Origin of the sequence: Paenibacillus sp. Y412MC10 (assembly GCF_000024685.1) — a bacterium.
GTDB lineage: Bacteria > Bacillota > Bacilli > Paenibacillales > Paenibacillaceae > Paenibacillus_AQ > Paenibacillus_AQ lautus_A.
Genome location: NC_013406.1, coordinates 4492406 through 4607748, shown reverse-complemented (window position 1 = coordinate 4607748; position 115343 = coordinate 4492406). Strand labels below are relative to the sequence as shown.

Below are 115343 nucleotides of genomic sequence, written 5' to 3'. Positions count from 1 at the left end.
GTGGATGAGAGGATTGTTATGTCAAAGGAAGATAAACAAAAAGATGTGATTCAGGTAGGTTTGTCCGGGTGGGGAGATCATGACAAGCTGTATGACGAAGGGGCAAGGCCTGCTGATAAACTGGAAATGTACAGCAGGCATTTTCCCATCGTGGAGATGGACAATTCGTTCTATGCCATACCCTCGCCGGAACAAATGACAAAATGGGCGGCAGCCGTCCCGGAGCATTTCGGTTTTATTGTAAAGGCCTATCAGGGCATGACAGGACATGCCCGCGGACAGGGCAAGGACAGATACCCCAGCGTAAAAGCGATGTTCGATCATTTGCTTGCATCGGTCGAAGAATTGCGAGCGGCGGACAAATTAAGGGCCGTGCTTTTCCAATACCCGCCATGGTTTGGTTGCGAACGCAAGCATGTGGACACGCTGAAGCGTACGCGGGAATGGATGAAGGACGTTCCGGTTGCCTTGGAGTTTCGCCATCAGAGCTGGTATGCGCCGGAGTTTCGCGAGAAGACCCTCGAATTTATGCGGAGCGAGGGTTGGATCCACAGCATAGCCGACGAGCCGCAAGCCGGTATCGGATCGGTGCCGGTCGTGCTTGAGACATCGGGCACGGAGGCCGTGATGATCCGGATGCACGGACGAAACGCCGATGGGTGGCATTCCAGCGGTCAGCCCAACTGGCGAGAGGTCCGGTATTTGTACCGTTACAGTCCGGAAGAATTGGAACAGCTGAGAGGATGGATAGAGCAATTGCTAAAGAAAGCGAAGCAGTGCTGGATTATCTTCAACAACAATTCGGGAGGCGATGCTTCCGACAACGCCAAACAGCTTCTTCAACTGCTGGGGATGGACACCGGCCCCGAGCCGCTGCGGCAGATGGACTGGCTGGAAGAGGATATTTTTTCCGAATAAATGGGTTTAAATGGAACCCCATACAGGGAACTGGTGAACGTGCGGACAAATCGTCAAAAAATTGACGCAAATTCATCTGTTTCTGAGATCATTATTATATATAAAGGGTATTTTCGGTATTGAGGCCAAGTGTATTATAATGTAATCGTAAGAAAACGTTTATTTAATGTAAAATGTAGTATGCAAAATGTAAAATTAGAAATTCCGTCCTTGAGCAATCAAAATAATCTGACGGAGGGAGTCAGCGATGAAGACCCTTGACAGAATGACAGAGGGACCATGGCAGAAATATCACGGTCCGAACTTGGGGTACATTCAAGATCAGTATGAGAAGTTTTTGCAAGACCCGCAATCTGTGGAGCCAGGATACCGCGAGCTGTTCGCAAGCTGGGGACCGCCTCCATCTTTGGAAAACAATGAAAAGAAAGCGGATTCGCAGGGACAAGGTGTAAGCTACGACCCGCAATTGATGAAAAAAGGGGTAGCTGCCGGCAAACTGGTGTGGAACATTAGAACCTACGGTCATCTGGCCGCAGACATTGATCCGATTGGAATCGGAAACGAAGCCGACACGCGTCTGCTTCAACCGGAAAGCTACCAACTCAGCCAAGCGGATTTGGCCGCCCTGCCTGCAGAGATCGTCTGGGAGGAGGCTCCTGGCGATATCAAGAACGGCTTAGAGGCAATCCAGCGGCTGTTGCAACTATATACAGGCTCCATTGCCTATGAATTTAGCCACGTCCACGATGAAGAAGAACGCAAGTGGCTCAACCAGCAGGCCGAATCAGGCCGCTACTTGTCCGACATGAGCGTTGAAGAGCGCAGGGGATTGTTGAAGAAGCTGCTCGAAGCCGAGCAGTTCGAGGAATTCCTGCATCGCACGTTCGTAGGCGCGAAGCGCTTCTCGGTTGAGGGCAACGAGGCACTCGTGCCGCTGCTCGACGAGATCGTTCGCCAAATGGCCGAAGCGGATGTCAACTCCATTCTCGTGGGTATGGCGCACCGGGGACGTTTGAACGTTCTGGCTCATGTGCTGGGCAAGGATTACGGCAAGATTTTCTCGGAGTTCATGCACTCTCCGAATAAACATTTGGTGCCGTCCGAAGGCTCCATGGGCATCAACTACGGCTGGACGGGCGACGTAAAGTACCATTTGGGCGCGGACCGTTACCTGAAGAAGGATGAGGCCCGGCAGGTTCGGATCACGCTTGCGAACAATCCGAGTCACCTGGAATACGTCAATCCGGTAGTAGAGGGCTTTGCTCGTGCCGCCCAGGAGGATCGCAGCGAAGCGGGTTATCCGAAGCAGGATGTGAACAAAGCGCTGAGCATTCAGATTCATGGCGATTCCGCGTTCCCTGGCGAAGGCATCGTGCCGGAAACCTTGAACTTCAATAAATTGCCGGCGTTCCGTACGGGCGGATCGATTCACATCATCGTGAACAACCGCATCGGCTTCACGACGGAAGGCAAGGATTCCAGATCGACCCATTATGCGAGCGATTTGGCAAAAGGCTATGAGATTCCGATTATCCACGTGAACGCGGATGATCCGGAAGCGTGTATCGCAGTGGCCCGTCTTGCCAGCGATTACCGCAACAAGTTCAAGAAGAGCATTCTGATCGACCTTGTCGGCTACCGGAAATACGGCCACAACGAGACGGACGATCCGGAAACGACCCAGCCGCTGATCTACCAGAAGGTGAAGAACCATCCAACCGTCAGCGCGATTTATATGAAGAAACTGGTGGATGGAAACATTCTGACCCAAGAACAAGTGGACGGTTTGAAGAACGGCGTCGTGGAGGTCTTGAAGAATTCTTACGAGAACGTGAAGACGAAGGATCCGGTTGATCAGATTCTGCTTGGACTGAACCCTACGGACGGCAAATCCAAGACGGAAGCCGCGACGAATGTGTCTGCAGAGGTGCTGCGCGGCATTAACCGCGAGCTCCTGCAGTGGCCGGAAGGCTTTACGGTATATCCAAAGCTTCAACGCATCCTCGAGCGGCGCAGCAACTCGCTTGACGAAGGCGAGAAGGTGGATTGGGGTCATGCCGAAACGCTGGCCTTCGCTACGATTCTTGCTGACGGCAAGCCGATCCGGATCACGGGACAGGATGCCGAACGCGCAACGTTTGCCCATCGAAACCTGGTGCTTCACGATGCGGTAAACGGAGAAACCTTCTGCCCGCTGCACCGGCTGCCGCAAGCCAAGGCATCGTTCGCGATCCACAACAGCCCGCTGACCGAAGCTGCGGTCGTTGGATTTGAATATGGCTACAATGTGTACTCTCCCGAGACTTTGGTGATCTGGGAAGCGCAGTACGGGGATTTCGTCAACTGTGCACAGGTGATCATCGACCAGTTCATTACGGCCGGACGTTCGAAGTGGAGACAGAAGTCCAGCTTGGTGATGCTGCTTCCTCACGGCTATGAAGGAAACGGCCCAGAGCACTCCAGCGCCAGATTGGAACGGTTCCTCCAGCTGAGCGGCGAGGATAACTGGACGGTTGCGAATCTGACTTCGGCCGCCCAATATTTCCACCTGCTGCGCAAACAGGCTTCCCTGACCAACACGGACGATGCCAAGCCGCTGGTGGTTATGGCTCCGAAGAGCTTGATCCGTAACCCGCGTGTCGCGTCGCCTGTGAACGCGTTCAGCGAGGGCGGTTTCCAGAAGGTAATGGAACAGCCGGGTCTAGGTCAAACACCTAAGAAGGTGGAACGCCTTGTATTGTGCTCGGGGAAAATCGCGATCGACTTGGAAGACGCACTGGATAAGCAGAAGGGTGAGGACCAATCCTGGATCCACATTCTTCGTGTGGAACAGCTGTATCCTTTCCCTAAAGAAGAAATTTCCCGTGTGATGCAGAAGTATCCGAACCTGAAAGAGATTTTGTGGGTTCAGGAAGAGCCTCAGAACATGGGCGGCTGGAGCTTCATGGAGCCGAGAATTCGTGAAATTGCACCTAAAGGCACAGAGGTCCGTTACAGCGGACGTCCTGAGCGTTCGAGCCCTGCTAGCGGATATCAGGATGTTCATGCTTATGAGCAACAGACCATCATTTCTTTTGCCCTTAATCGTAAAACTATAAATCAAGAGATCTCATTGGGGAGGTAGCGGCTGTGAGCGAAATTACTGTACCAGCTATGGGCGAATCCATCACCGAAGGAACGATATTCAAATGGCACGTAAAAGAAGGGGATAGCATCAACATCGGTGATGTGCTGCTCGAGTTAGAAACGGATAAGGTTAATCTTGAAATTAGCGCAGAGTCTGAAGGCGTTGTGGAAAAAATCCTTCGTCAAGAAGGGGAGAACGTAACGATCGGCGAAGTGATCGGTCAAATTTCTCCGCAGGAAGGCGTTGCAAGCGCATCGGCGCCGAAGGCAGCTGAAGCTCCTGCCTCCGTGCAAACGGAAGCTGCTTCGGCACCCGCCGCAGAAGCACCGAAACCACAAGCTCCGGTACCGGCTCAGAACGAGGAAGGAGCAGGTCTGACTGCATCGCCATCCGCACGCAAACTGGCTCGTGAACGCGGGATTGATCTGGACCAGGTACAGGGCCGCGACCCGATCGGTCGGATTTACCATGATGATGTGAAGAATCATAACGAAGCTAAACCGTCTGCGGCGCCTAGCAAGCCGGCAGCTTCAACGCCTGCACCGGCAGCACAAGCACCTGCTGCCGAGTATGGCAAACCGGTTGAACGTACCCGCATGTCCCGCCGTCGTCAAACGATTGCGAATCGTTTGGTCGAAGCGCAGCATACGGCTGCCATGCTGACGACCTTCAATGAGGTGGATATGACCGCGATCCTGGACGTGCGCAAGCGTCGTAAGCAAGCATTCCAAGAGAAGCATGACGTAGGGCTCGGTTTCATGTCCTTCTTCACCAAAGCGGTCGTGGGTGCGTTGAAGAGATTCCCGCATCTGAACGCCGAGATCGACGGCGACGATATCGTCGTGAAGAAATTCTATGATATCGGTATTGCGGTATCCGCCAAAGAAGGGCTTGTCGTTCCGGTCGTTCGCGATGCCGATCGTCTTGGTTTTGCCGAGATTGAGAAGGAAATCGGCAATCTGGCTGCCAAAGCCCGCAATAACGCGCTGTCCTTGTCTGAGCTGCAAGGCGGTACGTTTACGATTACGAATGGCGGCGTCTTCGGCTCGCTGTTGTCTACGCCGATCCTGAATACGCCTCAGGTGGGTATCCTCGGCATGCACAAAATCCAGCTTCGCCCGGTAGCGATTGATGCTGAACGCATGGAAAATCGTCCGATGATGTACATCGCATTGTCTTACGATCATCGGATCGTTGACGGTTCCGAGGCGGTTCGCTTCCTGGTAACCGTGAAAGAGCTCCTCGAAGATCCGGAGTCGCTGCTGCTGGAAGGATAATCATCCAAGGCAAAGAGACTCACCTATATAAGAAGGCCGCATGGCAGTGTCCATGCGGCCTTTCTTTTATTGCCCGATTAGGATTTAGATTGATTTTTATCGTCTGGATCGGGAAGATCCCGGGGATTCCAATTCTCAGCCTGAGGCTCCACATCCTGATGGTTCTTCACCTTGTCGCGTTGTTCCTGGGAGTCGTTCTCCGTGTCCTGATGATTGCGTACTTCTTCGCTGTTCGGTTGTTTCATGGGAATACCTCCTTCAGTCAATGTAATACATACATACCCGGTATGGCAAAAGACAAACAGGCTGCAAACGGCAAGTCATTTGATTTTCATCAGGGTTGAAGTTAACATGGTAACTGAAAGCATCACTACATAGGACATGAAATGATAGATATACGAGAGGAGAGATCGGATTTTATGGCGAATCCATCACAGCGTACACTGCTATTTACAGGTGCGTATGCGGAAGATAATCAAAGCGGGGTATGTGTTTATGAATTTAACGAGGACAGCGGCGAACTGAAGCTGCTTGATGAAGTATCCGGCATTAAGAATCCCACTTTCTTGAACGTCGATCCGGATAACGGACGTTTGTATGCCATCGGCGAAATTGCAGATCAAGGCAGCAAAGCAGCCGAGGTCATCAGCTTTGAAATTGACCCTGTGGCAGGCAAACTGACCGAAATGAATCGTACCCGCAGTGTCAGCAGTTCCACTTGCCACATTCAGCGTGATGAATCCAGCAAGTATCTGATTGTTTCGAGTTATCATGGAGGCCTGGTAGGTCTTCATTCGATCGATGAGAATGGACAAGCCGGCAAACTGCTGGATGAGAAGAAACATGCGGATCTAGTGACAGTGCGCGAAGATCAGCAATCCAGAGCGCACTCGGCGTTTTACAGTCCGGATGGTCGATATGTGTTCGTACAGGACTTGGGATTGGACAAAATTCTCGCCTACACGGTAAATGAGAATAAGCAAGAGCTGAGCTTTCACGGCGAAACCCAGCTGGACGCGGGCATAGGACCCCGTCATTTGGCTTTCCATCCAAGCGGTGCCTATGCTTATGTCATCAACGAGCTGAATTCGAGTGTCACGGTGCTTCGCTACGATCAAGAAGCGGGACGTTTAGAGGTGCTGGAAACGGTATCGACACTGCCTGCGGATTTTGACGGTGAGAGCTATTGTGCCGAAATCGCCGTATCCGCAGATGGCAAAACGGTATACGGATCGAATCGCGGACACGACAGCATTGTCGTATTTAACGTGCATGAAGATACCGGTCGTTTAAGTCCGGTTCAATATATTTCGACGGAGGGCGGCCATCCGCGTCATTTTACGCTCATGCCGGGGGGGAAATACCTCATCGTTGCCAATCGGGACGGGAATAACCTGGTATTGTTTAACGTGAATCCGGAAGACGGCAAGCTTGATTTCACCGGATATACGGTTTCGCAATCCAAGCCGGTATGCGTTAAACCTGCGGTATTCCAACGATAGGCCTGGAAGACCCGATCCTCCATAGGAAATGAATGCAGAGAGATCGTTCTTGCGGCTCGAATGGTGAGTTGGTTTACCATGAGGCGGGGGGCGATTTCTTTTTTTTGTATCAGGTTAGCATTACCGCTGGGGTATGGTTGATTACTGCTTGCTGCATGGCAGGCCGGGATTGCCAAGATTCAGACAAGGACTCGTTGGGTTATCTATAATCATGAAAACTTAAACGAGGAGGTTGTGGCAATGACAACAAATCAACGTTTGGATGGTAAAGTAGCCATCGTTACCGGTGCTGGTTCCGGAATCGGCCGGGCCGCAGCCCTTCTTATGGCAGAGCAAGGAGCTAAACTCCTGTTGATCGACATCGATCGTGAACGCGTAGAGAATGTGAAGAAGACCATAGAAGATGGCGGGGGCGAAGTGCTCACGGGCAACTGCGATATTTCCAAAGCGGAATCGCTGAAGGATTGCTTCAGTCAAGCCGCCGAGCAGTGGGGAAAGATTGATATCGTATTTGCGAATGCCGGTATTAATGGGACCAAGGCTCCGATCGAGATCATGGAGCTGGATGAATGGGATGCTACCATTAACACGAACTTGAGAGGAACGTTTGCTACGGTAAAATACGCGATTCCTTATTTAAAGGATCATGGCGGCAGCATCATCATTACGAGCTCCATAAACGGAAACCGGGTATTTACCGGGTTTGGTTTCTCCGCATACAGCACCACGAAGGCGGGACAGGTGGCTTTCATGAAGATGGCGGCGCTGGAGCTCGCCCGCTACAAAATCCGGGTGAACGCCATATGCCCAGGCGCGATTGCAACGAATATTGATGAGAGCACCATTGCGAAGCCGGAGCTGGACGAGGTGACGATTCCGATTGAATATCCGGAGGGAGACCAGCCGTTGGCGGACGGACCGGGACAGCCATCACAGGTTGCCCAGCTCGTAGCCTTTCTAGCATCGGATGATGCTTCCCATATTACCGGTACGGAAATTTATATCGATGGTGCGGAATCCCTCATCCATTGATCAACCCCTACGATCGATTTGACAAATTCATGCGTTTTCCTCATAATGAATGAACGAATCGTCAAATGAATAGTGGTGATAAAGATGGGGATGGGGATTGTTGTTGTGGAAATTTGCGACAGCAACTTGATGAGTGCTTTGGAACTTGAGCATCTTGAGGAATTGTATCCCGAAATCGCTGTCCTGCGGGCGGATTGCATGAATCTTTGCGGTCTATGCAAGCTGCGTCCATATGCACTGGTGAATGGTAAACGTGTATTCGCGGCAACGACGGAAGAATGCGTCGAGAAGATCAAAGCTGCCATCGAAGCTGAATTGGCTGTTTTCCACGATATTTAATACGTCTGAATGCAGACGAGAATGTATAGTAAAAGGGCAAGGCGCGAGTGATTCGCGTCTTGCCCTTTCGTTTGGTTATTAATATATGCCTTGATTGGATTAGGAAGCATTGTGGCTTGCAGCAACAATTTCTTCGCACTCCGCTGAGCAGCAGCCATGATGAAGCTCCTCACACTCTTCGCAGCACACATGCTGCAGGTGGCAAGCGTCATTATCGCAGTTGATATACCGATCTTCGGGCTTTCCGCAATGGTGGCATTTGCCCACGATAACATCCTCGTCCGTTTGATTGATCGGAACGGAAATGCGCTCATCAAACACATAACATTTTCCGTCGAATAGACGGCCCTGTACTTCAGGATCTTTCCCGTAGGTGACAATGCCGCCCTCAAGCTGGGCAACGTCTTTGAAGCCTTCCTTGAGCATAAAGCCGGTCAGTTTCTCGCATCGGATGCCCCCTGTGCAGTAAGTCAGGATGGTTTTATCCTTGTGCTCGCTCAGGTTCTCGCGAATCCATTCCGGAAACTCCCGGAAGGATTGCACCTCTGGTCTTATCGCATTGCGGAAATGACCGATGTCGTACTCATAATCATTCCGTCCGTCGATGACGATCACATCATCACGCTGCAAGTGTTCAAAGAATTCCTGGGGCGATAGGCGTTTTCCGCTGATCACGTTAGGGTCGAGTTCATCCTCGACACGGAACGTAACGAGTTCTTCGCGGTGACGCACGAACATTTTTTTGAAGGCATGCCCTTCGGATGGGTCAATCTTAAACACCATATCCGCAAATAGCGGATTGGCGTGCATATCCTGCATATATTGCTCAGTCTGTTCAACCGTACCGGATACCGTACCATTGATGCCTTCGGAGGCAACCAGGATGCGTCCTTTGAGCCCGAGATCTTTGCAGTATTGCAGATGCTCGTCTTTGAACGCTTCAGGGTCCGGGATTTGAACAAATTTATAATAGAGAAGGATCTGATAGTTCTGTTGCTCTGACATGATTTAATCACCTGTTCTTTTTAAGATTCAGCCATACGTATACCTATAGAATTGTAGTGAATTCATTCCACATAGTCAACTTAAATGTATAGAAAGTTTGCCATGATATGTGAATTTAAGGGGTTTCACGAATGCTTGAAAGCGGTTATGATGAAGGGGTGAGCAGGTGAACACTTTCATTATTGGAGGCGTTGAACAGCATGGTACATATCGAGCAAAATGCACTCGTATTGTTTCAAGGCGACAGCATCACCGATTGCGGGCGAAATTACGAGGAGTCGGACAGTTTGGGGCATGGATACGCGCTGATGGCTGCTGCCCGGCTTGGTATGGAGCTGCCATTGAAAAGGCTGCGTTTTGTAAACCGGGGAATCAGCGGCAACCGGGTCGTCGATCTGCGGGGGCGCTGGGAGGAAGATTGCATCGATCTGGATCCGACATGGGTATCCATCCTGGTCGGCATCAATGAAACCGGCAGGAGGTTTAATCGCGGCGAAACCACGTCCGTGGAAGCTTATTATGAAGGCTACAGGGAGCTGCTAATCCAAACCCGCGAGCTGACCGGCGCCAGTTTCATTCTCATGGAGCCCTTCCTGCTGCCCGTTACGGAAGCGAAGAAGGAGTGGCGGGAAGATCTGGACCCAAAAATTCAGGCCGTTCGCGAATTGTCGCGCGAATTTGAAACCTTGTACGTTCCGCTTGACGGCATATTCGCTGCAGCCAGCGCCAAGATTGAGATGAGTTATTGGGCGCCCGATGGCGTGCATCCATCGCCGGCAGGGCATGCTCTTATGGCAGATGCGTGGCTTGCGACCATGCAGGGCCGTTCCATTCTGTAGAGGTTATTATAAGATTTTTTCTACTATATAAATATGGTTTCGTTATACTGGCATCCCCGGAGACGTATGAGATCCGGGGATGTTCTTTATGGAAAGCATCCTCCAATAGAAAATCTTGATTGACGAATACAATTGGGTACATATAAAATGTTCATAATAGACCGTTGTTCAATAGGAACGACCTGTTTTTTGACTTTAATGCTTTCGTCTATGAAAGCGGGGAAGCGTTGTCGCTTTATGTAGAAAATTATGGTTTGGAAAGCAAAACGGTTAACAAATTGAGAGGGGATTCATGATGAAGAGAAAAATGTGGTTATCACTTACACTCTCCGCACTGCTGGTTACGGCAGTAGGCTGCGGGGACAAGCCGGAAGGCGGCGGCACGACTCAAACGGGCAGCGGCGGAGATGCCGAGAAGAAATCCTACAGCATCGCGATTTCACAGATCGTTGAGCATCCATCCTTGGATGCAACGCGGGAAGGTATTCTGGCAGCATTGAAGGACGCTGGAATCTCGGAGGATGACAAAACGCTGAAGATTGATTACAACAATGCACAAGGTGACCCGGCGAACAACCTCTCGATTGGACAGAAGTTGAAGGATACGAAAGCGGATCTGGTGATCGCAATTGCAACCGATTCGGCACAGGCTGTGGCGCAGAACGTGAAGGAGAAGCCGGTCTTGTTCGCAGCTGTAACAGATCCGCTCGATGCGAAGCTGGTCAGCGATTTGAAGAAACCAGGGGGCAACATCACCGGGGCATCTGACACGAACCCGGAAGCAACCAAACAATTGATGAATTTTGTAAATACTCATTTTCCAAATGTTAAGAGGATTGGTTTGGTCTTAGATGAAGGAGAAGCAAATGCGGTTGTTATGGCCAACACGGCAGAAGAGGTGCTTTCGGAGCATGGAATCGAGCTTGTGAAAGCTGCCGTTACCAATACTTCGGAAGTGAAGCAAGCAGCGGAATCGCTAGTCGGTAAAGTCGATGCCTTTTATATCACGCTGGATAATACCGTGGTAAGTGGAGTCGAGACAATTATTCAGACAGCACAAAAAAACAAAATACCGTTCTTTTCCAGTGACCGCGATACGGTGGAGAAGGGAGCTTTTGCAACGGTTGGATTCAAGTACTACGATCATGGATATCAAGTTGGACAGATGGCCGTAGAGATCCTGAAAAACGGCAAAAATCCGGCAGACATGGAAATCACGAAGCCGGATAAACTGGATCTGATCCTGAACACGAAGGCTGCGGCTGAATATGGAATTGAAGTGACCGACGCCATGAAACAAGAAGTCAAAGACCCGGACAACAACATCATCGAGTAACGGTAAGGCGCGGAGGTAACAGCCCGCGCCTTGCTTAATCCTAAAGGAGGTCAAAGACATGCTGGATTTCGTGATGAAGCTGGATGGTCCGATTGAATTGGGGCTGCTGTATGCGCTGATGGCACTTGGCGTGTATATTACGTTCCGGATTCTGGATTTTCCGGATCTGACGGTGGATGGAAGTTTTACGACAGGCGCAGCGATTGCAGCGATTCTGATTACCAACGGTGTGAACCCATGGCTTGCCACGCTTGCCGCATTTGCCGGAGGTATGTTAGCCGGTATCTGTACAGGCCTGCTGCACACCAAGGGTAAAATCAACGGTTTGCTGTCGGGCATTATTATGATGATTGCGCTGTATTCGATCAATATGAGGATCATGGGCAAGCCTAATATATCGTTGAGCCAGGAAGCGAATATCTTCGGATCGATCGATCCGATTTATATTATGTTAGTGATTGTGATCATCGGCAAGCTGCTGCTGGATGCATTCTTCCGGACGGATCTTGGTCTTGCGCTGCGCGCGACAGGCGATAACAAGCGGATGATCCGCAGCTTTGGTGCCAACACGGACACAACAACCATTCTGGGACTCAGCATCTCGAACGGGCTGGTGGCCTTATCCGGAGCAGTGGTTGCCCAGCAATCCAGTTTTGCGGACATCGGCTCCGGTATTGGAATGATTGTCATTGGTTTGGCATCCGTTATTATCGGCGAAGCCGTTCTTGGAACCGGCTCGGTATTCCGGACGACGCTGGCTGTCGTCTGCGGTTCGATTATCTATCGGATTGTCGTTGCCGCTGCTTATGAGATTCCATGGCTCGAAGCTTCGGATTTAAAATTGATCACGGCGATCATCGTCATTATCGCTCTCGTGGTTCCGACCATCAACCGGGCGATGAAGCAGCGTTCACAGGCACGGAGGCGCTCAACCGAACTGTTAGCTACGCAAGGGAAGACCAAAGGAGGTGCCCTCTGATGCTGGAAATGAACCATGTGTCCAAGCTGTTTAACCCGGGGACGGTGGATGAGAAAATCGCCTTGATGGATATCAATCTTCGCTTGAAGTCGGGGGATTTCGTGACGGTTATCGGGAGTAATGGTGCGGGCAAGTCCACGCTAATGAATATCATTTCCGGGGTAATGAAGCCGGATGCGGGTGAAGTGCGCATTGACGGCACTTCGATCGGCCATCTGCCGGAATTCCGTCGCAGCCGTTGGATCGGCCGGGTATTTCAGGATCCGATGGCGGGCACGGCGCCGCATATGACCATTGAAGAGAATCTGGCGATGGCATATCGTCGCGGCCAGTCCCGCGGGCTCAGCATAGGCGTTACAGCATCCAAGCGGGCCGGATTCCGCAAACATCTAGAGCGGCTTGGCATTGGACTTGAGGATCGGCTCCGAGCCAAAGTAGGAATGCTGTCGGGAGGAGAACGTCAAGCGCTAAGCTTGCTAATGGCAACCTTCACGCAGCCGCAAATCTTGCTGCTCGATGAACATACGGCAGCGCTCGATCCGGCTCGTGCGGAGCTGATTACCCGAATAACCGATGACATCGTACGCGACATGAAGTTGACCACGCTCATGGTCACGCATAACATGGAGCAAGCCATCCGTCTTGGCAATCGTCTCATTATGATGGATAAGGGGCGCATCATTCTGGATGTGGACGAAGAGCGCAAGAAATCCCTGACGGTGGAGCAGCTGCTTGGGGAATTTGAGCAGATTAGCGGCCATAAGCTGTCCGATGATCGTTTGGTGCTGGGGTAAAATTTTACTTCAAGACAAGGAATTTTTGGACTGAAGATTGATTAGAAAGTTCTTCATAGAATTCATCAAAAAAAGCGCTTCCGAAAATTTCGGAGCGCTTTTTCTCATCGTGTCATTTCATTTGACGATATATAAATAGAATAGGATTTACAAGGAAATTGGGATTTTTAAATCTTATTGGGTATTTTATGTAAAAAAATGACGTAAATAAGTATTGACCGCTGGAATATTAATTAATATGATTACTGTATAGAGAAATATACTAATATTTGGGTTCTGATCCTGGAGGGTGGTGTTAGCTTGGAAATGACAGCCACGATTCGCGAACAAATGGAAGAGTTTCTACATAAGAACGAAATGACGATTAATCGGTTTGCTGAAATATCGGAGGTCAACAGCGGCACACTCAGCAACATTCTGAATGGGAACCGCCCGATTTCCATGCAGCAACTGGACCGAATTACGTCAGGCATGGGTCTGGAAGAGGGTTATTTCTACGAGTTGTACATAGATGAGTGTATTTTTCATGCTACGCCGGATTGGCGTCGATTGGGACCGTTTCTTCACAGGTGCGCGGAACTGGGGAAGCTGGATTGTTTGGACAAGGCTGTCCGAATGACGATGGATAATATTTCTTACTCCCCGCTGCTCTTTGAAACAGCCGAGCTTTTTTTCAAAGAGGGAAAGCATGAGGCGGCCGTGCTGCTCTACAGGAGTGTGGCTGAGAGCGAAAGATTCCAGCATTCGGAGCGGCTGGCCCTTTGTCAGTACCGGTTGTTTACGCTCGGGCTTACGGATGATCAGGAAATGAATTCGCGGGCAGCAGTATACTTCGAACCTTATATTGATCGTTTAGATGAAGTTTATCAATTGGATGCGCTAGTTGATTTGATCAATGTAAATGGATCTATTCATCGTTGGGATAAAGTTGAGGAATTCGCTGAGCTAATGCTGCATAAAGCAATGATTGAGTTTAAGTATATTGAGACAAAAAATCATATTGAAGTAAAGAGGAAGAATCCACTTATTTTTTATATACTATACGGACATTTATCATTAGAATATAGCTACAGTGAGCGTGGAGAATACGAAAAGGCACTATATTATGTATCACAATATGCTGATCCTTCATGGGGTAATAACGCTAATAATGAAGAACTACAAATTATTAACCAGTTTAAAGAGTGGGCAGTTGCAAACAAATATGTGTACCAGTTAATGGTCGGGCAAGCTGAAGTCCTTTCTGAGTATATGGAATTCGTCTCGACTCGCGAAGACGAGATTTTTGTGGCTTTGTGTAACATAATGATAGCGGCCAATCGACATAAATTTCAGGTAGATCATATTTTGGAAGATTACAATGATTATTTAATCTATAAGCAACAACGAAATCGAATAGGCAAAGTTAGTAATCAAGTAACATTAGAGAGACATACGCGTTTATTGGCCGAATTAGGGATCTACTATATAAATTCGGAACAATATGATAAAGGAATAGAATTTATATTGGAAAGTTTGGGAAGTTCCATTACAATTAATAGTAACACTGGCATGCTAAGATGCATGGGGTTATTCGAACAGTATCGTCATTTTTCATCATTAGAATCACAAAAAAGGTATACTAATTTAGTTAGCGAGGTGCAAAAATTAAATGAGAAAAAAATTGGTTTCTCTATTAGTTATGTTTAGTATCGTTTGGACATTTGCAGTTCCAGCTTTAACGATTCATGCTGACAATAACGAACAAATAGCGGTATTTTCAACTTTAACTCATGGATTTGGATCTGGCGGTTCATAATTATCTTAAACTCGAATAGGTGGGCCATAGTAAGATGCTTCCGATTCCTCGGAGGCGTCTTTTATTGTATCTTATAGAAATATTTTAGGTATGTTCAGTTCATCTACTATTGACCTAAAGAATGTAAAATAATAGCATGAAATTAATTAATTACAAAACTAATATTTGGTTTTCCATCTGGGGGTGTGGTTACTTGGAGACGACAGCCACGATTCGCGGAGAAATAGTAAGATATTTGCAGAATCATCGTATGACGATTAACCAGTTTGCGAGGATATCCGGCATCAACAGCGGAACACTTAGTAATATCTTGAATGGTAATCGTCCCATGTCCATGCACCAGTTAGACCGGATTACCGAAGGAATGGGTCTGGAAGAGGGGCACTTCTACAATCTTTACATAACGGAAAGTATTTTCCACACCACTCCGGATTGGCGGAGACTGAGGCCTTTTCTTAAGCGATGTGCTGAACTGGATAAATTGGACTGTTTGCATAGAACTGCACGAATGACGTTGGAAAATATCAATTACGTACCAATGCTTTTCGAAATGGCAGAAGAATTGTTCATCGAGGAAAAGTATAAAGCGGCTGCGTTATTATACGAATGCGTAGCCGAATGCGAAAAATTGCAGTATTCCGAACGGTTAGCACTTTGCCAATATCGATTATTCTTAATCAGGTTAGGTGAGAACCAAGAGGAAAATTTACAAGCTGCCGTATATTTCGAGCCTTATATTGATAGGTTGGATGAAATGTATCAGTTGGATGCGTATGTTAAGCTTATTAATCTGAATATATCTTTGCAGCGTATGGATAAAATCGAAGCTCTTGCCAAAAGAATGGAACATCATGCCAGAATTCATTATCAGCAAAATAGGAGCTGGTTCGAGGGAAGTGGAAATCCAAGGAAGCCCCTTATTTTTTATATTTTGTATTCATATTTAATTCAGGCATATTTATATCAAGAGCGTGGGGATTACGATAATGCATTCTACTACGTATCCTTGTATGAAAAACCAGACTGGATAACTAACGCCAGTAATGAAGAATCCCTCATTATGAATCAATTCAAAGAATGGGCTGAAGCAAATCGCTATATGTTTAGTTTAATGAGCGGACAACCAGGTGCCCTACATCAGTATGTAGATTACGTTGAATCGAGAGAACATGAGATCTTTCTTGCTCTATGCAATATCATGGTCGCAGCCAATCGTTATCAACTTCATGTTGATCCGATTTTGGACCGTTTTAAAGAGCATTTGCATTATAGATCGCAGCAAAATGAGCTTGGAAAGATAAGCGATCAGGTCACAATAAACCGTTACACCCGCCTTCTCGCCGAATTAGGGATATACTATTTGAATGCCAAACAGCAAAATCGCGGTTTATCCTATATCCTGGACAGTCTCGAGTATTCGATCAGAATCAAAAGCGATAACGGGATGTTGCGGTGCATGGGGATCTTTGAGCAGTTCCGCCATGCTTCAACCGAGGATATCCTGAACCGGTATAATGAATTGATTCGCGATGTCCAAAAATTATCCGTGTATGCCTGGAGCCCGGTTGTGTAGGGCTCTTCGGTGCGTCCATGCGTTATTACATGACATGCCGCCAGGATGTTGACCTCCCGGGGCTATGGCCTAAAGTCCGGGTTTGTGATAAACTCGGATAAGTTTATTTTTACATATCGCATGAAAAGTAAGGAGTCCATGTCATGACATCAAGAACATCGATAGATCCAAACACCAATTCCACAGGGCGCACATGGTTGATCTTTGCAGGCATCATCCTTATTGCCATTAACCTCAGGGCGGCGATTACTTCGGTAGGTCCGCTGATCGGAATCATTCGTGAGGATACGGGAATTTCAAACACATTGGCAGGCATGCTGACAACGCTGCCGCTATTAGCCTTTGCTTTACTGTCGCCGATGGCGCCGGCCATGGCCAAAAAATGGGGACTGGAGACAACCCTTCTGCTGAGTATGGTCGTGCTGACTTTCGGCATCGGCATACGCTCGATATCGTCTCCCTATACGCTGTTGATAGGTACCGCATTCCTAGGGATGGCCATAGCCGTAGGGAACGTGCTGCTCCCGAGTCTGGTCAAGCGGGACTTCCCGCGCCATATCGGTTTGTTGACAGGCACCTACTCCGCCTCGATGAACCTGCTCGCCGCGATTGCATCGGGGGTGAGCATTCCGCTGGCTACCCAAGCCGGGCTTGGTTGGCAGGGCTCCCTGTTAATTTGGGGATCCTTGTCCATATTGGCGATGATTGTATGGCTGATCCAACGCAGCAGTTCCGGAAAAACCGCTGAGGTCAGTTCGGCTGCCGGAAAGCAGCAGAGCGTGCTGAAGTCGCCGCTTGCTTGGTATATTACTTTATTTATGGGGCTTCAATCGTTTACGTTCTACGTGAACATCTCTTGGCTGCCAGAAATTCTGAGAAGCCAAGGCATGGATTACGGCGCCGCAGGATGGATGCTCTCGATTCTCCAATTTGTCAGCCTGCCGTTTTCCTTCATCATTCCAGTCCTGGCCGGCCGGAATCCGAACCAGCGCGTACTGGTAACGATCTCTGCATTGTCCATGCTGATCGGTTATGCCGGTTTGTTATCCGGCATGTCTTCATTGAATCTCCTATGGGTGATGCTGGTAGGTATTTCGGGCGGGGCGAATTTCAGTTTGTCCCTGATGTTCTTCACCCTTCGTACCAAAACGGCCCACGAAGCCGCCGCGTTATCGGGCATGGCCCAGTCGTTGGGTTATTTGCTGGCTGCCGTCGGTCCGATGCTGATCGGGTTCCTGCATGACGCAACGGGAGGGTGGAAGGTGCCTCTGACGGTGCTGTCCGCCGTTGTCGTGGTGTTGTTCATCTTTGGTTTTGGGGCAGCGAAGCCAGGTTATCTGTCCGTTCCGGACGAAACGAAGACGGAGGCTTAAAGCTGCAGAAGTCAGCATCTGGTGATGCATCATGCTATTAGAACGATATGAAGAGCGATCCATGGAGATACTCCAGTTGGATCGCTCTTTTTTTAATGCATGTGCGGACATTCACGCGAAGCATTCAAGTCTGAAAAATTTACATTGCGTTTACATAAATGGGTAGATTGATCATGAGAATATGGTATACTCTGAAATTTGATAAAGATGATCTATATACTTAAGACTGAACGGGTTAAGAGTTCTATCACATTACACCAAGCAAACGGGGAGCGATGGTATCTTGAATCTACAGACAGATAAAGAGCAAACACAGTCTCAAGTTGGCAACAGACAACCGTCCGGAAGGTGGCGTGCGCTCGGCGAAACCTGGTGGACTGCTCTGCAGCTGGGACTTACTTCATTTGGCGGGCCGATTGCCCATCTCGGATACTTCCACCAGACCTATGTACGGCGGAAACAATGGCTGGATGAGAAAAGCTACGCGGATCTGGTGGCCTTGGCCCAGTTCCTTCCCGGACCTGCCAGCAGCCAGGTAGGCATTGGCGTTGGGGTTATGAGAGCCGGACTCTGGGGCGGACTTGTCGCTTGGCTCGGCTTCACGCTGCCGTCCGTGCTCATGCTTATGATTTTTGCCTACCTGATGCAAACCTTCGATCCGGGCTCGGCAGGCTGGATTCAGGGACTTAAAATCGTCGCGGTAGCCATCGTAGCGCAAGCGGTGCTCGGAATGGCAGGGAAGCTGGCCTCAGGCCCTGTCCGGGCGGCTGTAGCGTTAATCGCCATGGCCGTCGTGCTGCTGTGGCAGAGTCCCATGTCTCAAGTGACGGTGATCGCTCTAGCCGGCTTATCGGGATTGTGGCTGTTCAAGCGTCAAGCAAACGAAGAGTCAACACCCGATATGAAAATGCCGATCGGACGGAGAGCCGGACTCTTTTGCCTGGGAGCGTTTGTCGTTCTGTTGGTAGGTCTCCCGCTCCTTAAAGGAATAACCGATAATGGATGGGTAGCCATTGTGGACAGCTTCTACCGTGCCGGATCGCTTGTATTCGGCGGAGGGCATGTCGTTCTTCCGCTGCTGGAGAGCGAGACGGTACTGAACGGATGGATGTCTAAAGAGGATTTTCTAACCGGTTACGGGGCGACACAAGCGGTTCCTGGCCCGTTGTTTACATTTGCCGCTTATCTTGGGGTCCTGATTCAGGGAATACCCGGTGGCATCGTTGCTACGCTTGCCATCTTTCTGCCCGGATTTCTGCTCATGGTAGGAGCCATGCCATTCTGGAACGGCATCAGAAGAAGCCCGAAGCTGCAGGGCATGCTGACAGGCATGAACGCGGCTGTGGTCGGAATTCTGCTGGCCGCTTTGTACCATCCCATATGGACTTCCTCCATCCACGGTCCGCTTGAATTTGTGATCGGCGCAGGACTGTTCGGGATGCTGATGTTCTGGAAGAGTCCCCCGTGGCTTGTTGTCATCATTGGCGCATTAGCAGGACAGTTTCTCCTGTAAAGGCCTTATTGAATAGCCCTCGGCATGATGTGCCGGGGGTTATTTGATTGATCAGGAGTAAATCGCATCGGATTGGTTAAATATTAGGGTGTATCTCTATTCGGGAAGCATGCGTTGATCACAAGAGTTTTTAGCTCTTAATTCGATACAGAAATGAGTGGATAAACCTACATGATGGACAGCGACGTGAAAGATTGCATTATTGTTGGCGGCGGAATTGCAGGTCTGCAGGCAGCTATACAACTGGGACGGTATTCGGCCTACGATGTACTGGTCATCGACCGGGGAACGGGGCGTTCCACCATCTGCAAGAGCTACCGCAACATACTAGGATGGCCGGAAGGGGTGTCCGGTGAAGAGCTCAGACAGCGAGGGCGGAAGCAGGCGGAGGCCGTGGGAGTTGCGTTTGCAGCCGATGATATACGGAAGGCCGAACGGGATGAAGCGAAGTGTTTTGTGTTAACCGGTAAAGACGGAACCAGGTACAGGGCAAAAAGCCTGCTGCTTGCAACAGGCTTGATGGACCGCTTTCCCAAGCTGCCGGGCCTGATGTCTACGCTGGGCACATCCGTTTTTGTATGTCCCGATTGCGATGGATATGAAATTCAGGATCGAAAAACCGTTGTGCTGGGATCGGGGGATCCCGGTGCCAGTATGGCCATTTTGTTATCCGAGCGGGCTAAGGAAATCATCTATGTCAACCATGAGGGACAGCCGGCTTCGTCCGAGAACATGACGCAGTTAGCGAATCTTGGGATTCCGTATATAGAGAAAAGAGTAACCGAAATTCAGGAGGAAGGGGGCATCCTATCGGCTGTCGTGCTGGAAGACGGCAGCATCATACGCGCGGAGCGCGGTTTCATATCCTTTGGCGGGAACATGATCTATTCCGAATTGGCCGAGCAGTTGGGGGCGGAACTGGAGCACAACCGGCATGTGAAGACCGATCCCCGATCCAAAATGACAAGTGTCGAACTGCTGTGGGCTGCAGGCGACCTTGGCGTCCATTCCGAATTAACGACTGTAGCGATGGGGGAAGGCGCAACGGCTGCGATCTGGATCCATAAAACGCTGAAAAAGATGACAAGCCAAGCCGTAACATAATGTTATGAGTCAGGCTGGAATATTCGCATGGTCCAGGCCATGACATGATAACTAAAGAACCCGCCTGATCGGGCACGGAATGTAAGGAGCGATACCGTGGATCAAGGCGGGTTTTCTGTGCTATCAGCGGACTGTCACCTTGAATTCAAGTCGAGAGACTAGACGTTATGACAGACCGAATCTCGTGATATGATCTTCGAGTTTATATTTGTGCAGCAATTCCGTTTGCTTGGGACCGATCAGGTCAAAATGCGGGTATGGCTGGCGGTGATGGATATACTGCGGATTCAGTCCATTGGATATGCACCAGTCCTTCAGGAGCTGAATATCCGAGCAGCCTACTTTGGTTACGGTATGGAACTCCGGAAACCGCTTATCGTACCAATAATGGGTTAAAAACGCGATATCGCCTTTGGCGACTTTCTGTTTCCATTGCTGCAATTCCTGCTTCGAGATGCCGAATGCCATGTTAGTCTCATCCTCATTCGTATATTCATTCTTCTCATTATACCAGCATATACTTGACTGCACCTACTTGTTTTCATAGCCTGGTGCTGCGAAGTCTGTAGCGCTGCCTTACCGTTGATCGGATCGATGTCGAAAGAGGGGGAACGTTATGATACTGGAATCAGCCATTCTTTATATTAAACCTGGGCTGGCAAGCGAATTCGAAAGTGCCTTTCGGGAGGCTTCCGGCGTATTGTTATCCAAAAAGGGGTATGTAGGCCATGAACTTCACAAGTGCGTGGAGAACCGGGATGAATATATATTCCTTGTCCGCTGGAGCGGCATTAAGGATCACCTGATCGGCTTCCGCGGGCACCCGGACTATAAGAAATGGGTTGCCTCTCTAGAACCGTTTTATGCAAAAGCGCCTGAGGTCAAGCATTATATCGACATCCGGATCGACAGCCGAGAGCAGGCGGAATCGGAGCTGGCTAAACTGTTGATTCCGGAAAGCGGCTCGGATTCCGCCGAGGAAAACAGGCCGTCAGAATAATATGGGCTTCATTTTATCGGCTAATACAACACGGCATGAGTATCCCCTACTGAGGGTGATTCCCCGGGAGCCGTCCTTGGACGGCTTCTTGGCGTTATTGGAAGAGGCGCGCCCTGGTCAGTGAAGGCTTGGCCAAACTTGGCTAATCGGTCTTATTTTGTCCCGAATAACAGGAATTATGGGATGGCGTGACGAACTTTGTTGTTAAGTTAAACTACATAAGGGGTGGTTACAATCATTACAGATTATCATGACGTCCGCCGTCTTGCCGACGACATTCGGGCAAACGTTTCCAAAGTTATGGTAGGCAAGGAGCAGCTGATTGACAGATTGTTTATTGCCATGGTCACATCGGGACATGTACTGCTGGAAGATGTTCCGGGAACCGGGAAGACGCTGTTGGCCAAATCCATCTCCAGGTCGATTGATTGCACGTTTAAGCGAGTACAGTTTACGCCGGATTTGCTGCCGTCCGATCTGAGCGGCATTTATTTCTATAATCAACAGTCCGCGACGTTTGAATTCCGTCCCGGTCCGCTGTTCACCAATATCCTGCTCGCCGATGAAATCAACAGAGCGACGCCTCGTACGCAGTCCAGTCTGCTCGAGTGCATGGAGGAGCACCAGATCAGCATAGATGGAGTAACCCATCAACTGAAAGAACCGTTTCTGGTCATCGCGACGCAGAACCCGCTGGAGCAGCAAGGAACGTTTCCGCTGCCGGAGGCACAGCTGGACCGCTTTTTATTCAAACTGAACATGGGGTATCCTACCTCGGAGGAAAGCGTGAATATTTTGAAGCGCTTCAAAGACGAACAGCCGCTGGAATCCCTGACGGCCATCGCAGCGTCCGACCGCATCGTACAAGCCAGGCATATCGTCAGCAAAGTACATGTCAGCGATGAGATGTTGGCTTATATAGTCGAACTTTCCGAGCATTCGAGACGGGATGAAGCCGTCGCCTCTGGCGTAAGCCCGAGGGGCTGCCAGGCATTATTGAAGGCGGTGCAGGTACAGGCCGTCCTGAACGGGAGAGAGTTCGTTACGCCTGATGACGTGAAGGAGCTGGCCGTGCCGACGTGGGCGCACCGCTTGAAGCTGCGGGGGACGCTCCACAACCGCGGCGGCGCGACCGCCTCGGAAGAAGTGATCGAACGATTGCTGCAGCAGGTTGCCGTGCCGACAGAAGAAGGCATTTCGTCGTAGGGGGCGATGGCGATGGGAGCCTACTGGATATTGTTGATCGCTGCGGTGGTTGTGGTCGTGCAGGGCAAGATTTTCAAACGGACGGCACTCCAAAAGCTGAACTACAGCCGTTCCTTCAAGGTATCGACCTGCTATGAGGGAGATTCCGTGGAATTGATCGAAATCATCGAGAACCGTAAAGCGCTGCCGGTGCCCTGGCTTCGGGTAGAATCTCAGTTCCGCTCGGGCCTGGCGTTCGATAACCAATTGAACCTGGACATCAGCGAGGGGCAATACAATCAGAACCATAAGAGCTTCTTCAGTCTGCTGCCTTGGACCAAGATTCTTCGAAGGCATCGGATTACCGCGAAACGAAGAGGTTTGTACAAGCTGGGAACGGTATCGATGACGACAGGGGATCTGGTCGGCATGGAATCGGTTGTCCAGAGCAAGACCCTGTCCGGCGGAATTATCGTGTATCCGATGCCGATGGATGCGTCGGACATGGAGCTGCCGGTTCAGACCTGGATGGGGGAGATGCTGGTCCGAAGATGGATCATGGAGGATCCATTCCTGATATCGGGCGTTCGCGAATATCGGGACGGTGATCCGCTGAAGGATATCCAATGGAAAGCGACTGCACGGACGGGAAGCCTGCAGGTTCACAGGCGGGATACGACCGCGGACAGCCGGCTCTTCATCTATTTGAATATTGAAGATCATGAGCAGATGTGGAGCAAGGCAACGCGGCCGGAGGCGATTGAGTATGGCATCCGCCTGGCTGCCGGCATTACGGCGCATTTATTGTCACTGGGCATGGAGATCGGGATGGGGACCAATGGAACCCTTGGCGAGGATTCAAGCGATGAAGCATTCGTTCCGGTTGCAGGCGGCATGATGCAGCAGGAGCTGATATTCGAAATGCTGGCCAGACTGGAGCTGACCCGCCGGCTTTCTTTTCATGATTATTTGGCCCATGAGCTGTCGCGGCATGAAGAAGCTAAAGATATCCTCATTCTGAGCACTTACGTCAGTCCCAGGCTGGAAGAGATGTTTCAGCGATTCCGGGATAATGGGCACACGATCCAGGTATTCCTTCTCCGCGACGTGCCGTCTTCCGCGAAGGAGGTGTCCGCATGACCAGTCGAGGACCCGGATTTATAAGGGCTTTTTTGCAGGGATTGGTGGAGTGCGTATTGTATTTCCCGGTGCTCTTCATCCCGGCATTCTATCTGCTGCCTGAATCGTACCGATGGATATGGCCCGCCCTGGTCTTAGGCGGGTACGTCCTGGGCTACGCAGGTGCACATTGGTTCAACATGGATCGTCAGTTCAAAGCTTTCGTATGGTCTTGCCTGGTATCCGTTGCTGTATCCGTTGCCTTTGTAGGGGTTGATATCATCCTTGCTTACGTGATCCCGCTGTTGTTTATTGCCAGTATTCGCGGAAGCCGAATGGAGCAGGTGAACTGGAATTTGATGTTCCCGGGAACATACTTTCTGATCGGGTTGATTCTGTACGGGGTCAGCAGTTTTTTTCTCAGTTTCACGGACTCCTTCCGCGGCGGAATATCGTCTCTGACCTGGATGGGAGCGGCTGCGTTAGGATTGACCCTGCTGATCGTCAACCGGCAATACGTGCTGGACGAAACGCTGCCGGGCAATGACCAGCCCGTGCTGGAACGGCGCGTGCTGCGCTACAATCGCTGGTTTATCATCCTTTTGCTGATCCTTATTGCGCTGGTCGCTTTTCTTCCGCAGCTGCAGCAGTGGGTCTCCGATATGGCGAGGGGGATCGCTGCCTGGATCTCCGGGTGGTTCAGTTCGGGTGCAGAGCAAGCGCCGGAGCCTCCTTCAATGTCGGAGCCTCCTCCCGAGATGCCGTATCTCGATGAAGAAACCAAGCCGCCTAGCCAATGGATGAAAGTCCTGGAGCAAGTGCTGATTTATGGCGTATTCACCGTGATCGGGATCGGTATGCTATACGTTCTGTTCCGGTTTGGCAAAGTGCTGCCCAGCCTCTACAGAAAATTCTCCGCGTGGATGAACAGGATGATGAACAGGCAGAACGTCCAGCCCCAACTGGGCTATGAGGACGAAGTGGAGAATATAGAGCATGACCCGGCATCCAAGCGGCTGCGACGGCTGTTGTCCGGCGTGCGTATCGGCGGAAGGCATCGGGAAGGAGAGGGCTCGGAGTTTCTCAATGAGAAAATCCGCCAAATGTATCGTTTGATACTTTCCCGAAGCATCAGGGAAGGCTATAATTGGAAAGCGTCATTTACACCGCGGGAGACCGAAAACGATCTTAAGGAATGGGACGGACGGAAGGATCGCATTCCGCAGTCCTTGATCGAGCTGTATGAGGAAGCCCGCTACGGAAACCGTACCATTACAAAAGAAGAAGTGGAAGGACTGCAACTTGACCGGAAGCCTAAATGAGGAGTGAACATCTTGTCGGTACAAAAAGAAAGCAACGCTGTTATTCACTACGGGGATCCCGCGGTAACCGGGGGCGTCTCCGTTTTTGATAAGGAATTTGACAAGCTGTTTTATTATGACGGAACCGACCTGGGGTTAACCTACCAAACCCAAGAGTCCAAGTTTCGCCTGTGGGCACCCACGGCCAGCGAGGCCTACGTGCTGCTGTACGCGGATTGGCAGACGTCAGAAGCCCGGCGTTTCCCGATGACGCGCGACGTGAAGGGAACCTGGCTGCTGAAAGTAGAAGAGAATCTTCATGGGATGTTTTACACCTACCAGGTGCTGATCGGGGATCAATGGAATGAAGCAGTCGATCCCTACGCGGCAGCCGTAGGCGTCAATGGCGATCGGGCTTACATCGTGGATATGGCAGGGACCGATCCCGAGCGTTGGACAGACGAGAAACCTCCGTTCCAAAGCCCGCTGGATGCCGTTATCTATGAACTGCATGTTCGTGATTACACCATTCATCCGGACAGCGGAGTGGAGTTTAAGGGCAAGTTTAAAGGCCTGACGGAGACGGGTACCCGGGGGCCGGGAGGGATTCGTACAGGACTTGATCATATCGTGGAGCTTGGGGCCACGCACGTGGAACTACTGCCGATTTATGATTTTGCCACGGAAAGCGTGGATGAGACCAGGCTGCATGAGCCTCAGTACAACTGGGGGTACGACCCGAAGAACTATAATGCTCCTGAAGGCTCGTATGCTACCGATCCGTATGTGCCGGAGATTCGGATCCGTGAATTGAAGGAGCTGATTCAGACCTTCCATGAACATGGCCTGCGGGTCATCATGGACGTGGTGTATAACCACGTTTATGACGGGTATTTGGTCAACTTCACGAAACTGGTGCCGGGATATTATCTCCGCTACACGAAAGACGGCAAATTCTCCAACGGATCCGGATGCGGCAATGACACGGCATCCGAGCGTCCGATGATGCGGAAGTTCATTGTGGAATCCGTCCTGCATTGGGTGAAGGAGTATCGGGTGGACGGTTTCCGCTTTGACCTGATGGGATTGCTGGATGTGCAGACGATGAATGAAATCCGTGCGCGCCTGGACGAAATCGATCCTTCCATCATGACGATCGGCGAAGGCTGGGTCATGAATACCGAGCTGGACGAGAAGAAACGGGCGAATCAGCAGCAAGCGGCCTTGATGCCGCGAATCGCGCACTTTAACGATGGTTTCCGTGATGCAGTTAAAGGGGATATCTTTCATTTTGATTATAAAGGCTTTGTGAGCGGCGGCGTCGGATATCAAAACAAGGTGAAGCAAGGCATCGTGGGCGGCATTCCGTATTCCCAAGATATCAAGGCGTTTGCTTCCGAGCCGGATCAGTGCGTGAATTATGTGGAGTGTCATGATAACCATACCCTTTGGGATAAAATCATGCTGTCTACGGATGGGGAGTCGGATGCCGTTCGCCGCGATATGCACCGGCTGTCATCGGCCATGATTCTTACCAGCCAAGGCATTCCTTTCCTGCACGCCGGCCAAGAGTATTATCGCTCCAAGAACGGTGTGGAGAACAGCTACAATGCCAGCGATGAGGTGAACCGGCTTGATTGGGGAATGGCATCGGAACACCAGGACGGGGTGAAGTACATCCAGCGGCTCGTTCAGCTGCGCAGGAATCATCCGGCGTTCAGAATGAGGGATGCAGCGTCGATCCGCAAGCATCTTCATTTCGAGCCGTGCCCGGAGCATACCGTTGCTTTCACGCTTCGCGATCATGCGGGCGGCGACCCGGCAGAGAATATCTATGTGCTCTATTATGCCGGACGCAAACCGTCCTCCCTGACGATACCCAAGCTGGGCGACTGGAAGGTTCTGTTTGGCGAAGAGCATGTGAAGGGATTGAGCCGGGATTCCCTTGTAGTCGAAGGTATAGGCGCGGTCGTTTTAACTTGTTAAATCCTTAACCGTTGCCCACATTGCCAAGAAATGCATAATGCCTGATTCTATCATCATCTGATATGCTGAGAATATCAGATGATAGAATCGAGGCGCCCCTTTGAAGAAATATATCCTGTCACTTTGTTTCCTTTTGTCTTTTACAGCGTTTATAAGCCCCCTTCAGGCATCAGCAGCTCAAGCTCCTAGCCCGACCGCTTTTCACGATATTTCGTCCAGCTTTGCAAAAGACGCGATTTACCGTCTGGCCAAGCGAGGCATCGTAAGCGGGGATGGCACAGGAGCTTTTTTGCCGCGAAATCCGGTTACGCGGGCCGAATTTATCGCTATGGTTGCCAGAATGCTGAACATGGAGCCTGTTCCGAACGATCTGCCCGCCTTTCAGGACGTATCCCGTTCAGCTTGGTACTACGGCTGGGTTCATGCAGGCCTTAATTTATCCATCGTGGAGGGGAACGGCTACAAGTTCTTTCCGAATGCTTCGATAACAAGACAGGAAGCCGCGGTCATCGTTATTCGTGCCATGAAGGATATTGGATACGATAACGGATATACCGCCGGCTACTATACGGATTCGGAATCGATCGCGGCATGGGCTTGGCGTGCGGTCGGCCAAGCGACGAATACAGGCTGGCTGCAAGGAAGCCAAGGCCAATTCAGACCGCTGGACCCGATCACCAGGGAAGAAACGGCGATGCTGCTGGACAGGGTCCTTCAATCGGGAAACGTGAAATCCATGATCGACAGCCAGCCGGCTGCGAATATTCATATGGGCTGGTTGTACAATGGCTCGACCAAGCAATATATCTCCTATGCCAAACGGGCCGGGTTGAATGTGCTGGTGCCGCGGTGGTATTACATGGAGTCTAACGGGAAGCTGTCGGACAGCACCGACATCGAGCTGCTGAATTGGGCACATAACAATGGCCGGCAGGTGTGGGCTATGGTGGGCAACCGCGCGAATGCGGAAGGAACCCACCAGGTTCTAAGCAGTCCGCAGTCCCGGAAGTCTGTCGTAGACAGCATCGCTGCGAGCGTATCCCGCTACCGATTGGATGGGATCAATATCGATTTTGAAAACGTCATGCCTGAGGACAGGCAGAATCTGACGGCCTTCATCACGCAGTTATCCATGGAAATGAAACGGCTTGGAGCCAAGTTATCCATTGATGTTTCACCTGATCTGAATACGGATTGGACGGCTGCCTTCGATTATGCGGCGCTTGGCAGTCAAGTGGACTATATGGTGCTCATGAGTTATGACCAGCACTGGGGCGGTTCGCCGAAAGCAGGCTCCGTATCCTCGCTGCCATGGAGCGAATCCGCGCTGAGCAAGCTGCTGACCCAAGTGCCGGCTAAGAAGAGCATCATTGCGTATCCGCTCTATACGAGGGATTGGCAGATTGCTTCATCGGTGTCCTCGTCGGATATCAGTTTGATTGAACAGGGACATCGCATCCGTCTGACCCGGGCTTCCTTAACTTGGAATGCCAGCGTGGCGCAATATGAAGCAGCTTATAGCAGCAGAGGCATCCAGCATCGCATATGGACCGAGGATTCCCGCTCCCTGTCATGGAAACATCTCATGGCCGCCAAATACCGAATTGCCGGGTATGCCTATTGGTATCCGGGAGCAGAAACGACGGACGTGTGGCAGGCGATTGACAATGCGGAGCGTTATGCTTCGTATTCGTTCCGGATCTAAGAGCAGACAGGTTACATCCAAGACCAATCCCGATGAATGGGGTTGGTCTTTTTTTGCTTGTAAAACGGTTATTCCGTGATACAATAATTGAAATTTAATTTGAATGATTTTCCTATAGGAGTGATCAAATGACCGTTTGTGCGGAGGAACGTTTACAGCAGCTGGGCATCAGCTTGCCAAAAGCCGGATCGCCGGCAGCCAAGTATGCCAACTACGTCATCGTGAACGGGTTGATGTATGTTTCCGGCAAGGGTCCATCCGGGCAGCCAAGGGGTAAATTGGGCGAGCATTACACAACGGAGCAGGGATACGAATATGCTCGGCTGACCGGAATCGAAGTCTTGGCCGTATTGAGGGAAGGCCTTGGATCGCTTGATAAAGTGAAGCGGGTGGTTAAGGTTCAGGGCTTCATTAACGCAACAACCGATTACGAAGAGCATCATATGGTGTTGAATGGATTTTCAGATTTGATGCTTGAGGTGTTCGGGGATCAAGGGATCCATGCCAGATCCGTATTCGGCGCGGTATCCTTGCGGGATCAGCTGCCTGTCATTGTGGATTCGATTTTTCAAGTGGAGGGATAGCCTTGACGTTAGCATTAAGGGAGCTGCTGGAGAAGGAGGATGAGAGTCTGCTGTTTATGGTCCAGGAGATTGGCTCCGGCGAGAACGGCTTTGTTAACGGCTTAAATAGCAGCAGCATGGAGGAATTCTCCTCCAAGGTCCGTCGCAATTACGAAATGGCACGAAGCATCAATCTGCCGGATGAGTATGTTCCCCAGACGATTTATTGGCTGTATCATACCGGCAAGCCTGTAGGTTACGGCAAGCTCAGACACCGCTTGAATGAGAAGCTTTTGGAGTCAGGGGGGCATATCGGGTATGTCATCAGGCCGTCGGAGCGGGGGAAAGGATATGGCAAACAGATGCTGGCGGGGCTCGTTAAGAAAGCCCGTGAGAAGAACATAAGCCGGGTCCTTCTAACCTGCGATGAAACCAATCTGGCTTCCCGTCGCATCATAGAATGGAACCATGGTGAACTCAGTTCCATTGCGGACGGGAATTGCAAATACTGGATCGATACGGCTGCTAGGCTGGAATAGGGGTATAGATACCGATCCTCATGAACTTGAGAATAAATACGCTTAACTTCGCTTCAACCAGTCGAACATCCGGTTGATCGCCGCTGCATGCTGCGGCGGCGGGAAATGATGTCCCAGCCCTTCGTACAGGTGAGCTTCGGGGTGATGTCCCAGCTCTTGAAGCTTGTCCAGCATCCGGTAGCTGTGTTCAACCAGGACCTGCTCGTCCCGCGTACCATGCACAATCAGGACAGGACATCGGATTCGATCCGCATAATGAATCGGGGACCGAAGAAGGTATCGTTCCGGAAACTTGGTCGGCGTACCGCCAATGACGCGTTTCATCATTCTGCGCAGATCAATCCGTTCCTCGTAGGTCTGCGCCAGGTCGGAAACGCCGCTCCATAGAATCATTTTGGATACATGAGATGACCGGGCGGCTGCCACGGCAGCATTGATCGCCCCGCGGGAGAAGCCCAGCAGATGCATGTGGCTGTTGTCTATCCATGGAATGCGGGATAACCATTCCAAGGCGGTGATCACATCCATCGTATCGGCGCCTCCAAACTCATCCCTGCCCTCGCTGCCTTCGTTTCCGCGATAGGCCGGAGCAAACACGGCATAGCCTTGCGCCGCGAATTCTTCGACCCACTTCAACCTGACCGCGCCGATCCGGCCTATGCCTCCGCGGCAATACAGGACCAGCGGCAGCTTAGGTTCGATCGACCCGGAGGCTCCTTCCGGAACAGGGTCCTTATTCAAGGAGCATGCAAGCGTGCCGGTTACCGTAACGCCGGGTATGGCGTCGATCGCTTCGGACATCTCCTGGCTGCGATTAGGGGACAATTGCGGCGGCAAACCCAGATATCCTTTCACATGCAATCCCTCTGAGACGTAATCGATATGATAGATCATGAATGTCTTACCCCCTATGCTGAATCATCATGTTGTAGCGTATGTGGACTCTTGGTCAGACGACGGAGTTCAAGTAAGTATAGTATTTACTCGTCGTTGAAATCAAGGGACGATGTAAGAAATTACAAATTGCCAAACGGCTGAATATCTGATATATTATGATCTCGGGCATGATGATATGTCCATTGTCATGGCGGTCGTGGCGAAGGGGTTAACGCACCGGATTGTGGCTCCGGCATTCGTGGGTTCAAGTCCCATCGATCGCCCTTAAGTAAGTATACATAACGAGAAGGAGAGCCGAGAGGCTCTCCTTTTTCGTAAAGCCTCTTCAATAGATACGGATGTCAGACGACATTTAAGATGGTATAATGGATTGAAATCGAGGTGAGTATTTATGGCAAAAAAGAAACGAACGTCCCCGGCGCCGCGGACGGAAACTGCCGATAAACCCGCAACGCTAAAAGATATGCTGGACCCTCAAGTTTTGGCAAAGCTGAAGGCGACAACCGAGTCCTTAAAGGCCTCTGAAGCCGAGCGGCTGGAGAAGGAGCGGCAGGAACGGGAAGCTGCACGCAAGGCGGAACAGAAGCGTCGCGATAACGATTTTGAATATCTGCTGGAACACAGCGAGATGGATTGGAAAAAGTACAAATGACAGGCGGCGGCACGCTGTCTGTTTTTTAATATAGACATCAGATAAGGATAGGTTTAAAAAACCGGGCCTATCTGGTAATGCAATATAAACGACTGAAGTCTACACAGTGAACCAAATGCGGAGGAAGAACGAGAACATGAATCATGGCCGTGCTATAAGAATCGGGATAGGCGGGGGGACGGGCAGCGGCAAAACGACGCTAAGCCTCCAACTCAAGCAGAAGCTTGTCGAGTATCGGGTGGCGCTCTTTCATATGGACAAATATTATAAGTCCGTCAGACCTATGTCTAAAGCGCCCTTTACGAATACAGTCTTTGAGGATTTTAACCATCCGGACGCCGTCAACATCCAGCGTCTGACCGATGAGATAGAACAAGCCGCCCGTTGCGGTGACCATGATGTCATCGTCATTGAAGGGTTTCTTCTGTATCAATTCGAGGATCTTCGAAACTCCCTGGATCTGAAGCTGTTCGTCGACTGTCCCGCGGATGAAAGAATGCTTCGAAGAAACCGGCGGTTCATGGAGAAGGGTCATCGCGAGGAAAGCGTGATACAGGAATATTTGCAGCTTGTGCGATACAGGCATGATCAATATGTCGAGCCTACCCGTTGGCATGCGGATTTGGTGATGAACGGCTCCGTGGAGGGGAAGCTTGGCTGTGCGGTTGTAATGGACTGGATTCAGGCCAGGGTACAAGATAGCAGAAAGCATCGCTGAAGGCTGTTTACCGTGTGCTCATATCATGGATTACCGTGCAGCATTGCTGTTTTCATATGTAGTGTTGATATCAGGGCGAAAGCGGGTTACAATTAGTAAGTTGGTATTCCTGCTCGCTAGGAGGCGAATGAAATGAAAGTTGAAATTTGGTCGGATTTTATGTGTCCGTTCTGTTATATTGGAAAGCGCCGGTTCGAATCGGCATTGGAGCAGTTCCCTCATAAGGATCAGGTTGAAGTGGTATATCGCAGCTTTGAGCTTGATCCGAATGCGTCGTATATGCCCGGGGTGTCCATGGACGAGTTATTGGCGGCGAAATACGGCATGAGCATAGAGCAGGCCAAGGCAGCTAATGCCAACGTGACTCAACAAGCGGCCGGTGTTGGACTTACCTACCACATGGACCGCGTGATCCCTGCCAATTCATTTGATGCTCACCGACTGGTTCATTTTGCTGCGCAGCATGGTAAAATGAAAGACATGACGGAGCGGCTGTTCCGCGCCTATTTCACGGATGCCGAGAATCTGGAAGATAAGAACCTGCTCGCCGATCTGGCGGCGGAGGTCGGACTGGAGCGGGAGCAGGCTATGGCGGTGCTTGAAAGCGATGCTTTCCAATCCGAGGTACGGGCAGATGAAGCCGCAGCGACGAATCTTGGAATTCGGGGAGTGCCGTTCTTCGTGCTCGGAGGCAAATATGCCGTGTCCGGCGCACAACCGCTGGAAGTTTTCACGGATGCACTGGACAAAGCCTATCGTGAAGCGAATCCCCTAGTCATGGTGAACGAGTCCGACAGCAACGACGGCATGTGTGCCGACGGATCTTGCGATCTGCCGGGCAGCGCGAAATAAACCATACACAGCAAGCCTAGAGCCCGAAGCATCCGTACACGATCTTCGGGCTCTATTTATCACCGACCCTTAATGTTGAATACATAGAACATAGGAGGTAACCATGCTGCATCTTCCATCCGAGGAGCTAATCCATCGCATTCAACGTTCGGAAACGGAGTATATGTATGATCGAATGCAAGCCATCGAAGGCCGGACCGGAAATCCCGAAGGGATCGAGATGGTTCGTTTCGGACATGCGCTGTGTTTGTACAGCAAAACGATGCCTTGGCTTTCTTTTAACACGGTCAAAGGGCTCCGTTCGGAGAATCTGAAGGATCTGGACGCAATCATCGACTTCTATCATTCGCGGGACCGCAAATTCCAGTTCGAGATCGTGCCCGCCATGGTGAATCAGGCATTTCTCTCGGCGCTTGCCGATCGTGGATTCTTCCAATCCGCCTTTCATAATTCCATGTATATGAACCCGCAAGAACTGGTGGACATGCCGGATCACGGAATTGTGATCAAAACAATAGACAAAGACGAGTTTGAAGATTATGCTAAAGTTCATTGCCTGGGAACAGGACTGCCGGTGCAAGGGATCCCATCCGTAGCATTGAACAATCGCGTATTGCATGCAAGACCGGGCTGGAGGTTCTATATGGCTTATGTGGATGAGCAGCCGGCTGCGGCCGGTGTCATGCATATGAACCATTCCACGGCTTCGCTTACATTTGCCGCTACGCTGCCGGAATACCGTAGACGGGGGCTGCATCAGGAGCTGCTTCGCAGAAGAATACGGGACGCGAAGCGGGAGGGATGCAATCTGGTTGTCGGTCAGTGTGCCTTCTTATCCCAGAGCCATCGCGACATGGAAACCGTCGGCATGAAGCTGGGCTATGTTCGGACGACCTGGACCGAGCGTCAACCTGAAAGTTCAGCGGAGTAGGGCAGGTGGGAAACAGCGATGCAAGCAGAGTTGGATTTTTTAAACCTGGAGTATTTACGTCAAGGCACGGCCAAGCAGAGGCAGGCAGCTTCGGTTATAGATGAACTGGAACTATGGGAGCATTTGAAAGCCTGCAGTCCTATATTGGTGGGCACGATCCCTATAGGGATTGACATCGCTACAAGCGATCTCGATATCATATGTCATGTGACGGAGTTTGACCGGTTCGAGCGAGAACTCAGAGCGTCATACGACCGACTTGTTTCGGATTTCACATACGCTTTCCGAAGTGTGGGGAACGTAGAGCGAGCAGTAGCGCGATTTCGGTACAAAGGCTGGGAATTCGAGATTTTTGCCCAGCCGGTACCTTCCGTGAAGCAGAATGGTTACCGTCATATGGTAGTGGAATACAAGCTGTTGAAGCGGCTCGGCGAAGCTGCAAGAGAAACCATCATCGAGCTGAAGAGGGCGGGTTATAAGACGGAACCTGCCTTTGCGAAGCTGCTGCATTTACCGGGCGATCCTTATGAGGAGCTGCTGGAGATGTATCGCTGGCCGGTGGATCGACTGGACGCTTATATCAAATCATATATGGACAAGGAGAATGTATATGAATGACAAACAGCAGCTGTTAAACGAGTATTCGGAATGGATCGGCAAGGTGAAGGAGTTCGGTGTCCTGGAAGAGGGCTATTGGAATTCCCCGATTGCGGATGGGAAATGGACCGTGCGCGATGTGGTGTGCCATATCATGCGATGGGATGAGTATTTTTTTAATGAGGCTATCGCCAAAATCTCAACGGGAGATGCATTGACCGTCCGGCATCTGGATTATGACGCCTTCAATGAGGAGGCCAAGCAATATGCCAAAACGTTATCGACGGAAGCGCTGGTGGACCGGACGATAACCGCAAGGGAACAGCTGATTCGGACCATTGAAGCGTTGCCGGAAACGAAGTATGAGGAGCGGTACGCGGACGGAGACGGACATCCCTTTGAAGTGGCGCAATTTATGCGGGATTTCATCTGGCACGATAATCACCATCTGGCTCAGCTGAATCAGGTGGTGCAAGTCGGTTAGGACAAGCAATACTTAGCGGAAATGGGTGAAGTCATTGAATGGCTACTTGGACATCATGTCTTATTTTACACAGAGCAATCTGGAATGGTTTCTTGACCAGTTTCGAGCCTTAGGCCCTCTGCCGGGCATACTGCTGACTTTCTTGAAATCCTTTATTCCTCCGATGCCCACGATCGTGATCGTTGGCGTTAATGCAGCGGTGTACGGGCTGTGGGCGGGATTTCTTTACTCCTGGATCGGAATGGTGGCGGGATGCTTGACGACGTTTCTCCTCGTGCGGAAAATATCCGGTACTCCCCTGATCGAACGCTGGGCGAAAAAACCGAAGGTTCAGCGCGGCATGCGCTGGATTCAACGCAACGGCTTCAGTTATGTTTTTCTGCTGGGCATACTTCCCGTCGGGCCGTTTGTCGCTGTCAACGTGGCCGCCGGTCTGGCGAGAATGAACGTCATGTCCTATCTCATGGCCGTAACCTTGGGCAAGGGCATTATGGTGTTTTGCGTTTCATACATCGGGGCTAATCTCTCGGATTTTATGGCGGAGCCCTTCAAATTGCTCGGTGTCCTAGCTTTTATCTTGCTGTCCCTATGGGGCAGTCGGAAGCTGGATTCATACTTTGTAAGAAAACAATCGTTTCACGATCAAGAAGCTGAGCTCAACTCCAATTGAGCTCCCCGTTCCTGATCGTTCTACGGGAATGGATGCGGAGTCCTTGTATTTGCTGTATAATGGTAAAATATCCAGTATCGGCATGAATGAAAGGAGGAAGCATTTATGACCAAATTGGCCTCATCCATTCTGGAAATCATTCGAATGATGATCATTCTGATGGTCGTGACAGCGGTTCTGGGCAGCATAGAGCATCAGATCCTGAAGTCCTGGATTCCATGGGAAGGGTTATATTTCCTGTTTCTGTTTGCGGGAAATGTATGTTGGTTCCTGGTCCTCTATCGCAATCGCCTGCAATTCAGCGGCTGGTATCGTTCGGCGGAGACGCAGCGCAAACTGTCCGGAAATGCGACGAGAACCATCGTAGCGCTCGGCGCGCTCCTCATCGCGGCACCGGTTATTTTAACGTGGATCACCGCTTAATAGTTGCATGATTATGTAACGGATATCGGCTAATAACGATTAGCGCATATAAAAGGGACAGTTCCAAAGGTCGATGCCTTCGGAACTGTCCCTTGCTTGCTGATTACAATCTTTTTCGTTTATATAGAGTCACAAAAAGACATGAGAGCAGCAGCAGTACGAGGGAAACTCCTGCGTACAAGGCTTCCTGGGTGCTACCTTGCTCCTGGGCTGCTTCGTACGACCAATCGCCAGGCCGGCCCATTCCGCGTCCTCCCTGCATTTGACCGCCGAACTCGCCGCCGAACCCGTTCCCCATCTGGCCTTGAGGGAAATCCGGCATCTGCCCTTGACCATTCTGAGCCGGCGCTTGCGGCATGGTCGGTTGATTGCCGCCTGTAGAGGGCTGGTTCGGAGCTTGCGTTGAATCTGTAGAATTTTCCTCTGCGTTACTTTCCTCTGCATGACTTGTTGGATTAACGGCAGAAGCAGCATCCATCGCTGTTCTTTCGTCGGAACTGCTTGTGCCTGGTCCAACCGCCGATACAATCGACGAGACAGATTCATCCACGTCAGGAGCGTCGCCAGAGCCTTCCCCAATGCCGCTGGAAGTAACATCCGCGTTGCTGGAAGGAGCAAAAGCGGCACCGTCGTTGTTGGCGGGCGTGTTTTCGCCAGAGATGCCTCCGCCCGGGGCGTCGTTAGGGACAACGATCCCAGTCCCGTCAGTCCCGTTAGTCCCGCTGCCGGCTGTTCCATCCGGTGCCGTGCTTGTCCCGGTGCCGGTAGAGCTCTCCTGGGCGGCATCATTGGAATTCGTATTGCCGCCAGGTACCATCCCGTCACCCCCAGGTCGCACGCCGGCGCCGTCAGGCCTCATACCTCCTCCGCCACCAGGCCCCATCCCGCCGCCGCTGCCGCTTCCGTCGCCGGACGAAGGGATCGTCCCATCCAGCTGCTGCTGGATATTATCCATGGACTCTTCCGCGAATGAGGTCAATGTCGGGAGCGATTGCTCGTACTCCTCATAGGAGTAGAACGGTCTGGGGTCTTGCTTGACGTGATCGGATATCAATTCCTGCAATTGCGCTACCCGTTCCTCGAAATGGTCCTGCTGCATGTATCCCTCCAGCATCTCCGAGAGGATGGCATGGTAACGTTCCTTATATTCGTCAACCTCGAGCAGCTTGGCAATCAGGGGACGTTCCGCCAAAGCACCCTGAGTGGGCTCGTCAATCAGGATGCCGAAGCCCCCAAACCCTCCGAACGCCATGTTATAATCCCAGGGCAGGACGGAGAAAATGCCGTTGTTCTCATACAGGTAGTAGTTCTGTTTGTTCATCCCCAAGTAACTGTCCATATTGGAGGCAACGACGTTCAAGGCAACGTACTTGAGCACGTTATCGACATTCAGCACCTTCTCGTAATCGGTGCCGTTATTCAGCTCGTCGAGCATGTCGATCAACACATCGTCATTGGAGGACTTGGATTTCATGACAAGCCCGGTGTACGAATCGGGGTCGCTGCCGAGCCAAGACAGATCGCTGCCCGAGCCTGTCATCTGGGCTTTGTATAATGCGCCGTACGAATGATCGAAATGACGCTGCAGATAAGAATCGCCAATCTGTTCGATTGCGAGGTAGAAGCCCCATAATTCATCGTTAACGTATACATTGACGTAAGAGAAGCCGGGTGTCGGCAGACCGACGGATTCCGCCAACTCGTAGGTCAGGAATTCCCGCATATACGAGGCGTCGCTGTAGTTGTTGTTCAGATTGATTTTGCTGATCCCGTTCAAGGTTTGATTGAGATATTCGTCAAAGGAAATCTTGAAGCTGTAGCGGTCGGAATCGGAATTGACCACGCTGCGCAGGCTTAAATTGCCTTTGGTGCGAATGCCGACATGATCAAATTGCATGCCGTTGTAATTGACGGACGCTTCTTTGTATTCTTCAGCGCTGGCGTTGTCCAGCATATCCTGGAAATCCGCTTCGTCGATCGTGATTTTAACGTCAATGACCTTGTCCTTCGGAAAAACCGCGGAATCGATTTGCTCCTGCAGGCCATCGTTCTCAGAGCTTCCAGCCGTCCCGGCAACCTGTGTTGTCCTTTGGCAGCCTGTGAGCAGAAGGATTATGGCCAGCGCAAGGGACAGCAGGACTGTCGTTCTTTTCTTCATCATTTCTGACCACCGCCTGACTTAGGATACATAATCGCCGCTGTAACTGATCAGAACCGCATGTTGAACGCCCTGCAGCTGGGACAGCTTGTTCACGAATTGGCCTTCGGCATCGCGCAGCCGTACTTCCAGCGTCAGCTCGATGCTGCCTGGCGTCACGGTTTTTTGCTTCAGGTTGTAACGCTTCACAGCCTGACCGACTTGACCTTGAACGGCTTGCTCGGCCTGCTCGTTATCGCAATGGACGACCAGCAGGTAAGGGGTATCGACCGTCGCTTTCTTAATGAAGAAGAACAGGATAAGACCGACAACGACGGAGCCGATGGCAGCCAGCGTGTAGAATCCGGCTCCGGTTACGATCCCGGCAACCGCGGCCCAGAACAGGAAGATCAGATCGGTTGGGTCCTTGATGGGCGTGCGGAAACGGACGATGGAGAGCGCGCCGACCATACCGAGCGAGAGCACGAGATTCGAATTGATGGCAATGATGACAACGGCCGTGATCATCGTCATCCCGATCAGCGATACGTTAAAGCTCTTGGAATACAGAACGCCGCTGAAGACCCTTTTATAGAGCAGATAAATAAACAGCCCGATCACAAAGGCAACGGCGAGCGTGATCAAAATTTTGGCGATGCTGATGTCGGATACGAAATTTTCCATGACGGATTTTTTGACGATGTCCGAAAAATTGGTGGTGTTCGTATTGCTTGAAGTCGATGTGGTGTTCATGAACTATTGATCCTCCCATGTGTTATATTTCAGAAATTTACGGCACATTACATATTTGGATGCCGATTGCCGGTTGAGGCCTTCCAGCTGCAGCGCGATTTTGATGTAATCCGGAATGTACTCGTCGTATTTGACCTCGAGTATGATCAGATTCTCATCGATTGCCCGGATCGGCAGCAGGTTTCGATTGAACAGTTCCGTGGAGTGCAGGCCGGTTCTCAGCTCCTTGTCAAACGTAATCCGCACATTTCCGTTAGCGCAGACGTAAGGCTCGCGGACATAATCTACAATGACCTTGGGCCGCAGCAGCTTATGCTTCATCTCGTGGTACAGCTCCATCATCAAAGGCTTATCCGGCTGGTAGAGACAGTCGTATTGTCCGGCCATGATCTGATCGGTCATCTCCCTTGTGAGCGGCTCCTTCAGCTTGGCGATGTAATCCCGGAATTTGATTTTCTTCTCAAAATGGATCGTGTCGTCGGCTACGTTATAAATACGGATGCGGTATTTCACCCGATCCCGGACGCCCGCCAGCTTCTCGTATAGGGCTTTATTGTTGATATCATCAAAGTACAAGCTTCGAATGTGATATTCCCCGGCGGGTCCGGCATGCTGATCGTAGGTCACCAGATTTTTCAATCGTTGGCTGATGATCCGATATTGGTGAAGATTCACGAAGAACTTCAGCTCGTTCCGGTATTTTAATGGGGTTGTCATGTTTCCACCTCGTTTCTCTCTGTCTTTCGTATGCTTGTTTGCTTACGAGATCTATCCTATCAATCGTTCCTGATATCTTTCTTAAGCGCGGCTGAATGTAAACTGAATGTTTTCGCAATGTAAAATGAAGGTATTGAAGAAAGAAACAATTTCATATATCAGTGGTCTTTATTTCCTCGGCATAGGTAAGGAGGGAGGTCCCCCTGCTGGCGCATTTATGGTAGGATGAAACTATATTCGGGAAGAGAATGGAACGATGCGTCTTGATGTATTATGTGTTCGCGCTTTGGACTGCAGCGGCCGTGCTGCTGTTCAATCAGCCTCGAAGCGAGGTGAACCGCTGGGCGGCTTTTTTCCTGTGGAGTGCAGGGATCGGAGGGTTGACGGACTGGCTTGCGCCTACCGGTTTTATTGCGGCCGCCTACGGGCCGTGGATTCAATTCCTCAACCATACCCTGACACCTTACGGCGTGTTGATATTTTGCATGGTGTATACCGGCAGGCCCCGGCACCATAGGAGAAAACGTGATCTCAAAATAGGCCTGCTGCTGCCTGTGTTCGCGATGCTGATCCAGGTGCTCCTTACGAAAGATTACCGGATTCATTACGGATGGCTGTTCGTATGGACCGGCCCGTATTATGTTGCTGCATGCGCGCTGCTCGTGGGAGCCTTATCCTCTGAGAAGAACCCGCAGAAACGCAAAAGCATGTGGATTACCACCTGGATTATGGTGCCAACCTTGCTCGGTGTGATGCTGTTGATAAATGTAGGGAATGTCATCTGGCCCGGTTATGATTCATTCCGGTACGTATCCCTGTTTATTCTGTATTCGATGGGCGTTGCCGTCATTTGCACCTTTGTGTACGGCGTCCTGGGCGTCCGCCTGAAATTCGAGCGCGATCCGCTGGATCGCACGATGCAAGCGGTCAGCTCGGGTACAACGATGCTGAATCATACCATCAAGAACGAGGTCGGGAAAATCGCCATGAGCACCGATAACGTGAAACGGCTGCTGTCGCCGGACAACGAAACGGCTATGGAGCAGCTTGATGTCATCGCTAACGCTTCCAAGCATTTGTTAGCGATGGCAGGGCGCATGCAGCAGCAGATGAAGGCGTTTAAGCTGGTGGAACAGCCTGTCCGCGCGGATCAGCTGCTTGCTGAACTGCAGCTTCGCGAACAGGAGCAGCTGCGCGGGCATGGCATCGAGTTAAAGGTGCTGTGCCCTCAGCGTCCCTGGCTCCTGGCGGATGCCGTCCACTTGAAGGAAGCGATCAGCAATCTCATAAGCAATAGCGTCGAGGCGATGCCTGATGGAGGAGTGATCGCATTGACGGTAACGGCAGACCGCAAGGGAGCCGCGATTTCCGTCAAGGATAACGGCATGGGCATTCCGGAAGAGCAGCAGCCGCTTGTGTTTGAACCGTTCTACAGCACCAAGGGCCACAGGAAGTCAAACTTCGGACTTGGCCTTACCTATGCGTACAACGTGATGAAGAAAAGCGGCGGCTCCGTGGGATTGGAGAGCCGCGAATCGGTCGGTACCGAGATCACGTTGTATTTTCCCCGCAGCAAAATCATTCGTTTATCCGGGAGGGAAGAGCCTTGAATCGAATACACGTCTTTCTGGTCGAGGACGATCCGGATTGGATTAAATCAATGACCGTTTTTCTGAATGCGCAGGAGGATATGATCGTGGTCGGCGCGGCCGAGTCCCCCGAACAAGCGATTGCGATGGCGCAAGTCCTGTCCTTCGATATCGTGCTTATGGATATTCAGCTGACGGCGGGCCGACTCGACGGCATCTACGCGGCTGCAGAAATCCATGAACGAAAGCCCGAGGCCAAGGTGATCATGCTGACCTCGCTGGATGACGAGTTGGTGATCATGCAATCCTATACGGCCGGAGCCGTCAATTACATTGAGAAATCGAATTTCGAGGAATTGCCGGCCGCAATCCGAAGCGCCGTACATCAACCGGGATCGATGGAGGTGCTGCTCAAGGAATTTGCCCGCCTCAAGCGCGAAGAACAGCTGCGGAGCTTGACGCCGGCGGAACGTGAAGTGTTTGATCTGTTGGATGAGGGTTTCACCCATTCCCAAATGGAGAAGAAGCTGTTCAAAACCGAGAGCACGCTCAAGAATCAGATCAATAAAATTCTGAAAAAGCTCGGGGTGAGGAGCAGCAGGGAGGCCGTGGAGAAGGTCCGCCGAAAAGGGATCGTGAGAGAGAACGACAACTAGCTTCGGGACGGAAGACGGATCATATGGAAGAAATGGAAGAGGTACTACGAAACGTAGTACCTCTTCTTCGTTTGTTCTATAAAAGTGAGGTCTAACAGGGAATCCCCTTCAGCGGTAAAATGACTTGTAAATAGAGGGGCCCGGCAGTCATCGAGAAGGGTTATCCATTAGGAGCTGAGTGCGCATGAAGAGAAATCCGATCTATGTTGAACTCGACATCAACACGGATATGGAAACATTGTGGTCATTGACACAGAGACCCGAGCAACATCAACAATGGGATTTGCGTTTTTCCGAGATTCATGATTTGCCGCAGGCTGATTCGGACGTCCAGCGGTTTTTATACAAAACCCGCATCGGATTCGGACTGGAAGTTACGGGAACGGGCGCTACGAAAACGGCCGTGCACCCGAGGACCGGGAACCGGATCTCGGTGCTGCGATTCGGCTCGGATCAGCGCATTTCCCTGGTTAAGGAGGGGAGCGGCTATTGGAAATACGCCGACAGCGGCAACGGCGTCATCCGTTTCTCGACCCAATACGATTACAGGACGCGGTTCGGCATGCCGGGGGCCTGGTTTGACCGCCTGCTGTTTCGGCCTTTATTCGGCGCAGCGACGGCTTGGAGCTTCGATGTGCTCCGATTATGGGCCGAGAAGGATATTCCGCCTACGGTCACGATCCGGAAGGCAATCATCCACGCTTTAAGTGTGTTTATGCTGGTTGTTCTATGGTGCTATGAAGGACTGGTTCCGAAGCTTCTGTTCCCGGAAGCGGGAGAGCTTGATCTGCTGAGGCAGTCGGGTTTGGCAGCCGGTCGGGAAGGGGTAGTGCTGACCTTGCTCGGCATCACCGAGATCGGCGTCGGTTTATTGACATTGCTCTTTCACAAGAACCGGTTGTGGTACAGGCTGATCATGATCTTGCTTGCGATCTTGATGATTGGAGCATGGATGACGGATGCCGAATTAATGAAAGCCCCGTTCAATCCGTTAACGCTTAGCGGATCGATGATTGGATTCTGCTTCATGGCTTCGCTGTCCGCATCGGACTTGCCAAGCGCTTACCGTCCGGTTCGAAGACAAAGAACTGTCCGTGGGCATACATCCGGCAAAGGAGTGAATGAACATGACCTCGATCTATGAGCAGGCGCTTGGAAGCCAGTTTCACAAGCTTCATCCTAAAATCCAGGAGCGGTTCGGGTTTGACAGCAAGGATAACGTCGCTTCGATCGGCGAAGGCATCATGGAAGAAATCTGGTATGCTCGATGGGCTGCGCTGCCGCTGTATATAGGTACGATGCGGCATATCATGTTTCCTAACCGGGGGAAAGGGATCCCGTTTCGGATTGAGAACTACGCTTATCGGGATGACTGGGGAAGAGAAACGGTGACGTGGTGCCGAAGTTTTGATTTTCCTGGCATTCGAAGACGATTTGACGCCACGATGATTTATAGCGCACAGCGCAGCCGGGTCGTGGATTATTTGGGAAACAAACAGCACTTGGCAGTCGATCTTCGGATCGCTGCCGCGGAGCATGGCGGAATTCGCATTCAATCGGGGGAGCAGAGGTTTTATGAAGGGCGGCTGCAGTTTCGATTTCCCCGGTGGCTCACCGGAACGGCCGATGTATGCGAATGGTATGATGACGAATATCAGTTATATCGGATATCCGTTGAGGTGGTCAATCCGATATTTGGGCCTGTCTTCCGGTATAAGGGAAGCTTTCAGGCCCGGACCGTTCCTGCGGGCGAACGGGATGTCCCGCCCCATGTCAAACCGCTGCGGGTCGAGGCTAAAGAGTAGCGGAAGCATCCGGGGAAAGACCGCTGCCCTTGCGTTCGCGGAACATTCGGTAATATAGGAACGAGGAAACGACGTACAGCGTTCCGGTAATGCAGAAGGTGATTGCGTATCCCCAGTAGCTGCCGTATGTGGTGACCAATTTCGACTGTACAGGCCCCATCGTCGCCCAGCCCAGCATAAAGGCGGTTTGCGTGACGGAATTGGCGATGCCTCTCCGGTGATCCGGTACGCGGTCAATCAGAATCGACGACTGTATCGGATTGGCCGCATTCATCAAGGCTTGACGGAACAGGAAGCCGACCGATGCGATGAGGAGGACATTCGTGAAGCCGGTTAACAACAGGAAGGGCAAGGATAGGACTTGAAAGAGAACCACGGCTTTGACGGCTCCTACCCGATTCACCAGCGAAGGGCCGATCAGCATGGATACAATCGTCATGACTTGTCCGAGCGATATCAGAATCCCAACCGCGGATAACGATACCGAGAAACGGTTGGTAAAATACAAATTCAAATAAGGAACGACCAGTCCGGACCCGAGGCCGATTAACAGCTGGGCAAGCGCGAACTGCCCGATGACTTTGAAATCTCCGATCCCGGAGGCGGTAACCGCTCCTCCAGGGCGCAGGGGTTGATCCGGTATGGGTGCATCCAGAGGCCGTGCATGCGCGTCGTTCTTGTCGGTCGTGAACAAGAGCGGGATAAATGCCGCAAAGGTTGCCAGACCGCCGATGAACAGGGCTGTTTTCAAGCTGTCGACCTTGTTCAGGCCGAATGCCTGCAGGGCATCCGCCAGGAAGCCGCCTCCCATGCTGCCTAACACTTGAGAAGCAAGCACAAGCGAGGCATGGATGCTAAAGATGCGCATACGAGCCGATTTCGCCGTATTTTCCGCCAGAAACGGAATCGCCAGCACCTGAAAAAAGGATGCGAACAGTCCGGTGTATACCGCGAGACCAAGCAAGCTGAACTCACTCGCCAGAAAAGCTCGCGCAATCAGTCCGGCGCCGCTTAACAACGCGCCAAGGACCAGGATTCGCTTGCGGCTTCCGCGGTCGCCGATCAAGCCGATCGGGATAAACATCAATGCCGTGGCGAGGGATTGAATACTGACCACCGTTCCATTCATGGAGTCGTTATAACCCAGGCCTTGTATGTACAAATTGTAGAGCACGCTGAACATGCCGGTACCGAACTGATACAGCACGTTAGCTAGAAAAAACAGCTTGATGTTGCGCGGCCAAGAACGCATTTCTTTTGCCGACTGTTGTATGAATCCCATGATGATACCCCCTAAATTTTACAGCAGCAACCTCTATTCTAGCAGGTTCAACGGGAGGGAGGAAGAAATATTATGTCGTCGTGGAGCTTGATTGACATGCTATAGACAAAAATATAAAATGTCTATGTAAATAACTTTGGGGGGAGTGGTGTGTGCGATGGACCTAAATGAACGCTTCTGGAATGCTTCCATAGATGAACTTAAACAAGGCTATATCGACGAAGGCCCCGTCTGGGTATGTCTCTTGTGCGGCAAGACGCTGGAGAAGGGGATCATCTACCCGGATGAGGATGTGCTGTACGAATCGGAACGATACATGACCGTTCATATCCGCCGGGAGCATGGCTCCGTGTTTCAGTATCTGTCCGGCCTCGATAAGAAGCTGACCGGACTGACCGAGCATCAGAACCGGCTGCTGCAGCTCTTCTATCAAGGCATGAACGACAAAGAGGTCCAGCAGGAGCTCGGCATCGGCAGCGCGTCGACGATACGCAATCACCGGTTTGCCTTGAAAGAGAAGGAGAGGCAGTCCAAGGTGCTGCTGATCTTGATGGAGCTGTTGAAGGAAAAGGACAGCCATGCTCCGGCGTTCGTGGAAATCCCCAAGCAGGCCAAAATGATCGACGAACGCTACAATGTTACGGAAGAAGAGAGGCAGTCGATCCTGGCCAAGGCGTTCCCCGAGGGGACCGATGGCCCGCTGAAGACTTTTAAGCTTAAAGAGAAGCAGAAGTACGTCGTGCTGCGCGAAATCGCCGCCCGTTTTAAACCCGATGTCTTGTATTCCGAGCAGGAAATCAACGATACGATCGGAAGAGACAATCCCGATTATGTGACCATTCGCCGATATTTGATCGAATACGGATTTTTGGATCGCAAGGATGATGGAAGCCAGTACTGGCTAACGACATAGATGAAAGCAAGAAGGAGGCGTTAAGGCCATGAATCGCAGACAGGAACTGAATCAGATGTACAAGGAGATCAAGATTGAAGCTGGCGTGTATCAAATCCGGAACACGAAGAACGGTAAAATATTTGTCGCCGGAACGAACAATCTGAAAACCATGAACGGCAAGCGCTTCGAGCTGCAGATGGGGACAAGCTACAACAAGCCGCTTCAGCAGGATTGGAAGGAGTTTGGAGAGGATGCGTTTGTTTTTGAGATCCTGGAGAAGATTGAGCCGAAGGAAGACCCGTTCTTCGATTTGAAGGGAGCGGTCAGCAAGCGGGAAGCCTATTGGATCGAACGGCTGGAACCTTTTGGGGAAAAAGGGTATAACGGAGACGGAAAATAAGGCTTTTGTGTGGCGAACCCAGGCGTAGGACGTGAAATCATCCCCCTTCCATTTGCAATGCGCCGCAAGGGTAAGATATGATGAAATGGGCGGCTTAAATCGCTTCCATTCCTATTTCTTACTACACGAAAGCGAGACGTGAACACGATCATGAGATCCATTGCATGGGTAACCGACAGCACGAGCACGATCGACCCTGAATTCGCCAAGAAGCATCATATTTACATTGTGCCTTTGAGGTTGATTCTGGGCCAAGAGGCCTACAGGGAAGGAATCGACTTATCGGCAGAAGCCTTTTATGAACGGATGAAAGACGAGCCGAAAGTCAGCAGTTCCCAGCCTCCCATCGGAGAATTCATTGAGCTTTACGAAACCCTGAAAGTGAAGTATGACGATATTATTGCGATTCACTGTTCTTCGGAGCTCAGCGGAACTTTGAATTCTTCCCTGCAGGCGGCCGAGATTGCCGAGGTACCCGTGGTTGGCATCGACTCTCAAGCGGGAGCGTTTCCGGTGCGCGAAATGATTATGTCCGGCATTCACTGGCACAGCCAGGGGGATACCGTACAGGTGATAAAGGATAAAATTCAGACCATGGTGCACAACATGTCGTTCTATCTCATACCGGCAAGCCTGCATCGACTTCATATCAGCGGCCGGGTGTCCGGCACGCAGCTGCTGCTGAGCAATTTGCTCCGCATACATCTGCTGCTCCGTTTTGACGAAGGCAAAGTCATTGTGGAGGAGAAGATCCGGACGTTTAAGAAAGCCAAGCAGAAAATGATCGATATCATGAAAACAGACATACAGAAAATTAAGAAGGTGTGCATCATGCACGCGAACAACGTGGAAGAGGCCGAGGAGATCCAGAAGGAAATCAGCGGGGCCCATCCGTCGCTTAAGACCGAAATCATGACCTTTATCCCTGTTGCAGGCATCCATGCAGGCGAAGGCACCATTGCCATGTCATGGATTAAACACCATCCTGCCTATTCTTAGTTATACTTCCGCCCCAGCCTGCAGATACTATTTGCAGGCTTTTGCTTTGCTTATCGATTCTATTCTGCCCTCCATGGTTTTATTATGTAATAGTAGGGATGAACCCAAGGAAAGGAATGAGGCAGACATGAAGGTTATTATCACGCAAGCCGAGGCGATGCAAAAGAATATATGGGACGATATCATGCTGATGTTCGGAAGAACGGACGAGGATGAAGTATGGGAGACGGAGCAGTTTATATTGACGGAGGAGCAGGCCCGTCAGCTCGGACTGCTTAAATAGAAGAGGAAGGGCCGCCATCGCTGCGGCTCTTTTCTTCTTGTTTTGCAACGGGGGGCTTTCGTTGTGGTTCGTTTTGGCCCTTAACGAAATCATGTTATGATGGAAGGACTCTGCGGGACAGAGGGCGAATACAGTAGTGTGAACATGAAGGAAGGTGACAATGTTGAAGCGAAGGACACCATGGATGAGCTTAACGATGCTGGTTGTCATCTTGCTGCTGGTTCTGGCAGGTTGCCAGGGCCGTTCGGAGACGGGGAATGCGGGCAATGATGGCCAAGGAACTTCGCCATCGGAGGTAGGACAGGACCAGAACCCGCCTTCTCAAGAGAATGACAACGAAACCGAGCCTCCATCAGGCAGTGCCGACAATGAAAGTGAGGACGGCAGCCTGCCTCCGAACGAAATCGAAGATGAGATCGCTGAGCTTATGAACGACATGACTGTCGAGGAGAAGATCGGCCAGCTAGTACTGGTCGGACTCGAAGGAACGGCCATCGATGAAACTTCGCGTAAATTGGTGAAGGATCACCATGTTGGCGGGTTTATCCTCTTCAAAGACAATATAGAGAGCCTAGAGCAGTCGGTAAAGCTGCTTAATGATCTGAAGGAAGCCAATGCTGCCAATCCGGTGCCCCTGTGGCTGAGTATAGACGAGGAGGGCGGACGGGTTACGCGTTTTCCCGAGGAATATGTAAAGCTGCCGTCAAGCGGCAAAGTCGGAAGCAAGGGGGATCTAGCGCTCACGAAGCGCGTTGGCGGCCTTATCGCGCAGAAGGTTGCGGGACTCGGGCTCAATATGGTATTCGCCCCGGTGCTGGACATTCATAGCAACCCGAACAATCCGGTCATCGGCGATCGATCCTTTGGCACTACGGCGGAGACCGTTACCAAGCATGGGATTGCCTCCATGAAGGGGATACAGGAGAAGGGAGTCGTTCCCGTCGTGAAGCATTTTCCAGGGCATGGCGACACTTCGGTCGATTCCCACCTCGGTCTGCCCGTGGTGGAACATGACTTGAAACGTCTGCATGAAATGGAGCTGGTTCCGTTTCAACAAGCGATTAATGAAGGCGCCGATGTGGTCATGGTTGCGCATCTGCTCATGAAGAGCATTGATCCGGATACCCCATCCTCGTACTCGAAGCCCGTGATCAACGATTTGTTACGGGAAGAGATGGGATTTAAGGGAGTTGTCATAACGGACGACATGACAATGGGTGCTATATCCGGCAGCACGGACGTAGGTGAGGCTTCCGTGAAGTCCGTTGTCGCAGGAAGCAACATGGTACTGATCGGACATGAATATGCCCTGGAGGAAGCCGTCATCCAGGCATTGACCAAGGCTGTCCGGAGCGGCGTGATCCCGGAGGAGATGCTGAACGACCGGGTAAGGGCGACGCTTGAGCTAAAGCACAAATATGAGCTAAGCGATGATCCCGTGAAGGCTCCCGATATAAAGCCGTTAAATCAGCATACGAAAGCAGTACTAGATCAAATGAAGTAAACGTAACATATATAATAGGAATATATAAAAACCCGATCTCAGAGTTGAGATCGGGTACAACGGACTAGAATATATTAGAAGTTGATATAGTCTATAAAATATGCTAGAATGAAGGATAAATAACTATTGGTTTAATGTCATAATGATCTAATGCTAGATTAGCATGAAAATATGGGATTGTCAACAGGGGGGCATAGAATGGAGAACCGTCAGAGTGCGGATTTTGCATTGGAACGCGAGGTTACGGATACAGAGAAATCGGCTAATTCTCCAACAGAGGATTTTTCGGTTCACGACGATCTCTCGCTTCCGCCAGGCATCAAGATTAGCGATCCAGTTCGCATGTACCTGAAAGAAATCGGTCGTGTTCCCCTCCTCTCAGCCGATGAAGAAGTGGAACTGTCCAAACGTATAGAGGAGGGAGATGAGGAAGCGAAACGCCGTTTGGCCGAAGCGAATCTTCGTCTCGTTGTTAGTATAGCAAGACGCTATGCCGGTCGGGGAATGCAGTTCCTTGATCTGATCCAGGAAGGCAACATGGGCTTGATCAAAGCGGTGGAGAAATTCGACTACTCCAAGGGCTTTAAGTTTAGCACCTATGCCACTTGGTGGATTCGTCAGGCGATTACCCGCTCGATCGCCGACCAGGCCAGAACCATCCGGATTCCGGTGCATATGGTGGAAACGATCAATAAACTTGTTCGTGTCTCCAGACAGCTCCTTCAGGAGCTGGGCCGCGAACCGACGCCGGAAGAAATCGGCAAGGAGATGGACATCTCACCGGAGAAAGTGCGCGAGATCCAGAAGGTATCTCAGGAACCCGTGTCCCTGGAAACGCCTGTCGGAGAGGAAAGCGACTCCAACCTGGGCGATTTCATCGAGGATCAGGATGCGTTGGCACCGGCAGATGCGGCGGCTTTCGAGCTGCTGAAGGAACAGCTGGAGGAAGTGCTCGATACGCTTACCGAGCGTGAAGAGAACGTGCTTCGGCTTCGCTTTGGACTCGAGGACGGACGGACCCGCACGCTGGAAGAAGTGGGGCAGGTGTTCGGCGTAACGCGCGAACGCATCCGCCAGATCGAAGCGAAGGCGCTCCGTAAATTGCGTCATCCGAGCCGCAGCAAGCGTCTCAAGGATTTCCTCGAATAAATTTTGGTAACGGATCATCTGATGATGAACGAATCCCTGGTTACGGTCTACGAGCCGTAATCCAGGGATTTTTTGCTATATGGCCAGGATTTCGCCCCAGATTGACACCATCCGAGTAGTTGCATCATAATGATGTAACATCCCCACATTTAGTAAGGGTTGTTGTGCCTAATGTGAAGAATAGGGAGTGACATGTCTACGATGACTTTACATACATCTGCTATTGACCGATTGTGCAAGCGCAATGTGGAGCTGTCTGCCTTTTCGACGTACGGGATCGGCGGTTCAGCCAATTATCTGGCCATGCCTGAAACGGCAGCCGACCTGGCGGAACTTTTGCAGGATTGCAAAAAACGCGGGTTGCCATGGTACATTTTCGGCATGGGCTCCAATATCCTGTTCCCGGACGAACCGAAACGCGATCTGGTCTTTATCTCGCTCAAAAACCTGGTGGAGCTGCAGGTTGCGGGAGACAAATGGTACGTTTCATCCGGAACGCCGATGTCCCTGCTTTCCTTGATGGGGTTAATGGGCGGAACCGATTTGCTCGACTTTACTTTTTTGCTGCCGGGCTGCGTAGGCGCCGGCATCTATATGAACGCCAAATATAATGCGCGCCAAATCTGCGATATCCTGGATACGGTATATTATATCGATACGATGGATCCGGGCCTGAAGGTGCAGTCCATTGCGGCGGGGGATTGTTTATTTGCATACAAGCAATCCATCTTCCAGCAGCATCCATGGATCATCGTAGGCGCCGATCTCAACATACCGGTCAGCTCGGAGGAGCAGATCCATTCGACTTCGGCGCTGCTCGCGGAGTGGAAGAGCCGCGGCAGCCATCCGTCCTCGCTGCCGTCCTTTTTCTCGTTCTTTCTGGGCGAGGTCCATGCTTTGGCCGGAAGGGGAATCGAGACGCCGCAGTCGATGCTCGACATCATCAAGTACCGGACGAGTAAGCGTCATTTCGACTATCCGTCCTGCGGTTCCGTATTCAAGAACAATTATGATTACGGGGTAGCCGTAGGCTCGCTCGTGGACCAGCTGAATATGAAGGGGACCGAATACGGAGGCGCCATCATTTCTCCGCACCACGGCAACATGATTCTGAATCAGAAGCATGCAAAGGCAACGGACATTCTGTACTTGATGAATCTGATTTCGGAGTCGATCAACAACCATTTCGGGTTCGTTCCGGAACCGGAGATTGTATTGGTATAAACGCTCTCTGAAAATAATCTCTGTAAAGGAATTGGAATAAGTAGAATTTAACGCTATAATCAGATAGGTGATCATCTGTTTATTGGTATAAACGATGAAATTCATGTTGCGAGAGGGGCATTAAATATGGCTAAAACTTTAATTTTTGGACACAAAAATCCGGATACGGACACCATCTGCTCTGCTATTGCATATGCTGACTTGAAGAACCAGCTTGGTCTGTCGGCCGAGCCCGTGCGTCTTGGTGACGTAAACGGCGAAACGCAGTACGCGCTCGATTTCTTCAAAGTAGAGGCGCCTCGCCTCGTTGAGACGGTTGCAAACGAAGCGCAGGACGTCATTCTCGTGGACCATAACGAGCGTCAGCAAAGCGCCAGCGACATTGATCAGGTTCGCGTAATCGAGGTTATCGATCATCACCGCATCGCTAATTTTGAGACAAGCCATCCGCTGTACTACCGTGCGGAGCCTGTCGGCTGCACTGCTACCATCCTGAACAAGATTTATAAGGAGAAGGGCGTAGCCGTTCGCAAAGAAATTGCCGGCTTGATGCTGTCCGCGATCATCTCGGACTCCCTCTTGTTTAAATCTCCAACCTGCACGGACGAGGATGTGGCTGCTGCTCGCGAGCTGGCTGAAATCGCCGGCGTGGATGCCGACAGCTATGGTTTGGACATGCTCAAGGCAGGTGCTGATCTGAGCGACAAAACCATCGCTCAATTGATCTCCCTCGATGCCAAGGAATTCCAAATGGGCGGTGCCAAAGTCGAAATCGCCCAGGTCAACGCGGTGGATACGAATGATGTATTGTCCCGCCAAGCAGAACTCGAGGATGCGATTCAATCGATTATTACGGACAAAAACCTGGACTTGTTTGTCTTCGTGGTGACGGACATCCTGAACAACGATTCCATCGCGCTGGCGCTCGGTAAAGAGTCCAAAGCCGTGGAGAGAGCGTACAATGTATCTCTGTCGGAGAACAAGGCGCTTCTTAAAGGCGTGGTTTCCCGTAAATCGCAGATCGTTCCGGTTCTGACCGAAGCATTCAATCAATAATAGCTGGTTATTGGAACAAGCCTGACCATCGACTGAGGAATCAGCGGGGCGGGCTTGTTTTTGTTTTGCTGTTTTCTCGGATTTCTGCATCATGCAGGACCGCTCCAACCTATATGAAGCGCTTTCGAAAATTGAAATATTGTAATGAATTTACATCGAAATGACATCCTTTTTACGGCGGCGATTCGTATAATGAAGGAAAGAAATAGGAACGGCAAGTACATACGTGTTTCAAATCCCAAGAATTGGGTTAATGACGATTAATGTTTGTTGAGTCGGATTCCGAGGCAGAAAGTGGTATAAATCTGATCTATCAATAGAAGTATGAAGAGGGAGCGATGAGAAGATGAAGAGGTCGGCTTGGAAATTGGGAGCAATGATGCTGCTTGTCCTGATCATGATGACAACCGTCGGTGTAGCCTCAGGCAACAATTATGAGCCGGTTCCGAAAGCTTCGAATCAGGAAGCTGCCTACATAAACGGACTGGAGATCAAAGACGGCAAGGTCTTTCTTCTAGTAGATCCAATCGAGTGGTATGAGGGAGAGGAAGCGAATCAGGTGTTCCGCGAACGGGAGCAGGACCCTGAGATGACCGAGGCTCCCGACGGCTATTATATCGTGAACGATACGGAAGAGCATATCGAACTTCCCGTAGCGGACGATGCAGAAGTGCTGCTCCAGCTGTACGACCATACCGGACGATATGAGGATGCCCAGATTTCCTGGAATCAGCCGGTGAGCCTGAGCAAATTCGCGGACATCTACAAAAAGGATGATATTGTGGACATGAAATGGTTTCCGTTTCATATTACCGTTGAAGACGGCGTCGTCGTGAAGATCATCCAACAGTATGTACCTTAATTTATCATGAAAAATAGAGAAGCGAACTGATGAAGAGCCGCTCAATTTCGGTTAATCCTACCGATGGGCGGCTCTTATGTTTGTTTCTTAAGCCTAACGGCAAGCGTTAACCGGCATCTTTGCTGTAGTGCTGGTGTTTCATCGGTTTGATTTTGCCGTTGACCACGTCGCTGACGAAGGGTGCTATCTTGGATTTCCGTTCCTCGTATTCTTCCTTCGTCACCCTGCCCTCGGACAGCTTCCGATCCAGGCGCTTCGTGAGTGCCTGGACTTGCTGATCAATGACGGACTGGACGGGTATACCTTGCTCCTTCGCGATCTGTGCCAGCGATTTTCCGGATTGAAGCGATGCTTTAAGTTGGTCCGGCGTTGTCTTCAGCAGCTTGGCCAGCTCGTCGCTATCCGAGATCAGCCGGCCGTGCCGCTGATGCATCCGCTGCTTGTGCCATCCGCCCTTGGCGTCAAGCAGCTTATCCGCCGCTGCGGAGTAATCGATGGATTTGCCCAGCTGTTTTGGATGCGAAGCGATTTTCTCCTTCAGCAGCTCCATGATCTTGGCTTTCATGGCATCCCGCGATACGCCTTGCTCTTTGGCTATTTCCGCGAGGGTCGAGGTTTTGAGTTTATCCCGGAGAACTTGAGGCTCCAGCTTCAGAAACTCGGAGATGGCCTTGAACATATGACCGGGTTTATGTTGCCCGCGTTCGTCTTTGGAAGAAGGAACAGCCGGTGATTCCGATTGCTGTCCGATCGGTTCCGCCGAAACCGAGACGGGAAGATAAGCGAGGCCCATGACTACAGCGATGGCAATAAGCACCAGCCGCTTCACTGACTTCAAGTGGTTTGTCATTGTTGTTACCGCCTTTCATGTTGTTGGTCTTACAGTCCATCATTCTTTCCCGTTAAACTGAAATCATCCTTAAAATAACCTTAAAACAGGATGAAAATACATAAATTTCATGCGGTTGGTGAAAAGTGGCCATTCTATGAAACTATCGACTCTTCTATGCTAATATGCTATCATGGAGTCTTGATAACGTATTAAAGTGAAAAAGTAGTTATGCATAGGACGAGGATTGATGCAGATCCCAGGATATGACTGCGTTTAACGTCTACGAGGGGGATTTTTTGGTGAAAAAGATAGCATCCGTGTTAGCAGGCTTCATGCTGTTATTAACTGTAGTTGGCTGTTCGAGCTCGGCAAGCGGGGGGAATGAGCTGGTGGTCGGAATTGACGACAAGTTCGCGCCCATGGGATTCCGCGACGAGAGCAATGAAATTGTCGGCTTTGATATTGATTATGCCCGCGCAGCCGCCGAGAAAATGGGCAAGGAAGTCAAGTTCCAGCCAATTGACTGGAAATCGAAGGAATCCGAGCTTAGCAGCGGCCGCATTGACTTGATCTGGAACGGATATACCATCACCGATGAGCGCAAGGAGAAAGTGCTGTTCACCAAGCCTTATCTGGAGAACAGTCAGGTTGTTGCTGTGCTGGCTGATTCCGATATTGCTTCGATCAGTGATTTGGCGGGTAAACAGGTCGGTTTGCAGTCGCTATCCTCGGCTGCCGATGCGTTAAGTGCCAACGAGATTCACACGCAGGTGAAGAAAATCAACGAATTTCCTGATAACATGCTGGCTCTGAGTGATTTGAAGAACGGCCGCGTTGAGGCTGTGATCATAGATGAAGTCGTCATGAAATACTTCATGTCCAAGGAAGAAGGAACGTACAAGATTTTGGAGGAGTCCCTGGCGCCGGAGCAGTACGGGATCGGAGTTAAGAAAGGCAATGAGGAACTGCTGGAAAGCCTCCAGAAAGCCTTGGACGAAATGAATGCCGACGGCACGGCTGCCAAGATTTCCGAGAAGTGGTTCGGGGAAGACAAAGTATTGAAGTAAGCATTCCCAAGAGGTTGGTCATCCAACCTCCCATAGGTATTCCAAGAAACCGGACTTTGACCAAAGGCTCCGGTTTTCTGTTCCAATCGGTCGGTACAATGAAATCATCGGAGAACTTCAGCATTCCGGAAGTTTTTCCATTAGGAGTTAAGCAGATATGAGTATGGATTACATCGTTCAAATCGGCAAACCGATGCTGGAGGGCGCGCAGACCACGATCCTGTTGTTCTTGATTTCCATTCTGGCCTCCATTCCGCTCGGGTTTGTGTTCACGTTAATGGTTCGAAGCGCAATCAAGCCGCTGGCTTGGTTGGCCAATGCCTATATATATGTTTTTCGAGGTACCCCGCTGCTGCTGCAGCTGCTGTTCTTCTGCTTTGGGCTGCCGGTGCTGCCGGTGATCGGAGAATATCTCGTTTTGGATCGTTTTGTAGCCGCATGCTTGGCATTCGTGCTGAACTATGCCGCTTATTTTGCGGAGATCTTCCGCGGAGGACTCTTGGCGATTGACAAGGGTCAATATGAAGCGTCTAAGGTGCTGGGCCTGAACCGCTGGCAGACGACCACGAAAGTAATTCTGCCCCAGATGTTCCGCGTAGCCCTGCCGGCGGTCTCCAACGAATCCATTACGCTGGTGAAGGATACGGCGCTGCTGTATGCCGTGGCGGTACCGGAGCTGCTCCACTTCGCGTATACGGCGGTCAATCGGGATGTCACGATTATGCCGTTTGTTATTGCGGGCGTGATATACCTGCTGATGACGCTTGTGTTAACGCTGCTGTTTAAATTTCTGGAACGCCGATTCAAATATGAATAGAAGGACTGTCGCGCAATGGCAACTATCGAAGTAACCCATATGAAAAAATCCTTCGGCTCGCTGGACGTGCTGAAGGACGTCAGCTTTGAGATTCAGAAGAATGAAGTGATTGCCGTCATCGGGCCTTCCGGTTCGGGAAAGAGCACCATGCTCCGCAGCCTGGTGCATTTGGAGGAAATCAATGGCGGATCGATCAAGGTGCAGGATCAGTATTTGGTGAAGGACGGCGTGTATTCCAGTCCGCCGCAGATCAAAGCGATCACGTCCCGGATGGGCATGGTGTTTCAGCACTTCAACCTGTTTCCGCATCTGACGGTACAGGAGAATCTGGGCCTCGCGCCCAAACATGTCAAGAAACAAAGCAAAGAAGAAGTTAGAACGAACGGCACCGCACTTTTGCAAAAGGTCGGTTTGTCCGATAAAGCGGATGTATACCCCGGAAATCTGTCGGGCGGTCAGAAGCAGCGCGTGGCCATTGCTCGGGCGCTCATGATGAATCCGGACATCATGCTGTTTGATGAACCGACATCGGCGCTGGATCCCGAGCTGACCGGCGAGGTGCTGGCCGTCATCAAGCAGCTGGCCGAGGAGCACATGACAATGGTGATTGTGACGCATGAGATGAGTTTTGCCAAGGAAGTGGCAGACCGGATCATCTTCATGGATCACGGACAAGTAGTCGAAGCCGGAACGCCGGATCAAATATTTAACCAGCCGAAGATGGAGCGGACCCGCGAGTTTTTAAATCGGGCCGCGCGTTAAAAAGGACTGGCTCAAAGCTGGATCGAAAGATCGGCTGTGGGCTGGTCTTTTTTTTGGCAAAAAATAAGGCCATATAGTGAAAGCGTTTAAATTATTGGTTGACGGAATCGGAATTGATCGATATCATTGTTTTAAAGATTTTTAAACTGTTTCATATAAATATCTATAAAATAATAGCGAGGAGCGGAAAAAGTCATGAGTCAGGTTATTACCATTCATTCGGACGTATCCAAAGGCAAAATCAATCGCAATATTTATGGACATTTCTCCGAGCATCTGGGCCGCTGCATTTATGAAGGAATCTGGGTGGGCGAGGATTCGCCGATACCTAATACGGAAGGGATCCGCAATGACGTGCTGGATGCGTTGAGACAGCTGAATATACCTGTTCTGCGCTGGCCCGGCGGTTGTTTTGCCGACGAATACCATTGGAAAGATGGCGTCGGGCCGCGGGAGAATCGGAAACAGATGGTAAATACGCACTGGGGCGGCGTTGTGGAGAACAACCATTTCGGCACGCACGAATTCCTGCGTCTCTGCGAGCTTTTGGGCTGCGAACCCTACATATCGGGCAATGTCGGCAGCGGCACGGTTCAGGAGATGTCGGAATGGGTTGAATACATGACCTTTGACGGCGTGTCGCCGATGGCCGCATGGCGTCAGGAGAATGGCCGCGAGAAGCCGTGGAACGTGAAATATTTTGGAGTCGGGAACGAGAACTGGGGCTGCGGGGGCAATATGCGGCCGGAATATTATGCGGACTTGTACAGACGCTATCAGACTTACGTCCGCAACTATGGCGAGAACAAGATCTACAAAATTGCCTGCGGCCCGAATGTGGACGATTACCGCTGGATGGAGACCGTCATGAGGGAAGCACATCCGTACATGGATGCCATAAGCCTTCATTATTACACGATTCCGGGCGAATTCTGGACAGGCAAAGGACCTGCCACCGGATTCAGCGAACAGGAATGGTTCACCACCATGAAGAAAGCACTCCATATGGATGAATTGATCACGAGACATTCGGCGATTATGGACCAGTATGATCCTAATAAGCGCATCGGGCTCATCGTGGATGAGTGGGGCACCTGGTTTGATGTCGAGCCCGGCACGAACCCTGGCTTCCTGTACCAACAGAATACGATCCGTGATGCCCTGGTTGCGGGTTTGACGCTGAATATATTCCACGAGCATAACGATCGGGTGGTGATGGCAAACATCGCGCAGATCGTCAACGTCCTGCAGTCCGTCATCTTGACCGAAGGCGAGAAGATGATCCTTACCCCGACCTATCATGTGTTTGATATGTACAAAGTGCATCAGGATGCCGAACGTTTGGCTACCCATCACAGCGGGGCCGATTATGAGATGAATGGCGAGAAGATCCCGCAAGTATCCGTAACGGCCTCGAGGGATGAAGCCGGCAAAATCCATGTAAGCTTGTGTAATGTTAGTCACGCGGAGCAGAGCGACGTGAAGATCCAGCTTCGGGGATTAAGCGGTGCGGTGAAGCAAATCGTAGGCCGGCAGCTTGCCGCCGATTCGCTGGACGCTCATAATACCTTTGAATCGCCGGAGGTTCTCAAGCCGGCTGCATTCACTGCATTTGAACAGGAAGGTGACGTACTGCGTGCGAAGCTGGCACCGATGTCCGTTACCGTTCTCGAGATCACGGCGGAATAAACGAAGGTCATGGCGGATAATCGGTGTAAAGGTTGTCATGACGATTACCGGGTCAGCGATGAGCAGATAACGCGCGTGCTGTCCTCCCCGATGTTCTCATCGGACCGGTGCGTGCCGGATGACGAATATGATGCCCGTCTTCGTGCGTGCTTCGCATGCCCTAAACTGCAAAGGGGCACCACGTGTACGCTGTGCGGATGCATCGTACAGATTGCCGCGAAGCTGAAAGACAAGCGCTGCCCGTGCCCGGGGCAAGACCGTTGGTCGATCACCGTTAGTGTTTCATAGAAAATAACGCATAGTCAAAGGCCTGTTCTCATAGATGGATCATGGGAGCAGGCTTTTTTAGAACGGGAAGGGTTCATTAGCTTTACAGAAACTTACAACCTATGTTATGACTAATAGAAAAAGATCGGCACGTTAGGATAGGGTGTGACATGAAAGAAGGAGGCTTTTTATATTACTGGACCGCGCACTCGAGCATTTCGCTGGCAGGCGTTGTCTATATCATGGTGCTGACTACCTTTATGTATCAGGAATCCGGTTCGGCTTTTATTGCTGCATTGTTCCCGCTGTTTAACGCAGTGGCGCGGTTTGCCGCCGGCTTTACGGCTCCGCTCGTCATGGAGAAATTCGGCTTCTCCAAGCTGCTGTTGAGGCTTCAAGTTCTGAAAGCCCTGCTGTTGACCACGCTGGTAGTCTTGTTCCCGTACATATCATCCCAGGTCGTGATATTGTGTATCTTCATATTATTCATAGCGTTTACCGAAGGTTGGGGGAACCCGCTGATCCAGTCCATGGTACCAAGAATGGTTGCTCCTGACCGGTTGGTAAAGGCCAACAGCTCGTTATCCGTGACCAGCCAATCCTTGCAGATTGCCGGGTATACGTTTACGGGGTTTCTGGTCATACGCTACGGACATATGCCGACATTAATCATGAGCTGTACGCTCATCTGGCTATCCGTATTGTGTTTTTGGATTGCGGCTCGATTCATGCAGTCGAAAGCTCCTGCTGCAGCCGGACGAGGGAAACCAAGCTGGGAAGTAATCCGTGAAGGCTGGTTCTATCTGTGGAGAATTCCTACGCTAAGAATCGTCACGATCATGGATATGGTTGAGGGGATAGCCGGAACCATCTGGGTGGGAGCGATCACGCTGGTATACGTAAAGGAAGTGCTGCATCAAGGCGAGGCCTGGTGGGGATTTATTAATGCCAGTTATTACGTCGGCGCCATTCTTGGCGGTTTGCTGATGCTGCTGCTGTCTTCCTTCATCCAGAAAAATCTGATACCCTGCATGGCTGCGGGTTCCGCGGTATTCAGTCTGCTTACTTTGTGGTACGGCCTGAACAGTATCCCGGTTGTGGCTTTAATCTTATGTATTGCGATGGGGCCGGCCTATCAGCTGAGGGATGTGGCGCAGCAAACCGCTCTCCAATCCAGTGTGGATCAGGACATGCTGCCGAAAATATATGCTTCTCGGGATATCTTATTATCATCGGTAACAAGTGTATCGATTGCCGTTATTGGTCTTATCGCGGATACGCTCGGCATTCGCATGGTTTACATTGCAGGGGCAATCTGTATTGCCATATCCGCAGGGCTGTCGTTCACAATCCTGAGGCTGCAGCGGAAGCCGGCTTCAGCGGCGGAAGCGGGAGGCAGCTTCTATTCATGAAATCACTAAAAAAAGAGCTGTACCAGTCTCATTCCTTTCGGAATGGATCTGCGCACAGCTCTTTTTCATGGAATCGACGCTCCGACAACCTTGAGGACGCTCTTGTCCGCGTTAGGCCTTGTTCTTCTTGCTGAACAGCGAATCAACCGAGAGCAGGCTGCTGCCGCTTAGAACAAGATGTACGGCCATGGCCAGCAGCGCGATATCCAGTTCATAGCCACCCAGGAAACCCATGCCCAGCTTCGCCTGAAAAATCGCCACGACAAGCACGACCCCAAGAACCAGAGAAGCGATTCTCGTTCCCAAACCGATAATCAGCGCAATTCCGCCCACGATTTCGATGATGGCTACAACGGTTGCCATAAAGGCAGGAATTCCCAGACTTGCGAAGAATCCTTCGATATTCCCGATGCCGCTCTGGAATTTATCCAAACCGTGAGCCATAAAGATGACCCCCAGAATCACCCGAATTATGAAAGTGCCTGCAGAAGAATAACTACCCATGAAATAGACCACTCCTTGTCATTTTGGTTTAAAATGTTATCAACTAACTTAAATATAGCTGAGAACTATAGGTTGTATCATACTCAATTTAACTATTGAATGTCAAGTAACTAACTAAAAATACTTGGATTATACAATATCCAATCATGATGCCATATGATTAGATGAAGTTCAGCCAATACAGAACAATAGCCATCCTCAAAGGGATGGCTATTGTTCTGGTACTCGATATTGGAGGTTCTTTAATGCTGTTCATGGCTTAGTGCCTGGGCCGGTATTCCGTCGGCGACTGCCCGGTCCAGCGGCGGAATTGCCTGGAAAAATGGCTGGCTGAGCGAAAACCGAGTTTGTCGGCGATTGCGTTCATCGGCAGATGGGTCGTGACCAGCAGCTCTTTGGCCAGGCTGAGCTTCTGGCGGCTGATATATTGTCTTGGCGAGATCCCGTACACTTGGCGGAATAACTTGGAGCATTGGCTTCGGCTTAAATTAAGCTCTTGGGACACAGCCATGACCGATATCTCTTCGGTCAATCCCGACGACAGCTTCGCTTCGATGGCATGAGCCGCATCCGCTGCAAGCAGGGAGGATGGTTTAGGGGTGCCTGCTGCCGCAAATAAAGCGCGGGGCGGCTTCAGCGCATCCTGCCTCTTCAAGAGAGAGAGCACATCATGGATGATGAGCAGGGTGTAGGACTGGAGCAGAAGCCTGTCCTCAAAAGTGAGATTGTAATCGCTGGGCTGGTTCTCCGGACGGACCGAATGGGCTGCCGGCTGGCTGCGCCGGACGATTCCCTCCAGCTCTTGAACGTAGGCAGCCAGTTTGCTGCGCTCGCTTTCGTGCTGGCGAATATGTCGGTAAGGGGCAGCGGATAATGAGCTTCGAATTTCTGCATCATCCAGATCGAAATGAACATTGAAGTACCCATACTGCTTGTTGGATGCATTCGAGGTTTGATGGGGCACCCCGGATTTGATCAGAAGCCATTCCCCTTCGCGGAGCTGAATGGAATCCCGATGAATTTCCTGCAGGACTTCGCCTTCCAGACAGTATAGCAGCTCGAACAGGTGATGGTGATGCCTCGGATAACTCCAGCCTGGCGGCTGGGAATCAAAATGGCATCCGGTTACCTGCAGCGTTTGAATCATATTGGGAAAGCGAAAAGCGATATCCATGACAGCTGGCTCCTTTTGGGCATACAAAACGCCGATAATGATGCCTTATATTGTATCATAACGATGATTCGGCACAAAAGGTATAAAGAATGCCCCATTTGGAGATTGAGCAGCATGGGATTTTGATAGATGATGGCAATAGAAAGCAAATGAAACGTGTTAGGAGGAAACAAGCTATGAAAGCTCAATTGAAAGCGGTTAACCAACAATTCCTGCTGGGGGATGAGCCGATTCAGATTTTGTCTGGTGCCATCCATTATTTTCGAGTGGTTCCGGAATATTGGGAAGATCGGCTGATGAAGCTGAGAAGCTGCGGATTGAACACGGTGGAAACCTATATTCCGTGGAATTTGCATGAACCGAAGGAAGGACAATTTGTGTTTGATGGCATTGCCGACCTGGAAAGATTCGTCCGTATCGCCGGCGATCTCGGGCTGCATGTCATTCTTCGGCCGAGCCCTTACATATGCGCAGAATGGGAATTTGGAGGACTTCCATCCTGGCTGCTGCAAAATCCGGATATTCAGCTTCGATGCATGGACCCGGTTTATCTGGAGAAGGTCGACCAATATTATGATGAGCTGATTCCGCGATTGGTTCCGTTACTGACCTCCAAGGGTGGTCCCGTGATTGCGATGCAAATCGAGAACGAGTACGGGAGTTACGGAAATGATACGGCATATCTGGAGTATCTAAAGGATGGCTTGATCAAGCGGGGCGTGGACGTGCTGCTGTTCACTTCGGATGGTCCCACGGACGGAATGCTGCAGGGCGGAGCCGTTCCCGGCGTGCTTGCCACGGTCAATTTCGGATCAAGAACGAAGGAGGCTTTTGATAAACTGCGGGAGTACCGTCCGGAAGATCCTCTGATGTGCATGGAATACTGGAACGGTTGGTTTGATCATTGGCTGAAGCCACACCATACCCGGGATGCGGAGGATGCTGCTGCCGTGTTCAAGGAAATGCTGGACTTGAATGCATCCGTGAACTTCTATATGTTTCATGGCGGAACGAATTTCGGATTCTATAACGGGGCGAATTTTCACGAAAAGTATGAGCCGACGCTAACCAGCTACGATTATGATGCGCCTCTCTCGGAGTGCGGGGACGTGACGGCCAAATTCGAAGCCATTCGAAGCGCGATCGCACAGCATCAGGGAAAAGAGCTCTCCGATTTGCCAAGTCTTCCGCAGCCTGTCAAGAAAATAAGCTATGGCTCTGTGAGCATGACGCACTATGCCGACCTGCTGGAGCATCTGCCTGCGCTTTCCGAGGAGCAGAAACGCACGGCACCCGTACCGATGGAACGGCTGGGCCAAAGCTATGGCTTCACGGTTTACGCAACGCATATATCCGGGCCGCGCCAAGGGGAGTCCCTGCATCTGCAAGAGGTGCATGACCGGGCACAGGTATTCCTGGATGGAAAGTATCAAGGGACGGTCGAACGTTGGGATCCCAAAGCCCTGCCAATCGATGTTCCGGCAGCCGGCGCCAAGCTGGAGATCGTTGTCGAGAATATGGGACGCATCAATTACGGTCCAAAGCTGAAGGATTATAAAGGAATCACGGAGGGAGTCCGAATGAACAACCAGTTCCTGTATGACTGGAGCATCTATCCCTTACCGCTTGATCATCCGAATGCGGCACCGTTTCAACCGCTGGAGGGGCCTTTTGAACAGCAGGACCGACCTACCTTCTATCGCGGCGAATTCTATGTGGATGACATTGGCGATACGTTTATCCGCTTAGACGGATGGGGAAAAGGGGTCGTCTGGGTCAATGGATTCAATCTGGGACGCTACTGGGAGCAAGGGCCGCAAGCAGCGCTGTATCTGCCTGGACCGCTGCTGAAGCAGGGACGGAATGAAATCTTGGTATTTGAGCTGCATCATACCGAAACGGCAAGCATCAAGCTTGTCGACACACCCGACTTGGGTTAATTCGGCCGGAACAGACCGACGATGGATAAACAAAAAGGGAGCCTTCTTGTAAACTGAGAGGGCTCCCTTTCATGTTGGAATGAGTATCAGATTAATTGCTTGCGGACTTTTAAATATCGGTACAAGACGATACCGAATAGCGAGCACAGAACGGCACATAATCCAATGAAGCCATAGCCGGCCTGGAGCCCGCGCAGCAGGCCGAGCTCTGTACCGCTACCGTACATTTGCTTGAATCCGTTCGTGATCGCGCCGATCGCGTAATTGCCGATGACGCTGCCGATCCCCATCATGGTGACGGTGAACGTAATCGCGGTGTCGCTCTCATTCGGATATCTTTTGGCAATGAGAGCCATAACCGTCGGATAGATCGGGGCAATCCCGATGCCTGCCGCCGCAAACAGGAAGGCGTAGGATTCTCCGCCGAAAATCGCGACAAACGTACATACTCCGGTCAGTCCGGACAGAATGATGATGGACAGCGTGAAGCCGATCCGGTCCGTGATCGGGCCAAGCAGCAGGCGTGCCGCCGAGAAGCAGAGGAAGAACGCGGATAGCATGCCGGCTGCCGCTGCAGGTTCCCATTTGTACGATTTTTCAAGAAAGTTGACGAGCCAACCGCCAACCGCCATCTCCGATACGACGCCGAAGGATAGGATCATGACGACCAGCCACAGCGCGGGATCTTTGACCAGCAGCTTCAGCGGAGTCCGTTCCGTTTCGGATAGATCGTCCCCGGGAAACTTACTCATGAGTGCCGGGATCATGGGAAGTATGGATAACATCAGCATGGCCAGGTACATACCCCGCCAATCCAGCGTGTAATTAAACACGGTAACGGTCATGAGACCGGATGCAATCATCGGGGCCACCGTTGAGCTGATACCGTAGAAGAAATGGGACAGGTTCATCATCGTGCCCGTATTGCGCACAAAGATCCGGGCTGACAATATCGCGAGGCCGATCTCCAGCATACCGTTCCCAATGTACATTAAGAAGTAGGATGCGGTAAACAGAGGGTAGCTGTGGGACAGGAAAATCAACACGCCCGAGATGGCCATCGATCCGAAGGCAGCCATGCTGACCCACTTGATTCCGATCTTCCGGGTCAACAGCGCGGTGAAAGAGCATGCGATCAGGTACCCGAGCGCGTTCAGGGAGAGCAAGGTGCCGATCTGCATTTCATCCAATCGAAAATCGAATTGGATCCGCGGAATGGCGGGCCCCTTAATATTCTCCGATATCCCAAATATGATAAAGCCGAGAAAGATCGTTGCCAAATGCAGGGTGTAGTCTTTGCTCAATTTAGGTTTTGTTTTTGGTTGAAGGTCAGTATTCACGGTTAATCCCCAATCGTCATTGTTGAATTTTACATTGCGCTTGTATCGGATATCATCATATCCAGAGCGATCCGCTGCAAGCCGGCTAGATAGTCGTGTTCCCAATCGCGAAGCAGCATTTCGGGAAGATGCCGCTCCGGCACGTAGGCGGAAGCACGCTCTTTAATGGAGAGCAGGGCGGAGGGCGAGAGATTATGCTCGCACCACAGAATGGCATCGGGATTGAGAATCGCGGCGAAGGCGGCACTTAGCCGGCTTAACGCATCGATTTGCTCCTGATCCGGCTCGATGAGACTGCTCATCACAGAACGATTACGTTCCAATATGTCTTGAAAATTGCTGCCCTCGCTCATCGGGACGAAGCCGATCTCGCCCGTGAAGAACGAGCGGCCGCGAACGACGTTTCCATTAATGAGCAGTCCGGCCCCCGGTCCGTTGTGACCGAGGTATACGTATACGAGGGAAGCCTCCTCCGAGCCGCTGAGATTGTGGTAACCGAGCACGGCAGCATTCATGTCATTCTCTATGATGACAGGAATGGAGAACAGATCCTCCAGGTAAGATTGGAGATTGTAATCCTGGAATGTTCCATACGACGGCACATGAAAAATAATACCGTCCCGCACCGCCGCCGGCATGCCAACGGCGATGGAGCGAATCTCTGGATAACGGCGGGTCCAGTTTGCCATTTGGGAAGCCAAGGCTTCCGGTCCATGATGAAGGATGCCGTCTTCAGCCTTCCGCTCGAGCAAGTCGCCGTTCCAATTAAAAACAGTGTATACGCTCTGCTCTTTCTCATAATAAACGGCGAGACCGAGCATGTAATCCGGATTAAAAGCATAGCGGTTCGCACGTCGGCCGCCGCTGGATTCATCCAGTCCGAGCAGGTTGACTTCACCTTCCTGCACCATGAGCTCCACAACTTTGCTCACCGTCGGAAAGCTGATGCCGAGTCTTTCGCTGAGCTCGGCTTTGGTTCCGCTCCCCAGCTCCAGAAGCGACGAACGGAGTGCGCGCCGGACGGCGAATTTCATGGATTGCGGCGTAGGCAAAGCTTCTTTGCGCGTATGAATCACCTCTTCCACTCTTTTTAAACGTATTTAATAAGTCTTGGGGATGATTATTGCACATCCGATAAGACGGTGCAAGAACAATATGTAGGTTTCAAAAAGAATAGGATGAATGATGGGAAAGCGGTTGACAACTGCCATGCTCCATGAGAAAATGTACGCGCGTACATAAATTGCAGGAGGCTTGATGATTATCGCTAGTCGTAAAGAGGTAGCACAGCTGGCCGGCGTTTCGGAAGCAACGGTATCCCGCGTCCTGAACGGGGTCGGGCCGATCAAGGAGGAGACCAAGCAGCGCGTGCTGGAAGCGGCGGATCGGCTTGGATATACCCCAAGCGCGCTAGCCCGAAGTTTTGCGCGGCGCAGGAGCGGTAATCTTGGCGTGGTTATGCCTCACCTGCCGAAAGCTCGCATATTCTCCGCCTATTATTTTTCGGAGATCCTAAGCGGTATCGGCAGTAAGGCGCTGGAGAGCAAGCATGACCTGTTGATGCTGTTCCGTGAACCCGGCGGTTCGATGGATTACTTGAACCTGTTTCGTACCCAGAAGGTGGATGCCTGCATCATTCTCGGCGCCCGGGACGATGAAGGCGAGCGCGCAGCCATCAAACAGCTGAGTGAAGCGGACCGCCCTTATTGCCTTATTAATCAATACTTTGACGGCGAGGCATTTCACGTCATGGATGCGGATCATGTAGAAGGCAGCTATCAAGCCGTTCATCACTTGATCGGGCAGGGATTCCGGCAGATTGCTTTTCTTAATGGCCCGCCCCAGTATTCCAACAGTCGCGACCGGCTGAAGGGGTACACCCGGGCGCTGAACGAAGCGGGAATCAAGCCGGATGAATCCTTGCTGTTCGAGGGCAACTTCAGCCGCAAGAGCGGGTATGCCGCAGCTGAGCTAATCGCCGGGAAGCTGGACCGGATTGAAGCGGTGTTTGCGGCCAATGACCGCATGGCGATCGGATTGCAGCAGGGCCTGCGCGCGTTAGGTATTGCAGAAGATCGAATGCCTGCCTTTGTCGGTTATGACGACTCGGAGGCTGCAGAGCTCTGCACCCCGCCGCTTACCAGCGTAAGAGTTCCTTTCTATGAACTGGGATGTCTTGCCGCGGAGCATGTGCTCCGCCTGCTGGACGACTCCGATTCGCCGGACGGCAGCGGATCGAACGCCGCGCTGCATCGGCAGCTGCCTACTCGCCTAGTGGTCCGCGCATCTTCGCTTCATCGAAATCAATGAACCCTTATTCAAGGAGGAATGAAAGATGAATCAATTACGTGTCGGCATGATCGGATATAAATTCATGGGCAAAGCCCACAGCAACGCATATCGAAGCCTTCCGATGTTTTTTCCGAAGGCGCTGAAGCCTGAAATGGTGGCAATCTGCGGCCGCAATGCGTCGGCCGTGCAGGAAGCGGCAGATCAGCTGGGCTGGCGTGAAAGCGTTACCGATTGGAAACAGCTCGTGAATCGGGAGGATATCGATCTGATCGATATCAATGCTCCAAGCGACGCCCATAAGGAAATTGCCATGGCCGCGGCGAAGGCCGGCAAGCATATTTTCTGTGAGAAGCCGCTTGCGCTGACCTTGGCCGACGCCAGAGAGATGCTGCAGGCTGCGGAAGATGCGGGAGTCACCCATATGGTCGGGTTTAACTACAGATTTTCTCCGGCCGTAAGACTGGCCAAGAAATTGATTGACAGCGGCAGATTGGGCCAGATCTACCACTTTCGTGCCTGGTTTCTGCAGGACTGGATCATGGACCCGCAGTTCCCGCTGGTATGGCGGTTGCAGAAGGAAGTGGCCGGCTCCGGATCGCATGGGGATCTGGGCGCTCACCTGATCGACCTCGCGCATTATCTGGTCGGGGATATGCAGGAAGTAATCGGGATGAGCGAGACCTTCATCAAGGAGCGTCCCATTGCCAGCGAGATGACCGGATTAAGCGCAAAAGGAAGCGAAGGCGGCCCCATGGGCCAAGTTACGGTAGACGACGCTACGTTATTCATGACCCGCTTCGAGAATGGGGCGCTGGGCAGCTTCGAGGCAACGAGGTTTGCCGCGGGACATCGCAGCACCAATTCCTTCGAGATCAACGGCAGCTTGGGCAGCGTGAAATTTGATTTTGAACGGATGAACGAACTGGAGGTTTACTTCACGACCGACGATGAGGACGTTCAGGGCTTCCGCCGGGTACTGGCTACCGATCCCGTACACGATTATATGGAAGCATGGTGGCCGCCGGGGCATACGATCGGCTTCGAACACACCTTTACGCATGAATTTCTTGAGTTGTCGAACGCGATTTCGGAGGGACGGCAGCCGGTGCCTAATTTCGCGGACGGCGTAAAATGCCAAGCCGTCCTGGAAGCCGTGGATAAATCGATCGAAGAACGACGCTGGGTGCAGCTGTCTGAAATGTAATCATAATCATTCGGCCAGGGCTTGGCCGGACACATAAAAAAGGAGTGCTACGCATGAAAAAGGCTTTAATCGTATGGGGTGGCTGGGACGGACACGAACCGGAGCAGGTTGCCGGCATTTTCGCGGAATTGCTTCGGAGCGAGCAGTATGAAGTGGAAGTATCCGACACGCTGGATGCATTTAACGATGCGGAGAAGCTGCAGGCTTTGGATCTGATCGTGCCGGTATGGACGATGGGCGAAATTTCGAAGCAGCAAGTGGAGAACGTATCGCTTGCCGTGCAGAAGGGAACCGGCTTGGCCGGCTGTCATGGCGGGATGTGCGATTCTTTCCGCAATAATGTGGACTGGCAGTTCATGACGGGAGGAAACTGGGTTGCGCATCCGGGAAACGACGGAGTGGAGTACCGGGTCGAGATCAAATCCAGCTCCAGTCCGCTTGTGGAAGGGCTGCAGGATTTCACCGTGGCATCCGAGCAGTATTATCTGCATGTGGATCCGGCCGTCGAAGTGCTGGCCACCACCCGTTTTCCGGTTGCGGCAGGACCGCATCTGCTGAACAAAGCGGTTGACATGCCGGTGGCGTGGACGAAGCGCTGGGGATACGGACGGGTGTATTACAATTCGCTAGGTCATCATGCAGATATCGTCGACATGCCGCAGGTGAAGGAAATGATGCGGCGAGGACTGCTGTGGGCCGCCGAGGGCAAGTCATTGTATGCCGGCTCGGACATGAGTTTCTTTACCGAAGGTCAGGGCTACACAGGCATGGGAGACAGCCAATAAAGGCAGAAGGAGACTGGGATCATGAAGAAGGTAAAGGTAGGCATTATCGGCTGCGGTAAAATCAGCGGCATTTATATGGAAAACTGCCACAAGTTCGACATCCTGGAGCTGACGGCCTGTGCGGATATCGATCGAGCCCGTGCCGAGGAACAGGCCGCCAAATATAATATCCCGAATGTTTATACCACCGAGGAGCTGCTCGCGGACCCGGAAATTGAGCTGGTCATTAATCTGACGATTCCTGCCCTTCATGCGCAAATAATGCTGGATGCATTGGAAGCCGGCAAGCATGTGTACGTCGAGAAGCCGCTGGGCGTAACCCGGGAAGAGGGCAGAGCGGTGTTGGACATGGCAGCAGCCAAAGGGCTGCTGGTAGGATGCGCGCCCGAGACATTCCTTGGAGCCGGTATCCAAACGGCCCTGAAGCTGATTGAGGATGGACGTATCGGCAAGCCGATCGCAGCAACCGCATTCATGATGAGCCGCGGACATGAGCATTGGCATCCGGATCCGGAATTTTATTATGCCGCCGGCGGCGGTCCGATGTTTGACATGGGGCCTTACTATCTGACGGCACTGGTCCAATTGCTGGGACCGATCCGCGGTATTAGCGGAATGACCGGCGCTGCGCTCGCGGAGCGGACCATTACCAGCGAGAAGAAGCAAGGGCAGAAGATTAAGGTAGACATTCCTACGCATGTAGCCGGACTTATCGATTTTCAGAATGGAGCCATCGGCACGCTGATTACGAGTTTCGATGTTTTTGGAGGCAGCACGCTTCCTAATATTGAGATTTACGGCACCAAGGGTACGCTTCTCGTTCCGGATCCCAACACCTTCGGCGGGCCGGTAAAATACCGATTGACCGGTGAAACCGAGTGGACGGAAGAACCGCTGCTTCCGGGATATAACGAGAATACGAGGGGGATCGGCCCTGCGGATATGGCCTACGCCATCCGGAGCGGAAGAGCTCATCGAGCGAGCGGCGAGCTTGCCTATCATGTGCTTGAAGCCATGTGGGGGTTCCATGATGCTTCCGATGACGGCAAACGGTATGAGATGTCCAGCACCTGCGACATCCCGGCACCGCTTCCGCTTGATTTGCCGAAGTACACCCTGGATCAATAATATTGCGTCACATGTTAATAGCGGCTTACCCCAAAGGTCAACTGGACCCGGGGTAAGCCGCTTTACACTGTGTCGGGAACTCTATATCGCACTGGCTAACCTGTCTATTCCGAACTGGAATGGAGCGACAAGAGGTTATTCTTTTACGACAAGACCGAATATTTTGGTTAGCGGAATGGCTTGATGCGGCGATATAATGCATCCTTGAAGATCTTCCAGCGTCGCGCCGATATGGTGGAAGTCCGTTCGGCTTAGATCGATTCCCGCAAGCTTCGTGCCGGAGAACTGCGATTGATCGATCTGGCAGTCCATAAACTCTACCTTGCTTAACTCGGAATGATAAAAATCCGATTTGACGAGCGATGTCGATTGGAAGGATACCTGCTTCATGTTGGCAAACCGGAACGTGGCATAGTCGCCCGTACAATGGTCGAATACGACATTACGGATGGTGGCGGCCGTCAGGTCGAGCCCCAATATTTTGCAATGATTAAATTGTACCCGATACATGATGGCCTCGCTGAGATCAACATTGGACAAGTCGCAGTGGTTGAACACGAGGTCCGTCAGTTCGGCATGATGGAGCGTGACGTGCTGGAACGTCACGTTATCGAAGATCATTTGGTCGAACTGAACCTTGTTGGCCGTAACATAGACAAGCGTCTCGTCCTGACAAGCGGATTGAACGAACGAGGATTCGTCGTCAATGCCGGCGTCGGACAGGATCACAGGCTCAAGCTGCTTGGGGAGCTTGGGTTTCACAATTTTGATCGGTGCCGATGAACCGGCCGTATTGGGGGGTGCCATGATTTTTTCCTCCAAACATAGGAATAAGGATTGAAATAATAACTTAACGGAACACACCGCATAGGTTTGAATAGAAGTATAACATGTCCTTATCCCATTGTCCGGTCCCTCGCATTGATGGCGGCGTCCAGGGTTCCGCCGTGCCGATTCGGTGACCATGCCAGCAGACTGACGCGGCTGTTGCCCGATAGATCAGCAAGGAAAGGCGTCGTCTGTTCTCCGGCAGCCCATGGCCCAAAACATTCTTCCTGCCGCCCGAAGGCCGTTCCCGAGCTGTACAGGATGAACCACTTCCCTGAAGCAGGTTGAACGAGAACCAAATCTTCCAGCCCGTCTCCATCGACATCCCCTAACACCACGGACAGGGGCGAACCCAACGGATCCTTGGCGGAATACCAAACGCCGGCATTCCGAAGCCGTGTACCGCTGCTTAGCCAGACCTGACATGCTCCGGAGGCGGAGTTCCACACCACCAGATCATCCAGGCCATCGCCATTTACATCTCCGATGCACGGTATCATATCATTGCTCTGTAAGGAAACCTCATGCTGAATAAGGGGAGGAGAAAAGCTCCCCCCGGAACTGTAAGCGATGGCGGCTTTACCGGTGACGTCATCCCATAGAAATAAATCATCTCTGCCGTCCCCGTCAAAATCTCCCGTTAAGGATTTCCAATTCAGGGCTCCCGGCTCGGACAGCCAAATCCCCTCAGGTGCCAAACGACTGCTGTCGGCACCCAAGGCAACATGGCATATCCCAAGCTCTGCATGCCATACTGCCGCATCGATAAAGCCGTCGCCGTCGAAATCGCCTGTCATTGCGGTGCCGCTAGGGGATGGCGGCCAGTCGGCCAATAGCGGACGTATCGAATGTATGCCATTATGGATTCTTAGGGGAGACCGGATCCGAAGATCCATGGCGTACCAAATGTTGCTGGCCTCGTCCCGAATGATCCATCGGTTCGGGAGCTTGTTTCTTTTGGCGTGCAGAAACTTGGGATGCTTCAAACTCAACCTGTCCGACAGCCGGGTTTCCCTGAAATCCGGTATGAAGGGGAGGATGGAGGTTAAGGATACAAACGATTTACGCTCCCTCTCGAAGAACCGAAGGATCCTTCTGAGCGGCGAGTGTTGGTCATAATGCACGGTGCCGTCATCAAGGAATCGGATATATGGAAATTCAAGATAAGGGTGGTAAAAGAACGAGGCCAGTTCGCGCTCACCCGTGAAATCCTTTAAAGTCTGTTCCATGCGAGCAACTTCGGCTTCGATGTTATGGCCTGAAACATAATAAAGCGGCGTGGGAACATAGATCGTTCCGTTCGTCAACGGATCGTCCGGGTTGTGCCGGAGCACGGCTGTCTTCGCATTCGGTTCGTCCGGCGGAGATTCGTACAGGACCCCGTTGCAGATCTCGATGATCTGCCGCTGAACCGGCGATGCGGCATAATGCGGCGTCTCGAACCAGGCCGCGGCAAAGCCCGCCGTTTGGAACGCTTGATGCCCCAGCTGAACCCGGCGATAGGCATAGGATTGCTGCAGCTGCAGGAGTGAAGCCACAGCCTCGGGGAGATCATCCGGCGGACAATCGGCGATGCATTCCGAATATGCAAATTCGAATCCGTCACCGCTTACCGATCCCTCGTACTGATGCGTATATCCATGAATGCCAAGCGAGGCGCCGAGCGCTGCCATCGTGCGGAGCAGCCGCACAAACCGAAGGGAAGCTTCATCCTGCAGGTCGGCTATCGAACGGTCCGTATGTTGCGCCGGATCAACGTATCGGGGAATTACGGCCAGATGAAAGGGGATTTGCAGCTGGTGCAGGAATCTTGCGATGACAAGCAGCTTCGCTTGTTGTTCTTCCGTCCCGTACCATCCGCCAGGTCCGATGTCTTCAAGCCGTATCAGTGCTTTATTCATGTACAGGCCCTCCTTTCATGGGCATCCTTAGTGTCATCGCGAAATCCCGATATATTTTATTTATGCCGTGCGTGGGCTTAGCGTCATCATGGATGAAGCAATCATGAAAAAAGAGGATCTTCGGGCCTCTCCGCGAATACCAGAGATCAAGTGAGGAACAGGAGGAAGTGGAAGACCATGCAGATTCGAATTGCAAATGAGCAAGATGCCGAAGGCATTGCTAGCGTACATGTAAACAGCTGGAAAACGACGTACAGGGGGATCGTCGATGATGATTTTTTGCAAAAGCTTTCCGTTGCGGACCGCGTAGAAGGCTGGCGCAGGAAGCTTGCCAATATGCCCGAAGACGAACAGCTACTGGTTATTTCAGACGAACATGGCAAGGTTTACGGGTTTATGTCGTACGGGACGGAGCGAGAGCAGAAGATCTCCCATGAAGGAGAACTCTACGCGATCTATCTCTTGGAAGAAATTCAAGGGCAGGGATGGGGAAAACGGCTATTTGCCAGGTTGAAGGAATTTCTGCAAACGAGAGGATATCGTTCGTTGTCGGTTTGGGTGCTGGTAGGCAATAAAGCCGAGCAATTTTATAGATATATGGGCGCTCAAGAGCTGAAGCAAAAAGAGATTGTCATCGGGGGAAAAAGACATGCCGAATTGGCACTGCTTTGGAGTTCCCTTGACCAAATCCGCTCATCTTCCTGAAGGTCTTCGCTCGGTTTTACATTAATGAGAGAATCCACTATGATGGAGATATACCCCGGCGGGTAACTCGATTTTTGATTTTGCCGCACTATAGGAGGTTCGCATTTGAGTATTATTCCGATAGGTCCGTTGATGATCCGAGCCGATATGGTGATATTTCTGATCTGCGCCGCGGCCGGGTTCGCCGCACTTCGCATTCGTTTGCGCCAGATGCCGCAGCGGGAATGGATCCTGGACACCTATTTATCCGTCATCATCATAGGTTTTCTCTCATGGAAATTCGGGATGCTGGTATTCGATCCGATCCGCACCCTCCAGCATCCGACCTCGCTGATCTACATGACGGGGGGAGTCAGGGGCATATGGCTGGGGGTTGTTCTCGCTATCGTCTGCACTGCACTTCGCTGGAACAGGAAGAGGGGGGAGTCTGGCCTGCTGCTGAAATCGGCGCTGTTATCGGCCTTTGCAAGCGGAACGGCAGGGTATCTCTTTCAATGGCTGTGGGCGGATGGTGCGAGTGTGACGCCTTTTTTATTCTATGCTCTGATGTTCGGCGTCTTGCTGACGGTCAGCTGGCTTCGCTTTCAGGCACCGCTGCCGCAATTCCTTACGCTGGGATTAGGAAAAAACAGGGCAGTCCTGGTCGTGATGGCAGCTCTCTTCGCGTGGGTCATTTATGACTTCACTTCGAACACGGCCAGCGAGCGGGAAGCAGCCGCACCGCCGCATCAAGAGGGAAGCCAGGAAATCGCAGCGGAAGGTTTGAAGCCTGGGCTTCGCGCGCCGGATTTCACGCTGACCGATTCAGAAGGCCGGGAGATCAAGCTGTCCGATTATCGCGGGCAAACCGTTCTCCTTAATTTTTGGGCCTCCTGGTGTCCCCCTTGCAAGGTCGAAATGCCTTATATGCAGGATTTTTACGAGAAACATCAGGATGAGGATGTTATCATACTGGCCGTCAATATGACCCACCTGGAAAAAAGCATGAGCGAGGTACAGTCTTTTGTTGAGAAGAACGGCATCACCTTTCCCGTCCTGTACGACCAGCATGGTGAGAACACCGGGCGGTACGAGGTGGTGGCTTATCCGACCACCTACGTCATTTCGCCTGGCGGCATCGTATCAGAACGGTTTCAAGGCGCGATCGACGAAGATATCATGGCCAGGGCTTACCGCAAGGCTAGCGATTAAGTAAGGTTAATGGCGGAATTTTGGTTGCGTGGACTTCTATCTCTGCCGCCTTCTCCCCAGGAGGAATATAATACACAAACGCTTGGGAGGGGGAGAAGGATTGCAGCCAATACCAATTTCGGCAGAAGGATGCAAAGGTTACGTCGGCAAAACCGTTTGCGCTGTCATGCATGATGGGAGGGAAGTCGTGGGGACGATTCGCGGTGTACATGATCGGGGTCTTGAACTCGAATTTGCGAACCCATCCGCATATATATTGTCCGCCAAAGGGAAAAAGGGCAGAAAATCTTCGAAGTCGACCAAAGGCGGTGCACAAACGTCCGCATTTGGACCGTACGGCTACGGCGGTTTTGGACCGTATGGAGGCTACGGTTTCGCAGGCAATGTGCTTGCTTGGGAAGCCATTGCCTTGTTGTTCCTCATTCCGTTTTTATTTATCTAAACCCACATCAGGATATGGATCAAGGCCAGCAGTTTTCGATGAGACAGTCGGGGAAGGTGCCCCATACTGTCTCTTTTTCTATGTCCATTTTATAAATTTCGCGTGGATTGGGTACGGTTGAAAGGTTCGGCGGATGCATCGGATTGACTGATCAGCCATATCACAGGGGTAAAGGCAACGAGAAAACAGCTGCCCGCCAGAATCGGCAGCAAGGACCATTCCGCCACGGAGTAACCGAGAAGCGTCTGCCATCCGATGGCGATCAGTCCGAATAAATAGGCGAGGCCGCTGATATGGATGATTATCGGTTTGACGGCAGCATTGACGGATTTTCTCATGGACAGCCAGGCCACCAAAGGAATGGCCTGCAGTGCATGAAACCCGAGTCCGTGCAGCCAAATGATATTGCCGCCGATCCCGGTGAAACGACCCGCGTTGATGGAAATCCAGATGCCTGCCGCAAAAGATACCAGCACCGCGATCATGGCATAACGGATGCCGAGACCAAGCTCCGGATGGGCCTCTATTACACGCTTGCGGAAATATTGAGCCCCCAGGATCAGGTAGAACACGATGAGCAGAAGCGCAACGGCAGGAAAAATCGTGGAGATGACATGATCGAAGGATGAACCGTTCCGAACGAACCTCGGATCGACGCCGCGGAAATGTTGTACGGTCTCGGCGAAGTAGGAGAACAACACTAGGGGAATGTAACAGCAGCGGTAGATCGATTGGCTTCGTGGCCGCATGCCGGAAACCGGTAGAACGCTTGCGGTTGATAGGATGAATATTCCCAGGGCCGCGTTGAAGGAAAAGGCTTTGGAGACATCTCCGTCCGGTGAGACAGGTCCGCCATGGAGCAGCACCCATACCCCGCAAATTCCGGCCAGCAAAAAGCCGAGCAGACTCGTCAGCATGAGCCATGTCTCCTGTTTATACAGCCGGTATGCCCCGCTGGCCGCTTCACGTGCAAGTCGGTTCATAATGAATACCCTCTTTCGGAAAGATGAATTGTTTCTAATGTACAAGAGAACGGGAGCTGCTTTAACGGGCTGGGGATGTAATGGGCACCGTACCCCGGGATGATTTCATGGCTGGGCTTAAGCCGGGGATGAGATGGCTGTTTCCGCATGGGGAATGAGGAGGTCAGTGCTTTTTTACTAGATCGGGACCTGATGAAAATGAATCCTTCGCTTGATTGTTCCTTTCCTGTATACCTACTAAAATTGAAAAATGTGGTTATTGCTTGGTAGATCGGTTTAATAGTTTATGGAATTGAAATTTGTTTGTAGACTGCCTGAAGAAGCAGGGCGGCGAGACAGAAGGGGCGTCCGTATTTATGTCCAATCGAATATTAGTTACACCCGAGCAGCTGGAGCAGGTATCCGCGCAATTTGCCCAATCAGGGCAACTTAGCGGCGATTTGGTGCAGCGGCTCCAGCGAAGCATTCACGAAATGGAAGGTCAGTGGGAAGGGATGACCCGCGAGCGGTTTTACGGGGATTATCAGCATGCCAGGACGACGATGCTCAAGTTTGTGGAGTGCTTGCAAACGATATCCGCCGAGCTGAAGCAAATTTCCGTCAAATTCCGTTCCACGGATGAAATGGTGAACGGTGCTGCAGCTGGAGGAGCCGCAGCAGGCGCGGGCATTATGGCCGGGGCGGCAACCGGAGCGGGAATCGCTGCGGCGGCAGGCGCTGCATCCAAGACTTCCGGCGTGGCCGCTAAATCCTCAAGCAACCCGCTGGACGCAGCGCTCAAAGGAGTAGAAGTGGAAGGCAGCGTAATCAAGCACGAAGAGAATGGACTTTATGCCAAAGCAATAACAGGCAGCGCGGGAGCGAGCTTATCCGAAGGAGCGCATGCCAGCGGGGCTGTTGTTGAAGCAGGCTATGCGAATGATCATGTCGAAGGATCGGTTAGCCTGGTGAAGGCCGAAGTCGAGGCGGCGGTCAAGGACGGTACGCTTAGCGTCGGAGCTGAGGCTACATTAAACAAATATGAGGGCGGCGTGAATATTCCGCTTCCTTGGACGGATAAAGAGCTGCACATCGGAGGTTCCGCTTCACTGGGCGTGCTCGGCGCATCCGCGGAGGTGGGCAAGAGCGGCTTGAAGTTCCACATCCCGTTGGGACCGGGAGCAAGCCTCGTCGGAGTCGGCGGAGCGATTACGGTAAAATAGAAGGGGGCGCACAGCCTATGGGCGACAGACAAAAACGGTTCAAATACATAATGGTGATTATTGCTATCGTCGGCGTTCTGGGCACGGTGATTCCGAATCTGCTGGACACGAGTTACGCGGCAGCGGAAAAAGCCGTCATCTGCCTATCCTTTCTCATTGGAGTACCGCTCGTAGTGTCGATTGTCTATTGGATCGGTAAAAAAATAATGAAGGGTTGATCAACATGGAACAGCATGAGCAAACGGAGCAGAAGCTGCTGCCAATCGGATCTGTAGTCAAGTTCAAGGATTGGGACCAGACGCTGATGATCTATGGCCGGATGCAGAACGACTCCAAGACGCTAAAGCGTTGGGATTACGTTGCCTGCTTCTATCCTCACGGAAATCTGACCGCGGATTCCAACATCTTTTTCAACCATAAGGACATCTCGGAAATCGTATTCACGGGTTACGTCAACGAGGATGAAATTGCATTCCGTGATGCATTGTTGGAAGGAATTGCAAAAGCGGATCAAATGGCGGCCGCGGGCTCCGGCACGGACCATTCATAAATCAAATATAGCAGCTCGGTTCGTAAAGCAGCTCTGACAAGAGCTGCTTTTTTGTTTGTACGGGATTTACATTGAAAACCAAACAAACAAATATAATATCTTTGTTTATTTTTGAAAATATACTATTCAAAAATAAACGGGCGTGTTAATATGGGAAACAAATGAAAGCAAATTCATATGGTCAATCGGAGGGGAAGCTTCATGGTTCAGAGCTTATGGGAACAATCAAAGGCACAGCAGGCACAAAATACATTGGATGAGCTTGTCTATCGCTCGAATTTGATTGGTGCCGACCGGCGCGTATGCAACTGGGGCGGCGGCAACACATCCAGTAAAACAACGATTCAGGATTTTCGCGGCAACGACGTCGAGGTAATGTACGTGAAAGGCAGCGGATCCGATCTGGCCACCATGAAAGCGGGCAATTTCACAGGCTTGCGCATGGAGGATATCCGGCCGCTGTTCGAACGAGATTCGATGTCGGATGAGGAAATGGTGGCATACCTGGGTCATTGCATGGTAGATGCGAAGCACCCGCGAGCATCCATAGAAACGCTGCTGCACGCGTTCTTGCCGTTTCGGCATGTGGATCATACGCATCCGGATGCCATTATCAGCTTGTGCTGCGCCCATAACGGCAAAGAATTAGCCCGGGAAATTTTCGGCGATCGATTTGTGTGGGTTCCATATGTCCGCCCTGGCTTTACGCTGTCGAAGATGATCGCGGAAGGGGTGCTGGCTAATCCGAACGCCGAGCTTGTGCTTATGGAGAAGCACGGCCTTGTAACCTGGGGCGACACCTCGGAAGCTTGTTACGCACAGACGATTCGCATCATAAGTGAAGCGGAAGCCTTCATTGAAGCCCGAGTGAACAACGACAAGCTGTTCGGCGGCCGGAAGCATGCGCCGCTTGCCGCGGAAATCCGCCGGAGCATCGCTGCGGAAGTGATGCCTGCCGTACGCGGAGCCGTCAGCGACGCGAAGAAAATGATCCTGTCCTTCGATGATCAAGACGATGTGCTGGACTTCGTCGGCGGCATCGATTCGCCGAAGCTGTCCCAAGTAGGCGCCGCTTGTCCGGATCATTTGGTTCATACCAAGGTTGTTCCCCTCTTCATCGATTGGACGCCGAACGCTGAAGATATCGAAGGCCTTAAGGCAAAGCTCATCGAGGGCATTGCGGCATACAAAGCGCAGTATCAAGCCTACTTTGAACGCAACCATCATGAAGGCGACGTCATGTTCGAAGCGGCTCCGCGCGTCATCCTGATTCCCGGAATCGGAATGATCAACACCGGCAAGAGCTGGGCGATGTCGCAAGTCAGCGGCGCCCTGTATCACCGGGCAATCGCGGTCATGCGCGGCGCAACGGCGCTCGGCGACTTCGTATCCCTGAGCGAGAACGAATCCTACAACGTGGAGTATTGGCCGCTGGAGCTGTATAAATTGAGCCTTGCACCGGCCGAAGCGGAGTTTTCGCGGCAGATTGCTTTTATCACCGGGGGAGCCGGGGGGATCGGCAGTGCCGCGGCGCGCAGGCTGGTAGCCGAAGGAGCCCATGTCGTGCTGGCGGACTTAAATCTCGAAGGCGCGCAGCAGGTTGCCGAGGAAATCAATGCAAAGTACGGGGAGAATCGGGCATTTGCTGTTAAAATGGACGTAACCGACGAAGAGGCCGTGCAGCGCGCCTATCGCGAAACCTCCGTAACTTATGGCGGTGTCGATATTATCGTGAACAATGCGGGCCTTGCAACGTCCAGCCCGTTTGACGAGACGTCTCTAAAGGAATGGAACCTGAACATGAACGTGCTGGGCACAGGTTATTTCCTCGTGGCCAGAGAAGCCTTCTCCTTGATGAAGGTACAGGGAATTGGCGGGAGCATGGTGTTTATCGGATCGAAGAACTCCGTTTATGCCGGAAAAAATGTGACCGCATACAGCTCCGCGAAAGCGCTCGAGGCGCATTTGGCCCGCTGCATCGCTGCCGAGGGCGGGGAATACGGCATCCGAGTGAATACGATCCTGCCTGACGCGATATTGCAAGGCTCTGCGATCTGGAACTCGAACTGGAGAAACGAGCGGGCTGCAGCCTACGGGATCGAACCGGATCAGCTGGAAGAGCACTATCGGAAACGCACGACACTGCTCGTGAACATCTACCCGCAGGACATTGCCGAAGGCATTGCTTACTTTGCTTCGTCCAAATCATCGAAGACGACCGGCTGCATGCTGACGATTGACGGGGGAGTGCCCGCAGCGTTTACTCGATAATCGAATGAATGAGTAACCAACCTAACGCAAGGTATCAAGATTTCTTATTAAGATGGGGCGCTGGGTTGATACAACCCGGCTGTCCTCATTCATATGGGAGGATATGCGATGAGGCAGGACGTTGCAAGGAACTTTGAGGAAGCTAAACAGCTCTATGGGCAGCATGGCATCGATGTGGACCAAATCTTGACGGAACTTGAGCGCATCAAAATCTCCATCCATTGCTGGCAGGGAGATGATGTGCGCGGATTCCTGTTCCGTGATCAGGACCTGTCCGGCGGCATTTCCGTGACCGGGGAATATCCCGGGGCAGCCGAAACGCCGGACCAGCTGAGGGCCGACCTGGAAAAAGCGTTATCGCTCATTCCCGGATCCCACAAAGTGAATCTCCACGCGATTTATGCGGATACCGACGAGTCCGTTGATTTGGATCAGCTGGAGCCGAGGCACTTCCAGTCCTGGGTGGATTGGGCCAAGGAGCAGGGGATCGGACTCGATTTTAATCCCACCTGCTTTTCCCACGACAAGTCGAAGGACGGGTTTACGTTGAGTCATGCCGACCCGGCGATCCGTCAATTTTGGATTGAGCATTGCAAGGCTTCGCGAAGAATCGGAGCTTATTTCGGAGAACAGCTGGGTCAGACCTGCGTGACGAATATTTGGGTTCCGGACGGTTACAAGGATATGCCGGTAGACCGAATGGCACCGAGACAGCGGCTGAAGGATTCGCTGGATGAGATTTTTGCCGAGGAGATCAATCCGGAATGGAATTTGGATGCCGTCGAGAGCAAGCTGTTCGGGCTCGGCTCCGAAGCCTACGTTGTGGGCTCGCACGAGTTCTACATGGGGTATGGCATTCGGAACAACAAGCTGATCTGCCTGGATGCGGGTCATTTTCACCCAACCGAGAGCATTGCCGGCAAACTGTCGTCGCTCGCCCTTTTCACCGATGGACTTCTCCTTCACGTCAGCCGGCCGATGCGCTGGGACAGCGACCATGTCGTCATCATGGACGATGAGCTGACCGAGATCGGACGCGAACTGGTGCGCAATCATCTGCTGGATGTTACCCATATCGGACTGGATTTCTTCGATGCCAGCATTAACCGCATCGCCGCGTGGGTTATCGGAACCCGCAATACGATCAAGGCGCTGCTGCGCGCCAAGCTTGAACCGGTCGATCGGCTGAAGCAGGCTGAACTTGAAGGCGATTACACGACCCGCCTGGCGTTGACCGAAGAGTTTAAATCCTATCCGTTCGGAGCGGTGTGGGATTACTACTGCGAACGTTTGGGAGTACCGGTCAGAGAAGAGTGGCTGTCCGAAGTGAAACAGTATGAACTGGACGTATTGCTGAAGCGTTCGCAGGCATGAGAAGAGATGGAATCGTCATCGGGTTCATGCCCGAACCGTTGATTATGATCTGACAAGGAGGCTGGGGAGCGTTGAGCGTTCTTGCATTTGATTTGGGAGCAAGCAGCGGCAGGGCGATGCTGGGCCAGCTGAACAGCCGCACCATCGGCGTGGAGGAAATTCACCGGTTCCCGAACGATCCCGTTCGAATCGGCGACCGCTTTCAATGGGATATCTTACGGATCTACCATGAGATGAAACAGGGCTTGCTCAAGCTGAAGGGGAAACATCGCTTGCCGTCGAGCATCGGCATTGATACCTGGGCGGTAGATTTCGGTCTCCTGGATCGGGGCGGGGAGCTGCTCATGAATCCGTATCATTATCGGGACACGCACACGGATGGCGTGATGGAACAGGTCTTCCGCGAGCTGACGCCTGGAGAAATTTTTGATCGGACCGGCATTCAATTTCTTTCGTTCAATACCATGTACCAGCTTGCTTCGCTCCAACGGAAGAAACCCTATCTGCTTCAAGAGGCTGAGCGATTCTTAATGATCCCCGATTTGCTGCGCTACTTCTTGACGGGCGAGATGGCGAACGAATTCACGAATGCGACCACGACGCAGCTGTATAACCCGCACTCGGCCAGCTGGGATGATCATCTATTGAATTCATTGAAGATCCCTCATGGGTTATTTCATCCTGTGGTTCAACCCGGTACCCATGTCGGGGGGTTAAGGCCTGCCGTAACCGAGGAACTGGGGCTTCCATCCATCCCGCTTTATGCGGTTGCAGAGCATGATACGGCTTCCGCCGTGGTTGCGGTTCCGGCATTGGAGCGGTCGTTCGCCTATTTGAGCTGCGGCACCTGGTCGTTGATGGGGACCGAGGTCGACCAGCCGGTCATTCATGAAAGGGCCCGCGAGCTGAACTTCACGAATGAAGGAGGCGCATACGGCACGTACCGGCTGCTCAAGAACATCATGGGGCTGTGGATCCTGCAGGAATGTCAGCGGACCTGGGGGCGGGAAGGGATGTCGTATTCGTATCCCGAATTGGTTCATATGGCGGAAGCGGCACCGGCATTTGCTTGCTTCATCGATCCAGACGATTCCATGTTCCTCCCTGCGGGTGACATGCCGAAACGGGTAAGGGAATATGCGGCCCGCACGAACCAGGGCGTTCCGCAGAACGATGGCGCGCTTGTGCGCTGCATTATGGAAAGCTTGGCCATGCAATACCGATATGTGCTGGAGTTGACCGAGGAATTGTCCGGACGGAAATTTCAGGGCTTGCATATGGTAGGCGGTGGCATTCATAATGAAACATTATGCCAGTGGACGGCGAACGCCATTGGGAAGCCGGTATGGGCGGGGCCTGCGGAAGGCAGCGCCATCGGCAATATGGCCGTACAGTTCATTGCGCAGGGTGAGCTGTCCGATATATGGGAAGCGCGCGCAGTCATTAGGGAATCCTTCCCGGTCAAGACCTACGAGCCGCAGGATGCTCCCTTATGGGAGGAAGCTTACGGGGTGTTCGGTCAGCGGACCGGGAAGAGATAGAATATACGAACAGTAAGGATGGGCGGTATGATGCTGGTTGCAGAACGATATGAGAAAATAGTACAGTTGGTCAACGAAAGAGGGAGCATCCGCGTCTCCGAGCTGAGTCAGCTCTGCGGCGTAACGGAGGAAACGATTCGCCGCGACCTTGACAGGCTGGAGCAAGCAGGGCGCCTGCGCCGTTCCCACGGGGGAGCGGTTAGCGTGAAGGATCAACCGGAAATTCAGCGGTCTCAGCCGGAAATACCGTATGCTGAACGGGAAATCATGCATGCGCTGGAGAAGCAGCGAATTGCGGAGGAAGCGGTCAAGCGAATCCATCCGAACGACCGCATCCTGCTGGATGCAAGCTCAACCGCGTGGTACATGGCCAAGATCATACCGGACATTCCGATTACCGTGCTGACGAATTCGATTAAGGTGGCCGCTGAGCTGAGCACCAAGGAGCGCGTTCAGGTCATCTCGACGGGCGGGATTCTGGCTCATCGCTCCTTGTCCTTCGTCGGTCCGCTGGCGGAGCGTTCGCTGGAAGCTTATTACGTGGATAAAGCCTTCCTCTCCTGCAAGGGCGTCCACATGGACCGGGGCTTGAGCGAATCCAATGAGCTGCAGGCGAGAATCAAGCAAAAAATGATCGGGATGACGGATGAGGCCATTCTGCTTGCCGATGCCAGCAAATTCGGCACGCAGGCTTTTGCGCAGGTCGCCGACCTCGCCGAAGTGAACCTGATCATCACCGACCGGAGATTGACGGAAGAGGAAGCGGCGCCTTATCGGGCGCTGGGTCTTCGAATCGAATCCGTATAAATCAAGTTGCTAGATCATATCAACATGGAATCCCCCCGTTCCGGGGGGTTCTTGCTAGAGGCCGACTCATCGGCCTATCCTGACGATTAGCGGGGTGAAGAGGTTGAAGATTTCATTGTTTGTCACTTGTCTCAGCGATGCCTTGTTCCCGCGGGTAGCTGAATCGATGGCAAGACTGTTCGCAAGGTACGGCGTGCAGCTGGAATTCCCGGAAATCCAGACCTGCTGCGGCCAACCTGCCTACAACAGCGGTTATTGGGAAGAGGCGCGCATTAGCGCCAGGACGATTTTGGACGCTTTTGACGACAGCGACTTTGTGGTGTCCCCTTCGGGGTCCTGCACGTATATGATTCATCATTATCCGGATTTGTTCAAGGACGATCCCGTTTACCTGGATAAAGCGAAAGCGCTTCAATCCAAATGCTATGAGTTTACGCAATTCCTCGTCGACGTGCTGGGCGTGACCGATGTTGGCGCCGTCTATCCGCGCAAGGTAACCTATCATCCTTCCTGCCACGGCAGCCGCCTTCTCGGGGTGAAGGACGAACCGATGAAACTGCTGAGTCACGTCAAAGGGCTGGAGCTCGTCCCTTTGCCGTTTGCCGAGGATTGCTGCGGGTTCGGGGGAACGTTTGCCGTGAAAATGGCGGATATTTCGGGCGCGATGGTAACGGAGAAAAGCGATCATGTGCTGGAAACCGAGGCGTCCGTGCTGGTCGGACTTGACATGGCCTGCCTCATGAACATTGCCGGCAATTTGCGACACCGGGGCGAGAAGGTTCAGGTCAAGCATTTGGCCGAGCTTTTGTACGAGGGGGTGAGCGTGCATGAGCACAGCTGAGACGAAAGCGCAGACGGTGAAGGAGCGTGCGGGTTACGCTCTGAACAATGAATTTCTGCGCAATGCGGTGAAGTTTACGACAGAACGGCTGCGGCTTGGTAAAAAGCTGGCGTCGGAGGAGCATGGGAACTGGGATGCGTGGAGGGAACGGGGGCGCCAGATCCGGCTCCATACCATTGCGCATTTGGATTATTATTTGAATGAGTTTGCCGAGCAGGCCAGGGCGAACGGAGCACATGTCCATTTTGCGGAGACGGCAGAAGAAGCGGTTGCGATCTCCCTGCAGATTGCGGAGCATAAGTCGGCCAAATCCGTCGTCAAATCGAAATCGATGGTGTCCGAGGAGCTGCACCTGAACAAGGCACTGGATTCCATCGGGGTGGAGGCCGTGGAAACGGATCTCGGCGAGTACATCATTCAGCTTGCGGATGAAACGCCTTCCCATATTATAATTCCCGCCATCCACAAAAACCGTTATCAGATCGCAGAGCTGCTGTCCGCGGAGGCGGGCGAAGCGCTGCCGCCGGATACGGCGATTATGGCGGGTTTCGTCCGCATGAAACTGCGCGAGAAATTTCTCGAAGCGGACATTGGCATGACGGGCTGTAATTTTGCCATCGCGGAGACGGGGTCGATGGTCCTGTTCGAGAATGAAGGCAATGCCCGGATGGTGACCACCGTGCCGAAGACGCAGATCACCCTAATGGGCATGGAGCGGATTATTCCTTCATGGTCTGACCTCGAGGTAATGGCAACCTTGCTGCCGCGGTCCGCGACCGGCCAGAAACTGACGGTATACATGTCCGGCATCAGCGGGCCGAAGAGAGAGCTGGATGCCGATGGACCAGACGAAATGCATATTATCATAATTGATAACGGGCGCTCTCTCCAGCTCGGCGATCCGGAATTCCAGGAGCTGCTCAATTGCATACGATGTGGCGCCTGCCTGAATGCTTGTCCGGTATATCGCCATATTGGCGGGCACGCCTATGGAGGCACGTATAGCGGCCCAATCGGTGCCGTATTAACGCCGGCCTTGAACAAAAACGTCGCGGAATGGGACGATATCGCCAACGCATCCAGCCTGTGCGGCGCCTGTTATGAAGCATGCCCGGTCAAGATCCCGCTGCATGACATGCTGGTATCCTTGCGCCGCCGGAAGATTGAAGCCGGACGCGGCGATAAGCTGGAAGCGATGGGGATGAAAGGCTTCTCGGCGGTCATGGGTAATGCCAAGCGTTACCGCAGCGTGGTATCCCTCGGAAAATGGGGTCAGAAGCTGGTCGTGCGGGGCGGCGAGATCCGAACGAGAATCGGTCCTTTGAAGGGATGGAATTCGTACAGGGTGACCCCAAGCCTCCCCAAACATTCCTTCCGTGATCGATGGCCCGAAATGGAGCAGGATATTCGCAGAACCTCGGGGACCATGGATCCTGTAATCGCCGATCGGTTGAGCGAGCGGCTTCGCCAGCAGAAATCCGGAAAGGGGGAGAACGCGCATGACTAACGAAACCGATCGCGGCTGGTTAACCCGTTTAGAAGAACAATCCCGCAGGAAGCAGGAGTTGTTCATGGATGGGATCGCCGCGAAGCTGGGTAGAGATCGGATTCGCTCCGCTCCGGAGCACCCTTTCCGCGGTGCCCCGGATTTCTGGAAAGAATTTAATTGGTCGCTCGAGGAGAAAATTACGCAGTTTACCGCGAACTTTGAAGCAGCCGGAGGCCATGTGGTCAGACTGAGCCATCGCGATGAGGTCACCCGGTTTATCAGGGATAAAGCGATGGAGATGAGCGCAGCTACGATTCTTCGTCAGCAGGAGGACGCGCTGGATCGACTGGGCCTGGAAGAGAGTCTGCCGGATGCGCTGGTTCTCTCCTGGAACGAAGCGGCGGACACCGACTGGAAGGCAGTCGCTGCCAGAGCCGACTTCGGCGTTGTCATGGCCGATTACGCTGCGGCTTACACCGGTTCGATTACGGTGAAGTCCGCCCCGCATAAGGGCCGTTCGGTCAGCCTGCTGCCGACCGTGCTGATGGCTATTATTCCAGTCGAGCGAATGGTTACCCGATTAGGCGAGATTCTCGTTCAGTTCGATCAGGCCGGACGTGAGCAGCTGCCAGCAGGAATCCATTTCATATCGGGTCCGAGCCGTTCCGCCGATATCGAGAACGATCTGACGATTGGCGTTCACGGACCCGGCATCGTATATGCCTTGCTGGTAGATTCCTACGAAACATAATATTTAATCTTTAATGCAAGATGAGCCCCAAGCCGGGAGCAGTCCGTTGGATGCTCCCGGCTTGGGGCTCATTTAGATTATAGAGATACATACGTTTTCAGAGAAACTGAAAACTCGATTCACACCTATTCCTTCTTCCGTTTCCGTCTTCGGTGAAAGTAGATGGATAGCTGCTTTTCTTGCGTATATCCTATTTGCCTTTGCGCGTCAGCTCGGCCAGCCGATCCCACTGCTCATGGGTCACTTCCGATAAGTCGTTGAACTGCCCTGCCCCTTGCAGCCATTCGCCGCCGTCGATGGTGATCACGTCGCCATTAATATAGCCGGCATAATCGGAAATCAGATAGGCGGCGAGATTAGCCAATTCTTCTGGATCGCCAACGCGCTTGAGGGGGATGCGGTCGATCATTTTCTGTTCCAGTTCCGGCGTAGGGGATAATCTTGACCAGGCGCCTTCGGTTGGGAACGGACCCGGGGCGATGGCTACCTGGCGTATGCCGTACGGGGCCCATTCCACGGCCAAGGAACGTGTCAGCGCAAGCACGCCTGCTTTGGCAGCCGCGGACGGGACAACGTAGCCTGAGCCTGTTGAAGCGTACGTGGTGACAATGTTGAGCATCGTCCCGCCTTTGCCTTGCTCAATCCAGCGTTTGCCGACCTCCAGGGTGGCATAGAAGGTGCCGTGCAGGACGATGTTGAGCACGGCATCCACAGCCCGAGGAGAAAGGCGCTCCGTGGGGCTGATAAAGTTCCCGGCCGCATTGTTGACAAGCACATCAATGCCTCCGTAATGCTGCTCTGCCGCTTCAACAAGAGCCGAGATTTGCGCAGGGTCGCGAACATCGCAGCTTTTGTACCATACCTCGCAGCCCTTCTGCTTTAATTCCTCAGCGGTCTGCTGCAGCACTTCTTCCCGGCGTCCGCATATGGCGAGCTTTGCGCCCAGCAACGCGAATTTCTCTCCCATGGCGCGCCCCAGGCCCGTGGCGCCTCCCGTAATTAAAACGACTTTATGGCGAAGCAAATCGTCGGTGAACGGTCCCATCGAAAGATCCCCTTTCAGGCAGATATGGATTTTCAGATCCTTTGTCCGCGTTCTTTATAGAACAGGCTGCATACATCGTCATGCTTAATGCAACCGCTTACTTTCAGGGTAACATGGTTAGCGAATCCAGTCACCACTTTGTTAGATGTGATATGGCGTAAGCGCATAAAGTGAACTCCTCCAAAGAAATCGGGCCGTAGCAGAACAAAGTCCGCTAATTCAGTTTCAGAATGCCCTTGCTTGGTTAGGTTAATTAGAAATGCTGGTTAAAACGATACATAGTCGTAAATTCTACATCTTATACATCACACTGCCACCAGACCCTGGGATTATGATTACATCACGAGATGAGGAAGCTGACATGATTCTAAAATCACTGACGGAGCGGTTGATCCTTAAGACGATTACGGGCAGTCTTTCCGTGGATATCACGAACCTGGATACAGATTCAAGAGAAATCCGGCCAGGCGGCATGTTCGTCTGCGTTCCGGGATATCACGTGGACGGCCACGATTACGCCGAGCAGGCGATACGAAACGGGGCTGTAGCCATCGTGGCCGAGCGGGAGCTTTCGGGACTGTCTGAAAACGTAACACTGATAACCGTACCGGACACCAGAAGAATCCTGCCGATTCTCGCAAACGCTTTTTATGGCGATCCTACGCAGCGTTTGAAATTGATCGGGATTACCGGGACGAACGGCAAGACAACGACGACCCATATGGTAGATAAAATACTTAACGACGCCCGCCGCAAAACAGGGATCATCGGCACCTTGTATATGAAAATCGGAAATCATGCGGAGAAGACGCTGAATACAACGCCGGATACGATCCAACTTATGCGTTATTTTCATACGATGATCTCGCATGGCGGAGAATACGGTGTTCTGGAGGTATCTTCGCACGGATTGGATATGGGCAGGGTCCGCGGATGCGATTTTCAGACCGTCGTCTTCACGAATTTATCGCATGATCATCTGGATTTCCATAAGACAATGGAGAGCTATCGCAATACGAAGGAGCTGCTGTTCGCCCAACTGGGCAACAGTAACCGTGACATGCTGAAGAAGGCCGTCTTGAACGCTGACGATGATGCATCCTCTTATTACGCTAAACGCACATCCGCTCAGATCATAACCTATGGCATTCAGAATCAGGCGGATGTCCGGGCAACGCACATTCATCACACAAGGGAAGGCTGCGCCTTTCATGCAGAAACGCCTTGGGGAAGCAGCGAAGTTAATCTGAAGGTGCATGGAGCACACAACATTTACAACGCGCTGGCCGCCATGACGACCTGCCTGCTGGAAGGGATACCGCTGGAAGAAATCCGCGAAAGTTTGGGACAATTTGCAGGGGTTCATGGCCGGTTTCAAGAAATACAAACAGGACGCCGTTTTGGCGTGGTGGTCGATTATGCGCATAATCCGGACGGTCTTAAGGCAACCTTGCAATCCGCCAAGGCCATTACTTCAGGCAAAATGATATGCGTGATGGGCTGCCGGGGCGAGCGGGACCGATCGAAACGGCCGATCATGGCCGATATTGCATCTTCGTATGCGGATTATGTATTGTTCACGGCCGACAATCCGTTTTCGGAGGATCCGGAGCAGATCATGGCCGAGATGCTGGGCGGCTTAACTTCCCGCGAATCGGGAAACTGGGAGGTTGTCTTAGATCGCAAAGAAGCGATTCAACGCGCAGTGGAAATGGCCGGTGACGAGGACAGGATTATTATAACCGGACGAGGGCACGAAACCCGTTATGTTACGGGCAGCCGGATCGAATCGTTTAGCGATGAGGATATCGTGATGAGTTCTTTGCAGGGCATAGAGCAGGACATCCTGATGATGACACCGGAACCCTAAACAAACCTGGGAGGTGCTGGATTTGAAACGAAAGACGTTCGGCATGATGTTTACAGCAGCGCTGCTGCTACTTGCTGCTTGTACAAGCCAGTCGTCCCCTTCGGCGAACGAAGGAACGCAGGAGGAGAGGCGGGAAGCGACTCCGGATTCATCCTATCAGGTGCTTGCCGAGCAATTGAGAACGCCTTGGTCCATCGATTTTGACGGCGAGACAATTTATATCAGCGAGCGGGAAGGGAATATCGTTCAGATCAAGGACGGCACATTGAACAGACAATCGGTACATACCGAGAAGCCGGTTTCGCATCAAGGAGAAGGGGGATTTCTGGGTTTTGCATTAACTCCTGATTTTCAGGATTCCGGAAAAGCCTTCGCCTATCATACCTATGATCAGGGTGGAGCGCTCATGAACCGGCTGGTCCTGCTGGAGTTGAAGGGAAACCAATGGACAGAGTCCCAAGTCTTCCTTGAGTCCATTCCCGGCTCCAACGTCCATAATGGCGGCAGAATCGCGATTGGTCCCGACGAGATGCTCTATGTTACGACGGGAGATTCGGGCGAGGGTGAGCTTGCGCAAAATCAGGAGAACCTGGCAGGCAAAATATTGCGATTAACGCTGGACGGGAAAGTCCCAGCGGACAATCCGACGGCTGGTTCCTACGTCTATACGTTAGGGCATCGGAATTCGCAGGGCCTGGCCTGGAATTCGGATGGGGATTTCTACAGCTCGGAGCACGGGCCTTCCGGCACGCCGGGCGGACACGATGAGATTAATGAAATCACGGCTGGCAGCAACTACGGCTGGCCCGAAATTTATGGCGATGATACGTTGGAAGGCATGAAACTCCCGCTTTACCATAGCGGCGAAACGGCAATTGCTCCTTCCGGCATCGCTTTTGACGAGCAGGACCGCTTGTACGTGGCGACCCTTCGGGGACAGAAGCTGTACCGGTTCCAGCCGGAGAAAGACGCGCTCGAGACCGAACTGGAAGGCGAAGGCCGATTAAGAGACGTTAAAGTCCATAACGGCAAAACCTATGTCATTACCAACAATACCGATGGCCGGGGCGTGCCGTCCGATCAGGATGATCGACTGCTTGTACTGGAATAATTCCGAGAAACATACATGACTCGTGATTCAAGAGAATAGGATAGGACAAGTGCTATAAGAAAAACGTCTATCGACGTACTTTCTCAGAAGACAGACCGCATATAGCGGAGGTTTTTCTTGCGAGATAAGGTAGGTAAGCCTCTGAAGTTTATACTTTCTTATCTCTTAACAAAAAAAGGACTCCTTCCCGTATGGAAGGAGCCTGAAGTGGCAATAACAGATATTATGTTTGTTTGGCTTCAGCTTGCTTTCGGATCCGGTACACGCATTTCTTATCGCCTTTGGCAAGACATTCGGTACGTTCCACATCCGCTTCCAGCAAGGATTGAAACAGATCAAGCTCGCAGCGGCATGCATGCTGGTACCGGTTGGCTACCTGGGAAATCGGGCAGTTCAGTTCTTCAAGCACATATTCTTCATCCGTGACTTTTTGGTAATCCACCATATATCCGTTGTCATTTTGAATCTGGGCAAGTGCCGCAACCCGATCTTCGAGAGTTTCGGCTTTTACCGTCGGCGTGTACTTGTTTAGCAACGTGTCTTTGCGCTTGTCGAACAGTAAGGATATCATTTCGTCACCAGCTTCGTCCTGGAGCTCGTTAAGCAGATCGAGGGCAAGCGAATGATAGTTCTTAGGGAAAAAATCCTCTGCAGATTCGGTAAGACTGTATAGGGAGACGGGTCTTCCCATCGGCTGCTTCACGGTTCTGTACGTGATGTACCCTTCATTCTTCAAGCTCTCCAGATGGCGACGGACGGCCATGCCTGTAATGCCCAGTGCCTCGGTTATGGATTTCGTGCTGAGTTCACCATTTATTTTCAACATTTGCATGATATACTCGCGGGTGCTGTATGCAACTTCTTGATCCACTATAATCACCGCCTTGTTTCTCGATGAATGCTTTCTTTTGCAACAAAAAAGGTTAAAAAGCAATATGTCTCATCTTATGTCTTTACCTTCTATAAGTCAACCGGAATGGGCGTTTTCGAGGCTGTTCTCTCGCGGTTTGTTGACAACTGGCATGATTAACCACATAATTATGATATATTTTAGTATAAAAAGTATAGAAACCAAGCAATGGATGAGTAATGGGCTTTTTGTAATGATAGTGCGTCATAGAATTTAAAAGATTCTTATAACACTTGGGAAGGTGGAATCACGGATGTATGTTATCGGCTCAGCTTGTATCGAAGAGAAGGCGGGAGAATGCGTTGACGTTTGCCCTGTGGATTGTATAGAAGAAGGAGATGACCAGTTCTACATCGATACCGATATTTGCATCTCCTGCGGGGCTTGCGAAGCGGCTTGTCCGGTGGCGGCCATCTTCTATTTTGAGGATCTGCCGGAAGACCAGAAGCATTATTTCGATAAAGCGGTTGAATATTACAAAAACAAGTAGGGCGCTCGGGCGCTCCGGTTTGAGTCTATCCGCTCTGTTGTCCGTCCGTTTCCGGTAATGGATTAGGCAAGGTAGAAACGGACTCCCAAAGGATCGGCTATCGGGCGCTCCGGTTTAAGGCTATCCGCTCTGTTGTCCGTCCGTTTCCGGAATGAAATTAGACAGGGGAGAAACGAACTCCCAAAGGATCGGCTATCGGGCGCTCCGGTTTGAGTCTATCCGCTCTGTTGTCCGTCCGTTTCCGAAATGGAAATAGGCAAGGTAGAAACGGACTCCCAAAGGATCGGCTATCCTCAAACCTCCGCTGGTGGGAATGATTAAAAGACTAAAGATAAAGATAAGAAATTTAAGAGATTAAGAGATTAAGAGATTAAGAGATTAAGATTAAAGATAAGAGACTTAAAAGAGATCAATAGCGTGCAAAATAGAGCGACTTGAACTGCGTTCATGCTTCGATCTATACATAAGCCATCCGGGATATTCGAGGCCCCCTCGAATTAATTTCTCGGGTGGTTTAATTCGTTTTAGGCGGATGATGCAACGAAGTCCCTAGCGATCTGGGTGAATACTGAAAATATCATAATTTACTGCTCTTAAAGCCATTCGGGATGAAGAATGTTCCAATCATTCTTTTCTCGGGTGGCTTTATTGTTGGGGTGAAACGACGTTGTTACCTACATTTTAGGAGATTTTACGTCATGTTCATGTCATATTGTGCGTGATGGGAGGTCATATGTATGTATGCAGGAGATTGAATTTCTTTCGTAAAAAAGTGAAATGCTTACATTTCCAGAATCAAAAAAATATTTATTTAAATGTGTCATATATATTGACACTTTTACAAAACACGATTTATTATTAATATCACTGGAGAATAAAAATATTAAAACTGATATTAATCACTGTTTTTTGATGATTTCGGATCTTTTTACTTGGAAAATTGATCTAATTAATCTACTGGTGAAATTAAATAGGGGATGTCTTCATGAAAAAGCATGATCAAGACTTTATGAAGCGGCAGAACAGACTCACAGTATTTCAAATCATCAAGAATGAACAGCCGATTTCAAGAGCAGCCATAGCCAAACAGACGGGCATGAGTCCGACAACGGTCAGCCGGATCGTATCGGAGCTGACGGAGGAAGGATACGTTCACGAAACGGAAGAGCAGGCCTCGGCCGGCCGCGGAAGAAAGTCTTCCTTAATAAGGCTGCTGGATACGGCGGTCATCTCGATCGGCGTCGAGCTGGATCGCCATCAAGCGAATATCGGATTCATTGACGTTCAGGGTAACGTATTGTGCAGCGGAAGCTTTTCAAGATCATCCGATGAAACGGCAGATGTCACGGTGACCCGGATTGCGGAAACCATTGAAGAGCTGATCGCCGAATGCGATATCGACCGAAGACGGGTGGTCGGCATTGGCGTTGGACTGCCGGGCATCATCGATGTCGACGCCGGCATCGTCAATTTTTCGGTACAGCTGGGATGGAAGAATGTGGGGCTCGCCGAGAGGCTCAAGGAACTAACCGGGCTTCAAGCTGTCGTGGACAATGAGCTGAAGGTGAAGGCGTTGGCGGAGCAGCTCAAAGGTTCGGCCTACGGCTCCAACCGTACGGTGCTCCTGGGCTTCGGCAATGGCGTCGGATCGGCGCTCATTCTGGAGGGGGAGATTTACCGCGGGGTGACGAACAGCGCCGGGGAGATCGGTCACACGACCGTGGACCCAGAAGGCATGATGTGCGACTGCGGGAAAGCCGGATGCCTCCAAACGTATATCAATATACCGTCCTTGTTGTCGGAAGCCAGCAAAATCAAACCCGTCCGCACGATCGAGGAGCTGTTCGCGGAGAGGCGGGCCGGAACGCGCTGGGCAAGCTATTTGATCGATCGGGCCCTTGCCTATATGGCGATTACGATCAATAACGTCGTCAGCATGTACAATCCGGACAGCGTCATTTTGAGCGGCGAGTTTCTGGACAAGTTTCCCGAAGTATACGAAGAGATCACGGATCTGTGCTACTCGCAGTATATCTGGGAACCGCTTCAAGATTCCTTTTCGATTGTTCGCTCGGAGCTTCACGAGCATGGGGTCACCATCGGGTCGGGGCTTGTCGCACAGGATCGTTACTTTCAATTGAATTAATTCATCTGGAGATCGGGGGAGCATGAACATGGGATTTGTGCCATTGGTAGAGGAATATCGCGGGAACGTATTGGAGAATGTGCACTACGGCGCGATCAGCGTCGTAGACGAGAACGGAAAGGTTGTATACGCAGCGGGCGATCCGCATCATATGACCTTTCTGAGATCGGCGGCCAAGCCGTTCCAGGCAATTCCGGTAATGAAACGCCGGATTGACGAAGTGTACGGACTAACGGGGGAAGAAACGGCCTTGTTTGCCGCCTCCCATCGGGGCGAGCGATTCCACATTGATGCATTGGAATCCATTCTGAAGAAAACCGGCATTCGGGAAGAAGCGCTTCACTGCTGCGCAACTTATCCATTGAATGAGGATGCCAAGGCGCAGCGCCATCGCGATCATGAGGAGAAGCGCAGAATCTTCCATAACTGCTCCGGCAAGCACAGCGGCTTGATTGCCCTATGCAAGCATATGGGCTGGGACGAAAGCACGTATTACAAACCGGGGCATCCGGCTCAGCAAGAAATCCTCGAGACGCTGGCTTATTTCGCCGAGGTTCCGGTTTCCTCGATCCCGCAAGGCATTGACGGCTGCGGACTTCCCATCTTCGCGCTTCCCCTGGATCGTATCGGGTATTCCTTCCTCAAGCTGGCATGCCCGGATTTGATCGAGGATCCAGAGACTGCAGAAGCTGCAGCCAGAATGGCGAAGCTGATGAACGAGTATCCGGATATCATTGCAGACACCAAGTTTGTGTGCTCAGCTCTGCTCAGGGACCACAACCTGACAGCCAAGGGCGGCGCGAAGGGCGTGTACGGCATCGGTCTTCGGAAAGAACGCTTGGCGATCTCGCTCAAAGTATCCGACGGCTCCGAGCAAGTATGGCCGTGCATCATCGCTTCCATCCTGGAGCGTCTCGGCTACAGCGATCAGTCTACGATTGACCGGTTGTATGAGCTGGTTCCAAATGCCATTTTCAACGATGGGGGCACGCTTGTCGGTGAACGGCGCGCTGTGTACGAATGGAATGCTTAAACGGTGAGGAACTCAAAGCGGCAGGCAGGCTGTTACATGCCGAAGCGGCGAGTGAATCTATAGATATTCACTACATCAAAGGGGGAGTAAAACAATGAGATTCAAAGGTAGAACATGGTCACTGCTCATGCTGCTGCTCGCATTTACGATTGTTGCGGCAGGCTGCGGCGGAAACAGCGGAAGCGGCGAAGGGGCAAGTGAAGGCGGCGGCGAGAGCAAGCCGGTGACAAAAGATAACAAAGATGTTGTCATTGCGATTAACGCCAACTTCATCACGCTTGACCCTCACAATGCCGGAGACACGCACTCCATTTCCGGTGCTCGCACGATGTATGAAGGTTTGATGGGCTTCAACGAGAAAATGGAACTCGTTCCCGTGCTGGCTGAAGACTACAAGATCAGCGAAGACGGCCTGACGTACACATTCAATCTGCGCCAGAACGTCAAGTTCCATGATGGAACGGATTTCAATGCTGAAGCGGTAAAAGCCAATCTGGATCGCATCATGGATGAAAAGAACAACCTCAGAATGCGCAAGAGCTTCTCAACAGTAGCCGATGTTCAAACTCCGGATGAACACACCGTTGTCATCACCCTTAGCCAGCCGTATAACGCTTTCTTGAACAAGACGGCCATGGCGCTGATGATCAGCCCGAAGGCTCTTAAGGAAAGCGCCGACATCACGAAGAACCCAGTAGGTACGGCAGCTTACAAATTCAAGGAATGGATTCAAGGCGACCGCCTTGTCGTTGTGAAGAATGAAGATTACTGGCAAGAAGGACTTCCGAAGGTGGACAGCATTACGTTCAAACCGGTACCGGAGAACGGTTCCCGGATCGCGATGCTGAAAACGGGAGAAGCGGACTTCATTTATCCTATGCCGACAGAGCAAGTGTCCGAAGTAGAAGGCGATTCCAATATCGTCATCGATAAGACTGATTCTACGATCGTGCGTTATATCACGCTGAATACGATGAAGAAGCCTTACGACGATCTGAAGGTTCGTCAAGCCATCAACTATGCCATTGATAAAGATGCTTACATTAAAGTCGTTAAATCCGGACTGGGTTCGAAGCTGACTTCTTCCATGTCCTCCATGACCCAGCACTACTCCGAGCAATCCGGTTATGATTACGATCCGGAGAAAGCCAAAGCCCTTTTGGCTGAAGCAGGATATCCAGATGGATTCGAAGCTGAGATTTGGGGAGAGAATGATTCCGAAACGGTAAAAGGCATGCAGTTTATTCAGCAGCAGCTTGCCCTCGTCGGAATCAAAGCTGAACCGAAGTCGATGGAAGGTGCAACCCTGTCCGATCAGATTAACTCGGCTACGCCGGAAAACGCGAAAATTCAAATGTGGTACGTAAGCTGGTCTCCTTCGTCTGGCGATGCCGACGGCGCGACAAAAGGTCTGTTCAGCAGCGAGTTCTTCCCGCCAGCGGGTTCCAACACCGCTTACTACAAGAACGACAACGTTGACCAATGGATCAAAGATGCTAACGCATCCGTCAAAGCTGAAGATGCCAAAGAAATCTATGCAAACATCCAAAAACAAATCTGGGAAGATGCTCCTTGGGTATTCCTCGGAGTCGATCAGGTCATCACGGGCAAACGTGCTTACCTTGAAGGCGTGAAGGCCCTACCGGACGGATCGATCAGCGTGATCAACGCAGAAGTCAAATAATCAGGCAGCGAAGAGCTTGCTAAACGTATACCTTGTGGTGGGCCGCCTCTTGAATCAATAAGGAAGCGGCCCATCGTATTTTAAAAGCTGGCATGTTGAAAGGAGGCACATCCTTTGGGAAGATATGCAATTCAGAGGCTGCTGGGTGTAATCCCGCTGTTGTTCGTTGTATCCATCCTTGTATTTATGTTCATTCACCTGATTCCTGGAGATCCGGCACGGCTTGTTGCAGGTAAGGATGCCACCCTTGAGGAGATCAACGGGATTCGAGAGCAGCTAGGCTTGAACTTGCCGCTATGGCAGCAGTATGTAAACTACATGAGTGATCTGTTGAAGGGTGACTTGGGTGTATCCGTTACTTCCGGCTTACCGGTGACGGACATGTTGGAAAGCCGCTTTTTCCCGACGATTGTCCTGACCTTTACCAGCCTTGGCTGGGCACTGGTCATTGGTCTGATTATTGGTATCATATCTGCCGTCAACCGCGGCAAGTGGCCGGACTATCTCGGAATGTTGACTGCGATATCCGGTATTTCCCTGCCAGGCTTCTGGCTTGGTCTTGTCCTGATTCAAATTTTCTCCGTGGAGCTGGGCTGGTTCCCTACAGGAGGCGTCGACAGCTGGCAATCCTATATTTTGCCTTCCTTTACGCTGGGAGCGGGGATTATGTCCATGCTGGCGAGATACTCCCGTACTTCGATGCTAGAAACGATGCGCGAGGATTATGTCCGGACGGGACGGGCGAAGGGTCTGCGGGAATTCGTCGTTGTCGGAAGACACGCGCTGCGCAACTCCCTGATTCAGGTCGTGACCGTAGCGGGCCTTCAGTTCGGATTTTTGCTGGGCGGCTCGGTTATGGTCGAGACGGTGTTCAGTATTCCCGGCATGGGGCGTCTCTTGGTAGATTCCATCGCGTTCCGGGATTACACCGTGATTCAAGCGCTTCTATTGCTGTTCGCAGCTGAATTTATCCTGATAAACCTGATTGTTGATTTATTGTACGGTGTACTGAATCCAAAAATCCGGTATGCATCGAAATAGGAGGGGGAACCCATGAGCGACAATTCAACAGTGACGGTCCATTCCTCCGCGCCGGAGGATATGCTTGCAAAGAGCCAGGCAACTGGCAAATTCAGAGCGTTTACAACTAAATTCATGAAGCAAAAGCTTGCCGTAATATCAAGCGGATTTATCTTGTTACTACTTGTGCTGGCGGTGATCGGTCCGCATATCGTTCCGTATCCTCCGAATGAGCCGAACTATGATGCGATGATGCAAGGCCCGTCGGCTGCTCATTGGGCAGGTACGGATGAGTACGGCCGTGATATTCTGAGCCGCTTGATTGACGGAACAAGGTTGACCATGGCGGTCAGTTTAAGCGCTGTTTTTATATCCGCAATTCTCGGTACGATTCTTGGTCTGATTAGCGGCTACTATGGCGGGTGGCTGGATCGCCTCATCATGCGGGGCAGTGACGTCATGTTCTCGTTCCCTGACCTGCTGCTGGCCATCGGTATCGTGGCGATACTGGGGCCGGGCTTATCCAATGTAGTCATCGCGGTGGCGGTCTTCGGGACCCCGTCGTTTGCCAGAATCATTCGAAGCGTGACGCTCTCCGCAAAGGAATCTTTATATGTAGAGGCAGCACGGTCCATGGGTGCCAAGCATAACCGGATTATCTGGAAACATATTTTCCCCGAGACGGTTCCCAGCATTATCGTCAACGTATCGATGAGAATCGGCGGCGCCATACTGGCGGCTTCCTCGTTAAGCTTTCTCGGCCTCGGGGCCAAGCCGACGGAACCGGACTGGGGCGCCATGCTCAGCATGGGTCGGGACTACTTGAGTATTGCACCCCATATCGTATATTACCCGGGGCTTCTCATATTCCTGACCGTGCTCGCATTCAACCTGATCGGTGACGGACTGAATGATGCCCTTGATCCGAAGACGAAAAACTAATAGGGGGGATAGATCGTGACGCAAACATTGCTTGAAGTTAAAGGTCTCAAAACCGAATTCAAACGCGATGGCTCATCGGTGCTTGCCGTAGCAGGCGTGGATTTTCACATCAATAAAGGCGAAGTGCTCGGGCTCGTGGGTGAATCCGGATGCGGCAAAAGCGTGACCTCCCTGTCCATCATGAGGCTTCTTAAAGACACGCCCGGCCGAATATCCGGGGGCTCGGTAAGCTTTGAGGGCAAGGATCTCGTACAAATGTCGGAAAAAGAAATGCGCCGCTATCGCGGAAACGAGCTGGCCATGATCTTCCAGGAGCCGATGACGTCGCTGAATCCCGTCCTTCGGATCGGGAAGCAACTGGAGGAAGCGATTATGCTGCACTTGGGATACGGCCGCAAAAAAGCGCGGCAGCATGCCATCGATTCGCTCAAACTCGTTGGCATTCCGCGGGCGGACGAGGTCGTGGACGACTATCCGCACCAATTGTCCGGCGGCATGCGCCAGCGGGTCATGATTGCGATGGCGATGTCGTGCAATCCGAAGCTGCTGATCGCGGACGAGCCGACTACCGCCCTGGACGTTACGATTCAGGCTCAAATCCTGGATCTGATGAATCGGCTCAAGACGGAACAGGAAATGGGCATGCTGCTCATTACCCATGACCTTGGCGTTGTGGCTGAAATGTGTGACCGGGTGGTTGTCATGTACGCTGGCCGGGTCGTCGAAGAGGCGACGGTCGAGGAATTGTTTGAGAACCCTCAGCATCCGTACACCAAAGGACTCATTAATTCGGTCCCCAAGCTTAGACAAAAGGTGCGCCGCTTGGAATCCATTCCCGGGAATGTGCCGGATCTGCGGAATATGCCGCAAGGCTGCAAATTTGCTCCGCGGTGTCCGTTTGTCATGGAGCAGTGCCTCTCCCGGGAGCCGGAGCTTCTCCCCGTAGTAAATGAAGAACATCGCAAAAGCCGCTGCTGGCTGACACAGGAAGGTCATTCGAAGGGAGGAGAAACCGCATGAAAGAAACACCTTTATTAGAAGTAAAAAACTTGCAGAAATCATTCACGGTGAAAAAAGGGTTCTTCGGTACGTCCAAGCAGCTCCGTGCCGTGGATGGCATCTCCTTCGCAATCCATAAGGGCGAGACCTTCAGCCTGGTTGGCGAGAGCGGCTGCGGCAAATCGACGACCGGCCGGCTGGTGACCCGACTGCTGACGCCGAATAGCGGCGAAGTGATTTTTAACGGAACCGACATTAGCGGATACAACGAGAATCAGATGCGTCCGCTGCGCAAAGACATGCAGATGGTCTTTCAGGATCCGTACGCTTCCCTTAATCCAAGAATGAAAGTCAAAGAGCTCGTAGCGGAACCCTTGTTGATTCATACCAAGCTGAGTTCCAAAGAGCGCGATAAACTGGCTTGCGAGCTGTTGGAAACGGTCGGTTTGAACAGCTTCCATGCCGAACGCTTCGCCCATGAGTTCAGCGGCGGGCAGCGCCAGCGCATCGGCATTGCCCGAGCCTTGTCCGTGCGCCCCAATCTGATTGTAGCCGACGAGCCTGTATCGGCACTGGACGTATCCATTCAATCCCAGGTATTGAACCTGCTGCAGGATCTTCAGGAAGAATACGGCCTGACCTATCTGTTCATCTCCCATGATCTCAGCGTGGTAGAGCATATCAGCGACCGGATCGGCGTTATGTATCTGGGCGCGCTCGTGGAGACGGCCGATAAGGATACGCTGTACGATCGCCCGCTTCATCCTTACACGCAAGCGCTGTTGTCGTCGGTGCCGGTTCCGGATCCGAAGCAGAAGAAGGAACGGATCATTCTAAAGGGGGATCTGCCGAGCCCGGTCAATCCGCCGACAGGCTGCCGATTCCATACCCGCTGTCCTTCCTGCATGGAAGTATGCAAACAGATTACGCCTGTATACCGTGAGATTGAGCCGGGACATCAGGTGGCTTGCCATTTATATGACGAAGAAATCATGAAGAAGGCGTAACAGACCGCGATTTTCTCATAAAAGGAGGTAAGGGCTCGATATGAACATTACCATCGATGAAGTTCAGCTGGCAGATACTTCGATCTATGCGGTTTATGAGGGTGAGGAGTCTCATTACCGCGTAACGGAATCCCGGAAGCAAAGCAAGACGCTGACCTGGTTCTATGGACGTTCCGAGCACGAGTCGGACGATCTCGTTGCCGGAATGGGGCAACGTTCGAACCTCACTTCGGAGCAAGTGCGAAGAACGGGCGCTTCGGCCGCGAGAGCGCTGCTCAAGGAGAATAAATCAAGCGCCGTGCTGATCCGACCGGCAGCCCGCGATGTCGGGGTAACTCCAGGTATCTCGGCGGAGGAAGAGCTCCAAGCGTGGCTGGAAGGCTGGCTGTACGGATTGTATCAATTCAATAAGCATCGCGGGGTTACGGCCAATCTACAGGCCCTGTCTCTTCATCTTCGACAAGATGATTGGGAAGGGCTTTCCCGTGAAGATATGGAAGCCGTCATCCGGACGGCGGAAATCCGGATCGAAGGAACGCAGCTCACCCGAGACTTGGTGAATGAATCACCCGAGACGTTAAATCCGGAGGCGTTTGTTGCGGTCGTTGAGGATCGTTTCAAAAAAGCGCCCGTAGACCTTCATGTATACCGCGGTCAAGAGCTTCACGACCGGCAGATGAACGGACTGATCGCCGTGGGTGCCGGCAGCAAATACGAGCCTGCCATGATCGAGATTTCCTACAATGGAGCGGAATCCGGGAAGGAATACCCTCATATCGTGCTTATCGGCAAAGGCGTTACCTTTGATATGGGCGGCATGAACGTTAAGATCGGCCGAGACATCAGCGATGCCCGCATGGATATGGGCGGCGCAGCCGCCGTCGTGGGCGCCATGGATATACTGGTATCGCGGAAATCTCCGGTACGGGTTACGGCATTGATCGCCGTAGCGGATAATTTATCGGGGCCGGATGCGATGCTTCCTTCTTCCGTCGTTCACTATCCGAACGGCTTGAGCGTTCAGGTGGCGAATACTGATGGGGAAGGAAGATTGATCATTGCGGACGCGCTGCTGCACGCGGCCCATCTTAACGCAGACAAGGTGATCGATATCGCAACTCTTACCGGCAATGTCGGTGCGGCATTGGGCTTGGAAATTGCCGGCATTTGGGGCGATCAAGAGATAACGGCCGATTTGGTTGAGATCGGGGAGCGCAACGGAGAGCGCTTATGGCCCATGCCGCTGATGGACGAGTATGAATCCGAGCTTAGAAGCGATTATGCCGACCTGAGGAATGTCGGCACGTCGACTTTGGCAGGTGCCATAACGGCTGCGTTGTTTATCCGCCATTTTGTGGCGGAGACCATGAAATGGGTGCATATCGATATGGCAGGCACGGTCCAGTATAAACGGGAATTCCCTCACTCCGCGGCAGGGGCTACCGGCTATGGAGCCAGGCTGCTGGCGGACTATGTGGAGAAGCAGTTTCGCCCTGCATAAGCGAACCAACGACAGTAAGGAGTGAAGAACATGCTGCTTGAAATTATCGCAACATGCGTGGACGATGCCATCACAGCCGAGAAGAATGGCGCGGACCGTCTGGAATTGATCACGGCGATCACCGAAGGCGGGCTCACGCCGGGCATCGGTCTCGTGGAAGAGGTCGTGAAAGCCGTTCGGATTCCGGTCCATGTGATGGTAAGGCCCCATAGCAGATCCTTTGTGTATAACGCGCTGGATATAGCAACCATGGTTGCGGAGGTTAAGGCGATCCGCAAGGCGGGTGCGGCTGGCGTGGTCCTTGGCATGCTGACTCCGGAAGGAAAGATCGACGAGGCCGCCTTGGCCCAAATGCTGGAATGGACGGGCGATATGCAGGTGACATTCCACCGGGCTTTTGATGAATTGGAGGATCAATTCGAAGGGCTGCGTACATTGCAGAAATATCCGGCCGTCACCCGCGTCTTGACGTCGGGAGGACCGCAGCCGGCACCGCAAGCGATCCCGAGGATTCGCGAGCTTGTGGAACAAGCCGCAGGCACCGGGCTTAAGATTTTGGCCGGGAATGGCCTGAAGTGGGAAATCATACGCGATTTCATCGACCAGACCGGCGTGAGCGAGGTTCATTTCGGCTCAGCTGTCCGGTATGGCCGATCAGGGCTGAAGCCCATTGATCCGGTTGAACTGCGATCCTTGGCTGACAGCTTACATCAATAGAAGTAGCAAACCTATCGGAAACAGGTGAACAAAAATTGCAAACCGAATGGAATAAACAGCAAGAATTTGTGGTTGGCGTTGACCTTGGGGGTACGAAGATCGCGGCAGCGCTCTTTGATTCCGAAGGACAGCTGCTGAACCGGGAGCAAATGGAGACAGCCGGAGCGCGTACGGCCGAGGAAGTGGTCGCGAGAATTACGAACATGATTCGCAGCGTGTCGGGCGGCCACCCGCTTCGAGGCGTAGGCATGGCTTCGCCGGGAACGGTTAACAGCCGGGAGGGCATTGTCATTCACGGCACGAATTTGCCGGAATGGACCAACGTCCCTCTCAAAGCCTGGATGGAACGAGATCTGAATACGGAAGTACAAGTGCTGAATGATGCCAATGCAGCCGCATGGGGCGAATATGTAAGAGGTGCCGGCCGAGGGTCGACGAACATGGTTTACGTGACGCTCAGCACAGGCATCGGTTCAGGCATCGTGCTGGATGGCAAGCTGTTTCTGGGCAGCAATTCCTTTGCAGGGGAACTTGGGCATCATATCATTGATCCCAGCGGTCCGCAGTGCAATTGCGGCAGCCATGGCTGCTGGGAGGTGTTTGCTTCAGGAACGGCCATCGGCCTGGCAGCATCCCAGCGGATGCTTACCCAGACCAGCGTTATTTCTGAACTGGCCGCAGCCGATGGAGGCGTGAACGCCAGGCATGTATTCGAGGCTAAACGTCTTCATGACCCCGTCGCAGTGGAGGTCATCGATCGTGCCGTCTATTACATGGCACTTGGACTGGTTAACGTCATTCACAGCTTCAACCCCGATCGCATCGTGGTTGGCGGGGGTGTGAGCAGAGCAGGCGAGCTTCTTTTCCCGCAGCTTCGGGAAATGACGGATAAGCTGGTCATGCCGTCCTATCTAGGAACCTACGAGATCGTTCCTGCGGGACTGCGGGACGATGTTGGCCTGGTGGGAGCCGCAGCCTTGTTCCAATAATATATTCGTAAGAAAAGGCAACAAAAGCCGCCCTCAAGGGCGGCTTTCTGATTATTCATGAAGAGAGCGGGAAACGGAGCGATCATATTTGCGTAAGCGAAGTCCGTAACTTGTGACAGGTGATAGGCGTAAACCGTAAGCCGTCATCCGTTTTCACTGGAGTCGAGTTTTTGGTTTCCTATTAGGTTTGTTTGTATCCGACAAACAATAAGCGGTTGCCCGCACTTTCCCGCCCGCCGACGGAAGCCGCCGGCTCCAAACCCGCACGCGAGGCGGCCTGCAGGCTTGGAGCCGGCGGCTTCCGCTATTCCATGTATTTTGATGCGTCGAACGTAATCATGCTCGTATGGTTGGCATGCTCGATCAGTGAGGAGAGCCTGGTCACTTCGCGTTCCTTCTTGCGCGCCTGCGCCTGATAAGCTTCCGGATCGTATAAGGCCACGTTAAACAGCGTTACGGCGCCATCTCCGCTTCCCCGGCCGCTCTGGCGCTCCAGCTTCTTGCGGGAGCCGAGATGGGCAAGCTGTCCGATATCGCTGCGCATTTGTTTGGCGAGCTCGATCGCCTCCATGATGGTCATGTCGGAGCCGTTCCAACTAATGGTCTGCGTCGTGTTGGAGATTGCCATCAGCAGATCCAGCTTTCTGTAATCCGCTGCGGCGGCTTCGATCTCTTCCGTAATGGCATCCACGCTGCGTGCAGGATACTCCGCCGTTTCCCCTTTTTCAATGATCGTGCTGCTGTTGTTCAAGCGTTCCGACATCAATTGATTCATGAGACGGTTGATTGCTGCCCGGACTGCCAAAGCTTCAGCCATCGTAATTTGACTCATAAGCGAAGGATCACCTCTTTGATTTCTTGTCTGAATATGTAAACGTTCCGAACTGCAAAAAAGTTGCATGCCCGTTAACAAAACGTCGCCGGAGGTTCGATGGAGTGTTACATAATTGTCATGAGTATACGAGATGGCATAATGAAAAAACATGAAAATTTTCAGCCTATACGACATTGATTAACATATAGTGATAGATTTCTAGGATATTATTGACAGCATCCTTGCTTGTATACTATATTAAGAGAAGGTTACAAAATGTTAATGAATTTTGCCGAATTTCGTTTGTGAAAACGGGGGAACCGTCTTGGGTGAATTATTCTTGTACCATAGAGAGTATAGGGAACCTTCAACCGAACCCTTAGCTAACTCCGTAGGCATCGAAGGAGAGAACGTATTTTGAAGAAATTTGTCATCACATTGCTTGGGTCTGCAATTATTTTTTCTTCTGGTGCCGTATCAGCTTATGCTGATCAACAACCGAATTTTCAGCATCAAGTGAAGCAATTGGTAGGAACGCCTTATAAATGGGGCGGAACAACGACAAGCGGATTTGATTGCTCCGGATTTATTCTGTATATGTTTAGAAATTTCGACATGGATCTTCCGCGCACATCCCAGAGTCAGGCTAAAGCCGGGGTTCATGTGGATCGCGAGGATCTGAGAGTCGGAGATTTGGTATTCTTCAATACAAGCGGCAGCGGCATTTCCCATGCGGGCGTTTACATTGGAGATGGACAATTTGCGCATGCTTCCAGCAGCAAGGGCGTAAGAATCAGCAAGCTTAGCGACTCCTATTACGAACCGCGTTATGTTACGGCGCGCCGTGTATTGAGTCAAGAGAACTATGCTAAACTGGTAGGAAGCGCAAGCTAATTGGAATACGCAGTTTAGAGTTCGATACATAACCGGAAAGCCTGACAAGAGATGATCTTGTCAGGCTTTCTTTTTTATTGAAGATCATAATTTGGGTCTCTACGAAAGGACTCACTAGATTATTCCTTTACGACAGAGGCATTCACGGCGGCTTCCATGCCATTATTATAGGAACGGAACAAGCCCAGACGCCAGAAGGCGGCACCTTTCAGATCATAGCGCTTGGCCAAGCCGAGCTTATCGTCGACGGATGTGGCCGTTTCGCTGCTTAAGCTGATGCCGAGCAGGAGCTTCTGCTTAGGAACGCCTGCCTGAAGTGCCTGCTGAATGGCTTGGTCCACCAGACTGTTGGGTTCAGGAACCTGGGCTTTGGTGCCAACCGGATTGTACTGATACGCCATGACGATGAGATCATCGGCAAGGGAGGCCAGCGTCTTGTAATCATAGCCTTTATAGGCGCTGTTCAATGGCGGAACGGCTAAGGACAGAGCAATGTCGCTCGGCAATGCGGCTTTCAATTGCTTGACGTAATCATTAAGCAGCTTCTGCTGCTTCGCGGCATCCAGTTTAAAACCGAGCCCTTCGAAATCAAGCACCACGCCGCCGAATCCGTTATCCGCCACCGCAGTCGTGATGCCCTCAATGGACTTTTGGCGAAGGCTGCTGTCGCTGAGGACTTTGGTTAATTCGCCGTTTCCGTCCAAAGCGTAAACCATAAGGTACGGTTTAATCTCCCGATCCGCAGCATCCGCAACAATCGATTGCGGAGTCACGTCGCCGGCCGCCGCAGGCAGACGATACTCGTCGCCTTGAAGCGTAAACTGACCTTCCCGATCAATGCGGCTCCAGCCGAAGGCGACTGAATTCATGGATGCTACGAGATCCCGCTCTTGGAAAGATTGCAAAGCGTAAAAGGCTCTTAGATGCATTTCGCGCTGCGGCGACACGAGGGAGACCGTGCGAGTCGCCTGATTCCAGCCGACATTAACGCCGAATTGGCTGCTGAACGAGCTGAGCGGAATCAGAACGCGGCCTTCCCGCTGGACAGGGGGAGCGGCCAGCTTCACTTTTTTACCGTTGACGGTTGCGCTCGAGCTCCCGACTTGAAGCAGCACTTCCGTCGTTTGACCTTTCACCTCGCCAATGGCCTTCACCGTTTGGGTCTTGCTGTTCCACGTGATTTGAATGCCCAGCGCCTCACCGACCGTCCGGAACGGCACGTAAGTGACCCCTTTGTCTATCCTGGGAGCCGCATCGAATGTAAGCGCAACGTCATCCAGCTTGACCGAAATGGCAGGCGCAGCCTGTACCTGGCCGATATGGGGAGCGGTTCCGAGCAGAGATAAGGCAAGAACGGCAGCGACGGCTGTTTTTCCTATTGGTTTATGCAGCATGCTATTGTTTTCCCTCCAACCCAATAAAATAATAGAATGATTCTCATAGAATATGGGATTTGCTCTAGCATACGCTAGTATAGCAAAATTTTCATAGAGTTCCAATTGCATGATGTCATAGAATCGATAAGAGTAAGCATGTTGATTTTTTAAACTTTCCAGTATAATAATTGAAGGAATTCATACATAACCTGATGATTACATGCATAGGGGGATAAAGGCGTGTTTAAATTCTGGAAAAACAAAAAGGGCGAGAACAGCGGAGAGAAATCGTCGCTCCCGGCAGCGGAAGAGAGAATGGAAGCCGTGCCGGACCGGATCATCGAGCTTACGGGCCGCGAGGTTCAGCGTAGCGTGGCCCCTGTTCTGGGCATGACGGTGCTTGACTTGGCCGAGCGGAATGAGGTGGATTGGAACTCTTTTTGCAAAAGAGGGACATGTGCGCGCTGCCGCTGCATGGTGGTGGAGGGAATCGAGTATCTGTCCGAACCCAATCTGGCCGAAGAACGGCGCCTGGATCCGGAAGAAATCGAAGAGGGGTACCGTCTCGGATGCCAGAGCAGGATCGAAACGGTCGGCCCCGTCAAAATCAAGCATGCTCCATACTTTTGACGATATAGAATGACAAATAACAGTAATATATAAAAAGCAGGCAGCCGTACCATTGCGGCTGCCTGCTTTATCGAAAGGAAAACAATCGAAAATTCCTTCACTCCACGGCCAATTTGCTCTGTTCCCGGAACGAGCTTGGCGTTTGACCGGTAATTTTCTTGAACAACATCGAGAAATACTTGTCGTTGCCGTAGCCGACCTGGGAAGCAACCTCGTGCACCGGCATTTCGGAATCCGCCAGCAGGCGCTTGGCCTCTTCAATTCGGCGGGATATCAAGTAATTGAAGGGGGAATCGCCGACTTCTTTTTTGAACAGATGGGATAAATAATGCTGGCTGACATACATCGTATCGGCAATGTCCTTGAGGCTGATGCTCTGGGTGTAGTTGGCGTCGATAAAGTGCTTGGTCCGCAGCGCGATTTCATTCTTGCCCTTCAAGGATTGGAATTGGTGTTTAACGTCCACGATGCGATAAATCACGGTAATCAATGACATCAGCAGGTTCGTGCTCAGCGTTTCATATCCAAGTACCTGCGAATCGCATTCGCGGAGGATCTCGGAAAGATAGCTCTCCACTTTATAAGCGTATTTCTCGCAGGATATGACCGGCTCGACATAGGCCGGCAGCAGCATCCCCTGAGGCACCCCTTCAATGTGAAGCGAATCCACGCCGCAATAGATTACCTTGAATGGCCCGTCCGTGATGGATTTCTCCTCATGGGGAATGCCGGGGTTATAGATGGCGACATCGCCTTTATGAAGCTCATATACTTTACCTGCTATGGTGAATTCTCCGCGTCCTTCAACCACATAGATGATCTCGCAGAAATCGTGGATTTGCGGCGGGCCATAAAAGAAGTCCTCGTCCACGACCTGGCCGGCAAAGAGCAGCTGCGGATTTTTGATGAAGCGGAAGTGATCGCTTTTACTATGCGAGATTTCGATTTTTGGCACGGTCTCGTCCCTCCTGAAAGCAGCATCCTTTTCCTATTATAATGCATATTGCTCCTCGATGCCGAAATCGTTTGCAACCCGCTGACGAATAGGTACACTGTCTTGCTGAAATTGGGGACCGATATAACAACATAGTGGGTTATCCTTGAGCCCGAATCAACTTACAATGATGTCATAATCCTTATAGGGAGGCGTGACATACATGACAATTGAAAACGATTACAGATGGCGGGACGGATTTCCGAAAATCGGCATTCGCCCTACGATAGATGGCAGACGGAGAGGGGTAAGGGAATCCCTTGAGGAACAGACCATGAATCTGGCCAAGGCCGTCGCCGAGATGCTGACGAAAGAGCTTAAATATCCGAATGGCGAGCCGGTTGAATGCGTGATTGCGGATACTTGCATCGGCGGCGTTGCCGAAGCGACCGCAGCGGCCAAGAAGTTCAAGAATGCCGAGGTCGGCCTGACGATAACCGTTACGCCTTGCTGGTGTTACGGAACGGAAACGATGGATGCGGATCCTTCGCGTCCGAAGGCGGTATGGGGCTTCAACGGAACAGGGCGTCCGGGCGCGGTGTATTTGGCAGCCGTCTTGTCGGCCCATGCGCAGAAGGGACTTCCCGCATTCGGCATCTATGGCGAAGACGTTCAGGATGAAGGGGATACCCGCATTCCGGATGACGTTCAAGAGAAACTCCTGCGTTTTGCGCGGAGCGGGCTGGCTGCGGCCTATATGCGCGGACAATCGTACCTGTCCATGGGCTCGGTGTCAATGGGCATCGCCGGCTCGATCGTGGACGACAGCTTCTTCCAGGAATATCTGGGCATGCGGAACGAATATGTGGATATGAGCGAGTTTACGCGCCGTTTGGAAGAAGGAATCTATGATCCTGAAGAATATGAGAAGGCGCTTGCTTGGGTGAAGGAGAACTGTACCGAAGGACCGGATAACAATCCGGATCATCTGCAGAACAGCCGGGAGCGCAAGGATCTCGAATGGGAAACCGTCGTCAAAATGACGCTGATCACCCGTGATTTGATGATCGGCAATCCGCGATTGAAGGAGCTTGGTTTCGAAGAGGAAGCCCAAGGCCACAGCGCGATCGCTTCCGGCTTCCAGGGGCAGCGCCAATGGACGGATCACTCCCCGAACGGAGACTTTCTGGAGACCATCCTCAATTCCTCCTTCGATTGGAACGGCAGACGTTCGCCCTATATCGTGGCAACGGAGAATGACAGCCTGAACGGAGTCGGCATGCTGTTCGGATACCTGTTAACCAATACGGCACAGATTTTCGCGGATGTGCGGACGTACTGGAGTCCGGCTTCGGTAGAACGGGTTACCGGCTATAAGCTTGAAGGCAAGGCGGAGAACGGCATCCTGCATTTGATCAATTCCGGTTCGGCTGCACTGGACGGAACGGGCGAGCAGGAGCTTGACGGCAAACCGGCCATGAAACCGTTCTGGGATATCACGGATGAAGAGGTTGACCGCACGCTCAAGGCCACGCAGTGGAGACCGGCTAACCTGGAGTATTTCCGGGGCGGCGGCTACTCGACCGACTACCTGACGCGCGGCGGCATGCCGATGACGATGTTCCGCCTTAACCTGGTGAAAGGACTGGGTCCCGTCCTGCAAATCGCCGAAGGCTATTCCGTGGATCTGCCGTCGGAGGTGCACGATACGCTCGATAAGCGTACAGACCCGACATGGCCAACGACCTGGTTCGTACCGAACCTCACGGGAGAGGGAGCCTTCTCCAGCGTTTATGAGGTCATGAACCAGTGGGGCGCCAATCACGGCGTGATCAGTTACGGACATATCGGAGCAGATCTTATCACCCTGGCTTCGGTGCTGCGAATTCCGGTCAACATGCATAATGTGCCTGCTAACGAGGTGTTCCGTCCGCGTGCCTGGGGCATGTTTGGAACGTCCGATCCGGAAAGCGCCGATTTCCGCGCTTGCCAGAACTTCGGTCCTCTATATAAATAAGGTCATTCGAGAGGAGAGCGAATCATGCTGAATGTAGAAACGAGAAACGAGCTCTGCAAATATGCCAAAAAAATCGTCGACAGCGGACTCGTTGTAGGGCCTGGGGGGAACATCAGCGCCAGGGCAGGGGACAAAATGTATTTGTCCCCGAGCGGTTTCGCGCTGGAGGAGATCGAGCCGGAGCAATGGATCGAAGTGGATATCCCGACGGGCGATATTACCGATATGGGTCTGCGGCCTTCCTCCGAAGTGCTGATGCACCTGTACGGATACCGCAGGAACCCTGACATCGGGGCCATGGTGCATACGCATCCGTCCCATTGCATTGCCTTTACGCTGGTGGAACAGGAGCTGCCGGTAATGTTCCCCGATCAGGCGGCATTGGTCGGCCGTACGGCTTATATCCCTTACATCATACCAACGACGGATTTGCTGGCAGATGCCGTCGCGGAGAAAGTGACCACGGCCAGCTCCATACTGCTGGGTAATCATGGACTGGTCACAACCGGCCGGAATCTGCGCGAAGCGTATTACCGGACCCAAGTGGTTGAAGAGAGCGCCAAAATTTATCTGAGCGCCAAGGCGGCCGGCACGCCGGTGCCGCTGACCGATCAGGAAGTGGACGATATTGCTGCTCTGGAGAGCGAGGATTATCGGATTCAGCTTCTGCAGAAGATGAAATAAATGTCGGGTTAAGGTTCGGATCTCGGGTACTTGGAATTTGAATCGGTATCGAACTAAAGGTGAGAAAGGATGCGGCGTATGAGCAATTCAACTGCGGTGCTTGCGTTTGACTTGGGAGCCAGCAGCGGCCGGGCGCTGCTGGGCGAAATCACCGCTTCTGATCATGACTCCCCCGGCATACTGAAGATTACGGAGATTCATCGTTTTGCCAATACCCCTGTTCAGATGGGAGATCATCTGCACTGGAACTTCCCGATGCTGCTCCAGGAGGTCAAGCACGGCATCCGTAAAGCGTTTCAGGACGGTTATCGGCCAGTCAGCTATGGCATCGATTCGTGGGGCGTCGATTATGGACTGATTGACCGCAACGGAGAGCTCATCGGAGTGCCTTATCATTACCGGGATCTCCGGACGGAAGGTATGGTAGAGGAAACCTGCAAGCAGGTTGGCAGAGAGAGGCTGTTTCAAGAAAGCGGCCTGCAATTCATGCCGTTTAACACCATCTTCCAATTGAATGCGATGCTCAAGGCGAAGTCGCCGATGCTGGATATCGCGGACAAGTTCCTGCTCACGCCGGATCTTCTGAACTATTTTCTTACAGGGGTTCAAGCATGCGAGTTCACCATGGCAACCACGACCCAGCTGTACCATGTTACGGAAGGCAAGTGGAATGAGCGGTTAATGGATGAGCTGGGACTCCCCTCGTCCTTGTTCCTTGAACCCGTACAGCCGGGAAGCGTGATTGGCAGGCTGCAGGATGCCGTGGCGCAAGAGCTTGGCGTTCCGGCGATCGAAGCGATTGCCGTGGCGTCGCACGATACGGAATCCGCCGTGGTGGCCGTTCCGGCGAACGCCGCCCGGTTTGCTTATCTCGTATGCGGGACCTGGTCGCTTCTCGGAACCGAGCTGCCGGAGCCGCTCGTTCACCCGGACGTGCTGGAAGAAGATTTCTCCAATGAGGGTGGGGCATATCAGTCCTTTCAATTGCTGAAGAATATCATGGGCCTCTGGATTCTTCAGGAGTGCAAGCGGCAGTGGGAAAATCAGGGACTGCAGTATTCTTATGCAGAGCTGGTTGAGCTCGCGGAGGACGCGGAGCCTTTCCGCAGCCTCATCCATCCCGATGATCTACGCTTCATGAATCCGGCCGATATGACGGCTGAAATTCGGGATTATTGCCTGGAGACCGGGCAGCCCGTTCCGCAAAGCGCCGGTGAGTATGTCCAGTGCATACTGCAAAGCCTGGCCCTAAGATACCGGGAAGTGCTTGAACGGATGGAAGTACTGACAGGGCAGTCGTACGATGGTCTTCATATGGTTGGCGGCGGCATTCAAAACGAGCTGTTATGCCGGTATACGGCGAATGCGATGGGCCGTACGGTGTGGGCCGGTCCGGTCGAAGCCAGCGCCATCGGGAACATGCTGGTTCAATTTGTGGCCAATGGCACGCTGCGCAGCAGGGAAGAGGGAGTCGAACTCGTGAAGCGGTCTTTTCCGCTGGCCTGGTATGAACCCGAATCCAGTGAGGATTGGGAGGCAGCGTTCCTGCGTTACAAGTCCTTGATCGGGCAGCAGCAGGCACAGCCGTGATCATGAGAGCGTTCAGGGACTGACAGCTCCCTGTTAAGATTCTCATCTTGCTTCAAAATCTGATAAAGAAGGATGTCGTTCCATGCTAAAAGGCATATCTCATTTGCTCTCGCCTGAGCTGCTGAAAATACTTATGGAGATGGGGCACGCGGATGAAATCGTTCTCGGCGACGCCAATTTCCCTGCAGCCAGTCACGCCCGGCGGTTGGTCCGGGCAGACGGACACGGAATCCCTGCGTTATTAAACGCAATATTGCCGTTATTTCCGCTGGATACGTACGTCGAATCCCCGGTAGCGCTGATGGCCGTCACCCCCGGAGATACCGTGAAAACGCCGATCTGGGAGGATTACCGCCAGATCGTGCAGCAGTTTCACGCCGTTCCCGTTGAATTCGATGAGATGGAACGTTTCTCGTTCTATGAACGCGCCAAGAATGCGTATGCCATCGTGTCGACGGGCGAACAAGCGCTGTATGCCAATGTTATCCTCAAAAAGGGCGTTGTCGTTTAGACTACCTGGTGCAATAATTAGAGAAGAGATCGCTGCGGCGGTCTTTTTTTTCGGTTTCAGTTTGGGCTCTCATTAAATTAGTTGGCACCGGGAAAACAATCCACCAGTTGGTTACTTGCATAGTTTATTTCAAATTAGATTCGTGGTTGCTTCCATCCCACTTCCATTAGAGGGCTCTGATGGAAGGGATGTATTGCTAGATAGAGTAACAAGCTTGTCTTTGTTATTCCAGCCTACGCTCAGACCCATTTCTTCACTAACAAAACGCATGGGAACGACCTCGGTTTTTAATTTACGAATTACTAAATCTCTGCTGAGAGACAAGGTTACCATACGATTTTCATCTATGAAAAGGAATCACTGGAAAATAACCTAGTACTTAAACTAATAATTCAAAATGAACTGATGCTATGAAATTAACGGATAACCAATCACCTCGAATATCGCCGCTGAACCGTCTCAGGCAGTTCCTTGAAGGCAACCTCTTCCCAGTGCGTGACACCCCGAAGCAGCGTGTGATATAGCTGTACATAAGCTCCTTCTCTTAATTGCTTTCCGGCCGAAAACCCAAGCCTTCTTTCATTTCCTTTCACATTATATGAAGTCAGCTCATAGTTGTAACGTCCATTGTCATCTTGAATACCGAGGCCGGTTATCATCGTATAATAGATGTTTTTACCTGCAGAATTTTCTGGGGTAAGCTTCTCAGAGTCCAAGAAGAACATCCACAAGCATGCTCCAATCACGATGATGAGCCCCAGGACTTGAACTATTTTTTTCATTATAAAAATCCTCCTAAGCGTAATCAGGATGAGACAATGTCTTTATTCTTCAGCCGGCGAATAGTCATCGATGCAAAAATGATGATGAAAGCCAAATTGATGATCCAAAACAGAAT

General features: G+C 51.9%; 110 protein-coding genes, 1 tRNA gene, 1 pseudogene and 1 riboswitch (1 of these 113 cut by a window edge). Of the genes and pseudogenes, 88 read left to right on the top strand and 24 right to left on the bottom strand.

The features are described 5' to 3' along the window. Positions 1 to 18: 18 nt before the first annotated feature. The 3 genes from GYMC10_RS19915 (at position 19) to odhB (ending at position 5322) form a co-directional block, all read left to right on the top strand. A complete protein-coding gene (locus GYMC10_RS19915; RefSeq protein ID WP_015736217.1) occupies positions 19 to 918 on the top strand; it encodes a DUF72 domain-containing protein in 900 nt (299 codons plus the stop codon). A gap of 247 nt (positions 919 to 1165) precedes the next feature. Beyond that, positions 1166 to 4042, top strand: a complete 2877-nt coding sequence (locus tag GYMC10_RS19910) for a 2-oxoglutarate dehydrogenase E1 component (RefSeq protein ID WP_015736216.1) — start codon at positions 1166 to 1168, stop codon at positions 4040 to 4042. 5 nt (positions 4043 to 4047) lie between these two features. Continuing rightward, positions 4048 to 5322: a 2-oxoglutarate dehydrogenase complex dihydrolipoyllysine-residue succinyltransferase gene (odhB, locus tag GYMC10_RS19905; RefSeq protein ID WP_015736215.1), complete on the top strand. Its 1275-nt coding sequence runs from the start codon at positions 4048 to 4050 to the stop codon at positions 5320 to 5322. 77 nt (positions 5323 to 5399) lie between these two features. Here odhB and GYMC10_RS32595 read toward each other — a convergent pair whose 3' ends face one another. Further along, positions 5400 to 5567, bottom strand: coding sequence for a hypothetical protein (locus GYMC10_RS32595; protein ID WP_015736214.1), 168 nt, complete (start codon positions 5565 to 5567; stop codon positions 5400 to 5402). A 174-nt stretch (positions 5568 to 5741) separates the two neighbouring features. On the opposite strand from GYMC10_RS32595, the gene GYMC10_RS19900 reads away from it, so the two are divergent. The 3 genes from GYMC10_RS19900 (at position 5742) to GYMC10_RS19890 (ending at position 8195) form a co-directional block, all read left to right on the top strand. Then, positions 5742 to 6824: a lactonase family protein gene (locus GYMC10_RS19900; RefSeq protein ID WP_015736213.1), complete on the top strand. Its 1083-nt coding sequence runs from the start codon at positions 5742 to 5744 to the stop codon at positions 6822 to 6824. 240 nt (positions 6825 to 7064) lie between these two features. Further along, positions 7065 to 7856, top strand: coding sequence for an SDR family oxidoreductase (locus tag GYMC10_RS19895; protein WP_015736211.1), 792 nt, complete (start codon positions 7065 to 7067; stop codon positions 7854 to 7856). 90 nt (positions 7857 to 7946) lie between these two features. Beyond that, positions 7947 to 8195 (top strand): DUF1450 domain-containing protein, encoded by a 249-nt coding sequence (locus tag GYMC10_RS19890; RefSeq protein ID WP_015736210.1) that lies wholly within the window; start codon positions 7947 to 7949, stop codon positions 8193 to 8195. A gap of 99 nt (positions 8196 to 8294) precedes the next feature. Here the strand turns inward: GYMC10_RS19890 and GYMC10_RS19885 are convergent, their stop codons facing one another. Beyond that, the gene (locus tag GYMC10_RS19885) at positions 8295 to 9200 is read right to left on the bottom strand and encodes a rhodanese-related sulfurtransferase (protein WP_015736209.1); all 906 of its coding nucleotides are present in this window, start codon (positions 9198 to 9200) and stop codon (positions 8295 to 8297) included. 200 nt (positions 9201 to 9400) lie between these two features. On the opposite strand from GYMC10_RS19885, the gene GYMC10_RS19880 reads away from it, so the two are divergent. The 9 genes from GYMC10_RS19880 (at position 9401) to GYMC10_RS19840 (ending at position 20509) form a co-directional block, all read left to right on the top strand. Then, on the top strand, positions 9401 to 10039 hold the full coding sequence (locus GYMC10_RS19880) for an SGNH/GDSL hydrolase family protein (RefSeq protein ID WP_015736208.1): 639 nt from the start codon (positions 9401 to 9403) through the stop codon (positions 10037 to 10039). A gap of 295 nt (positions 10040 to 10334) precedes the next feature. Next, positions 10335 to 11375: an ABC transporter substrate-binding protein gene (locus tag GYMC10_RS19875; RefSeq protein ID WP_041622025.1), complete on the top strand. Its 1041-nt coding sequence runs from the start codon at positions 10335 to 10337 to the stop codon at positions 11373 to 11375. Positions 11376 to 11433: 58 nt separating this feature from the next. After that, the gene (locus GYMC10_RS19870; protein WP_015736206.1) at positions 11434 to 12354 is read left to right on the top strand and encodes an ABC transporter permease; all 921 of its coding nucleotides are present in this window, start codon (positions 11434 to 11436) and stop codon (positions 12352 to 12354) included. Then, positions 12354 to 13148, top strand: coding sequence for an ABC transporter ATP-binding protein (locus tag GYMC10_RS19865; protein ID WP_015736205.1), 795 nt, complete (start codon positions 12354 to 12356; stop codon positions 13146 to 13148). The genes GYMC10_RS19870 and GYMC10_RS19865 overlap by 1 nt, the downstream gene beginning before the upstream one ends. 300 nt (positions 13149 to 13448) lie before the next feature. Beyond that, a complete protein-coding gene (locus tag GYMC10_RS19860) occupies positions 13449 to 14837 on the top strand; it encodes a helix-turn-helix domain-containing protein (protein WP_015736204.1) in 1389 nt (462 codons plus the stop codon). Positions 14838 to 15139: 302 nt separating this feature from the next. Further along, positions 15140 to 16519 carry a helix-turn-helix domain-containing protein gene (locus tag GYMC10_RS19855; protein ID WP_015736203.1) on the top strand — a complete coding sequence of 460 codons (1380 nt, stop codon included), beginning with the start codon at positions 15140 to 15142 and terminating at the stop codon, positions 16517 to 16519. Positions 16520 to 16662: 143 nt separating this feature from the next. Further along, complete coding sequence (locus GYMC10_RS19850) at positions 16663 to 17892, top strand: CynX/NimT family MFS transporter (protein ID WP_015736202.1); 1230 nt, start codon at positions 16663 to 16665, stop codon at positions 17890 to 17892. A gap of 283 nt (positions 17893 to 18175) precedes the next feature. Next, positions 18176 to 19405, top strand: coding sequence for a chromate transporter (locus GYMC10_RS19845; protein WP_015736201.1), 1230 nt, complete (start codon positions 18176 to 18178; stop codon positions 19403 to 19405). A gap of 171 nt (positions 19406 to 19576) precedes the next feature. Beyond that, positions 19577 to 20509, top strand: a complete 933-nt coding sequence (locus GYMC10_RS19840) for an NAD(P)/FAD-dependent oxidoreductase (protein ID WP_015736200.1) — start codon at positions 19577 to 19579, stop codon at positions 20507 to 20509. A 165-nt stretch (positions 20510 to 20674) separates the two neighbouring features. Here GYMC10_RS19840 and GYMC10_RS19835 read toward each other — a convergent pair whose 3' ends face one another. Continuing rightward, complete coding sequence (locus GYMC10_RS19835; RefSeq protein WP_015736199.1) at positions 20675 to 20977, bottom strand: hypothetical protein; 303 nt, start codon at positions 20975 to 20977, stop codon at positions 20675 to 20677. Positions 20978 to 21125: 148 nt separating this feature from the next. Here GYMC10_RS19835 and GYMC10_RS19830 point away from each other — a divergent pair, with 148 nt between their 5' ends. The 8 genes from GYMC10_RS19830 to GYMC10_RS19795 all read left to right on the top strand — a co-directional run bounded on the left by GYMC10_RS19830 (position 21126) and on the right by GYMC10_RS19795 (position 29907). Next, positions 21126 to 21509, top strand: coding sequence for an antibiotic biosynthesis monooxygenase family protein (locus GYMC10_RS19830; protein ID WP_015736198.1), 384 nt, complete (start codon positions 21126 to 21128; stop codon positions 21507 to 21509). A gap of 225 nt (positions 21510 to 21734) precedes the next feature. Continuing rightward, positions 21735 to 22715 carry an AAA family ATPase gene (locus GYMC10_RS19825; RefSeq protein ID WP_015736197.1) on the top strand — a complete coding sequence of 327 codons (981 nt, stop codon included), beginning with the start codon at positions 21735 to 21737 and terminating at the stop codon, positions 22713 to 22715. A 12-nt stretch (positions 22716 to 22727) separates the two neighbouring features. Then, complete coding sequence (locus GYMC10_RS19820; RefSeq protein ID WP_015736196.1) at positions 22728 to 23834, top strand: DUF58 domain-containing protein; 1107 nt, start codon at positions 22728 to 22730, stop codon at positions 23832 to 23834. After that, positions 23831 to 25135: a DUF4129 domain-containing protein gene (locus GYMC10_RS19815; RefSeq protein ID WP_015736195.1), complete on the top strand. Its 1305-nt coding sequence runs from the start codon at positions 23831 to 23833 to the stop codon at positions 25133 to 25135. The genes GYMC10_RS19820 and GYMC10_RS19815 overlap by 4 nt, the downstream gene beginning before the upstream one ends. A gap of 12 nt (positions 25136 to 25147) precedes the next feature. Further along, a complete protein-coding gene (gene pulA / locus GYMC10_RS19810) occupies positions 25148 to 27100 on the top strand; it encodes a type I pullulanase (protein ID WP_015736194.1) in 1953 nt (650 codons plus the stop codon). Positions 27101 to 27200: 100 nt separating this feature from the next. After that, positions 27201 to 28805 (top strand): S-layer homology domain-containing protein, encoded by a 1605-nt coding sequence (locus GYMC10_RS19805; RefSeq protein WP_036661484.1) that lies wholly within the window; start codon positions 27201 to 27203, stop codon positions 28803 to 28805. 128 nt (positions 28806 to 28933) lie between these two features. Continuing rightward, positions 28934 to 29389 carry a RidA family protein gene (locus tag GYMC10_RS19800; protein ID WP_015736192.1) on the top strand — a complete coding sequence of 152 codons (456 nt, stop codon included), beginning with the start codon at positions 28934 to 28936 and terminating at the stop codon, positions 29387 to 29389. A gap of 2 nt (positions 29390 to 29391) precedes the next feature. Beyond that, complete coding sequence (locus GYMC10_RS19795) at positions 29392 to 29907, top strand: GNAT family N-acetyltransferase (protein ID WP_015736191.1); 516 nt, start codon at positions 29392 to 29394, stop codon at positions 29905 to 29907. A 42-nt stretch (positions 29908 to 29949) separates the two neighbouring features. On the opposite strand, the gene GYMC10_RS19790 is transcribed toward GYMC10_RS19795, so the two are convergent. Next, a complete protein-coding gene (locus tag GYMC10_RS19790; protein WP_015736190.1) occupies positions 29950 to 30801 on the bottom strand; it encodes an alpha/beta hydrolase family protein in 852 nt (283 codons plus the stop codon). A gap of 193 nt (positions 30802 to 30994) precedes the next feature. Here GYMC10_RS19790 and GYMC10_RS19785 point away from each other — a divergent pair. The 9 genes from GYMC10_RS19785 to GYMC10_RS19745 all read left to right on the top strand — a co-directional run bounded on the left by GYMC10_RS19785 (position 30995) and on the right by GYMC10_RS19745 (position 36131). Further along, a tRNA-His gene (locus GYMC10_RS19785) sits at positions 30995 to 31067 on the top strand. Positions 31068 to 31195: 128 nt separating this feature from the next. Next, on the top strand, positions 31196 to 31456 hold the full coding sequence (locus GYMC10_RS19780; protein WP_015736189.1) for a YqkE family protein: 261 nt from the start codon (positions 31196 to 31198) through the stop codon (positions 31454 to 31456). 136 nt (positions 31457 to 31592) lie between these two features. Next, positions 31593 to 32174 carry an AAA family ATPase gene (locus tag GYMC10_RS19775; protein ID WP_015736188.1) on the top strand — a complete coding sequence of 194 codons (582 nt, stop codon included), beginning with the start codon at positions 31593 to 31595 and terminating at the stop codon, positions 32172 to 32174. Between the two features lie 132 nt (positions 32175 to 32306). After that, the gene (locus GYMC10_RS19770; protein ID WP_015736187.1) at positions 32307 to 33026 is read left to right on the top strand and encodes a DsbA family oxidoreductase; all 720 of its coding nucleotides are present in this window, start codon (positions 32307 to 32309) and stop codon (positions 33024 to 33026) included. Between the two features lie 103 nt (positions 33027 to 33129). Further along, a complete protein-coding gene (locus GYMC10_RS19765; protein WP_015736186.1) occupies positions 33130 to 33957 on the top strand; it encodes a GNAT family N-acetyltransferase in 828 nt (275 codons plus the stop codon). Positions 33958 to 33975: 18 nt separating this feature from the next. Continuing rightward, positions 33976 to 34575: a DUF4269 domain-containing protein gene (locus GYMC10_RS19760; RefSeq protein WP_015736185.1), complete on the top strand. Its 600-nt coding sequence runs from the start codon at positions 33976 to 33978 to the stop codon at positions 34573 to 34575. After that, positions 34568 to 35038 carry a DinB family protein gene (locus tag GYMC10_RS19755; RefSeq protein ID WP_015736184.1) on the top strand — a complete coding sequence of 157 codons (471 nt, stop codon included), beginning with the start codon at positions 34568 to 34570 and terminating at the stop codon, positions 35036 to 35038. The genes GYMC10_RS19760 and GYMC10_RS19755 overlap by 8 nt, the downstream gene beginning before the upstream one ends. 25 nt (positions 35039 to 35063) lie before the next feature. Continuing rightward, positions 35064 to 35708 carry a TVP38/TMEM64 family protein gene (locus tag GYMC10_RS19750; RefSeq protein WP_015736183.1) on the top strand — a complete coding sequence of 215 codons (645 nt, stop codon included), beginning with the start codon at positions 35064 to 35066 and terminating at the stop codon, positions 35706 to 35708. A gap of 105 nt (positions 35709 to 35813) precedes the next feature. Beyond that, positions 35814 to 36131, top strand: coding sequence for a hypothetical protein (locus GYMC10_RS19745; RefSeq protein WP_015736182.1), 318 nt, complete (start codon positions 35814 to 35816; stop codon positions 36129 to 36131). Between the two features lie 103 nt (positions 36132 to 36234). Here GYMC10_RS19745 and GYMC10_RS19740 read toward each other — a convergent pair whose 3' ends face one another. From GYMC10_RS19740 to GYMC10_RS19730, 3 genes are read right to left on the bottom strand one after another with little or no spacing between them, the layout of a single operon-like run. Then, complete coding sequence (locus tag GYMC10_RS19740; RefSeq protein WP_015736181.1) at positions 36235 to 38292, bottom strand: CotH kinase family protein; 2058 nt, start codon at positions 38290 to 38292, stop codon at positions 36235 to 36237. A gap of 18 nt (positions 38293 to 38310) precedes the next feature. After that, complete coding sequence (locus tag GYMC10_RS19735; protein WP_015736180.1) at positions 38311 to 39021, bottom strand: DUF4956 domain-containing protein; 711 nt, start codon at positions 39019 to 39021, stop codon at positions 38311 to 38313. Between the two features lie 3 nt (positions 39022 to 39024). Beyond that, a complete protein-coding gene (locus tag GYMC10_RS19730; protein WP_015736179.1) occupies positions 39025 to 39738 on the bottom strand; it encodes a polyphosphate polymerase domain-containing protein in 714 nt (237 codons plus the stop codon). A 266-nt stretch (positions 39739 to 40004) separates the two neighbouring features. Between GYMC10_RS19730 and GYMC10_RS19725 the strand changes: the two genes are divergently transcribed. The 4 genes from GYMC10_RS19725 to GYMC10_RS19710 all read left to right on the top strand — a co-directional run bounded on the left by GYMC10_RS19725 (position 40005) and on the right by GYMC10_RS19710 (position 43788). Next, positions 40005 to 41348 carry a sensor histidine kinase gene (locus GYMC10_RS19725; RefSeq protein WP_261979326.1) on the top strand — a complete coding sequence of 448 codons (1344 nt, stop codon included), beginning with the start codon at positions 40005 to 40007 and terminating at the stop codon, positions 41346 to 41348. Beyond that, positions 41345 to 41983, top strand: a complete 639-nt coding sequence (locus GYMC10_RS19720; RefSeq protein ID WP_015736177.1) for a response regulator transcription factor — start codon at positions 41345 to 41347, stop codon at positions 41981 to 41983. Before GYMC10_RS19725 ends, GYMC10_RS19720 begins: the two co-directional genes overlap by 4 nt. Before the next feature lie 184 nt (positions 41984 to 42167). Next, positions 42168 to 43127: a DoxX-like family protein gene (locus GYMC10_RS19715; RefSeq protein WP_015736176.1), complete on the top strand. Its 960-nt coding sequence runs from the start codon at positions 42168 to 42170 to the stop codon at positions 43125 to 43127. Then, complete coding sequence (locus tag GYMC10_RS19710) at positions 43111 to 43788, top strand: DUF4166 domain-containing protein (protein WP_015736175.1); 678 nt, start codon at positions 43111 to 43113, stop codon at positions 43786 to 43788. The genes GYMC10_RS19715 and GYMC10_RS19710 overlap by 17 nt, the downstream gene beginning before the upstream one ends. On the opposite strand, the gene GYMC10_RS19705 is transcribed toward GYMC10_RS19710, so the two are convergent. Beyond that, positions 43778 to 45070 (bottom strand): MFS transporter, encoded by a 1293-nt coding sequence (locus GYMC10_RS19705; protein WP_015736174.1) that lies wholly within the window; start codon positions 45068 to 45070, stop codon positions 43778 to 43780. The two genes, GYMC10_RS19710 and GYMC10_RS19705, sit on opposite strands and share 11 nt — an antisense overlap. Positions 45071 to 45227: 157 nt before the next feature. Between GYMC10_RS19705 and GYMC10_RS19700 the strand changes: the two genes are divergently transcribed. The 9 genes and pseudogenes from GYMC10_RS19700 to GYMC10_RS19665 all read left to right on the top strand — a co-directional run bounded on the left by GYMC10_RS19700 (position 45228) and on the right by GYMC10_RS19665 (position 53442). Next, positions 45228 to 45983 (top strand): DUF2087 domain-containing protein, encoded by a 756-nt coding sequence (locus tag GYMC10_RS19700; protein WP_015736173.1) that lies wholly within the window; start codon positions 45228 to 45230, stop codon positions 45981 to 45983. A 28-nt stretch (positions 45984 to 46011) separates the two neighbouring features. Further along, positions 46012 to 46365, top strand: coding sequence for a GIY-YIG nuclease family protein (locus GYMC10_RS19695; RefSeq protein ID WP_015736172.1), 354 nt, complete (start codon positions 46012 to 46014; stop codon positions 46363 to 46365). Positions 46366 to 46515: 150 nt separating this feature from the next. Further along, positions 46516 to 47364, top strand: coding sequence for a DegV family protein (locus GYMC10_RS19690; protein WP_015736171.1), 849 nt, complete (start codon positions 46516 to 46518; stop codon positions 47362 to 47364). Positions 47365 to 47491: 127 nt separating this feature from the next. Then, on the top strand, positions 47492 to 47647 hold the full coding sequence (locus GYMC10_RS32590) for a hypothetical protein (protein ID WP_009593107.1): 156 nt from the start codon (positions 47492 to 47494) through the stop codon (positions 47645 to 47647). Positions 47648 to 47807: 160 nt separating this feature from the next. Then, on the top strand, positions 47808 to 49151 hold the full coding sequence (gene nagZ / locus GYMC10_RS19685; RefSeq protein ID WP_041622024.1) for a beta-N-acetylhexosaminidase: 1344 nt from the start codon (positions 47808 to 47810) through the stop codon (positions 49149 to 49151). A gap of 204 nt (positions 49152 to 49355) precedes the next feature. Continuing rightward, a pseudogene (gene rpoD, locus GYMC10_RS19680) lies at positions 49356 to 50300 on the top strand (RNA polymerase sigma factor RpoD); the annotation flags it as partial. Positions 50301 to 50501: 201 nt separating this feature from the next. Further along, on the top strand, positions 50502 to 51524 hold the full coding sequence (locus tag GYMC10_RS19675) for a UDP-N-acetylmuramate dehydrogenase (protein WP_041622023.1): 1023 nt from the start codon (positions 50502 to 50504) through the stop codon (positions 51522 to 51524). A 126-nt stretch (positions 51525 to 51650) separates the two neighbouring features. Then, a complete protein-coding gene (locus tag GYMC10_RS19670) occupies positions 51651 to 52580 on the top strand; it encodes a manganese-dependent inorganic pyrophosphatase (protein ID WP_009593146.1) in 930 nt (309 codons plus the stop codon). Between the two features lie 346 nt (positions 52581 to 52926). Next, positions 52927 to 53442: a hypothetical protein gene (locus GYMC10_RS19665; protein WP_036661422.1), complete on the top strand. Its 516-nt coding sequence runs from the start codon at positions 52927 to 52929 to the stop codon at positions 53440 to 53442. Between the two features lie 106 nt (positions 53443 to 53548). Here GYMC10_RS19665 and GYMC10_RS19660 read toward each other — a convergent pair whose 3' ends face one another. After that, positions 53549 to 54292, bottom strand: a complete 744-nt coding sequence (locus tag GYMC10_RS19660) for a hypothetical protein (protein WP_015736167.1) — start codon at positions 54290 to 54292, stop codon at positions 53549 to 53551. 281 nt (positions 54293 to 54573) lie between these two features. On the opposite strand from GYMC10_RS19660, the gene GYMC10_RS19655 reads away from it, so the two are divergent. The 6 genes from GYMC10_RS19655 to GYMC10_RS19635 all read left to right on the top strand — a co-directional run bounded on the left by GYMC10_RS19655 (position 54574) and on the right by GYMC10_RS19635 (position 60288). Beyond that, positions 54574 to 55341, top strand: coding sequence for an amino acid ABC transporter substrate-binding protein (locus GYMC10_RS19655; RefSeq protein WP_015736166.1), 768 nt, complete (start codon positions 54574 to 54576; stop codon positions 55339 to 55341). Positions 55342 to 55498: 157 nt separating this feature from the next. Beyond that, positions 55499 to 56158 carry an amino acid ABC transporter permease gene (locus GYMC10_RS19650; protein WP_015736165.1) on the top strand — a complete coding sequence of 220 codons (660 nt, stop codon included), beginning with the start codon at positions 55499 to 55501 and terminating at the stop codon, positions 56156 to 56158. A gap of 15 nt (positions 56159 to 56173) precedes the next feature. Then, the gene (locus GYMC10_RS19645) at positions 56174 to 56920 is read left to right on the top strand and encodes an amino acid ABC transporter ATP-binding protein (RefSeq protein WP_015736164.1); all 747 of its coding nucleotides are present in this window, start codon (positions 56174 to 56176) and stop codon (positions 56918 to 56920) included. 195 nt (positions 56921 to 57115) lie between these two features. Beyond that, positions 57116 to 58609, top strand: coding sequence for an alpha-N-arabinofuranosidase (locus GYMC10_RS19640; protein WP_009593122.1), 1494 nt, complete (start codon positions 57116 to 57118; stop codon positions 58607 to 58609). A gap of 9 nt (positions 58610 to 58618) precedes the next feature. Then, complete coding sequence (locus tag GYMC10_RS31960) at positions 58619 to 58897, top strand: hypothetical protein (RefSeq protein WP_015736163.1); 279 nt, start codon at positions 58619 to 58621, stop codon at positions 58895 to 58897. A 149-nt stretch (positions 58898 to 59046) separates the two neighbouring features. Then, positions 59047 to 60288, top strand: a complete 1242-nt coding sequence (locus GYMC10_RS19635; protein ID WP_015736162.1) for an MFS transporter — start codon at positions 59047 to 59049, stop codon at positions 60286 to 60288. Positions 60289 to 60399: 111 nt separating this feature from the next. Here the strand turns inward: GYMC10_RS19635 and GYMC10_RS19630 are convergent, their stop codons facing one another. Continuing rightward, entirely contained in the window at positions 60400 to 60792 is a 393-nt protein-coding gene (locus GYMC10_RS19630; protein WP_015736161.1) for a DoxX family protein, read from the bottom strand. 259 nt (positions 60793 to 61051) lie between these two features. After that, entirely contained in the window at positions 61052 to 61966 is a 915-nt protein-coding gene (locus GYMC10_RS19625) for an AraC family transcriptional regulator (RefSeq protein ID WP_015736160.1), read from the bottom strand. A 176-nt stretch (positions 61967 to 62142) separates the two neighbouring features. On the opposite strand from GYMC10_RS19625, the gene GYMC10_RS19620 reads away from it, so the two are divergent. Then, a complete protein-coding gene (locus GYMC10_RS19620; RefSeq protein ID WP_015736159.1) occupies positions 62143 to 63906 on the top strand; it encodes a glycoside hydrolase family 35 protein in 1764 nt (587 codons plus the stop codon). Positions 63907 to 63992: 86 nt separating this feature from the next. On the opposite strand, the gene GYMC10_RS19615 is transcribed toward GYMC10_RS19620, so the two are convergent. Both GYMC10_RS19615 and GYMC10_RS19610 read right to left on the bottom strand, forming a co-directional pair. After that, entirely contained in the window at positions 63993 to 65246 is a 1254-nt protein-coding gene (locus GYMC10_RS19615; protein WP_015736158.1) for an MFS transporter, read from the bottom strand. A 29-nt stretch (positions 65247 to 65275) separates the two neighbouring features. Then, positions 65276 to 66322: an ROK family transcriptional regulator gene (locus GYMC10_RS19610; protein WP_015736157.1), complete on the bottom strand. Its 1047-nt coding sequence runs from the start codon at positions 66320 to 66322 to the stop codon at positions 65276 to 65278. Between the two features lie 181 nt (positions 66323 to 66503). On the opposite strand from GYMC10_RS19610, the gene GYMC10_RS19605 reads away from it, so the two are divergent. From GYMC10_RS19605 to GYMC10_RS19590, 4 genes are read left to right on the top strand one after another with little or no spacing between them, the layout of a single operon-like run. After that, positions 66504 to 67556 carry a LacI family DNA-binding transcriptional regulator gene (locus GYMC10_RS19605; protein ID WP_015736156.1) on the top strand — a complete coding sequence of 351 codons (1053 nt, stop codon included), beginning with the start codon at positions 66504 to 66506 and terminating at the stop codon, positions 67554 to 67556. 25 nt (positions 67557 to 67581) lie between these two features. Continuing rightward, positions 67582 to 68742, top strand: a complete 1161-nt coding sequence (locus GYMC10_RS19600; protein WP_015736155.1) for a Gfo/Idh/MocA family protein — start codon at positions 67582 to 67584, stop codon at positions 68740 to 68742. Positions 68743 to 68795: 53 nt separating this feature from the next. After that, on the top strand, positions 68796 to 69527 hold the full coding sequence (locus GYMC10_RS19595) for a ThuA domain-containing protein (protein ID WP_015736154.1): 732 nt from the start codon (positions 68796 to 68798) through the stop codon (positions 69525 to 69527). A 21-nt stretch (positions 69528 to 69548) separates the two neighbouring features. Further along, the gene (locus GYMC10_RS19590; protein ID WP_015736153.1) at positions 69549 to 70655 is read left to right on the top strand and encodes a Gfo/Idh/MocA family protein; all 1107 of its coding nucleotides are present in this window, start codon (positions 69549 to 69551) and stop codon (positions 70653 to 70655) included. A gap of 135 nt (positions 70656 to 70790) precedes the next feature. On the opposite strand, the gene GYMC10_RS19585 is transcribed toward GYMC10_RS19590, so the two are convergent. After that, entirely contained in the window at positions 70791 to 71462 is a 672-nt protein-coding gene (locus GYMC10_RS19585) for a pentapeptide repeat-containing protein (RefSeq protein WP_015736152.1), read from the bottom strand. 89 nt (positions 71463 to 71551) lie between these two features. Continuing rightward, on the bottom strand, positions 71552 to 73384 hold the full coding sequence (locus tag GYMC10_RS19580; RefSeq protein ID WP_041622022.1) for a DUF2334 domain-containing protein: 1833 nt from the start codon (positions 73382 to 73384) through the stop codon (positions 71552 to 71554). A 177-nt stretch (positions 73385 to 73561) separates the two neighbouring features. On the opposite strand from GYMC10_RS19580, the gene GYMC10_RS19575 reads away from it, so the two are divergent. From GYMC10_RS19575 to GYMC10_RS19565, 3 genes are all read left to right on the top strand, one after another. Next, positions 73562 to 74089, top strand: a complete 528-nt coding sequence (locus GYMC10_RS19575) for a GNAT family N-acetyltransferase (RefSeq protein WP_015736151.1) — start codon at positions 73562 to 73564, stop codon at positions 74087 to 74089. Between the two features lie 105 nt (positions 74090 to 74194). Next, positions 74195 to 75280 (top strand): redoxin domain-containing protein, encoded by a 1086-nt coding sequence (locus tag GYMC10_RS19570; RefSeq protein ID WP_015736150.1) that lies wholly within the window; start codon positions 74195 to 74197, stop codon positions 75278 to 75280. A 100-nt stretch (positions 75281 to 75380) separates the two neighbouring features. Next, the gene (locus GYMC10_RS19565; protein WP_009593131.1) at positions 75381 to 75722 is read left to right on the top strand and encodes a hypothetical protein; all 342 of its coding nucleotides are present in this window, start codon (positions 75381 to 75383) and stop codon (positions 75720 to 75722) included. Between the two features lie 89 nt (positions 75723 to 75811). Here GYMC10_RS19565 and GYMC10_RS19560 read toward each other — a convergent pair whose 3' ends face one another. Next, a complete protein-coding gene (locus GYMC10_RS19560; protein WP_015736148.1) occupies positions 75812 to 76705 on the bottom strand; it encodes a hypothetical protein in 894 nt (297 codons plus the stop codon). Positions 76706 to 77061: 356 nt separating this feature from the next. Between GYMC10_RS19560 and GYMC10_RS19555 the strand changes: the two genes are divergently transcribed. From GYMC10_RS19555 to GYMC10_RS19510, 10 genes are all read left to right on the top strand, one after another. Continuing rightward, positions 77062 to 77907: a WXG100 family type VII secretion target gene (locus tag GYMC10_RS19555; protein WP_015736147.1), complete on the top strand. Its 846-nt coding sequence runs from the start codon at positions 77062 to 77064 to the stop codon at positions 77905 to 77907. 17 nt (positions 77908 to 77924) lie between these two features. Continuing rightward, positions 77925 to 78125 carry a hypothetical protein gene (locus GYMC10_RS19550; RefSeq protein WP_015736146.1) on the top strand — a complete coding sequence of 67 codons (201 nt, stop codon included), beginning with the start codon at positions 77925 to 77927 and terminating at the stop codon, positions 78123 to 78125. A gap of 5 nt (positions 78126 to 78130) precedes the next feature. Further along, the gene (locus GYMC10_RS19545) at positions 78131 to 78457 is read left to right on the top strand and encodes a DUF4176 domain-containing protein (RefSeq protein ID WP_015736145.1); all 327 of its coding nucleotides are present in this window, start codon (positions 78131 to 78133) and stop codon (positions 78455 to 78457) included. 201 nt (positions 78458 to 78658) lie between these two features. Further along, the gene (locus GYMC10_RS19540) at positions 78659 to 80728 is read left to right on the top strand and encodes a bifunctional rhamnulose-1-phosphate aldolase/short-chain dehydrogenase (protein WP_015736144.1); all 2070 of its coding nucleotides are present in this window, start codon (positions 78659 to 78661) and stop codon (positions 80726 to 80728) included. 108 nt (positions 80729 to 80836) lie between these two features. Then, on the top strand, positions 80837 to 82102 hold the full coding sequence (gene rhaA, locus GYMC10_RS19535; protein WP_015736143.1) for an L-rhamnose isomerase: 1266 nt from the start codon (positions 80837 to 80839) through the stop codon (positions 82100 to 82102). A gap of 71 nt (positions 82103 to 82173) precedes the next feature. Then, complete coding sequence (locus GYMC10_RS19530; protein ID WP_015736142.1) at positions 82174 to 83643, top strand: rhamnulokinase; 1470 nt, start codon at positions 82174 to 82176, stop codon at positions 83641 to 83643. 30 nt (positions 83644 to 83673) lie between these two features. Then, on the top strand, positions 83674 to 84450 hold the full coding sequence (locus GYMC10_RS19525) for a DeoR/GlpR family DNA-binding transcription regulator (RefSeq protein WP_041622223.1): 777 nt from the start codon (positions 83674 to 83676) through the stop codon (positions 84448 to 84450). A gap of 103 nt (positions 84451 to 84553) precedes the next feature. After that, the gene (locus GYMC10_RS19520) at positions 84554 to 85291 is read left to right on the top strand and encodes a (Fe-S)-binding protein (protein WP_041622021.1); all 738 of its coding nucleotides are present in this window, start codon (positions 84554 to 84556) and stop codon (positions 85289 to 85291) included. After that, a complete protein-coding gene (locus GYMC10_RS19515; RefSeq protein WP_015736139.1) occupies positions 85278 to 86798 on the top strand; it encodes a LutB/LldF family L-lactate oxidation iron-sulfur protein in 1521 nt (506 codons plus the stop codon). The genes GYMC10_RS19520 and GYMC10_RS19515 overlap by 14 nt, the downstream gene beginning before the upstream one ends. Beyond that, entirely contained in the window at positions 86791 to 87531 is a 741-nt protein-coding gene (locus tag GYMC10_RS19510; protein ID WP_015736138.1) for a lactate utilization protein C, read from the top strand. The genes GYMC10_RS19515 and GYMC10_RS19510 overlap by 8 nt, the downstream gene beginning before the upstream one ends. A gap of 190 nt (positions 87532 to 87721) precedes the next feature. Here the strand turns inward: GYMC10_RS19510 and GYMC10_RS19505 are convergent, their stop codons facing one another. Continuing rightward, a complete protein-coding gene (locus tag GYMC10_RS19505) occupies positions 87722 to 88576 on the bottom strand; it encodes an SDR family oxidoreductase (protein WP_015736137.1) in 855 nt (284 codons plus the stop codon). 361 nt (positions 88577 to 88937) lie between these two features. Here GYMC10_RS19505 and GYMC10_RS19500 point away from each other — a divergent pair, with 361 nt between their 5' ends. Further along, a complete protein-coding gene (locus GYMC10_RS19500; protein ID WP_015736135.1) occupies positions 88938 to 90446 on the top strand; it encodes a UDP-N-acetylmuramoyl-L-alanyl-D-glutamate--2,6-diaminopimelate ligase in 1509 nt (502 codons plus the stop codon). Between the two features lie 22 nt (positions 90447 to 90468). Continuing rightward, positions 90469 to 91557 carry a PQQ-dependent sugar dehydrogenase gene (locus GYMC10_RS19495; RefSeq protein WP_015736134.1) on the top strand — a complete coding sequence of 363 codons (1089 nt, stop codon included), beginning with the start codon at positions 90469 to 90471 and terminating at the stop codon, positions 91555 to 91557. Between the two features lie 223 nt (positions 91558 to 91780). Here GYMC10_RS19495 and GYMC10_RS19490 read toward each other — a convergent pair whose 3' ends face one another. After that, entirely contained in the window at positions 91781 to 92428 is a 648-nt protein-coding gene (locus GYMC10_RS19490; RefSeq protein WP_009592087.1) for a helix-turn-helix transcriptional regulator, read from the bottom strand. 292 nt (positions 92429 to 92720) lie between these two features. On the opposite strand from GYMC10_RS19490, the gene GYMC10_RS19485 reads away from it, so the two are divergent. The 11 genes from GYMC10_RS19485 (at position 92721) to GYMC10_RS19430 (ending at position 104995) form a co-directional block, all read left to right on the top strand. Next, positions 92721 to 92957 carry an indolepyruvate ferredoxin oxidoreductase subunit alpha gene (locus tag GYMC10_RS19485; protein ID WP_015736133.1) on the top strand — a complete coding sequence of 79 codons (237 nt, stop codon included), beginning with the start codon at positions 92721 to 92723 and terminating at the stop codon, positions 92955 to 92957. A gap of 985 nt (positions 92958 to 93942) precedes the next feature. Continuing rightward, positions 93943 to 95103 carry an ROK family transcriptional regulator gene (locus GYMC10_RS19475; protein ID WP_015736132.1) on the top strand — a complete coding sequence of 387 codons (1161 nt, stop codon included), beginning with the start codon at positions 93943 to 93945 and terminating at the stop codon, positions 95101 to 95103. A 28-nt stretch (positions 95104 to 95131) separates the two neighbouring features. Next, complete coding sequence (locus GYMC10_RS19470) at positions 95132 to 96136, top strand: asparaginase (RefSeq protein ID WP_015736131.1); 1005 nt, start codon at positions 95132 to 95134, stop codon at positions 96134 to 96136. A 94-nt stretch (positions 96137 to 96230) separates the two neighbouring features. Then, positions 96231 to 97820 carry a glutathione ABC transporter substrate-binding protein gene (locus GYMC10_RS19465; RefSeq protein WP_015736130.1) on the top strand — a complete coding sequence of 530 codons (1590 nt, stop codon included), beginning with the start codon at positions 96231 to 96233 and terminating at the stop codon, positions 97818 to 97820. Positions 97821 to 97934: 114 nt separating this feature from the next. After that, positions 97935 to 98861: an ABC transporter permease subunit gene (locus GYMC10_RS19460; protein ID WP_015736129.1), complete on the top strand. Its 927-nt coding sequence runs from the start codon at positions 97935 to 97937 to the stop codon at positions 98859 to 98861. A 12-nt stretch (positions 98862 to 98873) separates the two neighbouring features. Further along, positions 98874 to 99782 (top strand): ABC transporter permease, encoded by a 909-nt coding sequence (locus GYMC10_RS19455; RefSeq protein WP_015736128.1) that lies wholly within the window; start codon positions 98874 to 98876, stop codon positions 99780 to 99782. A gap of 15 nt (positions 99783 to 99797) precedes the next feature. Next, positions 99798 to 100802 carry an ABC transporter ATP-binding protein gene (locus GYMC10_RS19450; RefSeq protein ID WP_015736127.1) on the top strand — a complete coding sequence of 335 codons (1005 nt, stop codon included), beginning with the start codon at positions 99798 to 99800 and terminating at the stop codon, positions 100800 to 100802. Continuing rightward, complete coding sequence (locus GYMC10_RS19445; RefSeq protein WP_015736126.1) at positions 100799 to 101788, top strand: ABC transporter ATP-binding protein; 990 nt, start codon at positions 100799 to 100801, stop codon at positions 101786 to 101788. The genes GYMC10_RS19450 and GYMC10_RS19445 overlap by 4 nt, the downstream gene beginning before the upstream one ends. A gap of 40 nt (positions 101789 to 101828) precedes the next feature. Continuing rightward, positions 101829 to 103289 (top strand): leucyl aminopeptidase family protein, encoded by a 1461-nt coding sequence (locus tag GYMC10_RS19440; protein ID WP_015736125.1) that lies wholly within the window; start codon positions 101829 to 101831, stop codon positions 103287 to 103289. Between the two features lie 30 nt (positions 103290 to 103319). After that, positions 103320 to 104006, top strand: a complete 687-nt coding sequence (locus tag GYMC10_RS19435; protein WP_015736124.1) for a copper homeostasis protein CutC — start codon at positions 103320 to 103322, stop codon at positions 104004 to 104006. A 35-nt stretch (positions 104007 to 104041) separates the two neighbouring features. After that, positions 104042 to 104995: an ROK family protein gene (locus GYMC10_RS19430; RefSeq protein WP_015736123.1), complete on the top strand. Its 954-nt coding sequence runs from the start codon at positions 104042 to 104044 to the stop codon at positions 104993 to 104995. A gap of 304 nt (positions 104996 to 105299) precedes the next feature. Here the strand turns inward: GYMC10_RS19430 and GYMC10_RS19425 are convergent, their stop codons facing one another. Further along, positions 105300 to 105827 (bottom strand): hypothetical protein, encoded by a 528-nt coding sequence (locus GYMC10_RS19425; protein ID WP_015736122.1) that lies wholly within the window; start codon positions 105825 to 105827, stop codon positions 105300 to 105302. A 262-nt stretch (positions 105828 to 106089) separates the two neighbouring features. Beyond that, positions 106090 to 106223, top strand: a riboswitch (cyclic di-AMP (ydaO/yuaA leader). A gap of 3 nt (positions 106224 to 106226) precedes the next feature. Here GYMC10_RS19425 and GYMC10_RS19420 point away from each other — a divergent pair. Continuing rightward, complete coding sequence (locus GYMC10_RS19420) at positions 106227 to 106703, top strand: C40 family peptidase (RefSeq protein WP_015736121.1); 477 nt, start codon at positions 106227 to 106229, stop codon at positions 106701 to 106703. 119 nt (positions 106704 to 106822) lie between these two features. Here GYMC10_RS19420 and GYMC10_RS19415 read toward each other — a convergent pair whose 3' ends face one another. After that, entirely contained in the window at positions 106823 to 108097 is a 1275-nt protein-coding gene (locus tag GYMC10_RS19415; protein ID WP_015736120.1) for a stalk domain-containing protein, read from the bottom strand. 222 nt (positions 108098 to 108319) lie between these two features. On the opposite strand from GYMC10_RS19415, the gene GYMC10_RS19410 reads away from it, so the two are divergent. Beyond that, positions 108320 to 108709 (top strand): 2Fe-2S iron-sulfur cluster-binding protein, encoded by a 390-nt coding sequence (locus tag GYMC10_RS19410; protein ID WP_015736119.1) that lies wholly within the window; start codon positions 108320 to 108322, stop codon positions 108707 to 108709. Between the two features lie 97 nt (positions 108710 to 108806). On the opposite strand, the gene GYMC10_RS19405 is transcribed toward GYMC10_RS19410, so the two are convergent. Continuing rightward, complete coding sequence (locus tag GYMC10_RS19405) at positions 108807 to 109664, bottom strand: AraC family transcriptional regulator (RefSeq protein ID WP_015736118.1); 858 nt, start codon at positions 109662 to 109664, stop codon at positions 108807 to 108809. Positions 109665 to 109866: 202 nt separating this feature from the next. On the opposite strand from GYMC10_RS19405, the gene GYMC10_RS19400 reads away from it, so the two are divergent. The 4 genes from GYMC10_RS19400 to fucU all read left to right on the top strand — a co-directional run bounded on the left by GYMC10_RS19400 (position 109867) and on the right by fucU (position 114445). Next, positions 109867 to 111660, top strand: coding sequence for an L-fucose isomerase (locus GYMC10_RS19400; protein ID WP_009592101.1), 1794 nt, complete (start codon positions 109867 to 109869; stop codon positions 111658 to 111660). 24 nt (positions 111661 to 111684) lie between these two features. Beyond that, positions 111685 to 112344: a class II aldolase/adducin family protein gene (locus GYMC10_RS19395; protein WP_015736117.1), complete on the top strand. Its 660-nt coding sequence runs from the start codon at positions 111685 to 111687 to the stop codon at positions 112342 to 112344. Positions 112345 to 112422: 78 nt separating this feature from the next. Beyond that, a complete protein-coding gene (locus tag GYMC10_RS19390) occupies positions 112423 to 113934 on the top strand; it encodes a rhamnulokinase (RefSeq protein WP_015736116.1) in 1512 nt (503 codons plus the stop codon). Positions 113935 to 114016: 82 nt separating this feature from the next. Further along, on the top strand, positions 114017 to 114445 hold the full coding sequence (gene fucU, locus GYMC10_RS19385) for an L-fucose mutarotase (protein WP_015736115.1): 429 nt from the start codon (positions 114017 to 114019) through the stop codon (positions 114443 to 114445). 129 nt (positions 114446 to 114574) lie between these two features. Here the strand turns inward: fucU and GYMC10_RS33090 are convergent, their stop codons facing one another. From GYMC10_RS33090 to GYMC10_RS19375, 3 genes are all read right to left on the bottom strand, one after another. Next, entirely contained in the window at positions 114575 to 114715 is a 141-nt protein-coding gene (locus GYMC10_RS33090; protein WP_410002347.1) for a hypothetical protein, read from the bottom strand. A 161-nt stretch (positions 114716 to 114876) separates the two neighbouring features. Beyond that, complete coding sequence (locus tag GYMC10_RS19380) at positions 114877 to 115227, bottom strand: YxeA family protein (protein ID WP_015736114.1); 351 nt, start codon at positions 115225 to 115227, stop codon at positions 114877 to 114879. A 23-nt stretch (positions 115228 to 115250) separates the two neighbouring features. Continuing rightward, positions 115251 to 115343, bottom strand: partial view of an ABC transporter permease gene (locus tag GYMC10_RS19375; protein ID WP_015736113.1) — the 3' end only. The gene runs 639 nt beyond the window's last position; only the last 93 of its 732 coding nucleotides appear in the window; the start codon falls outside the window, past its right edge — the gene reads right to left on this strand; it ends in the stop codon at positions 115251 to 115253.

What these genes read in the sequence shown, in the direction of transcription:
- GYMC10_RS19915 (WP_015736217.1), top strand. Translation starts at nt 19, where the DNA reads ATGTCAAAGGAAGATAAACAAAAAGATGTGATTCAGGTAGGTTTGTCC.
- GYMC10_RS19910 (WP_015736216.1), top strand. Translation starts at nt 1,166, where the DNA reads ATGAAGACCCTTGACAGAATGACAGAGGGACCATGGCAGAAATATCAC.
- GYMC10_RS32595 (WP_015736214.1), bottom strand. Translation starts at nt 5,567, where the DNA reads ATGAAACAACCGAACAGCGAAGAAGTACGCAATCATCAGGACACGGAG.
- GYMC10_RS19900 (WP_015736213.1), top strand. Translation starts at nt 5,742, where the DNA reads ATGGCGAATCCATCACAGCGTACACTGCTATTTACAGGTGCGTATGCG.
- GYMC10_RS19895 (WP_015736211.1), top strand. Translation starts at nt 7,065, where the DNA reads ATGACAACAAATCAACGTTTGGATGGTAAAGTAGCCATCGTTACCGGT.
- GYMC10_RS19890 (WP_015736210.1), top strand. Translation starts at nt 7,947, where the DNA reads ATGGGGATTGTTGTTGTGGAAATTTGCGACAGCAACTTGATGAGTGCT.
- GYMC10_RS19885 (WP_015736209.1), bottom strand. Translation starts at nt 9,200, where the DNA reads ATGTCAGAGCAACAGAACTATCAGATCCTTCTCTATTATAAATTTGTT.
- GYMC10_RS19880 (WP_015736208.1), top strand. Translation starts at nt 9,401, where the DNA reads ATGGTACATATCGAGCAAAATGCACTCGTATTGTTTCAAGGCGACAGC.
- GYMC10_RS19875 (WP_041622025.1), top strand. Translation starts at nt 10,335, where the DNA reads ATGAAGAGAAAAATGTGGTTATCACTTACACTCTCCGCACTGCTGGTT.
- GYMC10_RS19870 (WP_015736206.1), top strand. Translation starts at nt 11,434, where the DNA reads ATGCTGGATTTCGTGATGAAGCTGGATGGTCCGATTGAATTGGGGCTG.
- GYMC10_RS19865 (WP_015736205.1), top strand. Translation starts at nt 12,354, where the DNA reads ATGCTGGAAATGAACCATGTGTCCAAGCTGTTTAACCCGGGGACGGTG.
- GYMC10_RS19850 (WP_015736202.1), top strand. Translation starts at nt 16,663, where the DNA reads ATGACATCAAGAACATCGATAGATCCAAACACCAATTCCACAGGGCGC.
- GYMC10_RS19840 (WP_015736200.1), top strand. Translation starts at nt 19,577, where the DNA reads ATGATGGACAGCGACGTGAAAGATTGCATTATTGTTGGCGGCGGAATT.
- GYMC10_RS19835 (WP_015736199.1), bottom strand. Translation starts at nt 20,977, where the DNA reads ATGGCATTCGGCATCTCGAAGCAGGAATTGCAGCAATGGAAACAGAAA.
- GYMC10_RS19830 (WP_015736198.1), top strand. Translation starts at nt 21,126, where the DNA reads ATGATACTGGAATCAGCCATTCTTTATATTAAACCTGGGCTGGCAAGC.
- GYMC10_RS19820 (WP_015736196.1), top strand. Translation starts at nt 22,728, where the DNA reads ATGGGAGCCTACTGGATATTGTTGATCGCTGCGGTGGTTGTGGTCGTG.
- GYMC10_RS19815 (WP_015736195.1), top strand. Translation starts at nt 23,831, where the DNA reads ATGACCAGTCGAGGACCCGGATTTATAAGGGCTTTTTTGCAGGGATTG.
- GYMC10_RS19800 (WP_015736192.1), top strand. Translation starts at nt 28,934, where the DNA reads ATGACCGTTTGTGCGGAGGAACGTTTACAGCAGCTGGGCATCAGCTTG.
- GYMC10_RS19790 (WP_015736190.1), bottom strand. Translation starts at nt 30,801, where the DNA reads ATGATCTATCATATCGATTACGTCTCAGAGGGATTGCATGTGAAAGGA.
- GYMC10_RS19780 (WP_015736189.1), top strand. Translation starts at nt 31,196, where the DNA reads ATGGCAAAAAAGAAACGAACGTCCCCGGCGCCGCGGACGGAAACTGCC.
- GYMC10_RS19775 (WP_015736188.1), top strand. Translation starts at nt 31,593, where the DNA reads ATGAATCATGGCCGTGCTATAAGAATCGGGATAGGCGGGGGGACGGGC.
- GYMC10_RS19770 (WP_015736187.1), top strand. Translation starts at nt 32,307, where the DNA reads ATGAAAGTTGAAATTTGGTCGGATTTTATGTGTCCGTTCTGTTATATT.
- GYMC10_RS19765 (WP_015736186.1), top strand. Translation starts at nt 33,130, where the DNA reads ATGCTGCATCTTCCATCCGAGGAGCTAATCCATCGCATTCAACGTTCG.
- GYMC10_RS19760 (WP_015736185.1), top strand. Translation starts at nt 33,976, where the DNA reads ATGCAAGCAGAGTTGGATTTTTTAAACCTGGAGTATTTACGTCAAGGC.
- GYMC10_RS19755 (WP_015736184.1), top strand. Translation starts at nt 34,568, where the DNA reads ATGAATGACAAACAGCAGCTGTTAAACGAGTATTCGGAATGGATCGGC.
- GYMC10_RS19745 (WP_015736182.1), top strand. Translation starts at nt 35,814, where the DNA reads ATGACCAAATTGGCCTCATCCATTCTGGAAATCATTCGAATGATGATC.
- GYMC10_RS19740 (WP_015736181.1), bottom strand. Translation starts at nt 38,292, where the DNA reads ATGATGAAGAAAAGAACGACAGTCCTGCTGTCCCTTGCGCTGGCCATA.
- GYMC10_RS19735 (WP_015736180.1), bottom strand. Translation starts at nt 39,021, where the DNA reads ATGAACACCACATCGACTTCAAGCAATACGAACACCACCAATTTTTCG.
- GYMC10_RS19730 (WP_015736179.1), bottom strand. Translation starts at nt 39,738, where the DNA reads ATGACAACCCCATTAAAATACCGGAACGAGCTGAAGTTCTTCGTGAAT.
- GYMC10_RS19725 (WP_261979326.1), top strand. Translation starts at nt 40,005, where the DNA reads ATGTATTATGTGTTCGCGCTTTGGACTGCAGCGGCCGTGCTGCTGTTC.
- GYMC10_RS19715 (WP_015736176.1), top strand. Translation starts at nt 42,168, where the DNA reads ATGAAGAGAAATCCGATCTATGTTGAACTCGACATCAACACGGATATG.
- GYMC10_RS19710 (WP_015736175.1), top strand. Translation starts at nt 43,111, where the DNA reads ATGACCTCGATCTATGAGCAGGCGCTTGGAAGCCAGTTTCACAAGCTT.
- GYMC10_RS19705 (WP_015736174.1), bottom strand. Translation starts at nt 45,070, where the DNA reads ATGGGATTCATACAACAGTCGGCAAAAGAAATGCGTTCTTGGCCGCGC.
- GYMC10_RS19700 (WP_015736173.1), top strand. Translation starts at nt 45,228, where the DNA reads ATGGACCTAAATGAACGCTTCTGGAATGCTTCCATAGATGAACTTAAA.
- GYMC10_RS19695 (WP_015736172.1), top strand. Translation starts at nt 46,012, where the DNA reads ATGAATCGCAGACAGGAACTGAATCAGATGTACAAGGAGATCAAGATT.
- GYMC10_RS19690 (WP_015736171.1), top strand. Translation starts at nt 46,516, where the DNA reads ATGAGATCCATTGCATGGGTAACCGACAGCACGAGCACGATCGACCCT.
- GYMC10_RS32590 (WP_009593107.1), top strand. Translation starts at nt 47,492, where the DNA reads ATGAAGGTTATTATCACGCAAGCCGAGGCGATGCAAAAGAATATATGG.
- nagZ (WP_041622024.1), top strand. Translation starts at nt 47,808, where the DNA reads ATGTTGAAGCGAAGGACACCATGGATGAGCTTAACGATGCTGGTTGTC.
- GYMC10_RS19675 (WP_041622023.1), top strand. Translation starts at nt 50,502, where the DNA reads ATGACTTTACATACATCTGCTATTGACCGATTGTGCAAGCGCAATGTG.
- GYMC10_RS19670 (WP_009593146.1), top strand. Translation starts at nt 51,651, where the DNA reads ATGGCTAAAACTTTAATTTTTGGACACAAAAATCCGGATACGGACACC.
- GYMC10_RS19665 (WP_036661422.1), top strand. Translation starts at nt 52,927, where the DNA reads ATGAAGAGGTCGGCTTGGAAATTGGGAGCAATGATGCTGCTTGTCCTG.
- GYMC10_RS19660 (WP_015736167.1), bottom strand. Translation starts at nt 54,292, where the DNA reads ATGACAAACCACTTGAAGTCAGTGAAGCGGCTGGTGCTTATTGCCATC.
- GYMC10_RS19650 (WP_015736165.1), top strand. Translation starts at nt 55,499, where the DNA reads ATGAGTATGGATTACATCGTTCAAATCGGCAAACCGATGCTGGAGGGC.
- GYMC10_RS19645 (WP_015736164.1), top strand. Translation starts at nt 56,174, where the DNA reads ATGGCAACTATCGAAGTAACCCATATGAAAAAATCCTTCGGCTCGCTG.
- GYMC10_RS19640 (WP_009593122.1), top strand. Translation starts at nt 57,116, where the DNA reads ATGAGTCAGGTTATTACCATTCATTCGGACGTATCCAAAGGCAAAATC.
- GYMC10_RS31960 (WP_015736163.1), top strand. Translation starts at nt 58,619, where the DNA reads ATGGCGGATAATCGGTGTAAAGGTTGTCATGACGATTACCGGGTCAGC.
- GYMC10_RS19635 (WP_015736162.1), top strand. Translation starts at nt 59,047, where the DNA reads ATGAAAGAAGGAGGCTTTTTATATTACTGGACCGCGCACTCGAGCATT.
- GYMC10_RS19630 (WP_015736161.1), bottom strand. Translation starts at nt 60,792, where the DNA reads ATGGGTAGTTATTCTTCTGCAGGCACTTTCATAATTCGGGTGATTCTG.
- GYMC10_RS19625 (WP_015736160.1), bottom strand. Translation starts at nt 61,966, where the DNA reads ATGGATATCGCTTTTCGCTTTCCCAATATGATTCAAACGCTGCAGGTA.
- GYMC10_RS19620 (WP_015736159.1), top strand. Translation starts at nt 62,143, where the DNA reads ATGAAAGCTCAATTGAAAGCGGTTAACCAACAATTCCTGCTGGGGGAT.
- GYMC10_RS19605 (WP_015736156.1), top strand. Translation starts at nt 66,504, where the DNA reads ATGATTATCGCTAGTCGTAAAGAGGTAGCACAGCTGGCCGGCGTTTCG.
- GYMC10_RS19600 (WP_015736155.1), top strand. Translation starts at nt 67,582, where the DNA reads ATGAATCAATTACGTGTCGGCATGATCGGATATAAATTCATGGGCAAA.
- GYMC10_RS19595 (WP_015736154.1), top strand. Translation starts at nt 68,796, where the DNA reads ATGAAAAAGGCTTTAATCGTATGGGGTGGCTGGGACGGACACGAACCG.
- GYMC10_RS19590 (WP_015736153.1), top strand. Translation starts at nt 69,549, where the DNA reads ATGAAGAAGGTAAAGGTAGGCATTATCGGCTGCGGTAAAATCAGCGGC.
- GYMC10_RS19585 (WP_015736152.1), bottom strand. Translation starts at nt 71,462, where the DNA reads ATGGCACCCCCCAATACGGCCGGTTCATCGGCACCGATCAAAATTGTG.
- GYMC10_RS19580 (WP_041622022.1), bottom strand. Translation starts at nt 73,384, where the DNA reads ATGAATAAAGCACTGATACGGCTTGAAGACATCGGACCTGGCGGATGG.
- GYMC10_RS19575 (WP_015736151.1), top strand. Translation starts at nt 73,562, where the DNA reads ATGCAGATTCGAATTGCAAATGAGCAAGATGCCGAAGGCATTGCTAGC.
- GYMC10_RS19560 (WP_015736148.1), bottom strand. Translation starts at nt 76,705, where the DNA reads ATGAACCGACTTGCACGTGAAGCGGCCAGCGGGGCATACCGGCTGTAT.
- GYMC10_RS19555 (WP_015736147.1), top strand. Translation starts at nt 77,062, where the DNA reads ATGTCCAATCGAATATTAGTTACACCCGAGCAGCTGGAGCAGGTATCC.
- GYMC10_RS19550 (WP_015736146.1), top strand. Translation starts at nt 77,925, where the DNA reads ATGGGCGACAGACAAAAACGGTTCAAATACATAATGGTGATTATTGCT.
- GYMC10_RS19545 (WP_015736145.1), top strand. Translation starts at nt 78,131, where the DNA reads ATGGAACAGCATGAGCAAACGGAGCAGAAGCTGCTGCCAATCGGATCT.
- GYMC10_RS19540 (WP_015736144.1), top strand. Translation starts at nt 78,659, where the DNA reads ATGGTTCAGAGCTTATGGGAACAATCAAAGGCACAGCAGGCACAAAAT.
- rhaA (WP_015736143.1), top strand. Translation starts at nt 80,837, where the DNA reads ATGAGGCAGGACGTTGCAAGGAACTTTGAGGAAGCTAAACAGCTCTAT.
- GYMC10_RS19525 (WP_041622223.1), top strand. Translation starts at nt 83,674, where the DNA reads ATGCTGGTTGCAGAACGATATGAGAAAATAGTACAGTTGGTCAACGAA.
- GYMC10_RS19515 (WP_015736139.1), top strand. Translation starts at nt 85,278, where the DNA reads ATGAGCACAGCTGAGACGAAAGCGCAGACGGTGAAGGAGCGTGCGGGT.
- GYMC10_RS19510 (WP_015736138.1), top strand. Translation starts at nt 86,791, where the DNA reads ATGACTAACGAAACCGATCGCGGCTGGTTAACCCGTTTAGAAGAACAA.
- GYMC10_RS19505 (WP_015736137.1), bottom strand. Translation starts at nt 88,576, where the DNA reads ATGGGACCGTTCACCGACGATTTGCTTCGCCATAAAGTCGTTTTAATT.
- GYMC10_RS19500 (WP_015736135.1), top strand. Translation starts at nt 88,938, where the DNA reads ATGATTCTAAAATCACTGACGGAGCGGTTGATCCTTAAGACGATTACG.
- GYMC10_RS19485 (WP_015736133.1), top strand. Translation starts at nt 92,721, where the DNA reads ATGTATGTTATCGGCTCAGCTTGTATCGAAGAGAAGGCGGGAGAATGC.
- GYMC10_RS19475 (WP_015736132.1), top strand. Translation starts at nt 93,943, where the DNA reads ATGAAAAAGCATGATCAAGACTTTATGAAGCGGCAGAACAGACTCACA.
- GYMC10_RS19470 (WP_015736131.1), top strand. Translation starts at nt 95,132, where the DNA reads ATGGGATTTGTGCCATTGGTAGAGGAATATCGCGGGAACGTATTGGAG.
- GYMC10_RS19465 (WP_015736130.1), top strand. Translation starts at nt 96,231, where the DNA reads ATGAGATTCAAAGGTAGAACATGGTCACTGCTCATGCTGCTGCTCGCA.
- GYMC10_RS19455 (WP_015736128.1), top strand. Translation starts at nt 98,874, where the DNA reads ATGAGCGACAATTCAACAGTGACGGTCCATTCCTCCGCGCCGGAGGAT.
- GYMC10_RS19445 (WP_015736126.1), top strand. Translation starts at nt 100,799, where the DNA reads ATGAAAGAAACACCTTTATTAGAAGTAAAAAACTTGCAGAAATCATTC.
- GYMC10_RS19440 (WP_015736125.1), top strand. Translation starts at nt 101,829, where the DNA reads ATGAACATTACCATCGATGAAGTTCAGCTGGCAGATACTTCGATCTAT.
- GYMC10_RS19435 (WP_015736124.1), top strand. Translation starts at nt 103,320, where the DNA reads ATGCTGCTTGAAATTATCGCAACATGCGTGGACGATGCCATCACAGCC.
- GYMC10_RS19425 (WP_015736122.1), bottom strand. Translation starts at nt 105,827, where the DNA reads ATGAGTCAAATTACGATGGCTGAAGCTTTGGCAGTCCGGGCAGCAATC.
- GYMC10_RS19415 (WP_015736120.1), bottom strand. Translation starts at nt 108,097, where the DNA reads ATGCTGCATAAACCAATAGGAAAAACAGCCGTCGCTGCCGTTCTTGCC.
- GYMC10_RS19400 (WP_009592101.1), top strand. Translation starts at nt 109,867, where the DNA reads ATGACAATTGAAAACGATTACAGATGGCGGGACGGATTTCCGAAAATC.
- GYMC10_RS19395 (WP_015736117.1), top strand. Translation starts at nt 111,685, where the DNA reads ATGCTGAATGTAGAAACGAGAAACGAGCTCTGCAAATATGCCAAAAAA.
- GYMC10_RS19390 (WP_015736116.1), top strand. Translation starts at nt 112,423, where the DNA reads ATGAGCAATTCAACTGCGGTGCTTGCGTTTGACTTGGGAGCCAGCAGC.
- fucU (WP_015736115.1), top strand. Translation starts at nt 114,017, where the DNA reads ATGCTAAAAGGCATATCTCATTTGCTCTCGCCTGAGCTGCTGAAAATA.
- GYMC10_RS33090 (WP_410002347.1), bottom strand. Translation starts at nt 114,715, where the DNA reads ATGCGTTTTGTTAGTGAAGAAATGGGTCTGAGCGTAGGCTGGAATAAC.
- GYMC10_RS19380 (WP_015736114.1), bottom strand. Translation starts at nt 115,227, where the DNA reads ATGAAAAAAATAGTTCAAGTCCTGGGGCTCATCATCGTGATTGGAGCA.